We start from the raw sequence: 115,343 nt of genomic DNA, 5'->3' as shown, positions 1-115,343 counted from the left end.
CAGGAACTGCACAAGCTCCTTTCGATGGAGGTAGAACTACAACTCATGAAGTTGGTCACTATTTCGGATTACGTCACATTTGGGGAGATGGAGCATGTGGTGTTGACGATTTTGTTGCTGATACACCAGAATCTGATGCTCCTAATTATGGATGTGTTACAGGACATACTTCTTGTGGTTCAGAAGATATGGTTCAAAATTATATGGATTATTCTGATGATTCTTGTATGAATTTATTTACTGCTGGACAAAGAGATAGAATGCATACATACTTACAAGCTGGAGGAGCTAGACGTACCTTGGCTTTATCTGATAAATCTAACGGAGGAACTACAAATCCTCCAACTGGTGATACATGTTCATCAACTGTTTCTTCTTTTCCATATAATGAAGGGTTTGAATCTGGTGATGGATGGATTCAAGTTACTGGCGACGATGGAAATTGGGTGAGAAAATCAGGAAGTACACCTTCTAATAATACAGGTCCATCATCTGCTACAGAGGGTTCTAATTATTTATTCTTAGAAGCTTCGTCAAATAGTAGTACAGGACAAATAGGAGCTAATGCTACTGCTATTTTAGAAAGTGCTTGCTTTGATTTTTCAGGTAAATCGGCGGCAACTTTCTCTTTCGAAAATCATATGTATGGAAGCAATGTTGGTTCTTTAAAAATTCAAGCGTTAAAAAATGGAGAATCTAATTGGACAGACATTTGGTCTGATTCTGGTAATAAAGGAAATCAGTGGAATTCAGTTTCTGTGAATTTAAGTGCCTATTTAGGAGGAAAGGTTAAATTAAGAATAGTAGGTACAACAGGTAATGGTTGGTCTAGTGATATTGCTGTAGATGATTTATCGGTTACTACTCAAGGAGGTTCAACAGTAGATACTCAAGCACCATCTGCACCATCAAATTTACAGGCTTCTAGTATTACAGAAACAACAGCTACTGTAAGTTGGTCTGCTTCTACAGATAATGTTGCTGTAACTGGCTACGAAGTGTTTCAAGGTTCTTCTAGTTTAGGAAGTGTTACAGGTACTTCTGCTAATATAACAGGCTTAAATGCTGGAACATCTTATACAATTTCAGTTAAAGCAAAAGATGCTGCAGGGAATTCATCTGCTGCCGGATCTGTATCATTTACAACTGTAGATAATATTCCAGCTCCAGTTTCTTATTGTTCTTCTACTAGTAATAGAACTCAATTCGAGTGGATTGATAATGTTGAGTTAGGAGGAATTGCTAATGCAACTGCTGCTGGAAGTGGATATTCAGATTTTACAGCTCAGGTTGGAACTTTAGCACAAGGTAGTACAAATAATATGGTTGTTAGTGCTGGATTTAGTGGAACAGCTTACACGGAATTTTGGGCAGTTTGGATAGATTTTAATAGAAATGGAACATTTGAAGATAGTGAAAAAGTAGTTTCAGGGTCTTCTTCAAGTGCTAATAATTTATCTACTACAGTTACTGTTCCTGCAAATGCTTTATTAGGTCAAACCAGAATGCGTGTTTCTATGAAATATAATGCTGCGCAAACTCCTTGTGAAACTTTTGCAGATGGAGAGGTAGAAGATTACACAATTAATATTGTTGCTAACGGAACTACTACAAGAATTGATGGAAATATAGTGGTAAAAGAGTTAGGAAACGAGTCTCCTTTAGTATTGAAAGCTTATCCAAATCCAGCTAGTGATTTTGTGCAAATTGCAGTAAATAATAAATCAATGAGTTTAACAACATATAAAATTGTAAATGCAATTGGTCAAATTGTTAAATCAGGAAATTTAAATGAAGTAAAACAAATAAATGTATCTAAATTGAATCAAGGAATTTATGTTTTAGAAGTTAATGATAGTCAAAAATCATTAATAACCAAATTGGTAATAAAATAAAGCATAGATAATCCCCTATATTGTTAATTAAGCCCAAGTTCTAGTAGCTTGGGTTTAATTTTTATAATAGATTTAATTTAAAACATTATATTTTAACTTTAATATTAAGATTTAATTAAAAAATTAACATTTTGTTTTGTTTTGTTTGTGTTTTTTTTATTTTTACTGCACAAACTAAATAGTCAAGTTGCCTCCACATCTTCACTAAACTTTGAATATTTAGATAAACCATTAAAACCCTTTTAAAAACAATGAAAAAAATTACTTTTTTGTTTCTACTTGTTGCTGGAGTTATGTTTTCGCAACAAAGAAGAAATTGTCATTCTATGGATAACCTAGAATTCAGACAATCAAATGACCCCCAACTAAAGGAAAGAATGCAACAAATTGAGAACTTCACTCAAAACAAATTGCAACAACTTTCAGGATTACAAGGAAAAATTAACGGTGATATTATCACTATTCCAGTTGTTGTTCATGTTATTTATAACAATGCTCAAGAAAACATCAGCGATGCCCAAATTCAATCACAGATAGATGTTATAAACGAAGATTTTAGAAGAACAAACTCAGATGCTACGAACAAGTGGTCTCAAGCAGCTGATACTCAAATTGAATTTCAATTGGCTGCCATAGATCCTAATGGTAATCCAACAAACGGTATTACAAGAAAATCATCAACAAGAACTTCTTGGGGTACTAATGATGCCATGAAATCTTCATCTAATGGTGGAGTAGATGCATGGAACACAGCCGAATATTTAAATATGTGGGTGTGTAACATAGGTGGAGGAATTTTAGGATATGCTCAATTTCCTGGAGGGAGTGCCTCTACAGATGGAGTAGTTATGAGTCCACAATATTTTGGTAGTTCAGATAAAGGTTCTGGTTTCTATTTATCGGCACCTTTTGATAAAGGAAGAACAACTACTCATGAAATAGGACACTTTTTAAACCTACGTCACATTTGGGGTGATGGTGGTTGTAGTGTAGATGATTTTGTTTCAGATACACCTACTTCAGATGCTGCAAACTATGGATGCTCAACAGGTCATACATCATGTGGATCAGAAGATATGGTAGAAAACTACATGGATTATTCTGATGATTCTTGTATGAACTTATTTACTTTAGGACAAAAAAACAGGATGAGAGCCGTTTTAGAAGCTGGAGGATCTAGAAGAAGCTTGGCGTTATCTGATAAATTTACACCTGTTGCTTGTAATGCAACAGTACCAACAGGAGTTTCTATTTCAGGAGTTTCTGCTTCAGGAGCAACAGTAAACTGGAATGCCGTTACTGGAGCATCTTACGATGTAAGATATCGTGCTACAGGAACTTCTTCTTGGACAGTTAATTCTGTTTCTGCAACATCTGCAGCTATTTCAGGTTTATCAGCATCTACACAATACGAAGTTCAAGTTCGTAGTAAATGTTCTTCAGGAAACTCATCTTATAGTGCTTCTGTTAATTTTACTACAACAGCTGTTCAGATTAATTATTGTAGTTCAAAAGGAAATAATGTAAGTGATGAATATATTGGTAATGTAACTTTAGGAAGCATAAATAATGCTTCTGGAAGTGGAAATGGATATTCGGATTTTACGTCTATTTCTACAGATTTAAGTAAATCTTCTTCTGCTTCAATAACAATTACTCCAACATGGACAGGAACTATTTATGCTGAAGGATATGCAGTATTTATCGATTATAATCAAGATGGTGATTTCTCAGATAGTGGAGAAACAGTTTGGACACAAGCTGCAACAAGAAATACACCAGTAACAGGAAGCTTCACTGTTCCTGCTGGTGCAGTTGAAGGTACTACTAGAATGCGTGTTTCTATGAAATATAATGGAATACCAACTTCTTGTGAAACATTTACTTACGGAGAAGTAGAAGATTATACTGTAAATATTACTACAGGAGGAACTAATCCAGGTGGTTGCGATACGTTAAATTTTAACGATTATACATTATCATCTTTCTCTAATCAAGATGCTGCTGGAAACTCTTCTATAGGTTCAGGAGGAAATTCACTAACGTTAACAAATAATACTTGGAAGTATATTGCATTAAATTACACGGTAACTCCAAATACTGTTATCGAATTTGATTTCAGTAGTACTTCGGAAGGAGAAATTCACGGAGTTGGTTTTGAAAATGATAATTCATTAACATCAAGTAGATATTTTAAAGTTCATGGAACACAAAACTATGGTGTAACGAATTACGATAATTATGCTGGCGGAACTAAAACATATGTAATTCCAGTTGGAGATTCATATACAGGAAACATGGATCGTTTAGTATTTATTAACGATAACGATGGTGGTTCTGGAAATAATTCTACATTCTCTAATGTGAAAATTTATGAAACTTCTTGTTCTTCATCTAGAACTGTAGTTGAATTTGGAGCAAGAATCGATGTTTTAGGAGATGAAGATGAAAATACATTAGCAACATTAACATTAGCACCAAACCCAGTAGCTAAAGGAAGTGTATTAGAAATATTATCTTCAGATAATTCAGATTTATCAACAACAAACTATGCAGTAATCAATATGCTAGGTCAAACTGTGAAGAAAGGAAACTTAAATAATCGTGTTATAAATACGAACACATTAACTCCTGGAGTTTACATTTTGAATTTAACAAATGAATATACACAAACGAAGAAACGTTTTGTTATTAGATAATTGTACTATTTTTGAATGAAGAAGAGACCGTTTTTTAAAACGGTCTCTTTGTTTTTATCGCTATTGAAATCATTACATTTGTCTTTTATTTAGAAATTCATGAATTACCTTACTGTAGAAAATATTTCCAAAGCTTATGGAGAGCGCGTTTTGTTTGAAGATTTATCTTTTGGAATTAATAAAGATCAGAAAATAGCTTTTGTAGCTAAAAATGGAAGTGGTAAAACATCAATTTTAAATATTGTTGCAGGAAAAGATACGCCAGATTCAGGTCAGGTTATCAGTAGAAAAGGAATTCATATTGCGTATTTATCTCAGGAACATAATTTTGATGCAAATCAAACAATAGAAGAAACAATTTTCGCTACAGAAAATAAAATTCTTCCAATTATTCAGCAATACGAAGCAGCTTTACAAAATCCAGATGACGCAGAAGCTTATCAAAAAGCATTCGATTTAATGGACCAACACAATGCGTGGGATTTTGAAACACAATACAAGCAAATTTTATCGAAACTAAAGTTAGATAATCTGCAACAAAAAGTAGGTTCACTTTCTGGAGGACAACGTAAACGTTTAGCTTTAGCAATTATCTTAATTAATAAACCAGATTTATTAATCTTAGATGAGCCAACCAACCATTTAGATTTAGAAATGATTGAATGGTTAGAAGCATTCTTTTCTAGAGAAAAAATTACCTTATTCATGGTAACACACGATCGCTATTTTTTAGAGCGTGTGTGTAATGAGATTATTGAATTAGATAACGGACAACTATATAAATATAAAGGAAACTATTCGTATTATCTTCAGAATAAAGAAGAACGAAAAGCTTTAGAAGCTACAAACCTTAGTAAAGCAAAAAGTTTATACAAGAAAGAATTAGATTGGATGCGTCGTCAACCAAAAGCAAGAACGACAAAATCTAAATCTAGAATCGATGATTTCTTCGAAATCAAACAAAAAGCACACCAGCGTAGAAAAGAACACGAAGTTCAGTTAGAAATTAACATGGAACGTTTGGGGAGCAAGATTGTAGAATTACATAAACTGAAAAAATCTTTTGATGAAAAAGTAATTCTAGATGGTTTTGAGTATGTATTTAAAAAAGGAGAGCGTATTGGAATCATTGGAAAAAATGGAACAGGAAAATCATCGTTCTTAAATATCTTAACGAAACAATTACCATTAGACGGCGGAAAAATTGTAGTTGGAGAAACGGTAAAGTTTGGATATTACACCCAAAAAGGAATCAACATTAAAGAAGGGCAGAAGGTCATTGAAGTAATTAAAGAATTCGGAGAAGAAATTCCGTTAACAAAAGGAAGAAGAATTTCTGCAGCACAATTATTAGAACGATTTTTATTCGACAGAAAAAAGCAATATGATTTTGTAGAAAAGTTAAGTGGAGGAGAGCAGAAGCGATTGTATTTATGTGCGGTGTTAATTCAGAATCCGAATTTCTTAATTCTCGATGAGCCAACCAACGATTTAGATGTAGTTACACTAAACGTTTTAGAAAACTTCTTGTTAGATTATCCTGGAAATTTAATGGTAGTTTCTCACGACCGTTATTTTATGGATAAAATTGTAGATTCTTTATTTGTTTTTAGAGGAAATGGAGTAGTGGATAATTTTCCTGGAAATTACTCTGATTTTAGAGCTTATGAAGATTCTAAGGTCTCAGAACCTAAAACTGAAAAGAAAGAAGCTGTAAAACGCGAAAAAACACATCAAAAAGGAAAGTTAAGTTATAATGAGAAGCGTGAGTTTGGTGTTTTAGAGATTGATATTGAAAAACTACAAAAGAAAAAAGAGCAGATCGAAGCACAATTTGCTAATGGAGAAGTAGCTTCAGAAGATATTAACGACAAATCTTTAGAGCTGCAACAAATCATAGAGGATTTAGAAACCAAAGAAGAACGTTGGTTCGAATTATCTATGAAAATGGAAGAATAAAAGTTTTTCTAAATGAACTTTAGAATATTTTTGAGAATTAAAGTATCTGCTTGATATTCACTACCTAAGGTTTTTGTAAAATTTTCCTTTAATTTTTTGTATTCTTCAGTTGTTTTAAATTGTTTGAATTGTAGTGCTTTAAAACTTTGAAGGTCGATATAATTGAAAGTTCTTTTACCGATGTAATTGCCCTTGTAAAATTCTAAAAGAGTGTGTTTTTGGTCTTCTTTTTTATTTTGATATTCATTGTAATTATCTATTCTGATAAAACCAGAAAACCAGTCACAAACAGTTCTGTCTTTAAAAACATTTTTAAGAACCGATTTCAGTTTTAAATTGACTGTGTTTCTATCAAAGATTCGAATATCAGTAACTTTTAGTTTTTCATTTTCAACTGAGAAGCTACCTATATAACCTCTTGTTAAGGCAGTATTTGAAGAATGAAATTTATTTAATTTCGGATTTTCCTTAAAAAAAGTCTCCAGTATATATTCATTGATGTGATAGGATTCACCATCAAAAATCAAAATATCTCTTATTTGCTTCGTCATTTACAACGTTACTTTTTCAGTAATTTGATAAGAGGTTCACGATAATCAAAAATCCTTTTCATTTAAGTAAACCCTGTTTTTAACAAAGTCAAAATTCATAAAAATCTCAGCATGATCTTCTTCATTTTCTAAAAAATTTTGAAACGACTTTTATTGTCATAATAATTTTTTCTTGGCCATTTACAAAACGATTAGTAAAGTTAAATAGATAAGTGACAAAAACATGCTTTTCACTTAAAAAATCTCATCTTCATTTTTAAAACTCTTAAATTCGATTGGATTGTTACTGAAATCTAAAACAAACATAGTTTTCTGTTCACCACGAGTTCCTGCATATCTTGTTTGTGGTGGTATAATAAATTCAATATTGTGAGATTGCAATGCATTTTTAATAAAATCAAATTCGTGATCTTTTACAATACAACCAAAATGTGGAATAGGAACTTTTACTTTATCCACTTTTCCGCAGTAATCTAATTCTGGAATATTATTGGAAATATGAGCAGACAATTGATGTCCGAAAAAATCGAAATCTATCCAATGTTCGGTTTGTCGTCCGATAGTACAGTTTAAAATTTCATGATAAAATCGATGTGTACTTTCTATGTCTTTAACTTTAAACGCAAAATGAAATCTGTTCATAATTAATATCCTTTTTGAATTGAAACTACATTTATAAGTTCTTTTTCGTTTAACAAGTTTTTGTAATTGGTAACCACAATACCCGAAGCTGTTTCAATATTGGTGATAGCAGCAATATGTGGTGTTATGGTAATATTCTTGTGTTCCCAAAATGGGTGATTTTCAGGTAAAGGTTCAGTTCGAAAAACATCGAGTAAAGCACCTGATAAATGTTGATTGTTTAATAGTGTAAGTAAATCGTTTTCCACTAAATGTTCTCCGCGTCCAACATTAATTAAATATCCGTTTTTGTTGAGTCGTGAAAGATTTTCAAGGTTTAAAATATTTTCTGTTACAGAGGTTAATGGTAAAATATTAATTAAAATATCTGTGTTTTGTAGTACGTCAGTCAAACAGTTATTTCCGTGAAAACAAGACACGTTTTCTAATGTTTTTTCTGATTTCGACCATGCTTTTACTGTAAATCCAACTTGCACTAATTTTGTAGCAACATGAGTTCCGATTTTTCCTAAACCTAAAATTGAAATAGTGGTAGTTTTTATTGTTTTATACAATTTTTGCTGCCATTGCTTTTCTTTTTGAGCTGTCTGATATTCAGCAAAACGTTTTATATGAGATAAAACACCTGTTAAAATAAACTCGAACATATCTTCAGATAATCGATCATCTACAATTCTTGTCACAACGCAATCTGAAGCCAAATCCTGACTTTGAATTATGTGTTCTACTGAAGCTCCAACAGATTGTACGACTTTTACATTTGGAAATTGTGCTAAAATATTTGCTTCAGGTTTCCAACACAAAGCAAAAGTGATGGCTTCTGCATCAGTTACATTTGGATAAATATCAATAGTGGTATCTGGCAACTTGGCTTGCAAAGCTTTTTGCCAAGGTTTCGGATCTTTATTGTTAAAACAGATTACAATACTCATCTTCTTTTTTTACAAATTTCTAATTTTTAGGATAGTTGTAAAAATGTAATCGTTTGTGTTTTTGTAAATTTACTTCTGAATGACGTGTAATTTTAAACGTTTACTTATGATTGATAATATAGATACACAAATTTTAAAAGCTTTAGAAAAAGATGCACGACTTTCTTTTGCGGAAATAGGACGTTTAATTAATCTATCTGCATCTGCGGCAAGAGAACGTATTTTAAAAATGGAAGATGTAGGTTTAATTAAAAAATACACGATTGAAATAGATCATTCTCAGTTGGGTTACGATTTAGAAGTATTTATTTTGGTAAAAGTGTTTCACGGAAAACTTCGTTCGTTTTTAGATGCGATACCAACAATAACAGAAATTAAAAAAGCACATAGAATTACTGGAAATCAAAATGTACATGTAAAAGCGATGCTTAAAAATCAGTTGCATTTACAGCAATTAATTGATCGATTAATGTTATTTGGCGATACACATACCTTGTTGGTTTTATCAGATGTTATGGAGAAGAAGTAGTTTGATATAAAGATAATCCTTGTTCAATATCAAAAAAAATCAATAAGATATACATATATAACTTATTGATTTTTTAAAGTTAATTAAATTAGATCTGATAGCAGGGCTCGAACCTGCGTCCACCCGGTCCAAGAGCCGGGCGCTCTACCACTGAGCTATATCAGAAAAGATAAGTGCAGGGCTCGAACCTGCGTCCATTCGGGTTGGAGCCGAATATTCTACCACTGAACTAACTTATCTTATTTTTTATCAAGATAAAAAGTGCATTTTTTTACCTGAAAAATATTTTTGCTTTTTAAGTATTGTTGCTATATACGGGTTAGAAATAACTACACCATGAACTAATTCTGGAGTAGGTTTAAATTTAACAACTTTTTCTGTTTTTGGGGCAATCCAACCAGATTTTTCTGGGTTTAATCCAGCTTTTTTACAATACTTAACCACCATTTCTCTATTACATTTTTCTTTACCTTGAAATACTTCCCAAGGTAAAGGAATTTTATTCCAAACTTCTGTATTTGGATCCAGTTTTCCTCCAGAACTATAATGCCAAGCTACAACATCTGCTGCCATTAAACGCAATACTTTTCCAAAACAAATCTCATGTAAAATATCATCCATTCCTAAGGCATAAATAATATTCATCCAATTATCTCTGGCTTTGTTCCATGCATTTGCTGTATTGTTCCATGTTGTAGAATCGTTTCCTCTACGAACAATCATGGTTTCACGATTAATATTACTTTTCACCCAAATTTCTTCTAAAAAGTAAGCTATCTCTTGAAGAATAGAAGTCCATTTTCCTAACAATTTTCCTTTCTCTTTGTCTGAAAGATTTTGTAAAACTTCTTTACTAGTATAAATATGTGAAATTGCCCACCAATTAGTTTGATTTTTTCTTACGCTTTTTACTTGATTTTTTAACCTATTGAAAACATTAGTTTCTGTATCAATTCCTTTGCAACGATTTAATAACATATTTGATATTTCATCAAATGATTTTTCTTGACTAGTATTTGTAAACACACTACGCAGGTTACAACGAGCATTATAATAAGCAATAAAACATGCTGAGTTGATATCTTTTTTGAATTCTTCAAAACTTAATGTATGTGATAAACCGTGTTTACCAATCTTTTGAAATTCAATTTTTTTAATTTCTCTACTATAAGCTAATAACTTCTTTTCTAAACGTTTTAAAAGCCTCCATTTTTTATTATACTGTCTTTTACTTATATCTAATCCCTTTTCATTTCTCTGGTGTTTATTTAATCGATCGCCAAGAAAATTGTTTGCACCAAATTCTTTGTTAATTAAAGAGGATATGTTTTTAATAAATTGCTGAATTTCATCTATATTATTATAATCAATCGTCTTTTTAAGATTTAAATTAAATATTTCAATAGCTTTTTTAATTTGCTTTTCTGCTCCAATAGCAGTCGCAAATTCTTGCATCATAGAAGTATAACCAAAGAATACATTTTTGAGAGATCCTTTAGATGCTTTTCCTAAAATGATTTTTTCCTGAGGAGATAATTGATCTCCTAAAAACTCTTGAATCATTAAAGCAACATCTTCTGGACGTTTTCTTAAGAGCAATGTTCTATGTAAATCTTTTAATGTATTCATCAATGATGATTTTTAATTACAGTACAAGATTACAAACGTATTACGCATTGTATTTGCGTAGGTAGAAAACAGTTTTGTTTTTTTAAAAAAAGTTTCTAGTAGTTTTATTCGTTAAATTATTTAACTCGATTACATTTTATAAACTACAACGACCATTGTCGAAATCATTTAAAGAAGGATTATATGCATTTCTAGCTATATCAAAAGTTGAAAATGAATTTGAGGTAACAAGGTTCTGAATACCACAAAAATTATTCAATTTAGCATTGAAAGAAATAAATAGATCACCAACAGAAACGATATTTGATAAAGAATTAATGTTTTCTAAAGAATCGTTTTTTTCAATATAAATGCCTTCTCGGCTATGTTCACCAACCTGTTTTAAGTTATCTAATCCATCAAGGTTTAGCAAATTATTATTTTCAGTTATATACAAACTATTTGTTTTAGTGATTGATTTTAAACCTTTAACAGATGTTAAAGATGCATTTTTAGTGATATTAATATAAGTTAAGTTGTTGTTTTCATTTAAAGAAAGAGCATCGATATTTTCTAATTTTTCATTTGAGGTAATTATTATATCTTTTGTAATTGAAGTAGCACTAAAACCAGATAAGGTTTCTAAATTTTTATTAAATGATATTTCTAGATGATTAATGTTTTTAATACTATTAAGTCCTTTTAAGTCTAGAATTTTATCGTTATTGTTAATTTCTAAAGAATTTATAACTTTAACTTTTTCAAGAAAAACCTCTAAGTTTTCTAATGAAGAATTGTTTTTTATAACTACATAAGAAGTTTCATTAAGTTGATTAAGTCCTCTTAAGTTTTGTAAATTACTATTGTCTTGAATTTTTAAACTTTTTATTGATGTTACCTTAGAAAAACAATCATTAAGATTTTTAATTTGTGTATCAGTAATAGTAAGTTCCCTTACACTGATTAGGTTATCGAACCCATTAATTTGGTTTAATAAAGGGTTAGCTTTAATATATAAAGCATTTAGAGTGGTTATGTTTTTTAAAAAGGCATTAATACTTTTTAAACCAGAATTGTTTTCTATAATAACCTTTCCTTGAATAACTCTAAGACATTCGAATAAATTATCTAAATTTATTATTGGATCATTTTTTAAAAGATCTTCTTTTATTATTAAATCTCCTTCTATAGATTTATATCCGTGACTATTAAAATCATCCACTTCTTTTTGTGTTGTTAAAATAGCGGAATTGTATAAAGTTCTTAAATTATCTCCGCAACGATCTGTTTGTTGGATAAAATCATCCTTATCGCTTTCGCAGGAACTAATAATAAAAGATAACAGTAAAATTAAAAAGTATTTAGTTTTCATAGTTTGGTTAGAATACAATTTTATATACCTTAAATCTACAAAATAAGTTAGTTAATACCAAAAACCTCATTTTAATCATTGTTTTACAATCATTTTGTGAGCTTTTATTAAATTATCTAATCCAGAATCCATATTTCTATTTTTTAACCAAAGTCCTGTAGTTAGTAATGAATTGCCTGTGAAATTTTGTTCTGTAAGTACTAAATTTTGTTTTGGATTTATCATTAAGAAACGTTCTCCATAACCGTCAGACCATACCGTTTCTGTATTAGAATCAATCCACCATTGATACCCAAAGCCATCGTAACGACCATAGTTAATGTGATTTTCCTTTAAATTGCTGTGTGAGGTTATACTTTTTTTAATCCATGTTTTAGATACAATTTGTTTCCCGTTCCAAACACCTTCATTAGCAACCATTGCACCAATTCTAGCTAAGTCTCTTGTGCTTAAAAACAAATAATATTGTTTATGTTTTGAAGGTTTTTTAGGTAGAAACCAAGGAGTGCCAACAATCACATTGTTTTCAGAAAAATCTTGTAACCCCATAGGTTTTGCTAAATATTTTTCCATAAAACTTCCAATAGACATTTTAGTTTCTTGTGTAAAAATGCTCCCTAAAGCATTAGCATCGAAATTGTTTGAGAAAAAGTAAGTTCCTGGAGCATGACTTTCTCTTTTTGGTCTATCTGTTATTTGTGAATCGTGTTCTCCTTGTGAAGGTAAAAATATACCAGATTTAAACATTAAAAGATCTTGTATTGTAGCTGTTTTTTCTTTCTTTGTTAAAGGGACAATTTCATCGATTTTAAGCTCATCTAGTGTTTTATGAATATCGATCAAACCTTTATCTACTGCAATTCCATATAATAAACCTAAAATGGATTTTCGAATAGATGCTATATTCATGATTTTATCTGTAGAACCGTATTCATAAATAATCTTTTCGTTTTTCAGAATAACTATTGAGCGTGTTCTTGAAGGTTTTGTTTTAGGTGTTAATATATTTCGAATTTCTTGAGGAAGAGGTTTTCCATAAGTTAATCTTGTTTGATATTTTGGATTTGGATTGCTAACTCTTGGTACTGCTATGTAAACGAAAAATACAATTAGTAGTAAAAGAATGCTTAAAAGTGTTCTTTTGATAATTTTTTTAGTTCTCATATGTCTATTTTAAATACGTGTCAATATTTATTTTTCTACTTCTATTGTTGGCATTTTTCACAGCTTTTAAGATGTTGTTTAATGTCAATCGGTTTAGATATTTTCCATTGGCAATTACAGCTTCTATACTTTGTGAGTTTTTTATGTTTTCTAGCGGATTTTTATTTAGAAGTACTAAATCTGCACGATAACCAACTTCAATTTTGCCTATAGGTTCTTTCATCCAATTTGCAGTTGCGGAAGTTGTAGCTCTTAATATCTCGGTGTTAGTTAATCCTATTTCACTAAGTGTAAGCAGTTCTTCGTGTAATGAAAAACCAGGAACAGTTCCAGCGGCACCGTTTGCATCTGTTCCAACTGTAATCACTACATTGTTTTTAATTAGAGTTTTTGTTATTAAATCTATTGCTTTTATGTAGGTATCCCAATAAATTTTTGCTTCAGTTTTTTGTTTTTCTGAAAAGTTATTAGAATACTCATAAGAGTTATTACCAGGAAGCCATCCTTTTGAAATTGAAGAACCTTCTATCCATCCCGGATTTTGATATTCTAAAGCAATAGTTTTGAGATAATCTGATAAGTGAAAAGCTTGTTTTGCGGCACTTTTATTAGTCGCTACGGTTGTAGAAATTGTAATATTATTCTTTTTTAACTGAATAGCAATACTATCAATATTTTCTTCAAGATGTTTAAGGTATATCTTTGCATTTTTTGAAGAAATATGTCCAAAACTAAACATAGAAGCATATAATATTGATTCTACATGTGATAATTGTGATTGACCAGAAGTATAAAGTTCCTCAAGTGTAATAGGAACCGGTAAATGTCCAATAACAGGAATGTTTATTTTTTTAGCTTCATCTATAACTGCATAATAATTAGTTTTGTTAAGATCGGAGCTTAACTTAATGGCTTTATAACCTTTGTTTTTATAATAATGAACTGCTTTTCTTGCTGCTTTTGGAGTAGTATAATTTTGATGACGTCTTTCCATCCAGCTTCTAAAATTAGCTTTCATTCCTTCTTGGCTACTAAGTTTAGGCGAAACAATGTAAATGTTTGGTCCAATTGATCCATTATCAATTTCTTTTTGATATTCAAAATGCTCTTTCATTCCTGTCATTTCTCCCACATGAGTAATTCCATTGGCGATATAAAGAAGTAAGTCGTTTTTACTTTTCTTTAAATGCACATGAGAATCAATTAATCCAGGAATTAAGTATTTATTGCGCCCGTCAATTTTATAAAATTCTTTAGTAACAGGAGTACTATCAACATGAACAGCAATGATTTTTTTGTTTTCTACTAAAACTGTCTGATTCGGAATCATAGTTTGTGCATCAGCACTTAATATATTCACATTAGTAATAGCTAATTTTCCTGAGATAGCTTTAAACTGAGAATTATCTACAATTTCAGTGTGGGCACCTAATACATGATCTATCTCTGAGCGGAAATAGAAATACACACCAATATCTACTAATAAGATTCCTGTAAGAATTCCTAATATCCACTTTTTAATTGTTGATTTCATATGTCTATCGTTTGAAATGTTTTAGCAAAAGACAGTAGAAATCTTTATTTAGTTACATACAAAACCCTTGAAAATACTATTAAAAAAGATTTTGAGAGTACAAAAAATAAAGAAGAAGGTCTTTAGACCTTCTTCTTTGTTTTTATGTTGAGCTATTTTATTTGTTGAATAAAACAGAAGCTTGTCCGTATTGAAAATGAATTGGGTTATGTCCAGGGTCATTTTTATACATGTAAATTTCTGATGGTGGTTTTTGGAATAACATAATAATATCTGAACCTCCAAACCTGAATTTTCCAAATTCTTGTCCTTTAACTACAGTTTTTCCTTGCAATTTTGTGTACATGTCTACACCAGAAACTTGACACATTCCAATAGGTAAAATAGCTACTTTACCAACTTCTGGTCCAGCATCCATAATCACTATTCCTCTGGCTTGATTAAATTCGTAACCATCTTCGGCACCATCTGGAGCATCCCATTGTCCGTTTTCCTGTAATTCTACATTTAAAAATACTTGTCCTTGCACAGGAATAATTTCTAAAATTTTTCCACTTACAGGTGTGTGAAAACGATGATAATCGAAAGGACTTAAGAAATAATGTACAAATGTTCCACCATAAAAATCATCACTATATTTACTGAATTCTAAAAGTTGATCAATAGTTCCAATAGTATGAGTTCCTTTTAAAGAAACTTTAGTTTCAACACCTTTCTCATCTAAAACATTTCCGTTGTTATCGATTGGATAAAATTGCTTGTAAGTACAGTCTGCAGGTGATGTAATCACAGTATTATCATTTGGAGCTGTAATTGGACGTAAAGGACTTATTCCTGTTTCTGGATCTGCATCATTAAACTCTCTATAAAAGAATTCATTAAATGTTTTCCAGTTTTTTTCATTTTTAGCGTATAAAGGAAAATTATACATTGTATCGTATTTAAACGATTGTAAACTTTCTTTAGTTAAAGAAGCTTCTGTATCTAAGAAATTACCCCAAGCTTGTGCAAAATCTAGCAACCAATTCGCGAATTTTTCAAAGCTTTGCATTGTTAGTTGTGTTCCAGGAACTTTTTGATCAATTAACCAATAAGATTGACATAATAAATCATATACTTTTTGATTATATCCATTTTTTTGATTGTTACTTTTCCAAGCATTCGGATAGGTCGGGTCATTACTTTCATTAGGAACTAAACGAACATATAAATCTAAGTAGTCTAAATAAGCATTAACGGTTGTTGGCCATCCATTCCCTTGAAAAACATTATCAATTGCATGATATAAATCTGAGTTTAATTTTTCTTTTGCTTCAGTTGAAGCAGCGAGTAAAGAAGCTTCTAAAGCAGCAGTCATTCTTACATCTTCAGAAAGAATTTGCTTTAATTTAGCAACTACAGGGGCGTGTTCATGTGTTCCAATTGGAACTACTACAGTTTTTTGCGTTTGAGTTTCCATACGTGTTTTGGTTATTAATGATATTTAAAGTTCTTAAAAACACGTGTTTAATTGAGTTAAAAAGTCATAAAGGGTTGATTTTTAATTATAATCGACTAAGATTTGAGTATGGGAATTTTTGATTTTACTTTCTTATATAAAATGAATAAGAATTATGAGCTTTATTCAATAACTATTGCCAAATCATGTTTATTTATTTCTATATAATTTAAAAGATGTTCTTCTAGTGCTTTGTCTTTTTCCATAGCACTAAATACTAAGTTTTTTACATGAAGTAGAGAATCTCTGGTGGTTGCATTTATCGATCTTATAGCATCGCCACGATGCTTTTCTAAACTATTCATAAACTCAGGAGTCTCTTTTATGTTTTCGTTCATTAAACGTTCGAAAATGGCTTCATAAACTATAGCTTCTAATAAAGTGAAATCCTTATGTTGTAATTCAATCTCTTTTAAACCATTAATTCCAACACAAATTTTAGTGCTATAAATATTTCCCTTTTTTTCAGATAAGAAGAATTTAGAAGCAACTTTCATTAATTCTTTTTTAGTGAAAGTTTCCTTTTCGCTTTTGTTATAGAATGTTTTATAAAAATAGCTTTTGAATTTTTTATTATCTAATTGAGCTGCAAAAATTGCTTTAGCTTTTGTGCTGTCTGGTAATATTTTTGAAATAGAATCTATTGAAATTTTGTTAGTTAGTAAATATTCATATCTTCGAGGTGTTCTGTTAATTTTAGCACTAATACTGTCATCAATTTTAACTAATGTTGTACTAACAAATTGAAGATTTTTTCCTTCATATTCAAAATTTTCAATTTTTAATTGCACATAATCACCAATATTAAAAGGCGAGGTCTTTTTCTGACAACTGAAAAAGAACATAGAAAAGAAAAGTAAAACAGCTAGATTTTTCATAGTATTATGATTCATAAACAATTTTGTAAAGGAAAACTTTACAAAAAAGAAAAACAATAAAAAGTTAATTTTATTGTTTTTAATTTATGCTATGAATTATCTTTTTTCTTTAAGAAAACGCTTTAATAAAAATTGTTTCAGCTATTCTAAAATTAGTTCTAGAAACAAAAAACATTTTGTTTTAAGTTGTTGTTTGTTAGTGTTTTATTTGGTTTTATGTTAATTGTTCCAACCTCTTTTTTCAAATGTCCTTACATTTTCTACATCTTTTATTTTTATCAGAAAATTAGTTAGTTTTTTTAAATTGTCATCGGCTAAATTTCCTTCAAAAGGATTAATATAAATTGCATTTCCAAAGTTGTCTTTGGTTTTTTCGGGTGAATCATCAACAATTAAAGCGCGTTCTAAAGTAAAACCTTGTTTTTTAATTTTCTTTAATCTTTTTTCATAAACATATCGATCTAAGTCGTAATCTCTTCGGACTGTACAACGAGTTCTTGCCCAAACAAACTCGAAGTTTATATTTTCTGGACGAATAGTTTCAACAATATCATTCACATATGTATCGTCTGCAGAAGACCAAACAGCTAGTTTGAAATGTTGATTTACGAAATCTAAAAACTCATTTAAAAACGGACGCTTATACACGAAATAATCAGCATATTTAAAATCATGTGGAATCGTTAATTTCTTCTCTGTAGCATGAATTAAGGTTTCATCTAAATCTAAAATTAAAAGTATAGGTTCTTTAGTTTCCATTTATACACTAATAATATTTTGATGTTCTAAAATAGGTAAATTCAAAAAGCGTAACACGAGTTGTGCAACAGCGACAGTATCGTTCTCACAATAACGAACAATTCGATTTAAATCATTTTCTTGATAATATACTTGATATACTTCGGAACCATCGATGTCTTCTTTAGGTGATGGAACGCCAAGAATATGCGTTAAAAGTTTTAAAGATGTATAGTGTTTATAATCGCCAAACTTCCATAACTCTAAAGTATCTAAATGCGGAACTTCCCAAGGTTTTTTACCAACTAAATTTAGTTTTTTTGGAAGCTTAATATTGTTAATAATCATTCTTCTGGCAATGTATGGAAAGTCAAATTCTTTTCCGTTGTGCGCACAGAGAATATGTTTTTCTTGTTTGAAATGATTATCAAGTAGATTTTTAAAGTTTTTGAGTAATGTATACTCACTTTCATTCTTAAAAGAAGTAATACGAAGCTGTAGTTTTTTGTTCTTTTCGATAAAATAACCAACAGAAATACAGATGATTCTACCAAATTCAGCCCAAATTCCGGCTCTGTGGTAAAATTGTTCAGCAGTAACTTCTTCTTTTCTTTGATAACGAGTTTTTAACCCGTACAATTCTTGTGTTTCCTCAGGAACATCATTCCAATGTTCATATTGAGGAACTGTTTCAATATCTAAAAACAAGATATTTTTCAGGTTTACGTGTTGTAACATGAATATATAGCAATTTGATTTTCAGTGTGCAATTTTGGTAAAATTATGAAAAAAATTGAAAATGTCACTTCGAGCGCAGTCGAGACGTTTTTAGTAAAGTAACATGTGGATTTTTAAAGTCTCGACTGCGCTCGACTTGACAACTATTTTTATTGATTCATTAAATCTTCGATTTCATCAACTTCGATAGGAATGTTTTGCATTAAGTTGAAAGGTTCTCCTGATTCTTGAACAACTACATCATCTTCTAAACGAATTCCGAAACCTTCATCTGGAAGATAAATTCCTGGTTCAACGGTAAATACCATGTTTGCTTGGATTGGTTCGTGTAATAAACCGTAATCATGTGTATCTAATCCCATATGATGAGAAGTTCCGTGCATAAAATATTTTTTATAAGCTGGCCAATCTGGATTTTCATTCTGAACATCTGCTTTGTCTAATAAGCCTAATCCTAATAATTCAGAAGTCATTAATTTACCAACTTCAACATGATAATCTGCCCAAATTGCTCCAGGAACTAACATTTTTGTAGCTTCATTTTTAACTCTGTTTACAGCATTATACACATCTTTTTGACGAGCTGTATAACGACCAGAAACAGGAATTGTTCTACTCATATCACTCGCATAATTTGCATATTCTGCAGCAACATCAAAAAGAATTAAGTCGCCATCTTTACATTGTTGGTTATTCTCAATGTAGTGTAACACATTTGCGTTATTTCCACTAGCAATAATTGGTGTGTAAGCAAATCCTTTAGAACGATTTCTTAAAAATTCGTGAGCAAATTCAGCTTCAATTTCATATTCCCAAACACCAGGTTTTACAAAACCTAAAATTCTACGGAAACCTTTTTCAGTGATATTACATGCTTTCTGAATTAAATCGATTTCAATTTGATCTTTTACAGAACGTAAACGTTGTAAAATTGGATTACTTTTAGCAACACTGTGTGCAGGATATTTTGCTAATAACCATTTTGTAAAACGAGCCTCACGAGTTTCAGTTTCTATTTTAGCTCTATAGTGTTCATTGGTGTTAATGTAAACAGTATCTGCATAAGCCATCATTTCGGCTAATACTTTTTCTAAATCTTGAAGCCAAAAAACAGTTTTAACTCCACTTGTTTCAAAAGCTTTTTCTTTGTTAAGCTTTTCTCCTTCCCAAATAGCAATATGCTCGTTTGTTTCTCTTAAGAATAAAACTTCTCGTAAGCTCTCTTTAGGGCAATCTGGATAAACAATTAGAATACTTTCTTCTTGGTCTACACCACTTAAAAAGAAAATATCTCTATGTTGTTCAAAAGGTAAAGTAGAATCTGCACTTACAGGATAAATATCATTAGAATTAAAAACTGCTAAACTGTTTGGCTTCATTTGAGCCATAAAGTTTTTTCTATTCTTTATAAATAGATCTTTATTTATAGGAAGATATTTCATTTAGATTTAGTGTTTATAGATTTATATATTTCCAAAAATAAATAAAGAAATTGCGATAAACTAAAGCCAAATGGCCTTATTTTATTTTTTTACGAATTCTACTCATGTGTCTTTTCGAAATTCCTAAAAATGAAGCCAAGTAATGTAACGGAATACTATTTAATAGTTCTGGATCATTAGCTAGTAGTTTTTGATATCTAGCTTCAGGAGAAAGTGTAAGAAGGTTTATTCTATAATCATCAATTAGAAATATTTGCCTTTCAATAAGTTTATGATAAAATAAAAAAAAGGCTTTATTATTTTTTAATAACGTATTAAATTTTTGAATTGAAAGTACATGTAAATTCACTTCACTTAAAGCTTTTATATTTTTTCTAGAAGCTTCTTGATGTAAAAAGCTTTTTAAAGCCGAAGTACAAGTGTTTTTTAATGCTAAATAGGTTGTTTTTTCTTCACCATCGATGGTTATATAATGCTGAAGTATTCCATTTTCAATAAAACAGAAATAATCACAAATAGCTCCTTCTTTAACAAATAGTTCGTTTTTAGAAAGAGTTTTTTTTTCGAAAGCATCTACGATTTCATTGATGTGAATATCAAGTGATTCGTCGTTTATAATTTCTTTTAAATAGATTTTTAAACTCATTCTATGTTCTGATTATGCTGAAGCCAAAATTTTGGTTTAAAAATACTACTTGATAAATAATAAGTGAATTTAAAAACAGGATTTTTAAGATTTTTTTCTGTTGTTGTTTTTCGGTTTTCTTTTAAAGTTGTTTCTAGTTTTTTGATGAACATTAGAGTTACTTTCCTTATCCTTTTCGGATTTCTTTTTAGATCGAAAACTTCGTTTGATTTGGTTTTTTTTACTTGGTTTTGAATTATTGTTGTTTTCTCTTGAAGTTTTTTTCTGTTGAGATTGAACAGTTGGCGTAAGATCAAAGCCTTCTAGTTCAACAATTTTTAGTTTTTGTTTTAATAATTTCTCAATGTTTTTAACATATTCGAATTCTTCATCAGCAACTAAAGATATTGCTTCTCCACTAGCTCCTGCTCTACCAGTTCTACCAATTCTATGTACATAATCTTCAGGGATATTTGGTAATTCATAATTAATAACATGAGGCAATAACGGAATATCTAATCCACGTGCAGCAATATCGGTAGCAACTAAAACACGAATAGTATTTTCTTTAAATCCGTTTAATGCTTTTGTTCTGGCACTTTGACTTTTATTTCCGTGTATGGCAGCTGCAGAAATCTCTCTTTTTTGTAGTTTCTCTGCTAATCTATTTGCACCATGTTTAGTTCTTGTGAAAATTAGTACTTGATCCCAGTTATCTTTTGAAATCAATTCAATAATCATTGCTGCTTTTCTACTTTTTGGAACACGATATATCTTTTGCTTAACCATTTCCGCAGTTGTGTTCTCAGGAGCAGCTTCAACAAGAACAGGATCTGTTAAAATTCCTTTAGCTAAGGCTTTTATTTCTTTTGAAAAAGTAGCTGAGAAAAGTAAATTTTGTCTTTGATTCGGTAGTAAAGCTATTATTTTTTTAATATCTCTAACAAATCCCATATCTAACATTCTGTCTGCTTCATCAAGAATTAGAATATCAACTCGTTTTAAAGACAATACTTTTTGATCATGTAAATCTATAAGTCTCCCTGGTGTAGCAACTAAAATGTCAACCCCATTTCTTATAGCGGCAATTTGTTTTTTGGGTTTTACACCTCCAAAAACAACAGTCGACTTAATATTAAGATGTTTACTATAATCTCGAACATTATCATAAATTTGAGCTGCCAATTCTCTTGTAGGAGTTAATATTAGCGCACGTATTGGTCTAAATTTTGGATTTTTGGTATCTGTTATTATTTGCAATATAGGTAATGTAAAACCAGCGGTTTTTCCTGTTCCTGTTTGTGCAGATGCTAATACATCATTACCTTTTAAAATTACTGGTATTGCTTTTTCTTGTATTGGGGATGGGTTTACATATCCTTTTTCTTCAATTGCTTTTAAAAGCTCTTTCTTTAACCCTAGTGATTCAAATGTCATAAATATGTGTATAGGAATAAATTAAGTTTTATTCCTTTATCGGTTGCAAAGGTACTATTTATAGATTTTGTAAATGAAAAAAACACCTAAATTAGTTTTAGATGCTTTTTTGATATACTTGTTGGAGTTACAATATGTTATTTCTTAATTGCATTTTTAATAACTCCAATAATAGCCATTAATACACCTCCTCCTGCTGTACCTCCAGCAATACTGCCTAAGATACCACCAATATCTAAACCTAAAGTACTTAATATTTGAGCACCAAGTCCTCCTCCTAAAATTCCAACTACAGAATTCCACAATGTTCCCATTGAAAACTTTTTTAATAAGGCTCCAGCAATGTTTCCGCCAACGGCACCTGTTAAAAGGCTAATAATAATTTCAGTCATTTTTTGATTTTTTATTAATTAAAATTACTTTAAATTAACAAAAAAATAATCTGATAACCAAAACTTTACAGGTTTCCTATGTGAAATAAAGGATCACCAAGATTCACAACAGGAAAGTTATTTTTGGCTATGATATAACCATCTTTAGGCGATTTTACAGAGAATTTTGTTTCACCATAAGTATCCATAATAAATCCAACAATTTCTCCTTTTTTAACGGATGCCCCATTTTTAACTTTCGGATTAAAAATACCAGCTGCTCGAGCGCGTAACCAGCTTTTTTTAGTAATTTCTATAGCTTCTTCATGTAAAGGGATTTCTATAGAATCATTAATCATATTAAAATGACGTAAAATTCTTAATGTTCCGTAAATACCTTGATTAATTGCAAATTCATCTAGTCTTAATGATTCACCTCCTTCATAAACAATAACAGGAATGTTATGTTTAAAACATTCGTTTCTAAAAGATTTAGGAATAAGTTTAGAGCCAAATTTAAAAGGAGCATTAAAAATATCAGCCAAAGCTTTTCCACGTTCATCTCGAGGTGTATATCGAATTTGAGCGTAATTACTACGTTGTGCTCCGCCAGTATGATAATCGATAGCAAAATCAACATTTTTAGTAATCTCTTTCATGAGATAATATGCTAATCTACTTGCTAAAGATCCTTTTGTAGAACCTGGAAAACTTCTGTTTACATCTTTTCCGTGTAACTCTCTAGAAAAATCTAAAAATCCAAATATGTTCAATAAAGGAACAACGATTACACAACCTCTATGAATTTTATAAGACTTATCTATTAACATGCGTCTTACTAATTCAATACTGTTGGTTTCATCACCGTGCAATCCACCTTGTAATAAAATAGTCGGACCAGGTTCTTTCCCGTTAAAAATATATACCGGAATTTCTATTAAAGTTCCTGTAGGTAATCTGTCTACAGGGATTTTTATCAGTTTTGATTCTCCTAAAGAAATTCGTTCTCCACGAATAACTATCTCCTCATTCTTGAATTCTTTGTCGAACATTTTTTCTCTAAATATTTTATAATTTCTTCAGCGACATTAACTTTTGTGTAGGCTTCAATTCCTTGTAATCCGGGAGTTGAATTTACTTCAATTAATAATGGTCCACGTTTCGAACGAATTAAATCTACGCCGGCAATAGGTAAACCTAAATAACCAGCTGCTTTTATCGCCATAATTCGTTCTTGATTTGTTAAATCTGCTTTAGTAGCCGTTCCGCCTCTATGAATATTCGATCTAAAATCATCATCTAAACCTTTTCTTTTCATAGAAGAAACAATTTTGTCACCAACTACAAATACACGAATATCTTCGCTATTACTTTCTTTAATGAATTCTTGAAGTAAAATACTCATATTCATTCTGTAAAAAGTATCAATAATAGACTTTGCAGATTTTTTACTTTCCGCCAACATTACACCCATTCCTTGAGTTCCTTCTTGCATTTTAATAATTACTGGTGCTCCGCCCAGTAACTCTATTTGTTCTTTAATGTTTTCAGGATTTACAGAAAAAACAGTATCAGGAATTGGAATTCCTTTTCTGTTCATAATTTGAAGAGTTCTTACTTTATTTTGAGCCCTGAGTATACCTAAAGATCTTGCTGTACTGTATACACCATGCATTTCAAATTCTTTAACAATTGCAGCTCCATGTCGAGTTACCGAAGCACCAATTCTAGGAATAATTACATCAGGTTCGTCAATAATATTTTCTCCTTCATAAATAATTTCTCTTTTACCACCACTAAGTTTTATAGAGCATTTGTTATGATTAATCACACTAACATCATGTCCACGTTTAACAGCTTCGTCATATATTCTTTTTGTAGAATATATGTTTTCACCTACCGATAAAATAAAAATATTCATGAAGATGCTTTTTACACAAATCTAATCAAAATTAAAATGGAAAGTATTTTTTATTTTTGATACTACTTTTAAAGTCAAAACCAAATGAAACAAATCTTATCTATATTCCTATTTGTAGGAATAGTAACCTTTGCACAACAAAATCCGACAAAAGCCAGTATTGTTCAAGATGCACTTCAGCAGAAAGCAACGATGGCTAAAAATTCATTAGTAAAGAATATTCCTTTTGAAAATATTGGTCCAACTGTAATGAGTGGTAGAGTTGTAGATATCGCTGTAAATCCAAACAATACAGTTGAGTTTTACGTTGGATATGCTTCTGGAGGTTTATGGTATACAAATAACAATGGAAATACATTTACGCCAGTTTTAGATAATGCACCAACTCAAAACATTGGTGATATTGCTGTAGATTGGAAAAATGGAACAATTTGGGTAGGAACAGGAGAAAATAATTCATCGCGTTCTTCTTATGCTGGAATTGGAATTTTAAAATCTACAGATAAAGGTAAAACATGGACAAACGTAGGTTTACATGATTCACATCATATCGGTAGAATATTAATTAATCCAAATAATCCAAATGAAGTGGTTGTTGGAGTTTTAGGTCATTTGTATTCATCAAATAATGAAAGAGGAATTTATAAAACTACCGACGGAGGAAAAACTTGGAGTAGAACTTTATTTGTGAATGAAGACACAGGAATTATCGATGTGCAACAAGCTCCGAATAATTTTAACACGTTATATGCTGCTTCTTGGGAAAGAGAACGTAAAGCTTGGAATTTTGATGGTGATGGCAAAAACTCTGCAATTTATAAATCTACTGATGGAGGTAATACTTGGCGTAAGGTTTCTGAAAATAATGGATTTCCAAACGGAGATGGTGTAGGAAGAATAGGTTTGGCGGTTTATGATGAAAATACAGTATATGCTTTTCATGATAATCAATTTAGAAGAAAGAAGGATGGAAAACAAAAAAGTGATTCGAATGCATTGACCAAAGAAGATTTTAAGAAAATGTCTACTGAAGAATTTTTAAAATTATCAGATAAAAAACTAAACAGTTATTTAAAAACAAATGGCTTTCAAGAAAAATACAGAGCAGACAACGTAAAGCAAATGGTGCGATCTGGGGCTGTAAAACCGATCGATTTAGCGAAGTACTTAGAGAATGCAAATTCATTGTTATTTGATACACCCGTAGTTGGAGCAGAAGTTTTTAAAACAACAAACGGTGGGAAGTCTTGGAAGAAAACGCACGATGGATATTTAGATGATATTTATTATTCTTACGGATATTATTTCGGAGAAATTCGAGTAGATCCGCAAGATAAAAATGGAATTTATGTTTTAGGTGTTCCAATTTTAAAGTCAAAAGATGGAGGGAAAACCTTTACATCAATTAGTAGAGAAAATGTGCACGCCGATCATCAAGCGCTTTGGGTGAATTCTAAAGTTCAAGGTCATTTAATTGACGGAAACGACGGTGGATTAAATATCTCTTATGATGATGGTGAAAGTTGGTTAAAATTAAATACACCACCAGTTGGACAGTTTTATGCGATTTATGCAGACAATCAAAAATCGTATAATGTTTATGGCGGATTACAAGATAACGGAGTTTGGGTAGCAAATCATAACGCTCAAATTAACAAGGCTTGGCATCAATCAGGAAAAAATCCATATGAATCAATTATGGGCGGAGATGGAATGCAAGTTCAAGTGGATGATAGAAATCCAAATATTGTATACACAGGATTCCAATTTGGAAATTATTTCCGATTAAACAGAGAAAATGGAGGACAAAAGTACATTCAGCCAAAGCATACTTTAGGTGAGAATCCGTATCGTTTTAATTGGCAAACACCAATATTATTATCTAAACATAATCAAGATATTTTATATCTAGGAGGAAACAAATTACACCGCTCTTTAAATCAAGGAGACGATTGGGAAACAATTTCTGGAGATTTAACTCAAGGAGGAAAAAAAGGAAATGTTGCTTACGGAACATTAACTACAATTAGTGAAAGTCCGTTTCAATTCGGATTGATTTATGTAGGTTCAGATGATGGATTGATACATATTACTAAAAATGGAGGAGGAAGTTGGGAGAATATTTCAAGCACGCTTCCTAAAGATTTATGGGTAAGTAGAGTTATTGCTTCTAAACATAAAAAAGAGCGAGTATATGTTACATTAAACGGATATCGTTGGGATGATTTTTCAACTTATGTTTATGTTTCTGATGATTATGGAAAATCTTGGAAAAACATTGCAAATAATATCCCAACATCACCAGTAAATGTGATTAAAGAAGATCCAGATTACGAGAATTTATTATACATAGGAACAGATAATGGTTTATATGTTTCTTTTGATTCAGGAAAATCTTGGGAAATTTTCAACAAAAACTTACCTAATGTTGCTGTACATGATTTGGTAATTCAACCTAAAGCAAAACATTTAATAGTAGGTACACACGGAAGAAGTTTGTATAAAGCGAATATTAAGCCGTTACAAGAGTATTCTGGAGCGATTTCAGATAAAAGCGATAAAATATTTACTATAAATAATATTAGAAAGAGTGGAAGATGGGGAAGTTCTTGGAGTAAGTGGTTACAACCTTATACACCAAGTATTACGATTCCATATTTTTCAAATACAAACCAAGATACAGTTTTTACAGTTTTCAGTGGTGATGTTGTTGTAAATTCGTTTAAAGTAAAAACTTCAAAAGGGTTTAATGAAGCTGAGTTTGATGCAAGCTTTAGTAAAAATGGATTAAAAAATTATAAAAAAGTAAATAAAGAAGCTGTATTGAATACAGCGAAAAATGGAAAAACATATTTACCTAAAGGAAAATATAAGGTGAAAATGGGTAATGCAATAAAAACATTTGAAATTAAATAAATGGGAGTAATAAAAGTAACGAATATAAAGATCTTTACAAACCATGGATGTCTAGAGGAAGAGGCAAAAATTGGGTCAGAATATAGAGTTGATATAAAAGTTAAGGGAAATTTAACACTTTCTGCAAAAACCGATGAATTAAGTGATACAATAGATTATGTACACTTAAATAGAATAGCTAAAGAAGAAATGAATAAACGATCTAAATTGTTAGAGCAGGTGGCTCAGAGGATGTTAGATCGAGTTTTTGATGAAATTCCTTTGGTAGATGAAGCAGAAATTAGCGTGTCAAAAATTAATCCACCAATAGGTGGGAATGTGGGAGAAGTAACAATTATACTATCAAAAGTGCGTAAAAGTTAAAAAATACTTGCCACTAAAAAGAAAAAGTTTAAATTTGCACTCTCACTAAAGGTGTCGTGGCCGAGTGGCTAGGCAGTGGTCTGCAACACCATCTACAGCGGTTCGAATCCGCTCGACACCTCAAAAGTCTCAATATTTTAATATTGAGACTTTTTTTATGTTTGAAATGTAACATATTTGTTGTTTTATAACATAAAAATTGCAAAATATAAGGTTTTTTAACCCATTCATAATAAATGTAACATATTTGAATGTTTCATAATAAACTTTAATATATCTTTGGTATATATTAAATCTGTGGTCATTAAAAGCTAAGTTGGGGGACAAATGTTTTTATTTAAAGACTAGCAAGATTTAAGAGTTAAGATAACACAACCTATTTTTAGGTTGTGTTATTGTTTTTAAATAGTATACTTAACAGCTCAAATTAAATAAATGCTTTATCTTTTATTGATAATGTGCATTTCTTTCAAAGTATTTTTTTCCTTTTTAACCCATTTTATTTCCTTCTAAGTTTATTTAATGATTTTGTTTGTAGTGTCTTAAAATACTTTTGTGGTGTAAACCAAGAAAAGTATTATTTAAAATGAAAACAATTAATTATTTAATACTAACAATGCTTTTGTTAGTAGTTTCATGTAACGATGATGAGGAAGTTAGCCAACCTGATAATGGTAATCCTCCAACAACTGTAAAAAAAGATGTAGTTTTTAATGAAATTAAATATCAAGGAACTAAAGATCTTATAGAGATTTATAATAGAGGAACCCAAGCAGCAGATATTAGTGAATACTGGCTTTGTTTAGGTCCAGGTGCTTATCAAAAAATAGGAGATTTAACTCCAGAGTCAGGAAATACAACAATACCAGCAGGTGAATATTTAGTAATAAGTTACAATTTACCAGATGATAAAGGTGGATTAGGATTGTATTCAACAAATGAGTTTACAAATCCAGACGCAATTATAGATTTTGTTCAGTATGGTGATTCTGGTTCTGCTAGAGAAAATATTGCTGCTTCTGCAGGAATTTGGACAGCTGGTGATTTTGTTCCTGTTGTAAAAAGTGAAGACAATAGTATCGTTTATGATGGAGAAGGTAATGGAGTTATGAATTGGGCAGAAACGACAGAAGTTACTTTTGGAGCACAAAATGTTGTTATGCCGCCACAAGATGATGTTCGTTCTGTTGTAATTAATGAGGTTAATTACGGAAAAGATAAATTAATAGAATTATGGAATAACGGAGATGTAGCTGTAGATGTTAGTGATTATTGGTTATGTTTAGGGCCAGGTCAGTATTTACAAGTAAAAAATGCTACGGTTATAAGTGGATCTGCGCAGTTAAATCCAAGTGAGTTTTTAGTGGTAAGTTGGGATCAGTTAAGTGAAAGTGCAGGTTTAGGTTTTTACGCTTCAAATGCATTTACTAACCCAGATGCAATTTTAGATTTTGTTCAGTGGGGAGCTTCAGGTAGTGCAAGAGAAAATGTAGCTGTTGCTGCAGGAATTTGGACAGCTGGTGATTTTGTTCCTCAGGTAAGATTAGAGAGTTATAGTTTAGCTTACGATGGAGAAGGAGATGCTATTTCAGATTGGAAAGAAGCTGTAAATCCAACTTTTGGTAGAGGAAATGCTGCTGAAGCTACAAAAACAAGATTTACTGTAACAATTACAAATAAGATTAATTATTTAGGAACACACGTTTTTAATACACCAACAGGAGCTACAAATCCAGGTCCAGTAACTAATGTGAATGGAAGTTATTCTGTAAAATTTAAGGCAGTACCTGGAACCAAATTGAGTTTCGCTTCAATGTCTGCTGCTACTAACGATTGGTTTTTTGCTCCAAGAATGACAGGAATAGATCTTTTCGATGCAAGCGGAAGTGCTGTGACAGGAGATATTAGTGATCAGATTTACTTATGGGATGCAGGAACAGAAGAAGAAGATCCAGCTACAATAGCAACTGAACCTAACGGAGGAACAGCTGGAAGTCCAGATGATGATAACACAGTTCGTGTGGTGAAAAATGATGTGACACCTTACTTAAGAACAGAGTTAGCTTACGATAGTTCAACAAGGTATTTTACTTTAACATTAACAAATTTAGTAGGAGCTTCAGGAAGCACACCAATTGTACTTACACCAGGTTTAGCTGTATTACATGCACAAAACGCACCTTTATTTACAGTAGGGCAACCAGATAGAGGATATGGATTAAAAGAAATTGCAGAAGCAGGTGATCCAATGCCATTATATCAATGGTTTAACGCAACAGGTTCTCAAGGAGCTCCATTACGTTTATCTTCTTCGTATACAGTGTTTTCTCCAGCAATATTATATGCATTTAGTACAACTAAAGATCCTTGGTTTGTTCAAGGAGAGCAAGCAAAAGCATCTAGTGGTTTAGAAGAAATTGCTGAAGATGGAAATAACCAAGTTGCTTACGAATATTTAAAAGGTTTAGGTCTTCCAGTAGCTAAGAGTAACGAAACTGCTCCGGTAAAACCAGGTGAATCGTTAACATTCACAATTGAAGTTCCACAAGGTTTAGATTATAAATTAGGATTTGGAACAATGTTAGTAGATACTAACGATTGGTTCATTAGTTACAATAACAATGGGGTTGCTTTATTTGACGAAAACGGAACAGCTTTCTCTGGTACTTCTGAAAGTGATGAAACTTATCTTTTTGATGCAGGAACTGAAGCTGATGAAGAAGTTGGATTTGGAGCGAATCAAGCACCAAGACAATCTGGAGCAAATACAGGAGCAGTCGATAGCGACAATTTAATTAGACGAGTAGCTATATTAAATGATGTACAGTTTGGTAAAGGAGCAATTAATAGTTCTCCTGGGGTAACATGGTTTGGTGATCCAAGAGGAGGTTATAATTTAATTGAGGTGAATATCCAACCTCAATAATAAAACATGCGTTTTGAATGAATAATATAATTCATTCTATGTATTAATTTGGGATTATTTTCTCCAGTCAATCTGATTGACTGGAGTTTTTTAGTTTTTTAAAGTAACATTTTTCTAATTAAACAAGTTTATGTTGTTGTTTTTCAGGTTTTTATGTTTTTTTGTTTGATTGTATCAATATTGAAATTATTTCAAATATTGGAATTATATTTTTGTTGCTTCATACCCCAATGATTCTAACAATGAAAAAAGTTTTATTTTTTATTCTAACATTATTACTTTTCAATTCATGTAAACCAGAAAAGATAGACACAAAGATTAGTTCAGAAAAAATAAAAGAACAATTGTCTAAAACTTCTATAACAGAAAAACAATTTTCATATAAACCTATAAAACCAATAGATGGTAAGTTAAAAGCTGTAGTTGAGTTAGGAGCTTCTGGTTTTAATTCTTTTGTTATTAATATTGATAAAGATAAAAACTGGGAAATTAAAAGTAAAGAGTATGGTAATAGCTCAATTTTAGATGGTAATGCTTCAGTTAAAGAAATTCGAAATAAATTAAAATTATATATCCAAAAAATTATTGATTTAGGCGTAGCATCTAAAAATATTCATTTTGTTGTGAGTTCTGGAGCCGATAAAAAAAGCATTACTCAAAAAATAAAAAGTGAATTAAATGATATTGGATACAAAGTTAATGTTGTTACTGCTGAAGAGGAAGGACAATACGCGTTAAAATCTGTAATGACACCTCAATTTGAAGACACTACATTTGTTGTAGATATTGGTTCAGGAAATACTAAAATATCTTATATAGATGGGAATTCAATTGTTAGTAAAGAGGTTTATGGTTCTAAATATTTTCAAAAAAACATAAATGATCAAGAAGTATATAATCATGTAAAAGCTATTGCAGACAGCGTTCCAGAGCAAAAAAGAAAGCAATATTTTATTATTGGAGGGGTACCTTATCAAATGGCGAAAAAGTTAAGAATAGAAAAAGAACGATACACTTTGTTAAATAAAGATATTTCTGTTTATCAGGATGTTATTAGTGAGAAAGGAGCTAAAACTAAAAGTGGAGTAAATATTTTTAAAGCTATTAATGATGCAACAAATCCAGAAACTGTAATTTTTGACTGGGATTCTAATTTTACAATAGGTTTTTTATTGGATTTAACAGATTAAAAACTACCTATCAATAAAATTTATTAATAGGTAATTTAAAGGAAATTGTTTAAAATGATTATTTAATGTCTTCTAATTTCTTTATTAGAATTGTGTCGTTTAATATAGAATTTCTTTGATTTTTTAATAAACTGACAATTGTTTTAGGTAAATGTTCTTTAGAATTTATCACTTCATTATATTCTTTAACAGAAGCTTTTTCTCCTCTGATAGCTTCTTCTAAAATAGATTTATCATTGTCTAAAGAAAAAAAGGCTCTTGTATCCATCCAAGTTCTATGTATAGTTCCTAATTTACTCCCTTCTTGTTTAGTTTTTTCACCCAATAATCTAATTTCTTTTTTTAGTTCATTTCCGAATTTTTTACGTTCCTTGGCTTTTCTTTCAAATAAACTAGTTAATACGTCACTATCTACATTTTCGGCTGCAGTTTGATATCCTTTTTCAGCATCGTAATTCTTTATCAATAATCCGTTTAATTGACTAGCTATTTCTTGTGTATAGTTATACATAATATTTTTGTTTTTATAAGTGATAAGTAGTTTGGTTTAAAATGCTTACTTTTTTACATTTTTTAAAGAGGTGAATATGTTTTAATTTAATATTCTTAAATCTATAGACACATGTTTTTTATAAAGATTAATTTATTTTTTTGATTATATAATTGATCGTGTTATGTGTTGTAAACCGTACATTTACAGTGTGTTAATCTTTTTTTAGAGCAATTTTTTTTAGATAACTCCAGATAGAATAACCATGGTTAAACCAATAACAAGTAAGCTTGTTAAAATATAAAAGCCTGATCTAGTTGTTTTGTTATTTTGAAAAATGTAATTTTTACTTTTGTTTTTTTTATTCTTTTTAAAGATTTTAAAATCTTCTTTACCTTGTTTCATAATGCTGTTAGTTTTGTGTTACATCACAAATTTATGGCAAATTAAAAATGGTGTTTTGTTCATTTCCATTTAATATTAACTCATATCAATTTATATGTTTTGAGCTAATTTTTGTTTTAAATGAGTTAAGGAGAAAAGTTTAGTCATAATAATTTTGTAGTTATAATTAAATTTCAAAACAAGAAAAACATATGACTTTAAATGAAACACTACAGAAAATAAAATTAGCCTTAATAAATTATTGGAATGAATTTTTAAACCATATACCAGGAATTATTTTGGCTGTTTTAATAGTGGTATTAGGTTTCTTATTGTCAAATGTTATTTCTTCAATTTCAAAAAAAACCATTTCAATTCAAACTAAAGATCCATTAATAACTAATTTCTTAGGAAAAACAATAAAATACGGATTTGTATTGTTAGTAATTATTTTTGCTTTAAAAATAGCTGGATTAGGATATATCGCTACAGGTTTTTTAACTGCAGCTGGTGCTTCTGCAGTAATTATTGGTTTTGCTTTTAAAGATATTGGTGAAAATTTTATTTCAGGAGTTATTTTATCGTTTAGCAGACCCTTTAATGTTAATGATACTGTATTAATTGGGGATGTTTTTGGAAAAGTGAAAACAATAGAATTCAGGCATTCAAAATTGAAAACATTTGATGGTAGAGATGTTTACATCCCGAATAGTGATATAATTAAAAAACCAGTATTTAATTACACAGAAGACGGATATTATCGAACTGATTTTACAGTAGGAATCGATTATAACGATAATATAGATTTAGCAAAGAAAGTTGTAACAAAAGCAGTTGTAGAAACTTCTGGAGTTATTGATACAGAAGAACATAAATGTTTTGTAACTGTAGACTCTCTTGGAATTAGTACAGTTAATCTTAAAGTTTTATTTTGGACAAAAACAATGGAGTATAAAAGAGGAGCGTTAGAAGTTAAAAGTGATGTAGTTAAAAATGTGAAAAACATATTAATTAAGAACGGCTTAAATATGCCTTCAAATATTACAGAATTTAAACTTTATAATACGCAAAAAAACATACCTGTTTTATTAAATAAATAAATATGTTTTTTTATAAATTAGTAAAGAATGAGCATCTTAAGGTTTAAATAAGATGTTTTTTTATTTTTGTAAGGAATAATAAATTATACCAGTTGTTAAGATGAATTTATTAAAATCCCTATATATATCCTTTTTTTTACTTTTTATTTTTTCGTGTAAAAATGTAGAGAAAAAACAAGAAGAAATACAACCAGAATTTAAATATACCGCAGAACTACCTGAGAATGGAGTTTTAAAAGGAGTTGTAGAACTTGGAACTTCTGGATTTAATTATTTTATTATTGAAATAGATAATAATAAAAAATGGAAATTAAAAGAAGCAGCTTATGGTAAAAGTTTAATAGCAGAAGCCATGACAACTACAGAAGAAATAGATAATAAATTAAATAAATTTTTAAAAAAAATTGAAGATTTAGGTGTTGCTAAAGAAGATATAACTTTTATTGTAAGTTCAGGAGCTTTAAAGGAAGAGGTTACTACATTAATTGTAAAAGAATTGAAAAAAAGAAATCATGAAATTAAAGAAATAACTCCGAAAGAAGAAGCGATATATAGCTTAAGAGCAATTTTACCAAAATCTTTTAAAAATAATGCATTTGTTGTAGATCTTGGATCTGGAAACACAAAAATTTCCTTTGTTGAAAATGGAAAATTAATAGGTAAAGAAACACATGGAAGTAAATATCATCAGAAAGGAACAGAAGATGAAATTGTGTACAAAGAAGTAAAAGAATTAGCAACATTGATTCCTAAAGAAAATAGGAGATTTTGTTTTTTAATAGGAGGAATCCCTTTTCAATTAGCACAAGAATTTAGAAAAAATAAAGAACGTTATACTGTACTACCTTCTAACGTTGAGAAATTCGATAAAGTAAAACAAGAAAAAGGAAAAAAAATAGAATCTGGTTTAACAATATATAAAGCAATAGTAGATGCAACTGGGTGCAAAAATTTTATATTCGATTGGGAAACCAATTTTACAATAGGTTATTTATTAGAAAAAGAAGGCGTATAAATCATAAATTACTCTACAAATAAGTTAAGCCAGGTTTATTACAGTATTACGATATTATTAACGAGTTAACTCATTAATTTTTCGCATCTTTGTTTTTATGCGTATTTACCCAATCGAAACCGGAAATTTTAAATTAGATGGTGGAGCAATGTTTGGTGTTGTTCCCAAGTCTTTATGGCAAAGAACAAATCCTGCAGATGCAAACAATATGATCGATATGTCGATGAGGTGTCTTCTAATTGAAGATGGTGATAGACTTACACTAATTGATACAGGTATAGGAAACAAACAATCCGATAAATTTTATGGTTATTACTATTTATTTGGAGATTTTTCTCTAGATAAATCATTAGCGGAGTTAGGTTTTCATAGAGATGATATTACAGATGTATTTTTAACACATTTACATTTTGACCATTGTGGAGGTGCTATTCAATGGAATAAAGACAGAACAGGTTTCGAACCAGCGTTTAAAAATGCTAAATTTTGGAGTAATAGTCGCCATTGGGACTGGGCAGTAAATCCTAATCCAAGGGAAAAAGCCTCGTTTTTATCAGAAAATATTCTCCCAATAGAAGAAAGTGGTCAATTAAACTTTTTACATTTAAACGCAAAAGATTACGTTGGTTTTGATGTATTATTCAAAGACGGCCATACAGAAAAACAAATGTTGCCAAAAATTCAATATAAAGATAAAACTATTGTTTTTATGGCAGATTTATTACCTACAGCAGGTCATATACCACTACCTTATGTAATGGGCTATGATACCAGACCATTACTTACACTAAAAGAAAAAGAAGCATTTTTAACAGAAGCAGCCGATAATGAGTATTTACTTTTTTTAGAGCATGATGCTTACAACGAAATTATCACTGTAAAACATACTGAAAAAGGAGTCCGATTAAAAGAAACTTACAAATTTAGAGAGATATTTAATTAAGAGAGAAATGAGAATGAGAGTATACAAACCTATTTTATCTTCAATCGTTTTAGTTAGTTTAGCAAGTTGTAATTCAACAGCTAATCTAAAAAAAATAGTAATCCCAACAGGAGTTAATAATGAAGTTGTAATTTCTGCAAAAAAAGCTGATTTAACTGAAGCAGAAAAACAAAATTGGCAACATTTGGATTTAGCTACAGACACTATACCAGGTATGAGTGTTAATAAAGCATATGAGTTTTTAAAAGGAAAAAAAGGTGTAGAAGTAATTGTTGGAGTTATTGATAGTGGAACAGATTTAAATCATGAAGATTTAAAAGATGTAGCTTGGACTAACAGAAATGAAATAGCTGGAAATGGAAAAGATGATGATAATAATGGATATATAGACGATATTACCGGATGGAATTTTTTAGGAGATTCTTATACAGAACATTTAGAGTATGAACGTATTTTAATGAATCCTTCTGTTGCAGATCCAGAAACATTAAAAGCTGTGAAAGCATTTCAAGAAGAAAAATTAAAAGAAGCTAAAGAGAAAAAATTTAATTATCAAAATTATTTATCGGGGGTATTGTTTGCAGATAAAGCTTTAAAAGATCATTTTAAAAAAGATGATTATACTTTTGAAGAAGTTAAAGCAATTCAAAACCCTAGTGATGAATTAAAACAAGCAATAGGAATTGCAATTGGTTTTGTTCAAGCTAATGGTATGACTATGCCAGGTATTCAGAAAGAACTTAAGAGTGAAATAAAAAAAGCAAACAAAACTATAAATGGAGATAATTTGAAGACAGATTATCGAAAAGTAGTTGGAGATAATGCTTATGATATTAAAGATAAGCCAGGTTATGGAAATGGAAATACTGGCCATTCAGAAAAAGACGAAGCACACGGTTCTCATGTATCTGGTATTGTAGGTGCTACTAGAAATAACGGAAAAGGAATGAATGGAGTAGCAACTAACGTAAAAATCATGGCTGTTAGATCTGTTTCTGATGGAGATGAATATGATAAAGATGTTGCTTTAGGTATTCGTTATGCAGTAGATAACGGAGCAAAAGTGATTAATACAAGTTTTGGTAAGGCTTTTTCACCAAATAAAGATTGGGTTTACGAAGCTATTAAATATGCAGCAGATAAAGATGTATTAATTGTTAATGCAGCAGGAAATGATGGAAAAGATATTGATGTAGAAAAATCATATCCTAATGATGCACCTGATTTAATTAATGAAATCTCAGATAATTTTCTTACAGTTGGAGCTATGAGTTCAAATTATAATGAGGAACTACCAGCAGCTTTTTCAAACTATGGAAAAAAGAATGTAGACATATTTGCACCTGGTGCTCAAATATATTCTACAACACCTGAAAATGAATACAAATACTTTAGTGGAACTTCAATGGCATCACCATCTACTGCTGGAGTTGCTGCTTTAATTCGTTCATATTATCCACAATTATCTGCTAGTCAGGTAAAGAGGATTATTATGAACTCAGGAACTAAAATTAACATGAAAGTTAATAAACCAGGAACAGGTAGTAGATATGGTTCAGAAACACAGTTAATCCCTTTCGCAGATTTATCAGTTTCTGGTCGAGTAGTTAATGCATACAATGCTTTAATTATGGCGGAAAAACTTGTAAAAGCAAATAAATAAAAACAAAAAAGAGCATCTAAAAAATGCTCTTTTTTAATAATAACTAAATTATATAATGAGAAAAATTTTTCATTTTATTTTATGTGCTGGTTTAGTTTCTTGTGCAAGTTATGCTCAAAATACTTCGAGTACAAAAAGTAACTATTGGCAACAACAAGCAGATTACACTATGGATATTGATATGGATGTAAAAACATATCAATATAAAGGTAAGCAAAAACTAGTTTACACGAATAATTCACCAGATGAACTAAATAAAGTGTTTTATCATTTGTATTTCAATGCTTTTCAGCCAAATTCTCAAATGGATGCTCGTTTGCACACCATAGAAGATCCAGATGGGAGAATGGTAGAAAAAATTGGAACTTCTGAAGATGTAAAAGTAGAAAGTAGAATTGCAAAATTAAAGCCTAACGAAATAGGTTTTATTAAAGTTAATTCTTTACGTCAAAATGGGAAAAAAGTAGCGTACGAAATTGTAGGAACAATTTTAGAAGTAACTTTAAACGTTCCTATTAAATCTGGAGAAAAAGCAACTTTCGAGATGGAGTTCGATGCTCAAGTTCCTTTACAAATTCGTAGATCTGGAAGAAATAGTAAAGAAGGAGTTGCGTTATCAATGACACAATGGTACCCTAAAATGGCGGAATATGATTTCGAAGGTTGGCATACTCCTCCATATATTGCTAGAGAATTTCATGGAGTTTGGGGTAATTTCGATGTTACTTTACATATCGATAAAAATTATGTTGTTGGTGGAACAGGAGAGTTATTAAATCCACAAGAAGTAGGACATGGATATGAAGACAAGAGTAAGTCTTTAAGTTTACCAAAAGGTAAAAAATTAACATGGAAGTTTTCAGGAAAGAATATTCATGATTTTACTTGGGCTGCAGATCCAGAATATCAGCATGATATTTATAAAATGGATAATGGTATCAATTTACATTTCTTATACAAGAAAACATTAGATACTAAGTTTATTGAAAATTGGAAGAAATTACAGCCTAAGACTGCTGAATTAATGAAATATTTTAGCGAGCATATAGGTAAATACCCTTACAAACAATATTCTGTAATTCAGGGAGGTGATGGAGGAATGGAGTATGCACAATGTACATTAATTACAGGACAAAGACCTTGGGGAAGTTTGTTAGGTGTAACTGCTCACGAGTTAGCTCATAATTGGTTTCAGTTTTTATTAGCAACAAATGAAAGTAAGCACCCATGGATGGATGAAGGTTTTACTACTTATATTTCCAATAAAGCCATGAATGAAATTACTGATAGAGGTGCAGTAAACCCTAATAGTGGTTCTTACAGAGGTTATGGTTTTTTAGTAAAATCAGGTATGGAAAAACCATTGTCTACACATGCAGATAGATATGAAACAAATAGAGCTTATGGTATTGGAAGTTATAGTAAAGGAAGTATTTTCTTAAGTCAATTAGAATATGTTATTGGTTCTGAAAATGTAGCAAAAACATTAAAAGAATATTACAATCAATTTTCATTCAAACATCCAACACCGAATGATTTTAAACGTGTTGCAGAAAAAGTTTCTGGAATTCATTTAGATTGGTACTTAAACGAATGGAGTCAAACCACTAACTTTATTGATTATGGAATTAAAACTGTAAACGATAAAGAAATTACGTTAGAAAGAATTGGAGCAATGCCAATGCCTTTAGATGTAGAAGTTGAGTATATAGACGGGTCTAAAGAATCTTTTAATATTCCTCTAGAGATTATGAGAGGAAATAAACCATCTTCTTCAACTTTATTAAAAGATTGGGGATGGGCATATCAAACGTATACTTTTAAGGCCTCTAAGACTGTTAAAAGTGTAAATATTAATAAAGACGGATTTATGGCAGATATTAATCCATTAAATAACAGTTTTTCTATAGAGTAATAAACAAAAGTATTTATAAAAAGGGTTGAGAATTTTCTTAACCCTTTTTTTTATTGAGATATTAATTGTTTTTGAAGTTCTGTAGGGGTTAGTTTTGTGTGCTTTTTTATGAAAATACTAAAATTAGAAGGACTGTCAAAATTGTAATTATATGCAATTTCTTTATGAGTTAACTGTTTGAAAGCAAGGTCTCTTTTGATGTTTAGAAGTAATATATCATGAATATATTTTAAAGGAGTACTATTCAGTTCTGTTTTTATAATTTGAGTTAATTTTTTAGAAGAAATATGTAATCTTTTAGCATATTCGCTTACAGATATATTGTTAATGTTATTTTCCACCAAGTCGATAAAATTTACTGTAATTGCACTAAATTTTTCGTTTTTCATTTTTATACTTTGTTCCTCAAGTGTGTACAAAAGTGAAGAAAGTAAATGAATTGTTTTTTCTTTATAAAAGTATGATTTACTTTTTTGAATAGCAGAAATACTTTTTAATTGAGAGATAAAATAGTTAGATAAATCAATATCTTTTTCAAAAACTACCTCAGATTTTGTAAAACTTTTTAATAGAGAAAAGGAATCACTAAAAAGTGTTTCAGGAGTAAATTGTATTAATAAACCATCAGCATTTGCATTTCTTTTTACTAAGTGTATTTGCTTAGGTTTTACAATATAACAGCTATTATTTTTTATTTTAATTTTTTCAAAATCAATTAATTGATGACCGCCTCCTTTTTCAAAAAATAAAATCTCAAAGTAATTATGTTTATGTATTGTGTTAAAATCATAATTATTGTCATGAGATATTTTTTCAATATTTATGTTATAAGAGGTGTTTAAGTTATGAATAGGAACATCTACGGGCATAAATTCATAAGTTATATTCTGTTTTTAATAACTTTTTGATTTTTAAGAGTAAATACTTTTGCTTACAAACTTTTAAAAATTTAAAAATAATGAAAAAAATAGTTTTAACTCTATTAGCATTAGTAACTCTAATAAGTATAAATGCACAAACAATTTGGAAGGTAGATAAAGCACATTCTTCAATTACATTTTCTGTTTCACATTTTATGATTTCAGAAGTAACAGGTAATTTTGAAAAATTTGATATTACAGCAGTAAGTAATAAGAAATTTGAAGCTCCAAAATTTAATGTTTCAATAGATGCGTCAACAATTAATACAAACCAGTCTGGAAGAGATAATCATTTAAAAGCTGTAGATTTTTTTGATGTAGCAAATCATGCAAATATTATTTTTAAAAGTAATAATTTTAAACAGTTAGAAGGTAAAGAGTTTCAAACTATTGGAGAAATTACGATTAAAGGAATTACAAAAGAAGTTATCTTTAAAGGAAAATTAAATGGAATTATCGAAGGAAGAGGAGGAAAGAAAAAAGCTGGATTAAAATTAACTTCAGTAATAAATAGAGAAGAGTTTAATGTTGGAAAAGGAATGAAACCTATAGGTAACGATGTAGAAATAGTTGTTCACGTAGAAATGAATGAACAATAACATATCTAATCTTTTTAAGAAATTTAAACCCAAGAAGTAATATCTTGGGTTTCTTTTTAATTTATATATAAAAGTAATAATGAAAATAACTAATAGAAGTTTACATAGAGATTTAGCATATTTTTATGTTGGGTTAATCATCGCATTTTCTTTTTCAGGAATTATTTTAAACCATCGTCAAGATTGGTATCCGATGGATTATACATATGAAAACAAATCGTTTGAACTAACAATTCCTTCTGAAGAAGCACAGTTAACAAAAGAGTATATAACTGGACTTACCAAAGAAATAGGAAAGTATGATGGGCATAGAGTAAGAAATGGGAAAATAAGAGTGTATTTTAAAGATAATATTATTTTAGACGCTGATGTCGAAACAGGAAAAGGAACTATAGAATACAAAAGAAAAGTTCCTGTCATTGGGCATTCAATGTATTTACATAAATCTACTAATAGTTTTTGGATTTGGTATTCTGATATTTTTGGTATAGCAATGTTAGTAATTGCTCTAACAGGTGTGTTAATTCCATTGGGTAAAAAAGGATTTAAAGGCAGAGGTTGGAAATTAGCGGTTGCAGGAATGTTATTTCCTTTATTGTTTTTATTCTTGTTTGCGTAAACTAAGTATAAAATGGAATCAATAACCTTAAATTTTAATCTGTTATTAATTATAGATATCTTATCTATAGCAACATCATTAATGTTAGGTTTTTTATTCATTACGTTAAAATCAACAAATAAAAAAGCAAATATTTTTTTAGCATTATTCTTATGGTCTTTATGTTTAGAAGTTTTTTATAGTTTAACAGAAACAATAGATGAGTTTTCTGTAACTGTTTTAAATACAGGCTTTCTAACAATGCCGTTGTTGTTTTTTTATGTAAACGCGACTTTAAATAAACAAAAGAGTTTTTATTTATTAGTTTTATTTCTGCCTTGGTTTTTAACTGTCATATTTTTTACTGAAAATGAGTACATAAAGTATGCAGAATATATATTTAATATAACCATATTAATTCTAATTTTAAAAAAAATAAAAGAGGTACAGATAAGGGTTAAAGATTTTTATTCTGAAATTGAAAATAAAACGTTAACCTGGATAAGAACAATTGTTTTCATATATCTTTTTTTTCACGCTTTTTGGATTTTTGAAGATATCATTAGTGTTATTAATGAGTCTATTGTATATTATTTTGCAGCTATTTCAACTATTCTTACTTTTTTTATGATTTATTGGATAGCTTATAATGGATTTTCTCAAGTAGATATTTTTAAAGAAAGATTATTTCTAAAAGAATCAGAAAAAGAAAAGAAAATTGTAAAAAAAGATACTAAAGAGCTATTTAATAAAATAGTTCATCAGATTCAAGATGAAAAAATTTATTCAGATCAAAACTTAAATCTTCGTATCCTTTCACAAAAAGTTAGAATTAAAGAAAAAGAGCTTTCTAAACTTATTAACCTTCATACCGGTAATAATTTTTATTATTTCATTAATACATTTAGAGTAAATTCTTTTAAAGAGTCCTTGTCTTCTAATAAAGCGAGTAAACTTTCTCTTCTAGGATTAGCAAATGAAGCAGGTTTTTCATCTAAATCTACTTTTTATGCAGTGTTTAAAAAACTTGAAGGCATTACACCTAAACAATATCAAAAACAAATAAAAAAGTCCGAATAACCGTTATTCGGACTTTTTAAAAAGGTTTATTTATAGGGTTGAACACAAATTGAATGTTATTTGATTAAACAGAATAATATTCGAATTTAAAACATAATAATTATGATAAAAAAAATGTTCAACTCTAAAATTATATGCAGTATTACAATCATTATAAGTTTAGTCTCTTGTTCAAAAAACAACGAAATAGTTAGTAATTCAGATAATACTTCAAATTCTTCTTTGATAAATTATTTAAAAACTAATGCAGATTATATACATGAAATTAATGGGTTTTATATTGTTGGTAGTGCAATAAATCCAACTTCAGAAGAAACTACAGCAGGAACAACAGGAAAAGATGTTTTTGATCATTCTGTGCGTTTGTTTAGTAGTTTTTTAGATCAAAACAACGATGGTGTTGTTGATGAAGATATGAAAGTATTAAATCTGCAAATGGCAAAAACGGTAATGTTTATTTCTGGCCCTTTAAACTTAGTAGATAAAATATCAGAATCACCTCAGGTTAATAGCCAAGGATTGTATGGTTTAAGTATGCAAACCGATAACTGGCCATATGTTAAAAATTACAATGGAAAAGGTTGGGTTATAGATAAACTAACATCTTTTACATGGAGGCCTGAAAACATGAATGCATTATGGGAAGAGGTATTCCATACGATAACAGAAGCAATAAGTAGATCAGATAATGAATTCGCTTTTACACAAGGAAAAAAACTACGTCAATTTATGGAAGATGATATTACAGCGAGAACATACGATATTTCTGAGCAAAACGCTGAAGAAAATGGCAACTACGATAAAATTACAGCGGTAAATGAATATATACATCAAATTTGGGCAATCAATTTTGCTGGTCAAGAAAATAAACTTAATACTCATCAACAAAAAGCATTAGCTTTTATGAAAAATAAACAAGTTCCAATGTCTGTAAATGCTGATTATTCAAAAACTATAGGGATAAAGATTAAGTAATAAATTAAAATAATATGATGAAAAATATATCTAAGATATTATTAGTAATAATTGTTATTGTAGTTGTTGGCTGTGTATCATGTTCCAAAAATAATGATATGAGTAATAATGGAAATGAACAAGGAATAATCAATGGAGGAAATGATCCGAATTTTAAAATTATAGAAAATTCAGACGAGGGTATGTCTATTTTTAATAGAAAAGTAGTTGTCTTTGGAATCGATATTTATGGAGTTTCAGGTATTGAAGATACAAAACTATTACATGCAGCAAATGTTATGGCTCAGTATTTAGATAATGATGAAGATGGAGTTGTTGATAATCAATTAGTGTTAGATAAAATGCTAGAGAATAAAGCATTTCTATTTATGTGGAAATCAGAATCAGATTTAAACTTAATCGCTCCGCCTCTAGGAAGACTTGGCCAAGATTTAGGAAATGATGAAACTGTCCCTAGTTTCGTTTCGGGAGGAAAAACTGGACGATTTGATGCTTCATTAGAAGAAGTTTGGCATATTATTACACATGCTGGGTATTCTAAAGCTTATCCAAATGTTTTTGGTGAAAATGCAGGAACATCGCTAACCAATGCGATGGATAAAGCTAGAGGAGGTAACTTTACTAGCATTCCAATTAACTATCCATCTGAAGCATGGTATACTTATGACGATACAACATGTACTTATGATTGTCAGGCAACGGAGTACTTTTATTGGGCAATGAGTTCTATTTTAGGAGCACAGTCGAATCGATTAGATGAAATTAAGCAAGAATGGAAATTGAATACAAAGGAGAAGGTTAAGATTACAGATGAAACTATATATAATTTATTAACAGATAGCCAATATAATTTTCCTAGTATTTTACCAGATGGAACTTACAAAAGATAAATAGATAAAGTTTAAAAATAAATTATGGAAAGAGTTTTTAAAAAATGTGTAACAAAATTATATATGTAGCGTCAAACAAATAATAATTTTAAAAAGCTTGTAATTCTAACATAAGGAAGACATTGAGAATTATAAGTTAACTATTATGGAAACTCCATATACCTTATCTGTAAAAGATAGGTGTATGGAGTTTTTTTATTCAACTTTAAAACATTAAATATTATGAAAAAATTAATAATCGGAGTTTTTATTTTTTTGCTTCTAGGGGTAGTCACTTTTTTCTTGTTTCCGCAATTATATTTTTCTACTGCTTTTGGTCAGAAATTAATGATGAAGGTCATGGGAGAAAAAACGGCAACTTTTACTTTCAAATCTACCTCAAAATTAAAAGATAGTTTGTACATGAATGGAGTTATTTATTCAAATACATTAGAAGATTTAAAAGAAGTACTTAATAGTAATCCTCAAGTTAAAACATTGGTTATGGAAGAAGTGCCTGGGTCTATAGATGATCATATTAATTTGTTGGCTTCTAGAGAAATTCGAAAAAGAAATATTAATACATATATACCTAGAAACGGTATGGTAGCATCTGGCGGAACTGATATGTTTTTAGCTGGAAAAAAAAGAAATGCAGATGTTACAGCCAAAATTGGTGTACATTCTTGGGCTGATGGAGATAAAGAAGGTATAGATTACCCAAGGGATAACGAAGTACATATTATGTATTTAAAATATTATGAAGAAATGAATATTCCAACAGATTTTTATTGGTTTACACTTGAAGCTGCTTCTGCGAGTAATATTCACAATATGACTACAAAAGAAATAGATAAGTATAAAATACTAAGGAAATAAAATTTGATACTTAGGGTAAATTTAATTCTTCTTGTTTAAAGTTACAGAATAGAGAATTAAAAAGACAATATATGAAAGCGACAAAAAGATTAGTATTGTTAATTGTATTTTTAGTATTTACTACTAATTGTAGTAAAAATGAAGAATTAATAAACGATAAATCAACAACAGATTTTGGAATATTTAAGATCTTAGAAGATGGGGAAACAATTGAAATGAATGGAGTTATAAATAGCTCTTCATTAAATAGTTTTAATAAAATTATAACTAAAAACCCTAACCTAACCACAATAAATATTAAAAATTGTGATGGTTCATCTGATGATGAAGTTAATTTAAAATTATCTAAGAAAATACACGATTTAAACATAAAAATTCATTTATTAGATAATGCTATAATTGCATCAGGAGGAGTAGATTTCTTTTTAGCAGGTAAAAAAAGAACAAGAGGGAATAATACAAGAATAGGTGTGCATTCATGGTCAAATGGTACTAATGAAGCAACTGATTTTCCAGTAGGACACATAAATCATTTACCATATATAAATTATTACAAGTCTATAGGTTTTAGCGATGTAGAGGCTAAAGCATTTTATTATTTTACAATAAATTCTGCTAAAGCTGCAAGTATTCATTGGATGACAGAGTCAGAAATAGAACAATACAAGATATTAAAGCCTTAAAAAAGGTGAAATTTCAAGATATTTTAAACTCTTATCCTTTTACTAGGAGAAGAGTTTTTTTGTATTACAAGGCTCAACTATTTTCATTAATTTTGTTGTCCAATTTAATATAAAATGTCAGAAGAAAAGAAATCTTTAAATTTTATTGAACAAATCATAGAGGAGGATTTAGCAAATGGAATGAAAAAAGAAAACTTACGTTTTCGTTTTCCTCCAGAACCTAACGGATATCTTCACATTGGACATACAAAAGCTATAGGAATTAGTTTTGGTTTAGGAGAAAAATATAATGCTCCTGTAAATTTACGATTCGATGATACCAATCCAGCCAAAGAGGAGCAAGAATATGTAGATGCAATTAAAAAAGATGTATCCTGGTTAGGATATCAATGGGAAAATGAATGTTATTCTTCAGATTATTTTCAACAATTATATGATTGGGCTGTACAATTAATTAAGGAAGGTAAAGCCTATGTTGATAGTCAAACTTCAGAGGAAATGGCTCAACAAAAGGGAACTCCAACAGAACCTGGAGTTGATAGTCCGTATAGAGATAGAACTGTAGAAGAGAACTTAGAACTTTTCACAAAGATGAAAAATGGAGAGTTCAATGAAGGAGAACACGTACTTCGTGCAAAAATAGATATGGCTTCTCCAAATATGTTGTTAAGAGATCCTTTAATGTATAGGATATTAAAGAAATCTCACCATAGAACTGGAAATGATTGGGTAATTTATCCTATGTACGATTGGACTCATGGAGAAAGTGATTATTTAGAACAAATTTCTCACTCTTTATGTTCTTTAGAATTTAAACCTCACCGAGATTTATATAATTGGTTTAGAGATCATGTTTATGAATACAGTAAAACAGATTTTCCATTAATTCCAAAACAAAGAGAATTTTCTAGATTAAACTTAAGTTATACGATAATGAGTAAACGTAAATTGCTTAGGTTAGTTGAAGAAGGAGTGGTTACAGGTTGGGATGATCCAAGAATGCCTACAATATCAGGTCTACGAAGAAGAGGTTATACTCCAGCGTCAATTCGTAATTTTATTGAAACAGTAGGCGTCTCAAAAAGAGAAAATATAATTGATGTTGCATTATTAGAATTTAAAATTAGAGAAGATTTAAATAAAAATGCTAATAGAGTTATGGCTGTTCTTAATCCAGTGAAATTAGTCATAACCAATTATCCTGAAGATCAAGAAGAAATACTTATTGCAGAGAATAACCCAGAATTAGATGCGGGCTCAAGAGAAGTTCCTTTTTCACGTGAATTATACATAGAAAGAGACGATTTTAAAGAAGAAGCAAATAGAAAATATTTCAGGTTAGCTTTAGGTAAAGAAGTACGCTTAAAGAATGCTTACATTATTAAAGGAGAGAGTTGTGTTAAAGATGATGAAGGAAATATTGTAGAAATTCATTGTACTTATGACCCTTTAAGTAAATCTGGTAGCGGAACAGAAGAAAGTAAACGTAAAGTTAAAGGGACATTACATTGGGTGTCTAAAAAGCATGCGGTTTCTGCTGAAGTAAGAATTTACGATAGATTATTTTCTGATGAAGCACCAGATGCACATAAAGAAAAAGATTTTATGGAGTTTTTAAACCCTGACTCTTTAAAGATTATTAATGCGTTTGTTGAACCAAGTTTAGTAAATGCTAAAATTGGAGAAAGATTTCAATTTCAACGTTTAGGTTATTTTAATGTTGATGATGATTCGTTAAAAACAAACTTGATTTTTAATAAAACTGTAGGATTAAGAGATACTTGGGCTAAGGTTAATAAATAATTTTATTTATTAACCTTAGGTTATTGTAAACTTTGTAGACAAGACTCTTTGTTTCACTAAATAATATAAATAATTTAATAGTTTTTGTTGTTTTAACATATTTTATGTAAATTAGTATACCCAATATTATTACCAAGTAAAATCCCCCCAAGAATGAAAAATTTACATTGGTTACTATTATGCTTGTTGTATGTGCAAACAGTAACATCTCAATCAAACAAAACTTGCGAAAAGCAAGAAACTGTTGTTATTCAAGACCTAAATAGTATTAACAAGTGCAAAGTAGAAGGTAAGACAATAAAAAGCCAATCTGCTAGGCATATTATTTTAGGATTCAGTAATTCCAAAAGCCGTTTTTTTAGGAAAAGAAGAAAAGAATTAGCTAAAACAGTGAACTCAATCACTTCTGTAGGAATTTCTAACAGCAAAAAAAATATAAAAATATCAGGAGATGTTGATATAAAAGAGTCTGAAAGTAAAATTTTTACATTCCAGAATGTAGATCATCTCCCAGTTTTTGAAAATTGTGAAAATTCTACAGATAATCTTAAGTGTTTTAATATATCAATAGGTAATTTTATTCAAGAAAATTTTGAGTACCCAGACGAAGCGATTGATAATGAAATTGTAGGTAAAGTGACCATAAATTTTGTGATAAATAAAGAGGGAGAAGTCGTAAAAATTAAAGCAACTAATGATGATAATAAAGAAAATATACTAACTCGTTATAGTAAAAAACTAATATCTAAGCTGTCTAAAGTAAAACCAGCTTTAAAGGATGGCGTGCCAGTAGCAGTTTCTTATGAGTTATATCTAGATTTTTCTTTATAGAATTTAAATAAGGTTATATAAAAAAAATAATATGGGGTTCAAAAGTGAACCTCATATTTATTTTATAGTAAAGTTTAAATTTGAAATCCAATTTGCTCTTAACTCTGGTAAATTATCAGGATAATACATAATAGGTTCAGGCTGTCTTTTTTCTAAATAATTTCCAGTGTCCCAAATACCATTACTGTTTTCATCAATAATCGCTCTAATTGAATATGTGTCTGGAATTAATGAATTAAATTCAATTTTGCCAGATTCTTTTAAAATTTGTTTTTTATATACGTTGTCACCTTTTAGTAACTCGATTATTACCGGGTGTTTAACTTCTTTGTTTACAGTTAAAATAATGCTCCCATAATCTTCTATGTCTTTAGTTGCAAATTTATAGTTAAGAGTGTCTTTAGATTTTACTTTAAAAATATCCATAATAGCTTCAGGTAAAGCTGTTAGTTTATAAGGGGTTTTTGTCTTTCTTTCAAAAAAGACACCCAACTTATTGTTAGATATAATTTCTAATGTATGAGCAACTTCAGTTGTATCACTAGTATTAGTTAAAGAAAATTTAGCAGGATAGAACTCACGAATAGGGTTGTTTGTAATTAAAGTAAGTGTGTCTTTAATATGTAAAGTGCTTTTAATATTCGTTGTTACTGAAAGTGAATCAATCTTTTTCTTTTTTAGTTTAATGGTTACAGTATCTATAGATGTTTTTTCAGAAACAATAAAGGTTAAAGAATCTAGCTTTTTATCAGAATGGTACCAATAATTTAAAGTGTCTTTATCTTTTTCAAATTCTGTTTTAAAAACAAAGTCATTTGGTGCTTTTGAAAGTAATTTTACTTGTAATCCTTTTTGTTTTCCTGTGAAACCAAATTGAATTTTCCCTTTAGTTACCTCTCTTCCTTTTTTAAATATATAAGGTTGAGTTTCTTTAAAAAGTATAATTGGAGAAGAGGTTATACTGTCTTTAGGAAGAGAAATAGTATCATTATAAAACCCAATTTTATCTGTTCTAGAATTAAATTTATAATCAGAAGTAGATTCATCTATAGCCATTAAAAAGTACTTTCCTTCAGCTAAGTTTGTAAACTTATAATTAATAGAATCGTAAGTTCTGGTTACATAATCTGGCTTGTTTTTATAGACAATAGAATCATTAAAGGTAGAATCAATTTTATATAAGAGAACACTATAGTTTTTTTTAGGTTCTTTAATTGTGATATCTTTTATGGAACCTTTCATACTTAATGAATCTATAAAATCCCCTGTAGAAAAAATGTATTTAAAATTCTCTAAAGGATTATTTTCATTATTATCTTGTATAGCATTTCCAAAGTTAAATGTGTAAGTTGTGTTTTCTTTTAATGTATCTAAAATTTTAATGTTTATATATTTACTTGGAGTTCCTTGTGGTGTAATTAAAGGAGCTGTTTTAAAAGGAGGTGAAACAATTAATTGCTTATTTAAATCCTTAAGCACAATATACTCGTCAAAATAAATGCGAATATTGTTATCATTAAAGTTTAAGCTTTCATAAGCAGGGTCAGCGGAAATTAATATTGGTGCGTCTTTATCTTTAGGTCCACCTTCAGGTCTTCCTTTTCTGGCACAACTACTAATCATCAAACTAAAACTAAAAAGAAAAAATATAAGGTTATAATGTTTCACAAAACTAATTTTAAACGTAATCAAAAGTAGTAAAAAAACTATTAGACTTTTAGTGTGTAAGCCATAGTAAGTACACTTATTTTTATGTTCTTGGTTTTTAATAAAGCATTAACACAAGACTCAATAGTTGCACCAGTGGTAATTACATCGTCGACAAGTAGCACATGTTTGTTTTCGTAAAAGTTGGTGTCAATTAAAGAAAACTTAGATGAATTCTGGTTATAACGATCGAACCTCGATTTTTTTGTTTGTGTTTTGGTGTTTGAAATTCGAACTAAATTTTTATTACTAAAATTCGTTTTTAATCCTTTTGAAATACATTTTGCAAAAGAATCAACTTGATTATAACCTCTTGTTTTTAACTTTTTTTTATGGAGAGGAACAGGAAGTACATAATCAATTTCAGAAAATAAATTTCTCTTTTTTATCTCATGACTATACCATTTGCCTAAAAAAACACCTACATCTTCTCGTTCCTTGTATTTTAATTGGTGAATTAGCTTTTGAGTAATATTGTCTTTCCTGTAATATAGAAAAGCTTCAAAGTTCTCTAAATCGAAGTTCAAAAAAGATTCAGGTATAAAAGTATCTTTCTCATTAACTATTGGTAACTCATTTTTACAATTACTACATAGTATTATTTCATTGGAAAACAGTAGATTTTCACAACTTAAACATAAATTAGGATAAAATATACCCAATAAATCCTTTAAAAAGCGCATATTTGCTTAGCAATTTTTCGATAAATTTAAAAAATAAATAGTATTTGGGAAAGAAACTTAATTTTTTTAAAGAAGCTGTTTTAGCAGCCAAAACATCTGGAACTATAACACCTAGCTCAAGATTCCTTGCAGAAAAAATGCTTAAGGGAATGAATTTTAATCAAACTAATTTAATAGTTGAGTTAGGGGCTGGAAATGGAATTATAACAAAGCATATTCTTAAAAAATTAAAACCCAACAATCATTTAATCAGTTTCGAAATTAATGAAACTTTTTATCAAGAATTACAGAAAATTGATCACCCACAATTAACGATTTTAAATGTTTCTGCAGAATTTTTAATTACTGAAATTGAAAAGAAAGGTTATAAAAATGTAGATTGTATTGTTTCAAGCCTTCCGTTATCCATAATACCAAAGCCAATTTCAAAAAATATTTTAGAAGAATCATACAAAGCATTAAATACAAATGGAAGTTTTGTGCAATTTCAATACAGTTTAGATTATTTTAAAAAATTCAAAAAATTGTTTGGGAAAGAAAATGTAAGCTTAAAATTTGAGCCATTAAATATTCCTCCTGCATTTATTTACAAATGCACAAAGAAATAGAATTTACAACTTGTACTTTTTGTATTTTTGCCTTCTATGATAGAAACGAGAGAAGCAATATCAGAAAAGGTGGTTTTAATAGGTGTTATTACACAGCATCAAGATGAAAACAAAGCGAATGAATATCTAGATGAATTAGAGTTTTTAACACATACTGCTGGTGGAGTACCTGTGAAACGTTTTTTGCAAAAGTTAGAAAAACCAAATCCAAAAACTTTTCTTGGAACAGGTAAGTTAGATGATGTAAAAATGTTTATTGAAGCTAATGGAGTAGGAACAGCAGTTTTTGATGATGAATTATCACCTGCTCAACTTAGAAATATAGAAAGAATTTTAGATTGTAAGATTCTAGATAGAACAAATCTTATTTTGGATATTTTTGCGAGTAGAGCACAAACTAGCTCTGCAAAAACTCAAGTAGAATTAGCTCAATATGAATATTTATTACCAAGATTAACTCGAATGTGGACTCACCTTGATAAGCAAAAAGGAGGTATTGGTATGAGAGGGCCTGGAGAAACTGAAATAGAAACAGATCGTCGTATTATTCGAGATAAAATAACTTTACTAAAGAAAAAATTACAAACCATAGACAAACAAATGGCTGTTCAAAGAAAGAACAGAGGTAAAATGGTTCGCGTAGCTTTAGTTGGGTATACTAATGTAGGAAAATCTACTTTAATGAATTTAATTAGTAAAAGTGAAGTTTTTGCAGAAAATAAACTTTTTGCAACTTTAGATACAACAGTTAGAAAAGTTGTGGTTAAAAATGTACCTTTTTTACTTACAGATACGGTTGGATTTATTAGGAAACTACCAACTCAATTGGTAGAATCTTTTAAATCTACTTTAGATGAAGTAAGAGAAGCTGATTTGTTAGTGCATGTTGTAGATATTTCTCACCCTAATTTTGAAGAACATATAGCTTCGGTTAATAAAATACTCGATGAGATTGATAGTGCAAATAAGCCAACAATTATGATTTTTAATAAAATAGATGCTTACACTCATGAAACTATTGATGAAGACGATTTAGTTACTATAAAAGGTAAAGAACATTACACCATAGAAGATTGGAAGAAAACTTGGATGAATGATCTTGAGAAAAAAGCTTGTTTTATTTCTGCTACGGAAAAAGAAAATATTGAAAATTTCAAAGAAACAGTTTATGATGAAGTAGTGAAAATTCACTCAAGAATTTTTCCGTATAATAATTTCTTGTATTAAACAATTAATGAGTGAAAAATTGCAAAAAACACATTATTTATGGCCAAAAAAGTATAAAAAAACAATTTTAAATATAGCGATAGGTTTTTTTTTTTACTTTTGCAAATGGAACATAGTGTAAATTTAGTAAACTTATTAAACATTGTTTAAAAGTTTTAATTCCCCAACTTATGAGAAAAATTCTATATATAGCAATCTTTGCATGTTCATTTAGTGTTTTTAGTCAAAGTAGTAACGAGACTTGCGATACACCTGAAAGTCCTATAGAGGATTTGAACAGTATAACGAAATGTACTGTAAAGCCATCAAAGAATGGTAAAGATAAAAAAGCAAGACAGATATCTGTTAGAGTTTCTGCTCCGAAAAGAAGGTTTTTAAAAAAAAGAAAAAAACAAGCTGCATCTGAAGTAAATAATTTAAATAGTTCTGGAGTTTCTACGGTTAATCATTCAACCGATATATCTAAAACATTAAAGCTTAAAACAAATTTAGCCGCTCTAACTAATACGTTATCTAAGGAAGAAGTTCGTAAAGCAGAAAAATTTAGCACAGTTGATAATATCCCTGCATTTCCTGATTGTTCTAATGAATTAGGAGGAGATCAATTAGACTGTTTTAATAATGAAATGATAAGTCATATCCAAGAGCATTTTAGTTATCCAAATCAAGCAATGATAGATAAACTGCAAGGAGAAGTTTGGGTGCGTTTTATTATAGATAAAGATGGTAATGTTACAAATATAAAAGCTTTAGGTCCTAAAGGAGGTAAAATTCTTAAGGATGAAGCGATAAGAGTAGTGTCTAATTTGCCTAAATTTAAACCAGCAACAAAAGCAGGTAAATCAATATCAGTAAAATATGGTTTCCCTATCAACTTTTCTTTAGAAGATAATTAATAATTTATTAACTTACTTCTCAGTTAAATTCAATTAATCAAAACTTATAAGCAATGGTCAAAAAATTACTCATGCTGCTTTTTATATTTGGCAGTTATTTTTTGTTTGCTCAAACAGAAGTTAAAGGTTTAGTATTCGATGAATATTTAGAACCTTTTCCTGGAGCAACTGTAAAAACAAGTGAAGGAAAAACAACAAGTTCAAATTTTGATGGCGAATTTGTAGTAAGAGTAAAAAAGTTCCCCGTAACAATTACAGTATCTTTAATAGGTTATCAAACAGAAACAATTCAAGTTTCTAGTGCTGATGATGATTTAAATGTGATTTTAAAGGAAACTTTAGGGTTAGATCAAGTTGTAGTTTCAGCATCTAGAACTCCAGAACGAGTTATAGAATCTCCTGTGACAATTGAAAGAATTGATGGGAAATCAATTAAAAGAACCCCATCTCCTAATTTTTATCAGTCTTTAGGTAATCTAAAAGGAATTGATGTTTTAGATAATAATTTACTTACTAAAGCAATTGGTTCTAATAGAGGGTTTATTAGTACTGAGAATAACAGATTTGTTCAATTAGTTGATGGAGTTGATACTGCAGTTCCTGTATTCGATTACGCTTTAGGTAATTTATCTGGTTTGGTTGATCTTGATGTTAAAAACGTAGAAATACTTCCGGGAGCAGCTTCTGCATTATATGGGGCTAATGCTTTTAATGGAATCTTATTAATGACAAGTAAAAACCCTTTTGACGATAGTGGTGTAAGTGTTGCTCTTCAGTCTGGGATTACAACTCAAGAAGATAGAGGAGCGTATGCTTATTATGATGTAAGTACTAGAATGGCTTACAAATTTAGTGATCATTTTGCTGCTAAGGCTAGTATAAAATATATTCAAGGTGAAGATTGGGTAGCTAATGATAGAAGCGATATCAATGGACAAGGATTTAGTCATTTAGATAATCCAAATTATAATGGAGTTAATGTTTATGGAGATGAAGTTAGCCTTAACTTAGTTGATTTAGCATTGTTGGCAACACCTTTCGCTGCAGATCCTACTTCTCCTTTATTTGGTTTAAATCCATTAGGATTAATTTCTGGTATTAACGGTGTTGAAAGACAAAGGGTTAGTAGAACTGGTTTTGCAGAAAGAGATATGATTGACTATGATGTGAATAGTTTGCTTTTTGATGGTTCATTGCACTTTAGACCATGGGGAGAACAAGGAGCAGAAATCATTTTTGGTTCTAAATTCACTATAGGTGATAATATTACTCAATCTAGTAATAGATATGATCAATCTAATTCATCTATGCAACAATTTAGATTTGAAGTAAGAGATAAAAACTATTTTGTTAGAGGTTATTACAACGAAAATGACGCAGGTAAAACAATAGACACAAACCTAGCAGGAGTTTTTGTTGGAAGTGCTTGGAAAGATAATAGAGTATATTTTCAAGAATACGCGGGAGCTTACTTTTCTTCTTTAGCAAGTGGACTGACGAGTGATCAAGCTCATTTAACAGCAAGAGGTTTTGTAAATCGAGATTTCCCAAGTGTTACTTCCTCAACATATCAAAATGCGTTAAAATTAGCAAAAGAAACCACTTTAGCAGATGGAGGAGCTTTATTATCTGAAAACTCAGGTTATTACCATGTAGATGCTAACTATAATTTTGCTGATTTTATTGATTTCGCAGATATTCAAGTTGGTGGTAGTTTTAGAAGTTTTGCATTAGATTCAAATGGTCAGGTTTACACCGACGATGATGGTGTTTTAAGGTATAGACAGTATGGTTTATATACTCAAGTTCAAAAGAAATTTATTGATGATAGGTTAAAATTAACGGGAACAGTGCGTTTTGATAAATCAAGAAACTTTGAAGGTAATTTTTCGCCAAGGGCAACAATTTCGTATGCAGCAGGAGAAAAAAGAGATCATAACTTTAGAATTGGTTTCCAAACAGGATTTAGAAACCCAACATCACAAAATCAATACCTAGGATTAACACTAGGAAACATAGTGTTATTAGGATCAGTAGAAGAAAACTTAACAAGAGAAGTTGTAACAAGGCAATTTATATCTGACCCAACTCAATCGGTCACTATTTTTGGTACTTCTGCATTTAACAATTCATATACAGCATCTTCTGTAGATGCATTTCAAACGGACTTTAGATCAAATGCTGTCAGTGGAAATTTAGGTGTAGTAAATTCATTACTTTTACAAGTTTCTGATTTTGAATTAGTTAAGCCGGAAACAGTACAATCTTTTGAATTAGGGTATAGAGGAGCTTTAGATGTAGCTGGAAAATTATTCGAGTTTGATATTGTTGGTTATTATAACTTACACAACGATTTTATAACACCTACAGATGTGGTTGTTCCTTTTTACGGAGATGTAAACAATCCAACTTCTAATGCTGCTTTGGCGATAGCAAATAACGATTTTCAAAGATATTCTATAACAACTAATATAGATTCTGAACTACAAGTTTTTGGATTTTCTGCAGGTTTTAGCACGAAACTTTTTGGTAATTTTGATTTATCAACCAGTTATGCGTTTTCTGACTTTACTATCGAAGAAACTGATATCGATTTTAAACCTTTTTTCAATGCTCCAAAACATGCCGTAAAAGCTCAATTTGGTAATGATAGATTGTTTAAAAATTTCGGTTTTTCAACAAATGTAAGATGGCAAGATGAATTTTTATACCAAACAAGATTTGTTGATAGAGTCTTAGATAGTCGTTTTGTTTTAGATGCACAGTTAAATTACACAATACCATCTCTTAAGTCTTTTATTAAAGTAGGAGCAACTAATTTAACAGGTGAAGAATATATTAGTGCAACTAGTGCAGGTACTATAGGGTCACAATATTATATCTCTTGGATCATTAATAATTAAGCTATAGATAGCGTAAAAAAACAATTTAAAGAGAGGTAACTACCTCTGTTTTTTTTTGTTAGCGTTAATGTAAATGAGTTTTTATTTTGTTTTTTGAAAAAAAAAAAGTAATTTTGCGGTCTGTAAAGAACCAAACAACTGCTACAGTAAATTAGTAAATGTTAAAAGTATGAGAAAATTTTATTTACTTGTAGTATTATTATTATCCCTTAATAGTTTTAGTCAGGACACATGTGATACTCCTGAAGAAACTACATTGGAAGATTTGAATAGTATTACAAAATGTTCAATCAAGCCTGCTAAGAACAAGAAAGACAAAAGGAATAGACAGATCACTGTGCGTGTTTCTGCTTCTAAAAGAAGATTCTTAAAGAAAAGAGAGTCTAGAAAGAAAACAGCTGTTTCAGGAGCTGGTAGCTTAAACTCTTCAGGTATTTCTACAATTGCAAACAACTCTGGTATTTCAAGTAAACTTTCACTAAAAAAGAAGTCAGCATCAAATAGTATTGCTGCTTTAACGAATAGTTTGTCTGAAGAAGAAGTAAGAAAAGCCGACAGGTTTAATACTGTTGATAAAATTCCTGCTTTTTCAGATTGTGATTCAGCAAAGAAGGGTGATATGATTGATTGTTTTAACACAGAAATGATGTTACATATTCAAAAGCACTTTAGATATCCTGCTGAAGCTGTAAGAAATACTGTAGAAGGAGAAGTGTGGGTGCGTTTTATTATCGACAAAAATGGTGAGGTTAAAAACATTAAAACCTTAGGGCCAGAAAATGCTGATATTTTAAACGAAGAAGCTAAAAGAGTAGTAACTAAATTACCTAAATTTAAACCTGCTAGAAAAGATGGTAAACCAGTTGCTGTAAAATACGGTTTCCCAATAAACTTTTCGTTAGAAGAATAATTTCCAATCCTTAATATAATTAAAATGTTGAAGAAACAATTAGTAATGATTGTTTTCACGCTGTGTGCTATCTCTACTTTTGCACAGGTGAAGATAAAAGGTGTAGTATATAATGAATACTTAGAGCCTTTTTATAATGCTAAGATAACAAGTGGATCAAACTCTGCATTATCTGACATGAGTGGTAATTTTGAAATTACGATTAAAGGTAATTTACCACAAACTATAGAGATTTCTGCGTTTGGTCATCAAACAGAATATGTAGATGTTGAAAGAGTTGGGCAAAAAATTAATGTAATTCTTAAAGAAAACTTATTGTTAGATCAGGTTGTAATTTCTGCATCTAGAGTTCCGGAAAGAATTATTGAATCTCCTGTAACTATCGAAAGATTCGGATTAACAGATATAAGAAGAACAACATCTAACTCTTTTTATGATGGATTAGTAAGCTTAAAAGGTATTAATGCTAGAGAGGGTAGTTATGGATTTAAATCTATCAACACAAGAGGATTTGCTGATTTTAGCAACTCTAGATTTGTGCAAATGGTAGATGGTATGGATACAGCTGCTCCTGCATTAAACTTTAGTGCTGGTAACCTATCTGGTGTAAATGAGCTAGACATTAATAACGTAGAAATCTTACCAGGTGCATCTTCAGCTTTATATGGAGCAAATGCATATAACGGTATTATGTTAATGAATACTAAAAGCCCTTTTGATTTCACAGGAATTAGCACACTGTTTAAAACAGGATATACAAGTCAAAATCTTGCTGGAGATAATTTATTTTATGATTTATCAGCCAGATTAGCTTACAAGTTTAGTGAGTCTTTTGCAGCTAAAGTTAACTTCTCTTATTTTGAAGCTGCGGAATGGTTAGCTAATGATACAAGTAACAAATTAATCGATACTAATGAAATCACTGAAGGAGTTGCAAACAGCCCATTAAATTATGATGGTGTAAATATTTACGGAGATGAATTTAATAATAGTATTAGTGTTCAGGATATTGGCCGCAGATTTTTCGGAATAAATTTACCTCAAGACGCAAGAGTTAGTAGAACTGGTTTTGCAGAACGTGATTTATTAATGGATGACAAATCTAAAAATTTAAAATTCTCAACTTCTTTTCATTACAGACCTTTCAAAGATGAATCTTTAGAATTAATTTTAGCTACAAGATTAGCTATGGGGAATAACTTATTACAAGGAAGTTCTTCTAGATTTTCTCAAAGAGATTACTACATTGGTCAGTCTAAATTCGAAGTTAAAGGAGATAACTTTTATGTAAGAACTTATTACACAAGAAACGATGCTGGAAGATCTTATAATCTAGATATTACAGGAGCATTATTAACAGCACGATCTTCAGCTGGAAATACTGTAGGTAACTGGGGTGTAGACTATTTAATTGGATTAGATAGAGCAGGAGTAGATTTTAATAATTTAACTGCAGATACAGATATTTTACAAAGTGCAAGAGAGTACGCAGATAGTTTTACTTTACAACCAGGAAGTAATGGTTTTAGAACAGAGTTTGAAAATATTACATCTACTTTAATTACAGAAGGTGGTAGTAGAATTTATGACAGAAGTTCTTATTCTCATATCGATGGTAATTATAATTTTACTAGTTTAATTAACGATTGGGCAGATGTTCAAGTTGGAGGATCATTCAGACAGTACAATCCAGATTCTAAAGGAACAATCTTTAACGATGCTACGCAACCTATTACAGTAAATGAATATGGTATTTACTCTCAAATTCAAAAGAAATTATTAGATGATAGATTAAAGTTAACAGCTTCTATTCGTTACGATAAATCTCAGAATTTCGATGGAAATTACTCACCACGTTTTGCAGTGAATTATGCTTTAGGTGAAGATAAAAATCACATCATTAGAGCATCTTTCCAAACAGGTTTTAGAAACCCAACAATTCAAGAGCAGTATTTATTCAACCAACCAGGAAGAAAAATCAATGTTGGAACATCTAGAGCTAACTTAGATAGAATTGCAATAGGTCAAGATATTACATTAAATGTTTTAGGAGTTCCTACTGTAATTGACGGTGTAATTTCTGGGGATGATATCATCAACAACTCTTTACTTACCGAAACTGTATTTACAGATTTTACATATGTAAAGTCAGAATATGAAGAGATTAAGCCAGAAGAAGTACAAACTATCGAACTAGGATATAGAAGTATGTTCGGAATTACAGATACTAATAATATTAACATTGATATTAATGGTTTTTATAGTTTCCATAACGATTTTGTATTCTTCCAAGATATTGTAACTCCAAAATTAGGTCAGGTTTATCCTTTTGGAAACAGACAATTAACTGCTGCTGAATTAGCAGATCCGTTAATTCAAGCTGGTAACATTGTTGATGGAGTTTTAGTTTGGGATGCTTTTGCACAATACGCATTTACAAACTTAGGTCCATCAGGAGAATTATTAGTTCAAGAATTTAATATCGTAACAAATAGTAAATCTAGAGTAAATTCTTTTGGAGCTAGTGTTGCTTTATCAACTAAAATTTTCGAAAGCTTCGATTTAGGATTAAACTATAGTTATATCGATTTTACTTTCGATGATGAAGATAATGGATTCTTTGAGCCTAACTTTAATACACCTAAGCACACAGTAAAAGCTCAGTTTGGAAATAATAATCTTTTCAAGAATTTTGGATTTAACGTTAATGCAAGATGGTTAGACAAATACAGATGGGTTTCTCCATTTGTAAAAGGAAATGTAGATGCAAGAACAGTATTAGATGCGCAATTAAACTATAGAATTCCATCTATAAAATCTAAATTTAAAATTGGAGGAACTAACTTGCTAGGTAAGGAGTTTCAAGTTGCTCCAGGAACAGGAAATATTGGTAGTTTATATTATATTTCTTGGACAATTAACGACTAATAGCTAATTCTAGCTACTACTCATATACAAAACCGATGCAAATTGCATCGGTTTTTTCTTTTTAGAGAGTTTAAGGAGGTTTTATTTTTGTTTTTTTTAATATCCTTTAATAAGCAGAATAATAGTTTAAAACTAGTTTTAAATAGGTTTTACTAACGACTTTTTACTTTTTAAGAATGATTATTCTATTTAAGAATGAATACTAAACAAAAAAACACGATTATTCAAAATAATAATCGTGTTCTGTAGTATCCTTTTAAAATGAATTATTATTCTATAATTCCTAATCTTTTAGCTCTTTGTTCCCAACTTTTTCTAGCTAAGTTTTGAAGATTAGCAACATTATCACTTTCATCCATAATTTCTAAACCTAATAAAGTTTCAATTACATCTTCTTGGGTAACAATACCACTAACAGAACCATATTCATCAACCACTAAAGCGATATGTTCTCTTTGTTCTATTAAGTTTTCAAAAAGTTGAGGAATAGGTAAATCTCTTTTCGTAATAATAATATTTCTCTTAATTGTTTCTAGTTTTTCCTCTCCATTACCTTTTATTATAGCTTCTAAGAGTTGATCTTTTAAAAAGTATCCTATTATATTATCACTACTTCCAGAGTATAAAGGAATACGTGAAAAACGTAAATTAGCATTCTCGTCAAAAAAAGATTTTATAGTCTGAGAAGCGTCTGCAGTTTTTAATACAGTACGAGGAGTCATGATATGTTTAGCAGAAACTTCTTTAAAGCTAAGCATGTTTTTAATTACCTTACTTTCATTTTCTTGAAAAACACCTTCTTTTTCAGCTATTTCAGTCATTGCAGAAAAATCTTCTCTACTCAAAACACTTTCTCCATGTCCTCCTTTACCAAACATTTTGGTAAAAAGCTGTAAGACCCAGATAATTCCAGTGTATTTTAAAATAGTTATTAAAATGTTTAGAGTCGTTGTAGTAAAACCAGCTAAAGATTTCCAATAAGTAGCACCAATGGTTTTAGGGATAATTTCTGAAGCCACTAAGATTAAAATAGTCATAATAGCAGAAACAATAAATACTCCGCTAAAAATCCCTGTAGACTCTTCTCCTTTAAATACAGTTTCTGCTTGAGAACCAACTAAAATAGCACCAACAGTATGCGCAATTGTATTTAACGTTAAAATGGCAATTAAAGGTTTGTCTACATCTTTTTTAAGTTCTTCTAATCCATTAGCAAAAGATTTTCCTTCATTCTTTTTTAAGTTAACAAAAGTAGGTGTAACACTTAATAATACAGCTTCTAAAATAGAGCATAAAAAAGAAAAAAGTATTGAAATTGTTCCGTAGAAAAAAAGTAGTCCCATTTTTAAATTTTTTGTAAAAATAAAAAAACCCCAAGGATATAAAATCTTGGGGCCTATATTTTGTTTAATTTCTAATATTAGAATCCGTAACTTAAACCAACTAACCAATAAGATTGAATTGTTGTTGGAGTATTTTCTAAGCTAGTAAAGCTTGTTAACGGAGAGTTAAACGTCTCTTGTCTGTTATTTCTTAAACCAGTTTCAAGACCAACTCCAATTCCTTTCCAAATATTGAAACCTAAAGAGTTTATCCAAGTCCAGTTTGATAAATCTGAAGATTTATAACTTTGGAATGTAGAAAAGTTAGATCTGAATTTAAATTTACCAATAGTTCTATTATAATCTGCAACAATCTTTGCTCCTAAAGAAGAATCGAAAGTTGTACCAGAGCTACTAAAAACAAAGTTATAGTTAATAGGGTGTACAACTACTACTAACTCTTTTAAAGGAGTCCAAGTTGCACCAACCCCGATATCTAAATAACCTGGATCATTAAAGTTTTCAATGAAAGATGTTCTATATTCTCCTAATGTAGAAACAGCTATGTTTTTAGTTAATTTATAACCATAAAGCGAGGTAATTGTAAATACATCAGTTGTTCCTCTGAATCGAGTATCATCGTTCGGGTCATCTTTATCATCGATTTTAACCCAACCTAAATTTAAATTTGCAGAGTTTCTCCAGAAATATTTTTCGCGGTCTAAATTAGCAATCCCATTTACAGTAATACCTATGTTACCTGCTGAAGAGTTTGGTACAGCATTAGAAAACCAATCGTTAAATCCAGAAAAGTTAGCACCAATTGTTCCAAAAGTACTAAACTTCCAACCTGGAAAAGCATCAATCTTTGCTTGCAGTGCATCTACTTCTCCTTGTAGTTTTGCTGCCTCAGCGGCTTTCTTTGACTTTTCAGCTTTTAGCTCTTCAATAGTTTGAGCGAATGAAAAATTACTTATTAATAAAGCTACAGCTATAACTAATTTTTTCATGTTTTTTAATTATTTTGATTTTATGATATTAGTCTCTAAAAGACTTAAGACAAAGATATATCGAAAAAGTCACTTAATTAAATAATATAATTTAATCCTAGTCCAAATAATTGTTTGAATTGAATTCTAGTAGAAGCATTGTCATCAATAATTGTATGAAAGCCTAAATTGGTTGATAAATACTTATTAATTTTCATTAATAAGTTGATTTGATAATCTATATCTATATTTTCAGGTCTATCAAGATAATCAGAATACAAAGCAAAAATGTTTTCCATAGAAATGTTTTTTGCTAAATTGAATTTATAATAAGAAGAAAGATTAAAACCTAAACTGAAACTAGAGTTTTTACCTTCTTCAACACCAAAACTACCAGAAAACTTATCAGATACAAATGTAAAACGAGAAGTTGATGGTGCTATGTTTATATATTTTGTTTTAGATTTTTTCCAGAGCATTCCAGGTCCAAAACTTAAATAAGCAGGTGAAAAAGGATCAGAAGTAGCAACTTTAGGGTCTTTAGTGTAATCGAAACCTCTAGTGTATTGAGTTCTTAAATTGCTAATAAAAGAAAAGAACCAATGATTCTTTTTAGATTTATAACCTACTAGAGTATTGTACTCTAAACGATCGTCAGTTTTTCGAGTACCTTTATCATCCACATAACTTAAACCGTAATTAGAAATAATTTTATTATCCCAGTTCCAATTTTCTCTTTTATAATTTAAATCCTGAACTATATTAATATTACCTGCTACAGTGTTTGCCCCACCAGCTGTCCAATTTGAGAAGGTAGATTGATTTAAGAGAAAAGTGATTTTAGTGTTAAATTTCCAGTTTTTTGAAACACTATCTTTTTTTTTCTCTTCTTCTTGAGAAAAAATAGTAAAACTTATACTAAGACAAAAAAACAATAATACTTTCCTCATATAAAAACAATAATATTTATTTCTTTTTAAACAGTGGAACTGTAGAACAGGCTTCACCGTACATGATGGATTTTACTACAGGTTGAATTTTTGATATTAATAGAGGATATGCGCTTTCAGGAATAGGTTTACTACTGCAACCTTTTATAATTACAGGCTTATTCTTAAAAGTGTCTAAAGATAAGGTATTTATAATTTCTGAAAAAATAACTGTTTCTAATAATTCTAAATTTCCAATGACAACTTTTTTTGCAAATTGATTTAATTCTGTTGAAATTAAAAGATATGCCCATGAAGGAATAATAGCATCAGTAGCACAATATAGAGCAACATAAGCTTCGTTATACTGAGTCCAATCGTGATTTTTTACATGTTCTCGAAAGTCTTTTTCTTTAAGCAATAAACCTTCATATAACCAATCAGAAATATCAAAAAGAACACGTTCCCCTTCAACATAATAATCTTCGAGATCGAAAGTTACTAGTTTACTATTGGCTACTCTATTTACTATTTCGTCTGCCATATTATAACATTCCTAATTCTAATTTTGCTTCTTCACTCATCATTTCTTTAGTCCATGTAGGATCAAAAGTAATTTCTACTTCACAATCATTAATTTCTTTTAAGGTTTTTACCTTGTCTTCTACTTCAACAGGTAATGTTTCAGCAACAGGACAGTTAGGTGATGTTAATGTCATTAAAATTTTAGCATCATTTTCTTCAGATACAAAAACATCATAAATTAATCCTAATTCGTATATATCTACCGGTATTTCAGGATCGTAAATTGTCTTTAAAACTCTTACAATTTTATCTCCTAAATCTTCTAATTGTTCCTCTGTCATTTTTAATTTGTTAATTTAGTTTGCTGAGCAATCGCATACATTTTAATTTGCTTTACCATAGATACTAATCCGTTTGCTCTGGTCGGACTTAAATGTTCTTTTAATCCAATTTCATCAATAAACTTTGTATCTGCTTCAAGTATTGCTTTTGGAGTTTGGTTGGAATAGACACGTAATAATAACGCCACAATTCCTTTTGTAAGAATAGCATCACTATCAGCTGTGTAAGTAATTTTATCATCATTAATTTCAGAATGCATCCAAACTTTTGATTGACATCCTTTGATTAAATTTTCATCTAATTTATAATCTTCAGCAATAAGAGGTAGCGATTTACCTAATTCAATAATATACTCGTATCGCTCCATCCAGTCTTCAAACATTGAAAACTCATCAATAATTTCTTCCTGTATTTCTTTGATAGTCATTTTTTAGAACTATTTTTGCACTTTACAAATTGTTTTGTGCAGTTATTGTGCAAAATTACTGATAAAAATTAATAAATGGGTAAACTATTAGCGGTTGGAACTGTTGCTTTTGATGCAATAGAGACACCTTTTGGTAAAACTGACAAAATATTAGGAGGTTCGGGAACTTTTGTTGGTTTAGCAGCTTCGCAATTTGGAGTAGAAACAGGAGTAGTATCTGTAGTAGGAGGAGATTTTCCTCAATCATATTTAGATATGATGCAGAACAAAGGAATTGATACTACTGGTATCGAGATTGTAAAAGATGGTAAAACATTCTTTTGGAGTGGAAGATATCACAACGATATGAACTCTAGAGATACTTTAGTTACAGAACTAAATGTTTTAGAAACTTTTACACCAGTTGTACCTGACGCATTTAAAGATGCTGAAGTTGTAATGTTAGGAAACTTACATCCATTAACACAAGTTTCAGTTTTAGATCAAATGAATGAGCGTCCGAAATTAGTTGTTTTAGATACAATGAATTTCTGGATGGATATTGCATTAAGTGATTTACACGAAGTGTTAAAGAGAATTGATGTAATTACAATTAACGATGAAGAAGCTCGTCAGTTAAGTGGAGAATATTCTTTAGTAAATGCAGCTAAGAAAATTCACGAAATGGGACCAAAATATGTAGTGATTAAAAAAGGAGAGCACGGAGCATTATTATTTAATGATGATAATATGTTTTATGCACCAGCTTTACCATTAGCAGAAGTTTACGATCCAACTGGAGCAGGAGATACTTTTGCAGGAGGATTCTGTGGATATTTATCTAAAACAGGAAATTACTCTTTCGAAAACATGAAGAATGCCATTATTTATGGATCTAATTTAGCTTCTTTCTGTGTTGAAAAATTTGGAACACAACGAATGGAAGAGCTAACGAAAGATGAAGTTCAAAATCGTTTAAAAGCATTTAAACAACTAACACAATTTAATATAGAATTAGTATAGAAAATCCGCGCTTTTTTGCGCGGATTTTTGTTTCAAACACACAACACAACTTACAAAAATAATAATGAGTGATTTTTTAAAGCACGAATGTGGTATTGCTTTAGTTAGGTTAAAGAAACCGCTTCAATATTATAAAGATAAATATGGTACAGCTTTTTATGGGTTAAACAAGTTATACTTGTTAATGGAAAAGCAACATAACAGAGGACAAGATGGTGCTGGTTTAGCTAGTATAAAATATAATGTTGAGCCAGGAACAAGATACATTAGTAGAATACGTTCAAATAAAAATCAACCAATTCAAGATATTTTTGGTCAAATAAATAATAGAATCAATGATATTTTTGAGAAAAACGAAGATAAATTAGATGATGTTGCTTGGCAAGAAGAGAATATGCCTTATATCGGAAATCTTTTCTTAGGACACGTTCGTTACGGTACTTTTGGTGGAAATAGTATTGAAAATGTACATCCATTTTTACGACAAAGTAATTGGAAACATAAAAATCTAATTGTAGCAGGAAACTTTAACATGACAAACTCTAAAGAGTTAATGAAAGAGTTAATTACTTTAGGACAACATCCTAAAGAAGCTACAGATACAGTAACAGTTATGGAAAAAATCGGTCATTTCTTAGAAGATGAAGTGGCAGATACTTATAAAAAAGCGAAAGCTGCTGGTTTTAACAAAAGAGAAGCTTCACCTTTTATAGAAGAGCATTTAGATATTCAAAGGATTTTAAAACGTTCTTCTAGAAATTGGGATGGTGGTTATGCAATGGCAGGTTTATTAGGTCATGGAGATGCTTTTGTATTACGAGATCCTTCAGGAATTCGACCAGCATTTTGGTATGAAGATGAAGAAGTAGTAGTTGTAGCTTCAGAAAGACCAGTAATTCAAACTACATTTAATGTTCCTATCGATGAAGTAAAGGAATTACCAAGAGGTAAAGCTTTAATCATTAAGAAAAATGGAAAAACTACAATAGAAAAAGTCATGAAAAAGCGCGAGAAATTGTCTTGTTCTTTCGAGCGTATTTATTTTTCTAGAGGTAGTGATGCAGATATTTATCAGGAAAGAAAAAATTTAGGAAAATATGTATTCCCTGAAGTTTTAAAATCTATTAACGATGATATTTCAAATTCTGTTTTTACCTATATTCCAAATACGGCAGAAACTTCTTTCTATGGAATGATGGAAGCTGCTGAAGATGTACTAAATCAACAAAAAACAACTGAAATTTTAGCTGGAGGAGGAAAACTTTCTGCTCAAAGAGTAACTGAAATTTTATCGGAAAGACCACGTTTTGAAAAAATAGCAATTAAAGATGCTAAACTAAGAACGTTTATTACAGATGATAATAGTAGAGATGATTTAGTTGCTCATGTTTACGATGTAACATATGGTGTAGTAAAACCTACTGATAATTTAGTAATTATTGATGATAGTATTGTTAGAGGAACAACACTAAAGAAAAGTATTATTAGAATTTTAGATCGTTTATCACCAAAGAAAATTGTTGTTGTTTCTTCTGCACCACAAATTCGTTATCCAGACTGTTATGGTATCGATATGGCTAAAATAGGCGACTTTATTGCTTTTAAAGCTGCTTTAGAATTATTAAAAGAAACAGATCAATACCATATTGTTGGTGAAGTTTACGAAAAATGTAAAGCTCAAAGATTAAACGAAGATAAAGACATAGTAAACTTTGTAAAAGAAATTTACGCTCCATTTACACATGAACAAATTTCAGGTAAGATTGGTGAAATGTTAAAAACTGATGAAGTAAATGCAGATGTAGAAATCATTTACCAAACTGTAGAAGGTTTACATAATTCTTGTCCAGATCATAAAGGAGATTGGTATTTCACTGGAGATTACCCTACACCTGGAGGTCATAGAGTAGTAAATGAAGCATTTATTAATTTCTATGAAGGAAATAATAAGAGAGCGTACTAATTTAAACGCATTATATTTTTAAAAAAGACTGTTTTTAAAGCAGTCTTTTTTAGTTAAAAAGTATTTCCCTCATGAATTAGAACTCAAATAAATTGTTTTACATTGGCCTGCCAAAAAGTTTTAAAAAAGAACAAAATGAGTTTAGAAGAGAAAATAATTGACTACAAGCAAGTTTTAGAAAATTTGTATGATATAATAGCGTCAGAAGAAAATGATGGAGCAATAGCTACATATATACCTGAATTAGCTAAAGTAGATGCGAATAATTTTGGCGTTTGTCTCTTGTCTACTAAAAACAAAGAATATGGTGTTGGTAATTGGCAAACAAAATTCTCAATTCAAAGTATTTCAAAAGTATTGTCTTTAAGTATCGCTTATCAAATTTTTGGAGATAAAATTTGGGAACGTGTAGATGTTGAACCTTCAGGAACACCTTTTAATTCTTTAGTTCAATTAGAATCTGACGCAGGTATACCAAGAAATCCTTTTATGAATAGTGGTGCTATGGTAATTTGCGATATGTTGGTTAGTTATTATGAAAACCCTAAAGAAGATTTTTTAGCTGCAATTAGAGAATTATGCAGTTCGAGTGAAATTATATACTCTGAAGCAGTTGCGAAATCTGAAGCTTCTGTTGGTTACAGAAACAAAGCTTTATGTAATTTTATTAAATCTTTCGGAAATATAGAGAATGAACCTGAAGAAGTGTTAGATTTTTATTTTCATATCTGTGCAATTGAAATGAGTTGCCAAGAATTATCAAAAGTATTTATGTTTTTGGCGAACCCTAACTTTACCACATCAAAAGGAACTAAAGTTTTAAATTTAAGTAAAACTAAAAGAGTAAATGCAATTATGCAAACTTGTGGATTTTATGATGAATCTGGTGAATTTTCTTTTCGAGTTGGTTTACCCGGAAAGAGTGGTGTAGGAGGAGGAATAGTTGCAGTTTATCCAGGTAAATATTGTATTACAGTTTGGAGTCCGAAATTGAACGAAAAAGGGAATTCATACCGAGGAATGAAATTTTTAGAAGCTTTTACGACGGAAACAGAACAGTCTATATTTTAGTATAATTACTGCTTAGCATTGAAATATAAAATTAAATTTTTGCAATTTTTTAACTTTTTGTTCGACTACAAATAATATTAGAAAATGTAATTTTTTTATCAATCATGTCTTCAAAATTAAAATACTGGTATTTACATAAACATAAGCTTTTTAAAAACTTAAGTTACGAAGAAATAGATGGTTTATGTATTTTAAAACGTTTTAATAAATCGAAGAAAAATGAAATTATTCAACTTCCTTACAGTGAAAAAGAACGTGTTTATTTTTTAAAAAAAGGAACAATCAAACTGATTAGTATTTGTGAACAAGGTCAAGAAACTTTAATTGATGTTTTACAAAAAGGAGATTTGTTCGGAGACTTAAATTTAGAACGTTCAGAGGAAGTTAGTAATTTTTTTAAAGTAGTTTCCGAAGAAGCAATTATCTGTACATTTTTAAAAGAACGGTTGGAGAATTTAACATTAAAAAAGCCAGATTTTGCACTTAAATACATCAAGTTTATCGGTTTCAGATATAAAAGTATTCAAAACAATTATCGCAATTTATTATTTAAAGATGCTAAATCACGTTTAGTACTGTTGTTAAATATGCTCATAGAAAAAGAAGAAATTACATCTTCATCGTATACTTTACCAAACTACCTTACTCAAAAAGATTATGCTCAATTAATTTGTGCATCTCGTCAAACTATAATTTCCTTATTTAAAGAGTTGGAAGAAGAAGGTTTTTTAAATTACTCTCAAAAAGAAATTTCTATTCCAGATATCAGTAAAATCAATAAATTTATTGAAAATGTAAAGTAGCTTACATTTTACATTTTAAGGTTTGTCTAAAATTGTACTGTAAAAAAGAAGTAGAATTTTAAACAAACAAAATATGATTTCTAAAACTACTCTATCGTGGTTACTACGAATTTTAATTGCTGTTATTTTTATTCAAACACTGTATTTTAAATTTACAGCACACCCAGATTCAGTTCATATTTTTTCAAGTTTAGGTTTAGAACCTTTTGGAAGAATAGGACTTGGAATAGCAGAGTTAATCACTTCAATTTTACTTTTAGTACCAAGAACCAAAATTATAGGATTATTACTATCAATAGGAATAATTTTAGGTGCTGTTTTTTCTCATTTTTTAGTGATTGGAACCAATGTTGAAGGTGATGGAGGAACATTATTTTGTTTAGCTTTAGTGATTTTATCAGCTTGTATTGCATTGTTAATTATATATAAACAAGAAACTTTAGAATTCTTTAAAAAATTAATCAATAGATAAATTGTTTTGATTCAACTTTTAGATGGGAAATAGTTAATTATATCTTCAAAGCAATCTTATTGAGCCTTTTCTAATTTTTAGAAAAGGTTTTTTTTATTCAAAATATGAACTACATTTATGCTAAACAAAAATAAAAACTGTGAAATTTCTTAGTTTATCGCTAATATTTTTAGCCTTATTTTCATGTAAAACCAGTGAAAAACAAATTTCAAAAACTATGGAGAAAAAAATTGTTGTAGCTCATCGTGGAGCATCCGGATATTTACCAGAACACACAATGGAAGCAAAAGCGATGGCTTACGCAATGCAACCAGATTATATAGAACAAGACTTAGTGTTAAGTAAAGACGATGTTCCTGTGGTGATTCACGATATTCATTTAGATGAAGTTACTAATGTTGCTGAAGTGTTTCCTGATAGAAAACGTGAAGATGGACGATTTTATGTAATCGATTTTACTTTTGAAGAAATTCAAAAACTGAATGTTTGCGAACGTTTCGATCATAAAACAGGAAAACAATTCTATCCAAATCGTTTTCCTAAAGGAAAAGGAATTTTTAGATTGCATTCATTTCAACAAGAAATTGAGTTAATCCAAGGTTTAAATCAAAGTACAGGTAATCATATTGGAATTTATCCTGAAATAAAAGATCCAGCATTTCATCACGAAAACGGAAAAGATATTGCAAAAATAACTTTAGAAATTCTTTCAGATTATGGTTATAAAACAAAGGCTGATAAATGTGTTTTTCAGTGTTTTGATGCTAAAGAGTTAGAACGTGTTCGTAAAGATTTAAAATCTGATTTATTCTTAATTCAACTGATAGAATTTCCTGAAGAAACAGAAAAACTACAACATTTTGCGGCTTATGCAGACGGAATTGGGCCTTGGTATAAGCAAATAATTGATAAAAAAGTTGACGGAAAATGGCAATTCACTTCTTTAGTTGAAGATGCTCATAAATTAGGTTTAAAAGTTCATGCATATACGTTTAGAGCAGATCAATTGGGGGATTTTTCTTCGTTTGAAGAACATGTAAATACATTGCTTTTTGAAGCTAATATTGATGGTTGTTTTACAGATTTTCCTGATAAAGTAATAGCTTTATTATAATTCTAATTCTTGTTTAAACTTTACAGATTGTCTTCTAGAAACTTCTACTTCGGTAGCATTTATCATAGTAAATTTTAATTTTCCATTAAACCAAGGAGTTACATTTTTAATATGATTTAAATTCACTATCTGTTGTCTGTTTACTCTAAAAAAAGCGTTTGTAGGCAATCTACTTTCTATTTTATTTAACGATTTGTAAATCAAAGGTTTTTTGTCTTTGAAATATACGCGAGTGTAATTTCCAACAATTTCAAAAAGTGTTATGTCTTGTATGGCTACCATCCAACAATCTTCACCATCTTTCAAGAAAACCTGACTTGTTAAAGTGAATTGTTTATTAAGGTTTTTCTCTACGTTTTCTTCTACTTCAATTCGATCTATAGTCTTTTGTAATCGATCTTTATTTATTGGCTTTAATAAATAATCGAAAGCATTGTATTCAAAAGATTTTATGGCGTATTCATCGTAAGCTGTGGTAAAAATTACTTTTGGAATTTCATCTAACATTTCCAACAATTCAAATCCATCTTTTTCTGGCATATTAATGTCTAGAAATAGAATATCAGGAAAAGTTGTGTTTATCATTTCAAAAGCATCATCAACATTTTCTGCTTCACCAATTACTTCGATATGTTGATGCTCTTTTAATAAAAGTTGTAATTCTTTTCTAGCCAATCTAGAATCTTCAACAATAATAGCTTTTAATGTAGTTTTCATAACGGAAGTTTTATGTGAGCAATTACTTTATCTTCTGTCTCATTTAAATTGAAACTTGCATTATTTCCGTATAAGATTTGAAGACGATCACTAATATTTTTCAATCCGATTTTAGTAGACGATTTTCCTTTTTCAATCTGACCAGTATTGGCTACTTTAATACAAAGGTTTTTACTTTCTTCAAAAATATCGAGTGTTACTATTCCTCCTTTTTTCTGTTGAGAAATTCCATGTTTAATTGCATTTTCAATTAACATTTGAATAATCATTGGAGGAATTTCTTGAGTTAATAAATTTTGATCTACATTTTCTTTATAAGTCAATCGATCTTCAAACTGAATATAAGAGAGCTCAATAAAATTATTCACCATTTCTAATTCATCTTTAACTTTAATCGTACTATCGCTACTTTTAGAAAGTGAATATCGAAGCAATTCCGATAAACGAGTAATCATATCTCTAGCTTTTTCTACATCTTCTAACATTAATCCACGAATATTATTTAAGCTGTTAAACATAAAATGAGGATTAATCTGACCTTTTAAAGTATTTAGTTGAGAGTCTTTTAAAGAACTCTGTAATTGTAAATATTCAATACGTCGTTTTTTAGAATTTATAATTGTTTTTATGCTAATATAAAATAAAGCCCAAAAAAGAATGAATAAGAAAATATTGAGAAATGTAGAAATTAACATGTTTGTGCTTATGTCAAAATCTTTTTTATGAGTTAGGTTGTAAGTGTAATACGATAACCCTAATAAAGATAAAGAATAGCTAAAAGATGTAGTAAAATAAACCACAACAACTTTTAAGAATTCTTTTTTTAAGGTATCTAATGATTCTAAAAAACTTTTAATATAGTTTCTAAATATTGTACTCCAGAAAATTCCGAGAAGAAAGAACAGCAAAGTCTCAATGAGAATGTATTTTTTTGTCAATCTATCAGAACTAGTTAGATATTTACCATAACCATTTAAAAAGGATGGAATTCCCCAACCAACAATTTGTAGAATCCAGAAAAGTAATTGTTGTGATCTTTTTTGCATAAGTTTTACTTCTTAAAGTAAAGGTACTATTATAATTAAAAACGTTTTAAAATCCAGTCTTTTATTACTACCATTGCATCTTCAGAAAATGTTTCTTCTATAGTTGCATATTCTTGAACACTACCTGTTGTTGCTTTTTGAAATAAGTGATTAAATCCATCTAACTCAACAAACTCAGCATCTTTATTGTTTGCTTTTTGAAGAGCAGATTTAATACCATTTAAATTTAATTGAGAAATTACTTGCACATCTTTTGAACCGTTTAATGCTAAAAACGGACAAGTGATTTTTGAAAGGTAATTTTTAGGGTCTGTTTTAATAAAATTTAACATCCATTTTGAAGTAACTGTTTTTATTTGTCCATCAATAACAGGTTTTGTTAGTTGCATTAATAACGGATTGTTAGGTTTTTCTTTTTTTTGTGCATTTAAAAACGAATGAATATTTGTAGCTATAGTTAAAGAATCAGATGTTTCTTGAACTATTTTATACATAGTAGAAGCTAGTTTTTCATTAGTATTAATAAACTCAACAGGAACATTTCGAAGTTCCATAGCTTTTCTCGATTGCGTTAACAAAATTTCAGCGCCATCAACTCCTGGTCCAGCAAGAGAAACTACAAAAGCTAAATCTTCACTTTGTGAAGCTGTAATTGCAGCAATTAAAGAACCTTCACTATGACCAATTAATCCTATCTTCTTTGTGTCAATAATATTCTCTTTAGTTTTTAAGAAAGCAATAGCTCCTAAAACATCATCAGCAAAATCGTGACTAGTTGCTCCTTTAAACTCTCCTTCAGATTCAGCAATTCCACGATCATCAAAACGTAATACAGCAATTCCGTTGTTAGTTAAGTAATCCGATAGTACTAAAAAAGGACGATGATTAAATTGTTTTATTTCACTGTTTCTATTTTGTGGTCCAGATCCAGAAATTAAAATCGCTACTGGTGGATTTCTTTTGTCTTTTGGTAAAGTTAAAGTTCCAGCCAATTTAAAATCTGCTTTTCCACTTTTAAAAGTTACATTCTCTATTTGATAAGAAAATGGAGCCACAGGGTCTTGAGGTCTTTTTTTAGATTGTCCAAAAATGGAAAGGAAACTAGAAATAAAGAATAAAAAAAGTAATAAAAGTAAACGTATCATAATTAGTAAATTTTTTTCAGCTAAACTAAAGATCTTTTACGCTTTTTAAGTCCAAAATATGATAAGTGGTAAAATAGAAATACAAACGGTAAATGTAATAGTATAAAAATGTAAACCGCTATAAACAAGGGTTTGAGTGAAATTTTCAACGTGATTTATTCCTTTTTAACCCTCAAATTTCCCTCTAACCTATCTTTTTTTTAATAAGAAGAGTTATTGGAAGTTATTTGTGGTGTTGTTAGTAATTAACGACTAGCAGCATTAAAAATTTTAACTACTATTAAACACCTTTTATTATGATTTTAAAAAGAATATTGATTTTAAGTTTTAGTATTTTATCAAGTATTATAGCAACTTCTCAGAATGAAGTATGTACTAGCCCTGATTCTGGAGATGATCTTTTAATGGAACTTAACAGCATTAGTAAATGTCATGTCGAAGTAAAGAAAGAAGAAACTGCACCAAAAAGAAATAGATATTTAAGAATTAGAAATAACAGATATTACGCTAATTTAAGGAAGAGTATACGAGATTTAAAAACTAAAAAAGAGCCTGTTAAAGAAGTAAAAGCAAAAGAGATTTATCTTGGAGAAGCAACTTTAGAACCTGTTTTGTTGTTAGCGAATCAAAACAGAGGAGACTTTACAGAGACTTTAGAGAGTTATGTTAGTGATAATTTAGTATATCCAGAATCATTAAAAGTTAAAAATGTTGAAGGAATTGTTTGGAGCAGTTTTGTTATTGATACTAAAGGGAAAGTGAAAAACATTGTGACCTTAGGACCTATTGGAGGTAAATTATTAGAACAAGAAGCTGAGCGATTATTAAAAGCTTTACCTAAGTTTTCTCCAGGGGAATTAGACGGAGAAAAAGTTAATGTTAAACATTTAATGGCGATTAAATTTGAATTAAATATATAGTTCGTTTTTAGATTTATGTATCATAATAATGGAAGGAACTATAAAAAGAGATTCTAAATGCATAGAAAACATTTAGAATCTCTTCATTTACTTTGTTAAAGTATCTGTTCCTAAATAGCCATTGCCTTTATTGTAATACCAAGCTCTTACTTTAGGCATTTTTATGCCATTGATAGTTTCTTCTTCAGAAAGTAAAATATATTCGCCACTATCTTTAGTCGCTTTAAAGAATTGATAAACTTCCATAGCATAGGTTTTCGGATTAAAATAAAAACACCAAGTATCTTTTCCTACGTTAGCATCGTAAGTGACTTTTAAAACCAAATACTCTTTTCCTTTAAAAGTTTTCTTTTCTACTTTATCATCGATAATAGTTCCATTATCTTTTAATTTCATTGGTAAACCATATAAATATGTATAATAATTCTTATACAGATTAGCCCTATCACAACTTAGTTTGTGTTCTTTTATAATTTCTTCAGAAGGATTTTCATTACCATTGAAAGCAATTTTACAACTTTCTTTTTCTAGAGTGTATTTTGTTGTGTTTTCACCACGTTTTGCTTCTACAGAAAAAAACTGATTCGGTAGATTAATTTCTATTTTACTATCTCTTTTCGGATTATTAGGGGTTGTCATGGTAACATGCAACGTTCCTTTAAAAGTTTCCCAATTTCCGTTTGGATCGTGATATTTGATAGTCTTTTCTAATAATTCTTTTCCTGAAATATTTTGAGCCATTCCTTGAAACAAGAATAAATTAATTAGTATGAATAGTATTTTTTTCATAGAGTTGTATTTCATTTATTAATTGTTGATAGTCTTCTAAATATAACTCTTTCATACTTTCAACATAAGGACGCTGATTTACATAACCATCATTGAAATCTTTTAGCCCTGAAATTGCCATTTTCTTAGCTTCTTCTATTTTTCCTTCTTTCTTTAAGATAAGAGCTAAATAGTATTTTCCATCAGCATAAACACCGTATGAGTTTTTCAATAACAGTTCGAAATTTTCTTTAGCTTTTTCAAAATCATTCATTTCATAATAAACGATTCCTTTGTATAAATAAGTTGTAACTTCTATAGAGCTTGTTCCGAATTTCTCAATTTCTTCTTTTATGTATTTATCAAAGTATTTTAAAGAGTTCTTATAATCCTCTAATCCTAAGTAGGCAATTCCTCTCCAATAATGAACACTATGGCCTTGAGGCGCATCAGTAAAGCTTGGATTTAATGCATTACTAGCGTTAAAATCTGCAATAGCTTTTTTATAATCTCTGTAAAACCATAAATAACAATAACCTCTGTATCCTTGCCAAACTTCAGGGTTTAAGGCTACAGCTTTATCCATGTGTTTTTTCCATAAGTGTGGGATTCCTCTTTTTAAATATGCTACAGACATTTCTCTAACAGCTTCGGCATATGTTGGGTCAATTTCAATAGCTTTTTGAATTCTAGTCATGCTTTTAGGAGAACCTTGATATAAGTGCGCTCCTTCTTTAAAAACTTTTTCAGCTAAAACTCTTTGTTCTGTTTTTCCCATTTCATTAACCTTTTCCTTACAAGAAGTGAAAAGACTAAAGCCAATAAGTAAACTAAGGTAATATTTCGACAATTTCTCCATTTTCAATGCGATAAGATATGTACATGTAATAATTTCTTGGCTGATTTTTATAAGAAAAAATGGCCCAATTTTTAGAGTCTGAAGTTAGTTTTAGCAACTGTTTTACCATACTTTTATTCAATGGAGATTCCTCTAAATCTAGATTCATTTCAATGATTTCAAACCAACCCGCATTTCCTTCGCAGTTTATCAAAAATCGAAAGTTTAAATATCCAGAATCGGTGTAAGAGTCATTTTTATAATTTGAAAGGATAAAGTTTTTAAACTGTTTTTTACCTCCTTCAAAAGCATCATCAGGAGCACCGTGATGTGTTTTATAAATACTTCGATCTCCACAAAGTGTGTATGTATCGTTTAATAAAGCTTTTTCTTGATTTATATATCCCACATAATGTGGAAACTGTTCTTCGTCAGTTTCAAATCTCCCAAAAGAAAAGTAATACATAAAAGTTATTCCTATTATGGCTATAATTACAATTATTACTGAGAAGTATAGTAGTGTTTTTAATAAGTTTCTTTTTTTCATTGACTAAATGTAATGAAAATAGAATGACTCAAATAATAATGTTGTTGATTATGGACAAACAACTTATAAATAGGTACAAGTGAAAAAAAAAATAAAAAATCCCGCACTAGGCGGGATTTTAATTTTATGCTTCTTCTTGTTGAATATCTAATTTAATACTCAATTCTTGTAATTGTTCATTATCAATTGTTGCAGGTGCATCAATCATAACGTCTCTACCAGAATTGTTTTTAGGGAACGCAATAAAATCACGAATTGTTTCTTGTCCGCCTAAAATAGCAACCAAACGATCTAAACCGAAAGCTAAACCTCCATGTGGTGGCGCTCCATATTCAAAAGCATCCATTAAGAAACCGAACTGAGCTTTCGCTTCTTCTTCAGTAAATCCTAAATGCTTAAACATAATCGCTTGTGTTTCTTTATCGTGAATACGGATAGATCCACCTCCAATTTCGTTTCCGTTTAAAACTAAATCATAAGCGTTTGCTTTTACAGCTCCTGGTTCAGTGTCTAATAATTCGATCTGACCTGGTTTTGGAGAAGTAAATGGGTGGTGCATTGCATGATAATGTCCAGTTTCTTCATCTAACTCTAATAATGGGAAATCAACAACCCATAACGGCGCAAATTCATCTGGTTTGCGTAAACCTAAACGCTCAGCTAATTCCATGCGTAATGCACTTAATTGTGCACGTACTTTATTTGTGTTTCCAGATAAAACACAAATTAAATCTCCTGGTTTTGCTCCAGTAACTTCTGCCCATTTTGCTAAATCTTCTTGATCGTAGAACTTATCTACAGAAGATTTAAAACTTCCGTCTTCGTTACATTTCACATATACCATTCCTAAAGCTCCAACTTGCGGACGCTTTACCCAGTCGATTAATTTATCAATTTCTTTGCGAGTGTAAGAAGCAGCACCAGGAACAGCAATTCCTACTACTAATTCTGCACTATTAAATACTTTAAAATCTTTATGTTGTGCAACTTCGTTTAATTCACCGAATTGCATTCCGAAACGAATATCTGGTTTATCATTTCCGTATAAACGCATAGCGTCATCAAAAGACATTCTTGGGAATTTATCAACTTCAACTCCGTTAATTTCTTTTAATAAATGACGTGTCATTCCTTCGAAAATCTCTAAAATATCTTCTTGCTCTACAAACGACATTTCGCAGTCTATTTGTGTAAACTCAGGTTGACGATCGGCACGTAAATCTTCGTCTCTAAAACACTTTACAATTTGGAAATATTTATCAATTCCACCAACCATTAACAATTGCTTGAATGTTTGTGGCGATTGTGGTAAAGCGTAAAACTGACCAGCATTCATACGAGAAGGTACTAAGAAATCACGCGCTCCTTCTGGTGTAGATTTAATTAAATATGGAGTTTCTACATCAATAAATCCTTTATCAGATAAATATTTACGTACTTCCATCGATACTTTATGACGGAATAATAAACTGTTTTTAACAGGATTACGACGAATATCTAAATAACGATATTTCATACGAATATCTTCTCCACCATCAGTTTCATCTTCAATTGTAAATGGAGGTAATTTAGCATCGTTTAAAATCGTTAAATCAGAAACTAAAACTTCGATGTCTCCAGTTTCTAAATTAGGATTTTTAGAAGCTCTTTCGATTACTGTTCCTTTTACTTGAATAACGAACTCTCTACCTAAGGTTTTTGCTTTTTCAATAAGATCTTTTGAAGTTCTTTCTTCATCAAAAATCAACTGTGTGATTCCATAACGATCTCGTAAATCAACCCAGATCATAAAACCTTTATCTCTTGATTTTTGAACCCATCCAGCAAGGGTAACTTCAGTATTAATATGCGATGCTCTTAATTCACCGCAAGAATGCGATCTATACATTTTTGATAATTTTAGATGCGCAAATTTAACTATAATTGTTAGTTTGTAAAAAATTACTATAGTTTAGTTTTTAAGTTGAATTATCTATTTTTTTGTATTTCTAAAACTTCGGAGAAATGACACTAAAAGAATTCAAACATAAATTACAAAACGAACCTACAATAATAGATTTTTCAGAAACAATAGCTGTAATAGAAGACAACTATAATTTTACTCCTTCTGCATTTAAAAACGGAGTGTTAGAAAATGAAGTTTCTCAAAATCAAGGCTCATGCAAAGTATTCTCATTTGCAATTCAACAAGAACTTACACAAGAGGAAACTTTAGCTTGTTTCGGACAATATTATGCTGAAGTTCTTAATGAACCTAACGGAACTGGTCATCAAAACATCAGAAATTTTATGAATACTGGTTTTGAAGGATTGAGTTTTGAGAATGAAACGTTGACTTTAAAATAAAACAATAAGACTTAATTCACGATTAATTTTTTGACAGAAAAATTTTTATTAAAATCTAGAATTTTAATAGAATAAACACCTTTTCCTAAAGAAGGTGTTTTTAAAATATTATTATCATTTTTTTCTTTGAATACTAATTTTCCATTTATATCGTAAATTCTTTTTTCAATTATTTTTACGTTAGAATTTAAAGTTATCCTTGTTTTATTATTTGTCAAAGGATTAGGAGATATCGTTAATTGTGCTTTTTTATCTTTAGGATTATTTAGAACAGATTTAAGATTATAGATATATAGACCGCTATTCATTTCATAATTATTATCTAAATCATCATCAGGCGCAGAAATAAATACTTCATCATTGTGAATTTCAACATCCCAAAAACCATAAGAAAGACCAGTAGTTTCAGTAGAAAATATTTTTTTTTGTTTCCATAAACCATTTGTTTTTTCATAAAGAAGTACTTTACTACCACCTATTAACACATAATTGTTTTTGATAAAAATAGAAGAACCAAAATAATCATTCTGATCTGAAGAGTTTTTTTCAATTTTAGTTTCTAGTTCATAAAAGCCTGTTGCAATATTTTTTTTATAAATATATGCTCCTCTTTCAATAGAAGATACAGCTAAATATTCATTGGTTGCATCTAAATCAAAACCAAAGCCAGATCCAATTGTCCTTCCGCTATCAGGTATTAGTTTTTGAATTTCTGTCCATAAACCATTTACTTTCTTGAAAACATAAACAATTCCATTAAAATCATTAGAATTAGGATATCTTCTATCAGATATGAAAAGGTTATCATTGTTATGTGCTACGTTATAGCCATTAAAAGCATTAAAAGAAGTATTAATGACTTGAATTTCTTCCCATTGTTTATCTTTGTATTCGTAAACGTAAGCAGTGCTTTTCCCGTTTTGAGAGTCTTCAAAGGTAGTAACTACAAAGTTATTTTCATCTAATAATGAAAGCCTATAGCCAAAGTCATAATTATTAGGAGTTTGAATAGTTATCTTTTCATCTAAAATCCATTTAGAATTTAAAAATCTATACACATATACAGCACCTTTTTTATTGTTTTTGGTACTACTAACAATAATAGTATTTTTAAATATCTGTACTTCAAAACCAAAAGAATCAGATTCTTTACCATCAAAAGGAAAGATTTCTTGTTCTAAATTCCAATCTCCTTTGTCTTTTTTATATACATAAACGGCACCAGTTTTACCAAAATTGGTTTCTGCTCTAAGTGCAGAAATAACCATTTTATCTTCATAAACTGAAAATTTAGAAGAAAAACCATCTTCACCAATATTTTCTGTTTGAGGTGATTTTATAATTACTTGAGAAAATAGATGATTTACCGATAAAAAACACATCACTATAATTATGATCTGTCTACTTTTCAAAAAGAAATTCATAAGCTTTATTTTTATTACAAAGATAGGAAAAATAAAAGTGTATTTTTAGCTCATTAAAAATTGTAGTATGTATAAAAATACACTTCTTACTTTATTGTTTGTTATTTCTATTGTTTCATGTAAGAAAACAACTGATGATCAAAAAAATAATACTTTAAAACCAACTAATTATTCAGAGATTTTAAATCAAAAATTTACAGGAGATTTAGCTTATAATACTACAGCTTTTGTAGAAAAATATTGGAGAGTTGTAGGAAATACTGGTTTTAATAAATCGATATACAAAGTAGCAGAAGAATTAGAAAAATCTGGATTTGTAAAAGAAGAAAATGCTAAAGAAGGAGATTTACTAACCTATCGTATAGAAAAAAGACCATTACAAAGGCCAACCTGGGAGTCTGTAGATGCTTCATTAAGAATTGCTGGTAAAGAGAGCTTTTTATTACAGCACGATACGAATAGAAACATGATTGCTTTAAATTCTTACAGTACACCAAAAGAAGGAATTACTGCAGAAGTAATTTATGTTAAAGACACTAAAAGTTTAGAGAAAATAGATGTAAAAGGAAAGATTGTTTTTGCTGAGGTTCATCCGTACAGAATATTTAAAAAAGCTATAGTGGAAGGTGGAGCAGTTGGTTTAGTAACTTACAACAATCCGAGTTATTTACAGCCTGAGAAAAATACAACTTCTATTCAATTTAGAACAATTCCTTTAAATGAAGAGGTTAAATCTTGGGGAATAGCTTTGTCGTATAAAGCAAAAGAAGCTTTAAAAAAAGAGTTAAGTAAAGGAAAAGTAAAACTTACAGCAGTTGTAAATACAAAGGTTTATGAATCTGAAGAATTAACTATTGTAGCAGATATTAAAGGAACTACTTATCCAAAAGAAAGATTAGTTTTCAGTGCACATGTTCAAGAACCTGGAGCAAACGATAATGCAACAGGAGTTGGTGTTGCTTTAGAAATGGCAACTTTAACAGCGAAATTTATAAAAAATAATAGGTTTACAAATAAAAGAACATTAACCTTTCTTTGGGGAGATGAAATTGTTTCTACAAGAAGATATGTAGAAGAAGATAGTATTAGAGCTAAAGATATTAAATGGGGAATCTCGTTAGATATGGTTGGAGAAGATACAAAGAAAACTGGTGGTACTTTTTTAATTGAAAAAATGCCTGATCCAAGTGCGATTTGGACTAGAGGAAAAGACAAACATACAGAATGGGGAGCTGCAGAAATGAAGTTGTCTCAAATGAAACCTCATTACTTAAATGACTTTTTAATTAATAAATTTAAAGCTCAAGGAAAAATTGCGAATTGGGAAGTAAATACAAATCCATTTGAAGGCGGAAGTGATCATGTTCCATTTTTAAAAGGTAATATTCCAAGTGTGTTATTTTGGCATTTTACAGATCAGTTTTATCATACAGATAATGATCGTTTGGATAAAGTATCGCAGGAAACTTTAAAAAATGTAGGTGTTGGTTCTTTAGTAGCAGCTTATACGTTATTAAATTCAGATAAAACCACAGCGACAACAATTTTGAAAGAAATAGAAGTAGCTGCTTTAGCAAGATTACAAGAGGAAAAAGAACAAAGTAAAATTGCGCTTTCAAAAGGTGATTCTTTAACTACTCAAGTAAGAATTATTAACGCTTGGAATGATTGGTACGTGAAATCTGCTGAAAAGACACTAGATATGGTTAAGGATTCTTTAACTTTAAAGAAAGAAATCAGCAAAACACAAGAGAAAATTAATACAACTTCAAAACAAATAGTTGAAGAGTTAAGTAAAAAATAGGATGTACAATATACCAAGTTATAAAGCCAAAAACGAACAAGAAATTTTAGATTTCATTAATGAATATCCATTTGTTCAAATTACAGGTGTAAACGAAGAAGGGAAACCTGTGGCTACTCAAATTCCTGTGATTGTTGAGAAACGTAATGACGAATTGTATATCATAGGACACATGATGAAAGAAACAGATCATTGTAAAGCGTTTCAGAAAAACTCTAATGTATTATCGGTTTTTACTGGACCTAATGGATACATTAGCGCTTCTTGGTGTGTGAATTCGAATAAAGGTTCAACTTGGAATTATATGAGTGTTCATGCTGAAGGAAAAATGTCTTTTTTTGAAGGGGAAAAGTTGGTTTCATTAATGAAGTCATTTACATTACTTCACGAAAAAGGAAATGAGAATTCACCAACTGTGTACAATAATTTACCAGAGAGTTATATCAATAAATGGATGCCGCACATTACTGGCTTTGAAATTAAAATTGATCGTTTGGACACGGTGTTTAAATTGAGTCAGGGTTTAGATAAAGAGAGTTATTTAAATGTGATTGTTGAACTTGAAAAACGCGGAGGGACAAATTCTTTTTTAGCTTCTGAAATGAAAAAGAGAGTTTCAGAATTATTTTCCGAACAATTATAAAAACAAAAAGTGATTTCAAGAAAATTAGATTATACCATTTTAATTATAGCTGTAGTAATATTTTTATTACTACAGCTTCCTTATTTTGTTCAAATACAATATCCTTTTAGGCTTTTAGGAACATGGTTTCATGAAATGGGACATGGATTAACAGCTCTTTTAACTGGCGGAAAATTTCATTATTTAGAGATTTATCAAAATGGCGGAGGTGTAGCTTACTCTTCCGTAACAAATCGATTTTTACCCATTTATCTTTGTAGTGCACTTACTGCAGCAGGCGGATTGTTAGGTCCGGCTATTTCTGGAAGTATTCTAATTATGTCTGCAAGATCACAAAAGCACGCTGCAATTATGTTACGAATTCTGACAGGAGTCATGATTCTATCTTTAATAATTTGGATTCGTTCTTATTGGGGAATTGTTGTTTTAGGTGCTATTGCTGTAGCGTTAATTGTTATTATGTTTTTAAAAAACAAAAAGATTGAAACAATAACTGTTTTGTTTTTAGGGTTGCAATGTGTATTAAGCACTTATCTTCAATTCAATTATTTATTTACAAAGCAATTTGAACGTCACGGACAAACCATGGCTTCCGATACACAAAATATTGCAGCCAACACATTTGGAACATACTGGATGTGGGGAGCGCTTATTTTTATACTCAGTGGAATCATGCTTTACAAGAGCGTGAAATTTTATTTGAAAAAATATAGAGTTACAATAAAATGATCTTTTTCATGCTTATTTGACTATAAAGCTGATCTATTTTTTCATACATTGATGTAAAAAAGATTCTCCTATTAACTTCCGCATCTCCAGATATTTTTTTAGATGATTGAATCTTTGCATTAAAAAATTCACTTACTTCTTCACAAGTATACACATCGTCTATTCTTAAATAAGAAATTGGAATATAAGGAACTAGTAAACTTTTAAAGTTTTTTGACTTAAATAAAATGGAATTATCTAAACTAATTAATTTACTATAATACATTTTATATTCAACTCTTAAATCATCATTCCACGATTCCTCAGAAGCTTGTTTCTCTATGTTAATTATCAATTCTTTTAATTCACGGCATAATTGAATGGCTTCTTTTTGATCAATTAAATTAATTTTATAACAATAATAAATTTGATTTAATGCACTATCAATTGTTGCATCGTTCCATATCTCAGAGCATTTTATTTTTCTAAACGCATTTTTAAAACATATTGACTCATATATTAAATTAGGCGAAAAACTAAATTCACTTAAAGAGAGTTCTTTTCTTTCATTTTTAAGAATAGGTAAAGTGAGTGTAGAGTATATTCGAAACTTCTTAAGTAAACTGTTTTTAGGTAAGTAATACAGAGGAATATCTTTAGCAGCATATAAAATTTCTGGGTTTTTAAACTTTGAAAATGATTGAATTGCTTTATTTGCTGCTATATAAAAAGATTCTAACCCTTTATTAGATTGAAGATTACTATTTTTTTGAACTAAAATTGATTTCTCATCAGCTATATTGTAAATACTATTTAATGATATTTTGTAATGCTGAGCTAAAATTAAAGCTTCTTTAAATGAGAGCTCAGTTTTATTGTTAACTCTTCTGTAAGCAGCATCATAATTAATGTCCAAAACACTTGCTATTTCATCTATTAATGAAATATTCTCAGGGATTTTTTGTTTGATAAGAGAAAAAAAACTCGCAACTTCTTTTTTCATTGATTCTGTTTTGTAAAAAATGCAAAATAAAAATTAAAGAAATGTACTTTTTAATATTTGAGATATTAAAAAAAACAGTCTCTTTGCCTTGTAGTTACGCTTTTTCTGAAGGGTTAAGCGAAACGAATTTTTAAAGGCTTCTTTAAGGTTTGTGCCAAAAAGAATCAAGGGGGAATTGAGGTGCCCTTAAGAAGCTATACAGAGGTCTTCTTTCTAAAAGAAGACTTCTTTTTTATAAAAAAAATATACTTATATAGTATGCTTGTTGAATCTAAATATATTGAAAAATAAATCTTATTCAAAGGATTTTGTTTTCAATTTATGAAAATATTCTTTTGCAGCTTCTTTTACTTTTGGGGCTAAAATAAGTGTAGATATTACAGTAGGTATTGCCATTAAAGCATATCCGCTATCTATTAAGTTAATGACAAAATCTAATTTAACGTTTGCAGCAATTACTATGGCTGCTATGTAAATGTAATTATAATATTTTCCAATTTTTGTATTAGTTAAAAAACACAAACAAGAATATCCATAGAAAGAATATGTAAATAAGGTTGAAAAAGCAAAAATTAAAACACAAATAGTTAATATAACACTACCAATTCCGTAAGGTAAAACAGAATCAAAAGCAGTTAATGTTAATGATATTCCGTTACCTTGAAAATCCTTCCAAATACCTGAAGCTAATATAGCTAAAGCAGTAAGTGTACAAACTAATAATGTATCAATAGCTGGACCTAACATGGCAACTAGCCCCTCGCGAATTGGTTCGTTTGTTTTTGCTGTTCCATGCATCATTGGTGCAGTTCCTAAGCCAGCTTCGTTAGAAAAAGCAGCTCTTTTAACTCCAGTAATAATTAAAGAACCTATTGCGCCTCCCATTACTGCATTTCCAGAAAAAGCATCAGAGAAAATTAAAGAAAACATGTTAGGAATATTTTCAATCTTTAAAATTAAAATAGAAAGTACAGTGATTAAATAAATAGCTACCATTACAGGAACCAACTTACCAGCAATTTTTCCAATTCTTTTAATTCCTCCAAAAATTACTAAAGCTGTAATAACTCCAATAGTAATACCAAGTAGTAACTTAGATGTTTGAATATTACTATCATTTACTTCAAAAACATCAATTAAAGTTTGTGTTAACTGGTTGGCTTGAAATGCTGGTAGTGTTCCAATTAATCCAGCTGAAGCAAAAAATAGTGCTAAAGGCTTCCATTTTTTTCCTAAGCCTTCTGTAATAACATACATTGGTCCGCCTTTTACATTTCCATTTTCGTCTTTTCCTCGGTACATTATCGATAAACTACAAGTAAAAAATTTTGTTGCCATACCAACAAAAGCACTAACCCACATCCAAAAAATAGCACCCGGACCACCAGTAGCTATGGCAATAGCAACTCCACTAATATTTCCCATACCTACAGTAGCGGCAATAGCAGAAGATAATGCTTCATAATGAGAAAGATCTCCAGGAGAATTATCTTTATCATATTTCCCTCGTAATATATTTACAGCATGACCTAAATAGCGAAACGGGACTAAACCAGAGTAAATAAATAAAGCTAAACCACCACCGATAAGTAGTATTAATAAAGGAATACCCCATACCCAAGAAGAAAATTCAGCAACTAGATCTTGCATATTCATAAAAGTTGTTTTTAACGAAAGTAATAATTATTAGAGATTTTTTTGTATATTACGATATGTAAATAATTGTAAGTCATCTTACAAAGTGTAAGGCTTTATAGTGGGAGGTTTTAAAAATTAAATTTTAACATGTACTAAAACTTCAACTTAAGTCGTTTATATTAAGAATGTTAAATTTTTATCCCCCAAGCAATGAAAGTTTTAAACAACACTTCGGTGAAGAAAATCTTTAAGTATTCACCAATTATCTTATTAGTTTCGTTAATTATTTTTTCATTTAAAAGTCACAATAATAAAAGTGAATTAGAAGATGAATTTTTTAAAGAAAAGAAGCTACTTCAAAAAGAACTCGATAAAATTGTAGTAGATTATAAAGAAATGACTACTAAAAAAAAGTGGTTAACTAAAAGAGTAGTTAATGGTATGAATAAAATCATAGCATTAAAAGATTCTGTAGAGCAAATGAAAAAAGTTAATTACGATTTACTTTTTAAATATTCTTTAAAAGTTACAAAATTAGAAAGAGAGAATAGGAAATTATTTCTTAAAGTAGAATCATTACGTGAACAGAATAAAAAACTTCGAAATGAAAACCAATTCACTAAAAATAAATTAAGGCAAGGCGAAGAGTCGTACAAATCATTATTAGCTACAAATAAAAAATTAATATCTGAAGAGAAAACCCTTAAAGAAAAAATAGGGATTGCTGGTGCTTTAGAAATTAGTTCCGTTAAGGTTGAAGCTCTAAAAGAAAGAAGCAATGGTAAGTATACAACAACTTCAAAATCTAAAAAAATAGATGCTTTTAAAGTTAAGTTTGATATACTACCAAACGATTTAGCCAGTATAGGGAATAGAGAAGTGTATATTCAAATCTTAGATGATCATAATAATACTGTACCTTCAGAAAGAAGTGGTTCTAAAAATGAAATATCTTATAACGATTTAATTAATATAGATTATGACAGAGAAAAAGTTAGTATAGTATCTTTAATTTCTGTAGATAGAGCATATATGTATAAAGGAAAGTATTTAATAAACGTATACATAGGTAAAAGAAAAGTAGGAAAGTCTAGTATCAGTTTACGTTAAAACTGAAATATAAATATGTATTAAACCACTTAATTTTTTTAAGTGGTTTTTTCATGCAATAAAGTTAATAAGTTGTCTTTAACATTTAAACAGTACAAAAACTTAAAGATAAGTTGTAAGTTGCCTCAGAAAAACAGACTTAGTACTAATAAAACAAACTAAACAATGAGAAAAACTTTTTTTGGAAGTATAATTTTGATGACATCATTATTTGCAATTTCATGTCAGCTAAAAACAGAAGAAAAGAAAGAAGAAAAAATCGAAAAAGAGGTTAAGGTTACTTTGTCTGAAGGAGATAAAATTATTAATCAGGTAATTAAAGCTCATGGAGGAGAGTTATATACAAGCGCTTACTATAGTTTTATTTTTAGAAAGAATGAATATTCATTTAAAAACTCTGGGAATTCTTACATATATACAGTAAAAAGAAAAACAGAAAATAAAGTTATTGAAGATGTTTTAAACAACGGAAAGATTTCAAGAACAATAAATGGAGAATCTACAGCACTCAATGAAAGAGATAAGTTAAGGTACTCTGAATCATTAAATTCTGTAATTTATTTTGCAACACTTCCTTATAAGTTAAATGATGCTGCTGTTAATAAAGAATATAAAGGTGAAATTACAATTAAGAATGAATTGTATAAAGTAGTACAAATCACTTTTAATCAAGAGGGAGGAGGGAAAGATTTTGAAGATCAGTTTTATTACTGGATAAATGCTAAAACGAATACTATAGATTATTTGGCTTATAGTTATAAAGTAAACAAAGGAGGCGTTCGATTTAGAAGTAGTTATAATAAAAGAAATGTCGATGGAATTATTTTTCAAGATTATATTAACTATAAAGCTGAAGTTGGAACACCTTTGTCAGATCTACCTAAGTTATATGAAGAGAATAAGCTAAAGGAATTATCAAAGATTGTAACTGAAAACGTAGTGAATTTAAAAGCAAATTAAAAAAATCAATTATGTCCAAAGTAATTAACATTAAAGATAAATTCAATCTATTTTCAGATCAATGGTCTCCTAAAAAGATAGCTGAACTTAATGGTCAACAAGTATTATTAGCAAAAATAAAAGGTGAATTTGTTTTTCATAAGCATGAAGAAGAAGATGAGTTATTCATGGTTATTAAGGGTCAATTACAAATTGATTTAGAAGATAGTTCAGTTATTGTAAACGAAGGAGAGTTTTATATAGTACCAAAGGGAGTTTTACACAAACCTATTGCAAAAGAAGAGGTACATATTTTGCTTTTTGAGCCTTTATCTACAAAGCATACTGGAGATGTAACAGCAGATATTACAGTTGAAACGTATGAATCAATTTAATTTTTTAATAACTCAACTAGAGTTCAATTCGTCGATAAATATGAACCTTTAATCTAAGTTAAAAGTCTAAATATCGAATGTTTTAACACTAAATTTTTAAAGCTTTATACCTTTGAAGTGTTAATAGTAGTAAGAATTAACTTAATTTAATAATCCCTATAATTTAAGTTTAGTTTTTTCATTTTTTAAAGTTATAAGGTTTACTTTAAAAACCTAAAACCATCCCTTTTGCAAGCCCCAAATGTAAAAGGGTTTTTTTGTGTTTAAGTTTTTGTTTTTTAGTGTTTTATTTCATTTGTCGAGGAAATCAAACAGTTTGTCTATAGACAAGAACATATATATCGAAAATCAATAAAACTATAGTCTAAAGCTTTATATATTTGAAGTGTAAATAAGTGATATACATGAAAGTATTCCTTATAGTTTTGTTTTTTTCATTATAAAAAATAAATGAAGGTTTTTTAAATTTATTTGGTTGATTAAATTAATCCTTTTGCATCCCCAATTGCAAAAGGATTTTTTTATTTTACAATAATTCCTCTCTTATTTAAAGATGAGATCATTCTTAAAGCACCTTCTTTTATTGTATCAGCTTCAAAAACAAAAGTTTTTTCTTGAATTTGATTTCCTTCAAAGAATGAAACTTGAAATCTATTAGCTAAACTAAAAACATCTGGATGAATCATTTCTATTTTAGCAAATGCATTTGCAGGTAACTGATTAATTTTTTTTCTAAAAACGGTAGTCGTTTTTGTTTCAGAGAAGCCCTGAGAAACAATCATAATCATGTCTAAAGCGACTTCTTTTTTGTTAATTAGGTATACATACCAATCATCTGTGTTGTGTGTTTCGTTGTGCTCTAAAACAACTGCCATTTCTATTCCTGTAACTTCAGGAATTATGATATCTTTTTTCATGTATTAACTCATCAAAATTAAAAAGTTGTAAAACTCAATAAAAAACCATTGAAATTTCACAACTCTTATTTATAAATATGTTCCTAAATTTAAATCACCGATTTAAATTGCTCTAAGAAACGAACATCATTTTCGTAGAACATTCTAATATCTGGAATTTGATAAAGAAGCATAGCAATACGCTCTATTCCCATTCCAAATGCATAACCAGAGTATTTTGTAGGATCTATGTTGCAGTTTTTAAGAACGTTTGGATCAACCATACCACATCCCATTATTTCTAACCAGCCAGTACCTTTTGTTATTCTATAATCAGTTTCAGTTTCAAGACCCCAATAAATATCTACTTCAGCACTAGGCTCAGTAAATGGAAAATAAGACGGACGTAATCTGATTTTAGATTTACCAAACATTTCTTTAGTAAAGTACAATAAAGTCTGTTTTAAATCAGCAAATGAAACATCGGTATCTATATATAAACCTTCTACTTGATGAAAAATACAGTGAGCTCTTGCAGAAATATCTTCGTTTCTAAAAACTCTACCAGGAGAAATAGTTCTGATAGGAGGTTCATTTTTCTCCATATAACGAACTTGTACAGAAGAAGTATGAGTACGCAATAGTGTGTCAGGATTTTTGTCAATGAAAAAAGTGTCCTGCATATCTCTAGCTGGATGATATTCAGGAAGATTTAAAGCAGTGAAATTATGCCAGTCATCTTCTATTTCCGGACCTTCAGATACAGTAAAACCAATTCTGTTAAAAACTTCAATAATTCGATTTTTAACAATAGATATTGGGTGTCTAGAACCTAACTCTATTGGTTCAGATGGTTTAGTTAAGTCGCCGTAAACACCTTTATCTTCAATTGCGCTTTCTAAAGCCTCTTTTAAAGTGTTTACTTTTTCCTCAGCAGATTTCTTTAAAAGATTTATTGTTTGCCCAAATTCTTTTTTCTGTTCATTAGGAACATTTTTAAATTCAGCAAATAAATCCTTTAAAATACCCTTACTACCAAGATATTTAATTCTGAAATTTTCGATTTCTTCAGCAGACGAAGTTTCAAAATTTTTAACTTCATCAATTAACCCTGTAATCTTTTCTAACATAATCCGTCAAATTAGTTGGCAAATTTAAGATTTTTTACTGAAATAGACGGCGATTTTATAGGAACCACTACAACGTTTTCGTATCAACAAAAAAAGGTGTTTTTTAAATCGTCAAATTAGTTAATTAATTATATTTGTACATTATTTTTATAAAAAAAACATTTTTAGAATAGTTAAATTATGGAATCTAAAATAAAGGCCTTTATGGATCTGGTTAGACAACGTAACGGTCATGAACCAGAATTTTTGCAAGCTGTACAAGAAGTAGCAGAAACTGTTATACCATATATTGTTAAGCATGATATTTATCATGGAAAAAATATATTATTAAGAATGGTTGAGCCTGAGAGATTAATTTCTTTTAGAGTAAACTGGGTAGATGATAATGGTGAAATTCAGGTGAATAGAGGATATAGAATTCAAATGAACTCAGCTATCGGGCCTTACAAAGGAGGATTACGTTTCCACCCTACTGTAAATGCTAGTATCTTAAAGTTTTTAGCTTTTGAACAAGTATTTAAAAACTCATTAACAACATTACCAATGGGTGGTGGAAAAGGAGGTTCTGATTTTGATCCAAAAGGAAAATCAGATAACGAAATCATGCGTTTCTGTCATGCCTTTATGGGTGAGTTATTCAGACATATTGGTCCAAACACAGATGTACCTGCTGGAGATATTGGAGTTGGAGGAAGAGAAATAGGATTCATGTTCGGTATGTATAAAAAACTAAGAAACGAATTTACTGGAGTTTTAACAGGTAAAGGAGCTAGTTGGGGAGGATCTTTAATTAGGCCAGAAGCAACAGGATATGGAACTGTATACTTTGCTGATAGTATGTTAAAAACTAAGGGAGATTCTTTTGAAGGAAAAACAGTAACGATTTCTGGTTCTGGTAACGTAGCACAATATGCTTGTGAAAAAGCAACCGAATTAGGTGCTAAAGTAGTTACATTATCAGATTCTTCTGGATACATTTATGATGAAGATGGAATAGATGCTGAAAAGTTAGCATTTGTAATGGAATTAAAGAATGTTAAGAGAGGTAGAATCCATGAATATGTGGATAAATATCCTTCTGCTAAGTTTTTTAAAGGAGAGCGTCCTTGGGGAGTGAAATGTGATATCGCTTTACCATGTGCTACTCAAAATGAGCTAAATGGAGAAGAAGCACAAATTTTAATTGATAATGGATGTGTTTGTGTAAGTGAAGGAGCAAATATGCCTTCTACACCAGAAGCAATAGCAGTATTCCATAAAGAAAAAGTATTATTCGCTCCAGGAAAAGCATCTAATGCAGGTGGAGTAGCAACTTCTGGTTTAGAAATGAGTCAGAATTCATTACGTTTAAGTTGGACTCGTGAAGAAGTTGATGCGAAACTTAAAGATATTATGGAAAATATTCATAAAGCTTGTGTTGAATATGGTACTGATGAAACAGGTTATGTTGACTATGTTAAAGGAGCAAACATAGCAGGTTTTGTTAAAGTTGCAGATGCAATGTTAGCCCAGGGAGTAATTTAAAAATCATCCTTTTTTTCTAATAAATAATAAAAGCTCATCTTTTTAGATGAGCTTTTGTATTTTGTGGATGTTCTGAAAAAAATATCAATGGAAAAAATTAAAAACATCAAAATACCAAGCGCATTTGAAAAACCAATTTTACTCGATGTGTTCTATGAATCCAATCATCAAAAAAAAGATGTGATAATTTTTTGTTATGGTTATAAAGGTTTTAAAGATTGGGGAGCTTGGGATTTAATGGCAGAAGCTTTTGCGAAAGCTGGTTTCTTTTTTGTGAAATTTAATTTTTCTCATAATGGAACTACTCCAGAAAACCCCTTAGAATTTGGAGATTTAAAAGCTTTTGGAAATAACAATTATTCAAAAGAACTAGATGATCTTGATAATGTTATTAATTGGTGTTTACAAGAAAAGCAGTTTAAAGATGAAATAAATGAAAGTTCTTTCTCACTTTTAGGCCATAGTAGAGGAGGCGGAATTGTTTGTATTAAAGCTGAAGAAGATCATAGAGTAAAAAAAGTGATTTCTTTAGCTGGAGTTTCAGATTTCAAAAAAAGAACAGCAACTACAGGTGAGTTAGAGTCTTGGAAAAGAGAAGGTGTTAAATATATTTTAAATGGGAGAACAGGTCAACAAATGCCACATTTTTATCAGTTTTATGAAGACTTTATCGCTAATGAAAATCGATTAACTATTAAACGAGCGGTAAAAAATCTAAAAATTCCATTTTGTATTATTCATGGTGATGCAGACACATCAATAGCTATAACAGAGGCAGAAAATTTATATCAATGGAATGAGTTGGGTGAGTATCATAAAATAGAGAATGCAAATCATGTTTTTGGAGCTAAACACCCTTGGAATAATGATGCATTACCTATTAATTTAGAAAAAGCTATCATAATTTGTAAAACCTTTTTAGGAAACTAGCAGTTTCAATGAGTAAACGGATTTTCACATTCCTTTAGAATGACTATATTTACAAATCGATAAGGAAAAAATCACATTTTTTTATCTAATTGAAAATCAAATAAATATAATTAACTTCTTGATGCTGATGTTTACATCAGATTTAAAAAGTTATTACACAAATACATAAATTATGGGTTGTAGCAGTTGCTCAACTAACAAGAATGGCGTTCCTAAAGGATGTAAGAGTAACGGAAATTGCGGTACGGGAACATGCGGTAGTGGAAATAAATTAGCTGTTTTTGATTGGTTATCAAACATGACTTTACCAACAGGTGAAGCTCCATTTAATATATACGAAGTACGTTTTAAAAACGGAAGAAAACATTTTTACAAGAGTAATCCTAAGATGAGAATTTCTATGGGAGATGTGGTTGCTGTAGAAGGTTCACCAGGTCACGATATAGGTATCGTTTCACTTGCAGGTGAGCTTGTAAAAGTGCAGATGAAAAAACGTAAGGTAGAACAAGATAGTGAAGATGTAAAAAAGATCTATCGTAAGGCTACTCAAAAAGACATAGATGTTTGGCAAGAAGCAAGAGGTAGAGAATTAGAAACACAACGAAAAGGTAGAGAGATAATTAGTAAGCTTGGCTTAAAAATGAAACTATCTGATGTTGAATTTCAAGGAGATGGAAATAAAGCTACTTTTTATTATACTGCAGATGATCGTGTAGATTTTCGTCAGTTAATACGAGATTTAGCCGGAGCATTTTCTATTCGAGTTGAAATGAAGCAAGTAGGAATGCGTCAGGAAGCAGCACGTTTAGGCGGAGTCGGTTCTTGTGGTAGAGAATTATGTTGTTCTACTTGGTTAACAGATTTTAGAAAAGTAAATACCGCTGCTGCAAGATATCAACAATTATCTTTAAATCCTTTAAAACTAGCTGGTCAATGTGGGAAATTAAAATGTTGTTTAAACTTTGAGTTAGACTCTTATTTAGATGCATTAGAATCTTTTCCTAAACAAGATGTAGTTTTAAAAACAGAGAAAGGAGAGGCTATTTTTGTGAAAATGGACATCTTTAAAAAGCTGCTTTGGTACACATATAAAGAAGAAAAGATGAAGTGGTTCAAACTTTCTTTAGATCAAGTTACCGAAATCATTGAATTGAATGAAGGTAATGAATTAGGTTCTCCGCTAGAAGATTATGCTTCTGAGATAGAAGAGGAAGTAGAGATTAGTTTTGAAAATGTTGTTGGTCAAGATAGTTTAACTCGATTCGATACTCCTAAAAAACCACGCCGTAATAAGCGAAGAAGAAGGAATCAGAATCAAAAGAACAATTCGAATTCTAACTCAAATCAAAAATCACCTAATAATAATTCTAAAAAACAAGCGCCAAAGCAAGGACAAAAGCAGAAGCCTAGACCAAAGAATACAAAACAGGTAAATAACCAAGAGAAAAATTCGAATCAAAAAACACAGCAAAACAAAAAGAGAAATCCGAACAGAAAACCGGATAATCAGAATACTCCAAAGAACAACAACAATAATAAACAGAATTCGAACCAACGAAGAAATAATAAAAGAAGAAACAATAACGGGAACAAAAATGCAAAGACTAATAAACAGTAAAAGTATAGTATATAAGCTATTAATACTACTGGTTTTGGCTTCTTGTGATTCCAAAGGGATTTTTGATAATTATAGAACTGTAAACAAAGGAAAATGGGAAATTAACACACCAGTATCTTTTCAATTTACAGTAAAAGATACTTTAGTAAATAAGAATTTATTTATCAATATTAGAAATAATAACGATTACGAGTTTAGCAATCTTTTTCTAATTACAAAGTTAAAGTTTCCAGATGGTCATTTTCTGACAGATACTTTAGAGTATGATATGACTGATAAAAAAGGAAATTTTTTAGGAACTGGTTTTTCTGAAATAAAAGAAAACAAACTGTTTTATAAAGAGCAAATATTGTTTCCTACAGCAGGAGAATATCAATTTCAAGTTTTTCAAGCCATGAGAAAAAATGGAGAAGTATCAGGTGTACAAGAGCTTGAAGGAATTACTGATGTAGGATTTAGAATTGAAGAAATTGAATAAATTATGAGTGAAAAGAAGACTGTGAATTTTAGAATCTTAATTAAATGGTTTTGGGGATTATTACTAGGAGGTATTTTATCAATATGCCTAGTGTTTTTATTAGCGTCTTGGGGAGCTTTAGGTGAATTACCAACTTTTGAAGAATTAGAAAACCCTAAGAATGATTTAGCTACAGAAATCATTTCTTCTGATGGAAAAACAATTGGAAAATATTATTTAAAAGCGAATAGAACTCCAATAAAATATAAAGATTTACCTGAGAACTTAGTAAAAGCTCTTGTAGCTACTGAAGATGAACGCTTTTATGAACATTCTGGTATTGATTTTAGAGGTTTGGCTAGAGCTGTTGCTAAGTTAGGAAAAGGTGGAGGAGCAAGTACAATTACCCAACAATTAGCTAAAAACTTATTTACTAAAAGAGCATCTTCAAATAAGATAAAAAGAATAATTCAGAAGGTAAAAGAATGGGTGATTGCAGTTCGTCTAGAACGACAGTACACAAAAAAAGAAATCATTACGATGTATTTAAATACTCAAGATTTTATTTTTAATGCTGTAGGTATTCGTTCAGCTGCGCGTATTTATTTTGGTAAAGAACCTAAGGATTTAGATTTACAAGAGTCAGCAATTATTGTTGCAATGTTAAAAAATCCACGTCAGTTTAATCCAAATAGAAAGATTTCAAAGAAAAAATCACTAAATCGTAGAAATGTGGTGTTTGCTCAAATGTATAAGAATGGTTTTATTACCGAGCAAGAGAAAGATTCTTTACAAAAGCTACCTTTAAAAATTAAATTTACTCCAGAGAGCCATAGTGACGGTTTAGCAACGTATTTCAGAGAGCATTTAAAAAAGTTCTTGAAAGATTGGGTAAAGAAAAATCCAAAAGCTGATGGTGAGTTGTATGATATCTATAAAGATGGATTAAAAGTTTATGTTACTATAGATTCTCGCATGCAACAATACGCTGAAGAAGCTATGACAGAGCATATGTCGAATCTTCAAAAATATTTTTTCGCAGAGCATAAAAAGAATAAGAATGCACCATTTTACGATATAGAGCGAGATGATATTAGAAAAATTATCAACAGAGCAAAAACAAACTCTGATCGTTACAAAAGAATGAAAGCTGAAGGAAAATCTGATAAAGAGATTGAAAAGGCTTTTAATACAAAAACTGAAATGTCTGTTTTCTCATGGAAAGGTGATAGAGATACAGTAATGACACCTTACGATTCTATTCGTTATTATAAATATTTTTTACGTTCTGGTTTAGTTTCTATAGAACCACAAACAGGTCATATCAAAGCTTGGGTTGGTGGAATTAATAATAAACATTTTAAGTACGAGGCAGTAAAACAACAAAAACGTCAAGTAGGTTCTACTTTTAAACCTTTCGTGTATGCAACTGCAATAAACCAATTAAAAAGATCTCCTTGCGATAAATTACCAAATACACCATATACAATTCCTAAAGAAAAATATGGAATGGATGACGATTGGACTCCAAAAAATGCAGGAAATAAATACGGAGGAGAATTAACTTTACAAAGAGCGTTAGCAAATTCTGTAAATGTAATCACAGCTCGTTTAATTGATGAAGTTACACCTATTAATGTTGCACGTTTAGCAAAGTCTGCTGGTATTTCTACAGAATTTCAAGCAAATCCTTCTATAGCATTAGGAGCTATTGATTTAACCTTATTAGAAATGACGAGTGCATATTCGACATTCGCTAATAAAGGAATGCGTGTAACACCAATGTTTATTACACAAATCGAAGATAAAAACGGTACAGTGTTAGAAACTTTTGTTCCAAAAACTAAAGAAGTACTTAGTGAAGAATCTGCTTATGTTGTACTAAATTTAATGGAAGGAGTTACTAAATTTGGTTCTGGAGCAAGATTAAGAACGACATATAATAGGCCAAAATATATTACTGGTTATCCATATAGTTTTAATAATGCCATTGCAGGAAAAACAGGAACAACGCAAAATCAATCAGATGGTTGGTTTATGGGAACAGTTCCAAATTTAACTACTGGTGTTTGGACAGGTGGTGAAGATCGTTCTACACATTTTATCGGTTTAGATAAAGGTGGAGGAGCTTCTATGTCCTTACCAACTTGGGCTATTTTTATGCGTAAATGTTATGAAGATAAAAGTTTAAATATCAGTAAGGCTGATTTTGAAGAACCTAATGATCTTTCTATTAATGTAGATTGTGAAAAACATGAACAAAAGAAAGACGAAAAAGGAAATGAAGAAAAGAAAGATGGTGATGCAGATGACTTTTAAATCGTAAAAAAACAACAAACAACTGAATCATAAATGATTAATAAAAAAGTAAATAATGTCCAAGAAGCATTAGAAGGCGTTTCAAGTGGAATGACTTTAATGTTAGGAGGTTTTGGATTATGTGGAATTCCTGAAAATGCTATTAGTGAATTAGTAAAATTAGGAATAAACAATTTAACATGTATTTCTAATAATGCCGGAGTAGATGATTTCGGTTTAGGATTATTATTACAGAATCGTCAAATAAAAAAAATGATTTCTTCTTATGTAGGAGAAAATGACGAATTCGAACGTCAAATGCTTTCTGGAGAATTAGAAGTAGAGTTAACACCTCAAGGAACTTTAGCAGAGAAATGTAGAGCGGCTCAAGCTGGTTTTCCTGCATTTTATACGCCTGCAGGTTACGGAACAGAAGTAGCAGAAGGTAAAGAAACTAGAGAGTTCGACGGAAAAATGTATGTTTTAGAACCTGCATTTAAAGCAGATTTTGGCTTTGTTAAGGCTTGGAAAGGTGATGCTGCTGGAAATTTAATTTTCAAAGGTACATCGAGAAATTTCAACCCGAATATGTGTGGAGCAGCAAATATTACTGTTGCCGAGGTAGAAGAGTTAGTTCCAGTTGGTGAGTTAGATCCAAATCAAATTCACATTCCAGGAATTTTTGTACAACGTATTTTTCAGGGAGAAAAATATGAAAAGAGAATTGAACAACGCACAGTAAGACAAAGAAACTAATCATGGCTTTAGATAAAAACGGAATAGCAAAACGAATAGCAAAAGAAGTAAAAAACGGATACTATGTAAACTTAGGAATCGGAATTCCAACATTAGTAGCCAATTTTGTACGTGAAGATATAGAAGTTGAATTTCAAAGTGAAAACGGTGTTTTAGGAATGGGACCATTCCCGTTTGAAGGAGAAGAAGATGCAGATATTATTAATGCCGGTAAACAAACGATAACGACTTTACCAGGTGCAAGTTTCTTTGATTCTGCAACAAGTTTTTCTATGATTAGAGGAAAACATGTTGATTTAACCATTTTAGGAGCTATGGAAGTAGCCGAAAATGGAGATATTGCAAACTGGAAAATTCCAGGAAAAATGGTAAAAGGAATGGGAGGAGCAATGGATTTAGTTGCTTCTGCTGAAAATATTATCGTAGCCATGATGCACACCAATAAAAGAGGTGAATCTAAGCTATTAAAAAAATGTTCTTTGCCATTAACGGGTGTTGGTTGTGTAACTAAAATTGTAACAAACCTAGCAGTCTTAGAAATTAAAGATAATACTTTCCATTTGGTAGAAAGAGCTCCTGGAGTTTCTGTAGAGGAAATTCAAGCTGCAACTGAAGGAACTTTGGTTGTGAATGGAGACGTTCCAGAAATGGATATTTAAATAAATAAAAAATATAATTATAAGCAATCTTATTATGGTAAGATTGCTTTGTTTTAAAGTTAGATTCTAATAAGAAAACAGAATGAAAGTAATTTCATATAACGTAAACGGAATTCGTGCTGCATTAAAAAAAGGTTTTTTAGAGTGGTTGCAAGCTGCTAATCCAGATGTAATTTGTATTCAAGAGACAAAAGCACAAAAAGAACAATTAAATGCTGAAGATTTTGAAGCTGCGGGATATCCGTATCAATATTGGTTTTCTGCAGAAAAAAAAGGATATTCTGGTGTTGCTGTTTTTTGTAAAAAAGAACCTAATCATGTAGCTTATGGCACAGGTATAGAATCTATGGATTTTGAAGGAAGAAATATTCGTGTAGATTACGATGAAGTATCTATTATGAGTATGTATTTACCTTCAGGAACCAATAGTGAACGATTGGATTTTAAATTCAACTACATGGATGAAATCCTAGAATATGCTACAGAATTAAGAAAAACGATTCCAAATTTGGTGATCTGTGGAGATTATAATATTTGTCATGAAGCGATAGATATTCATAATCCAAAAATGAAAGGAGTTTCAGGTTTTCTTCCTGAAGAAAGAGAATGGTTAAGTAAGTTTATCAATAGTGGATTTATCGATAGCTTCCGTTATTTAAATCCAGAACGTCAAGAATACTCTTGGTGGAGTTATAGAGCGAATGCAAGAGCTAATAATAAAGGTTGGAGATTAGATTATTGTATGGTAACAGAACCGTTAAAAGAAAAGATTTCTAGAGCCTATATTTTACCAGAAGCAAAACATTCTGATCATTGTCCAGTTGCCGTTGAATTTCAATTTTAGTCACGTATACATTTTAATGAAAAAGTTCTTTGTCTTAAGCCTATTTAGTATTGCTAATCTTTTTGCTCAAGGAGTTTCTAAAGATTCTATTCAGCGAACGAAAGAAATATTAGAAATAGCTACAAAAGTTGATTCTATTAAATCTGTAAAAGTTACAGATTCAATTCCTCAAAAGAAATTGATTGTAAAGGAACATTATACAAACGATGATTTAAAACGAATAGATAGTTTGTTAGTGGAAGCAAAACTATATTCTCCACTTTTCGATAGTGTACCGTATATTATTAACGACAAAGATTTAGTAACTAATGTAACACCTGTCGTTACACCAGAATTACTAAAAGAACGATTAGCATTAATTAATCAAGAAACTCCATTTAACTTAGCTTTTAATCCTGCGTTAGAGCGTGTTATTAATAACTATTTAAAATACAGAAAGAAGTATTATCCAGCATTAATGTCTAGAGCAAAATACTTTTTTCCAATGTTTGAAAGATACTTAGATCAATATGATATTCCATTAGAGATGAAATATCTTGCGATCGTAGAATCTTCGTTAAGACCACAAATTAAATCAAGAGTTGGCGCTACCGGACTATGGCAATTTATGTATGGAACAGGTAAGCAATATAAGTTAGCAGTAAACTCTTATGTAGATGAACGCCAAGATCCTGTTAAATCTACCATTGCAGCATGTAAATATCTTACTTTTTTACACGGACTTTTTAATGATTGGGATTTAGCTTTGGCGGCTTATAATTCTGGTCCAGGAAATGTGTTGAAAGCCATCAAAAGATCTGGAGGATATAGAAATTATTGGAATATTCGACCTTTTTTACCAAGAGAAACGGCTGGTTATGTTCCTGCGTTTTATGCTACAATGTATATTTTTAAATATGCAAATGAGTTAGGTTTGTATCCAGAAAGTCCAAAAATATTTAACTTTCAAACAGATACAATTCAGGTAAAAAGAACTGTTTCTTTTGATCAAATAGCAGAGAAAATAGATGTAGATACTGAAATGCTTTCTTTTTTAAACCCACAGTATAAAATCGATATTATACCTTTTGTAAAAAAGAAGAAATTCTCAATACGTTTACCTAGAAACAAAATGATTGATTTCTTGGAGAAAGAAAAAGAAATTTATGCATTAGCTGCTAGTGAAGATTCATTAAGAGAGAAACCTTTACCTAAGTACTTTGAAATGGATAAAAGAATTCGTTATAAAGTTAAATCGGGAGATTATTTAGGTAAAATTGCAATTAAATTTGGAGTTCGTGTAAAAGATATAAAACGTTGGAATAATATGAGAAATTCAAATTTAAGAGCAGGGCAACGGTTATATATTTATCCAAGAAGAATGTAAAAGGTATACTTTTTGATTGAACAAAATAAAAGACTAAAAAACTAACTATTATGAATAAAATATTAATACTGTTTATTGCTTCTTTAGCACTATTTAGTTGTAAGAAAAGTAATAAATCAGATATAATTTTACCTAGATCTACAGGAAACACAAATGAGATTTTAGTAGTAATGAAAAGTGCCGATTGGCATGGTAAACCAGGAGATGAAATTAGAACTGTTTTTGGTGAACATCAGGTGGGTTTACCACAGCCAGAAACATTACTTTCTGTAAATCAAATTGATCATTCTGGTTTTAGCAAGTTTATTAAAAATAATAAAGCTATTTTATTGTTTCAAAAAGCTGATTCTACTGGTATTTCAATAGAAAGAGATATAGATGCAAGACCTCAAATTGTTATAAAAGCAACATATAGTGATGAATACGATTTAACAAATCTTATTAAAACAAGAGGTAAAGAAATTATACAGTTATTTAAAGATGAGGATATAAAGTTTACACAAAGTATTTTCAGAAGAGAACGTATAGATGCATCTAAACTTAAAACTGTAGAAAATTTAGGAATTGATATCATTATTCCTGAACGTTATAAGTTGGTTCAAGATACTTTAAATAATTTTTTATGGATGCGTCATCATTTGATGAGTGGAATTGCAAGAGGAGATGGTTCTAATAATTTATTAATTTATTCTTTACCACTTGATGATGAAACTAAAGTTGCTGATAATATTACATCGGTTAGAGACAGTATTGGAGAAACGTTTATTCCAGGAAGTAGAGAAGGAATGTATATGATTACTGAACAAGCTTATACTCCATTTACATACGAAACAACTTTAGATGGGAAGAAAGCCTATGAAACACGTGGTAAATGGGAAGTTAAAAACGATTTCATGGCTGGTCCTTTTTTAAATTATACAATTGTAGATAAAAAGAATAACAGATTGGTAGTTTTCGAAGGGTTTACTTATGCTCCATCTGTAAATAAAAGAGATTTTCTTTTCGAGTTAGAAGCAATAGCAAAATCCTTAAAAATTAAATAAATTCTACTTAGATAAAATAAAAAAACCACCTAAATTAGGTGGTTTTTTTTATGTCAAAAAAGAAAGTTAGAATATTTTTTTACTTTTAATAAAATAAATATTAAAAACCCACAAAACAATGAAAATCAATTTTTTAATTTGTGCTCTAGCTGCACTTGTGCCTTTATTTACAGGTTTTATATGGTATGGGCCATTATTTAAAAATGCTTGGATGAAAGAGATGAGTTTTACAGAAGAAAACCTAAAAGGTGGTAATATGGCTGTAATTTTTGGTCTTTCTTATGTATTAAGTTTTATAATAGCATTGGGGTTACTTCCAGTTGTAATTCATCAAATGGGAATTTATTCTACTTTAGCTGGAGAACCAGATTTTATTAATAATAGTGGAGAGGCTTACAATACTTACACTTCACTAATGGAAACTTATGGAACTCGATTTCGAACTTTTAAACATGGATTATTACATGGGAGTATTTTAGGCTTTTTTATAGCTTTACCTATTTTAGCTATTCAGGCTATGTTCGAGCGAAAAACATTTGTATACATAGCAATTAATGCAGGATATTGGATAGTTACTCTTGCGTTAATGGGAGGTATTATTTGCCAGTGGTTTTAAAAAGAAATATAAAAAAGCACCTTTTAGGTGCTTTTTTTATGTAACATAATTCAATTTTTAGCTACTTATGTAAAAATCTAACTAATTGAATCGCTATGTTTACACGTTTTATAAGTTTCGAGATGAAACAATTTTTCCGTTCTATCTTTTGGCAAAAAGGAATTGTAGTGAATGTCATTATGGGACTTTTTGCATTATGGATTATACTTTCTTTTTTGAGTATTGGAATTGGAGGTTTTTATTTAATCAAAGACAATTTTCCAGATAAAGATCCATTTGAATTTGTAAACGGTTTTTTATTGTTTTATGTTATTGGAGATTTAATTTTTAGATATTTAATGCAGAAATTACCTGTGTTGAATATTAAACCCTTGTTGATACTTGACATTAAAAAGAGTAAATTAATTAACTACACACTTATAAAATCGGGAATATCATTTTTCAATTTTTTTAGTTTATTTTTCTTTATTCCATTTTCATTAGTCTTAATAAAAGAAGGTTATCCTACAAATAATGTCTTAAGTTGGTTAACAGGAATTATAACTATTGTTTTCTTAGCAAACTACTTAAATTTCATTACTAATAAAAGTAATGTTGCTTTTGGTGTTTTAATTGCGCTTTTGGGTAGTATTGTTGCTTTACAACAATTTGGAATTTATGATTTTACAGGAGTTAGCGTTGCTATTTTCAATAGCCTGTATACTAATTGGTTTTTTGTTTTAATCCCATTTGTTTTATTAATTACTTTTTATGTGATCAATTATAAAAAGTTAAAAAGTCAATTGTATTTAGACGATGCTATTCAAACTAAAACTAAAGAAGCAAATACAAGTGACTTATCATTTGTAGATAAATTTGGTGATTTAGCTCCTTTTATTAAAAATGAAATGCGATTAATTTGGAGAAACAAAAGAACTAAAACAGTATTTCTAATGTCTTTTATTTTCCTGTTTTATGGATTAATCTTTTTTACTCAAGAAGCTTATGCAGATAATCCAGCTATGTTAATTTTTGCTGCACTATTCGTTACTGGAGGTTTTGCCATTAATTATGGGCAATTTATTCCGGCTTGGGATAGTGAGTATTACAGGATGATTATGACTCAAAATATTAGTTATAGAAAATTCTTAGAAAGTAAATGGTTAATTATGTCTACTGTAACTTTTGTTTTATACATATTAAGTATTCCATATTTATATTTAGGAGTAGATAAGTTTTTAATGATTTCTGCAGGAGCAATTTTTAATGTAGGTTTTAATTCTTTGTTTTTATTATGGTCAGGGTCTTTTAATAGGAAACGAATAGATTTAGATGCAAGTGGTTTTGGAAATACACAAGGTACAAGTGCAACTCAATTTTTAATCATTATTCCTTTAACAGGTTTTCCTATGATTCTGTATTGGGCATCCAGTAGTTTTTTAGGTTTCAATGCAGGTATTTTAGCTATTGCAAGTTTTGGTGTATTAGGAATTCTTCTAAAAAATCCAATTATGAACTTCATAGAAAAAAAATATATAAAAGATAAATACGCAACTATACACGGTTTCAACCAAAAAAAATAAATTGATTATGATACAAGTAAAAAATATTTCAAAAAAATACGGATCAACAGAAGTTTTAAATGTTCAATCTTTAGATATTCCAACAGGCGAATCTTTTGGTTTAGTTGGGAATAACGGAGCAGGAAAAACAACTTTATTTAATTTGCTTTTAGATTTAATTCGACCAACTACTGGATCAATTACAAGTAGTAATGTTGTAGTTAATAAAAGTGAAGAATGGAAATCATTTACTGGTTCTTTTATAGATGAAAGCTTCTTAATAGGATATTTAACACCAAATGAATACTTCGAATTTATTGGTGAATTAAGGGGAATGAACAAAGCAGATGTTCATGCATTTTTACAACAATTTGAAGAGTTTTTCAACGGAGAAATCTTAGGGAAAAAGAAATTTTTAAGAGATTTAAGTAAAGGAAATCAGAAAAAAGCAGGAATTATAGCGGCTTTAATGGGAAATCCAAAAGTGGTAATTTTAGATGAACCATTTGCAAATTTAGATCCTACAACTCAAATAAGACTTAAAAATATCATCAAAAAACTAAAAGAAAATAAAGGAGTTACAGTGTTAATTTCTAGTCACGATTTAAGTCATGTAACTGAAGTTTGTGATAGAATTGTAGTTTTAGAAAAAGGAAATTTAGTCAAAGATTTCACTACAACGGCATTTAGTTTAAAAGAATTAGAAAGCTATTTTTCTTCTTCCTTAGAAAATTAGGTTTTTATTTCTATTTTTACGCTCACCTGTACGATAATAGCTTAAATTTCGTTGTTGTACATGTAGAGCTTTTTTATATGAAAAATTTATTCAAAGTATTTGCTTTAATTGTTAGTGTAATTGTAGTGTATTCTTGTAGTACCAAGAAAGACACAGTTATTAATAGAAACTTCCATGTATTAAATACAAAATATAATGTGTTGTTTAATGGTGAGCAAGCTTTTGAAAAAGGAATTAAAAATATTGAGACTAATTATACCGATAACTTTTGGAGAAGATTACCTTTAGAACCGATAAAGTTTGATGAAAGAAATATCGGTGAATTAAAGTTTGGAAACCCTGGTAGTGGATTTGATGATAAAGATGATCAGAAAAGTAAACCAGCTACTCCTTTCGATAGAGCTGAAGAAAAAGCTACAAAAGCTATACAAAAACATTCAATGAATATTGGGGGTTACGAAAAGAACCGTCAAATAGACGATGCATATTTACTTTTAGGGAAATCAAGATACTACACACAACGTTTTATTCCAGCTATTGAAGCTTTTAATTATATAATAGCTAATTATCCAAAAGCAGATTTAATTTACGATACAAAGGTTTGGCGCGCTAAGGCCAATGTTCGATTAGAAAATGAAAAATTAGCAATTGAAACATTAAAGTTGTTAGTTGACTTAGATAAAAACGAAGAAGATTTAACAGGAGTTCAACTTCAAGCAGCTCATACAGCTTTGGCTATGGCTTATGAAAAAACAGATACAATTCAAAAAGTAATCGATAACTTAAAAAAATCTATTGGTTTAGCTAACAACGAGCAATCATATAGAAATAAATTTGTTCTTGGTCAGATTTACAGCGAATTAAATCGAAAAGATTCTGCAAGAACTGTTTTTAAATTATTAGCAGGAAATCGAGGGACTCCAAGAAAATATAAAATCCATGCTTACATTGAATTAGTTAAAAACCTAGAAAAGGATTCTTCAAGTATTGGTTTAATAGGAAGATTTAAAAAGTTAATTAGAAATTCTGATAATAGAAAGTATCACAACGAACTATATTATCATTTGGGTGTTTTAGAAGAAAAAAGAGATAGTATTGATAGAGCTACAGGATATTACTTGAAATCTTTAGAAGCTAAAAAGAATAATAATTATCAGAAAACTTATGCTTATGAACGTTTAGGTAATATTTATTTTAACAAACAAGAGTATTTATTAGCAGGATCTTTTTACGATAGTGTGATTCAAGCTACTTCAGAAGAGTTTGAAAATCAAAAAAGGATTCGTAGAATAAAACGAAAAAAGAAAGGTTTAGATAAGTTAAGATCTTTTGAAGAAATTGTAAAAACTAATGATAGTATTTTAAAATTGTCGGCAATGAATCCTAGCGAAAGAACAGCCTATTTTGAAAAATACATTGAAAAGTTAAAAGAGCAAGAGGAGAAAAAACGTCAAAGATTAGCAAATTCTCAAAACTTTGGAAGCCAATTTGGAGGGGGAACTTCTTTCGGAGTTGGAAACCAAGGGAAATGGTATTTCTACAACTCTCAATCAAAAGGTTTTGGTAAAGTAACTTTTACTAAAGTCTGGGGAAGTAGACCTTTAGAAGATAATTGGAGGTGGTCAGACAAAACTATTCCATCTGAAGAAGAAGAGGAAAAAGTAGAAGTGAAAAAGAAAGATAATAGTAAATATGAAGTAGCTACATATTTAAAAACTATTCCAGAAGATAAAGACGAACTTAAAGTTTTAGCAAAAGATAGAAATGAAGCACTATATCAATTAGGTTTAATTTATAAAGAACAATTCAAAAATCCTAGTTTAGCTATAGAAAAATTCGAACGCTTACTTGTAGTTAATGAAAAACCAGAATTAGAGTTGCCAATTAATTATCATTTGTATCAGCTTTACAAAACTGTAGCTGATAGTGAAAAATCAGAAGAAAAGAAAAGTTTGATTTTAAGTAAATATACTGATTCTCAGTTCGCAAAAATTATTGTAGAACCTAATACAAAGCTAACTGCTAAAAAAGAAGTTAGCGAAATAGATAAAAAATATAAGAATATTTACAGTATGTATAAGTTCAATATGAATGAAGAGGCTGTAAATCAAATAGATAATTTAAGTTCTGAAATTGAGAATTCAGAATTAATTGCTAAATTTGCTTTACTTCGCGCTATGTGTATTGGTAAATACAAAAGCAAAGAAGAGTATAAAAAGGCTCTTGAATTTGTTGCATTTAAGTATGCAAATCAAATTGAAGGACAAAAAGCAAATGAAATCATACAACTTTTAAAATAATTCCCTTATGTTCAGTAATAAAAATAAAAAAGACAATACAGTTGAAAGAAAATCTACTAGTAGAAATGTAATTGGTAAAGGAACAAAAATCACAGGAGATTTTATCTCTGAAGGAGATTTCAGAATAGATGGAACTCTAGAAGGAACATTAAAAACTAATGGTAGAGTAATCATTGGTCAAGAAGGCTATATCAATGGAACTGTAGAATGTAATAATGCAGATGTTGAAGGAAGATTTTCTGGAGAATTCAATGTGTCAAATATTTTAACAGCTAAGTCTACAGCAAACATAACTGGTAACGTTAATGTAGGTCAAATTTCTACTGAACCTGGAGCTGCATTCAATGCAACATGCAATATGAAAGGAGCTATTAAAGAATTAGGAAGTAAAGATTCTGATGCCAAAAAAGACAAACAAAAGTCAGCTTAAACAATACGCACGTTTTAGTGGAATAGCCATTCAAATGGGAATTACTATTTACCTTGGAAGTTTATTAGGTGAATGGCTAGACAATAAATACCCTAACTCAAACAACTTATATGCTAAAATTTGTACTTTAGCGGCCGTTTTTATTGCCATGTACTCAGTAATAAAACAGGTAATTAATTTTTCTAAAGACAATGATTAAGCGTATTCTTTTATTTGCAGTAGTACTTGTATTACTTTTTCTATTAAGTTATTTTACAAATTCTTATTTAGTAAAGGAACTTACTATTTCTTTTTCATTGTTACAAGTGTACTTGTTTCATGTTATTGCAGCTTTCGTCGTTTATGCAATTGTTGAGTTTGTTGCAAGTATTTTACCAAACCAAGCGGGTTATGCATATTTAGCTTCTATATTTATAAAAATAGGTTTGTTTGTGCTAATTTTTAATGGATCTGTATTTGCAAAAGAAAATCTTTCAAGACCTGAGCGAGTATCTTTAGTAGTGCCATTGTTTCTGTTTTTAATTACAGAAGCTATTACAATTTCTAAGTTATTAAATAAGAAGCAATTCAATTAAGCTATAACGTTTTAGAGAGGATATTAAACTATATCCAAAAAAGAGTTTGTAGTTTTAATTAAATGTGTACCTTTGCACGGAAATTTAGAGACCATAAATTCTATATTTAGTAAAGGTATGATGATAGCAAAAAAACCTATCAAATGTTTAGCAATACTAGCAATAGTATTTTCTTCATTAAACGTATTCGCCGGAGGAGGTGAAAAAAAATCTTCTGATAATGACGGAGGAAAGGTAAACACTAAAGAAGAGATTCAAAATTACATCAAACATCACTTGGCTGATTCACATGACTTTTCGTTATATTCATATACGAATGATGCAGGTGAAAGAAAACATGCTGGTTTTCCATTACCAGTAATTGTTTGGACGAGCAAAGGTTTGAGGACTTTTATGTCTTCTAAGTTTCATCATAATGATGATGGACATGTTATAGTTGATGCTGGAGGAGTGAAGTTAGCTAAAATTCATAGTAAGATTTATGAGTTAGATGCAGGTGCTGAGCATGTTTCTTTTGATGAAGCTCATCATGCAACAAATGCACATAAAGTGTTAGATTTCTCAATTACTAAGAGTGTTTTCGGTATGTTGTTGGCTGGTTTGTTAATGTTTTTGGGTTTCCGTTCATTAGCTAAAGGGTATAAGAAAGGAGCTATTCCTACAGGTGTTGGTCGTGTTCTTGAACCACTAGTGTTGTATGTGAGAGACGAAATTGCAAGACCAAACATAGGTGAGAAGAAATACAAGAAGTTTATGCCTTATTTATTAACAGTATTCTTCTTTATTTGGATATTAAACTTAATGGGCTTAACTCCATTAGGATTTAACGTAACAGGTCAGATCGCAGTTACAGTTTGTTTAGCATTATTTACTTTAGTGATTTACATTACTAATGGATCAAAAGATTTTTGGGCACACACATTATGGATGCCAGGAGTTCCAGTAATCTTAAGGCCAATTTTAGCGTTTTTAGAACTAGTAGGTTTTATCCTTATTAAACCTTTCTCTTTATTAGTGCGTTTATTCGCAAATATTACTGCAGGTCACTCTGTTGTTATGGGTATTGCAGCTTTAATGTTGTTGTTAAAAGCAGAGTTTGGTACTGTGGGGGCAACAGGGATTTCATTTTTATTAACATTGTTTTTAAGTGTAATTGAAGTTTTAGTGGCGTTTTTACAAGCGTTTATTTTTACAATGCTATCAGCTTTATTTATAGGTATGGCAGTAGAAGAGCATGAGCACGATCATGCACATCATTAATATAGAATAAGAATTTGTTTAATTATATAAATCAAGTATCATGACAGGAACTCTTAATTTAATAGGAGCAGGATTAATCGTAATCGGTGGAGGAATCGGATTAGGTCAAATCGGTGGAAAAGCAATGGAAGGAATTGCTCGTCAACCTGAGGCTGCTGGTAAAATCCAAACTGCGATGATCATCATCGGAGCATTATTAGAAGGATTAGCATTCGGTGCTTTACTTTTAGGGAAATAATATTCCTAAAAACAAAAAACAAAACATTTTCTGCAACGGTTGGTTGCAGAAATGTTTTAAAAATTAAACAACAAAAAGATAAATACAAATATTAAGTTATGGATATTTTTAATGATTTTTCAATAGGATTGTTCGCTATGCAACTAGTGATTCTTATTGTTTTATTAGTTTTATTAGCTAAGTTTGCTTGGAAACCAATTTTAAATTCTTTAGATGAAAGAGAAGAGGGCATTCAAAGTGCTTTAGATCAAGCTGAGAATGCGCGTAAAGAAATGCAAAATCTACAAGCAGATAATGAGAAATTATTAAAAGAAGCGAGAGCAGAGCGTGATGCAATGATGAAAGAAGCTCGTGAGATTAAAGATAAAATTATTGCTGATGCTAAGCAAGAAGCAGGAGAAGAAGCTTCTAAGATGATTGAAAATGCAAAGGCAACAATCAAGCAAGAGCAACAAGCTGCAATTGCAGAATTAAAGAAAAAAGTAGCAGAACTTTCAATCGGTATCGCTGAAACAGTTGTAAAGAAAGAATTAGCTTCTCAAGACGATCAATTAAAGCTTGTAGAAGGAATGTTAGAAGACGTTACTTTAAACTAATTTAGCATAATGAAACAGTCAAGACCAGCATTACGTTACGCAAAAGCAGTGTTAAACCTAGCTAAAGAGCAAGGAAATGATACAGAAGTAAATGATAATATGAAACTTATCGCTGCTACTGTTACTGAAAGTAACGACTTAGATGCTATGCTTAAGAGCCCTGTTATTAAAGCTTCAGACAAGAAGAAAGTATTAGATGCTTTATTTGGAGACAAAGTAAATAGTATAGCTAAAGGTTTATTTAATTTATTAGCTGAAAATAAAAGAATGTCAATGTTAGAAAGTGTTGCTAAGCAATACACTATCATTTTCGATTATTACAAGAACATGCAAGTTGCTACAGTCACTACAGCAGTTGCTTTAAGTTCAGAATTAGAGGCTAAGATCCAAAAGAAGATTGTTGAAATTACTGGAAACAGTGCAACAATTGAAAACGTAATAAATCCAGATATTTTAGGAGGATTTATTTTACGTGTAGGAGATGTGCAATATGATGCAAGTATCTCTAACCAATTAAACGAATTAAGAAGAGAATTTGACAATAGTCATTATATTCCAAAAATTTAATTATACATCAAAAGATATAAGATGGCAGCAATTAAACCAGCTGAAGTATCAGCAATTTTAAAGGAACAATTAACAAATTTTGAATCAAAAGCGACGTTAAACGAAGTAGGAACTGTATTACAAGTAGGTGATGGTATCGCACGTGTTTACGGTTTATCTAACGTACAATATGGTGAATTAGTTGATTTTGGTAACGGTTTAGAAGGAATCGTATTAAACTTAGAAGAAGATAACGTTGGTGTTGTATTATTAGGAGCATCTACTGGAGTAAGTGAAGGTTCTACAGTAAAACGTACTGAAAGAATTGCTTCTTTAAAAGTTGGAGAAGGAGTTGTAGGTAGAGTTGTAGATACTTTAGGTAACCCAATCGATGGTAAAGGACCAATCGAAGGAGAAACTTTCGAAATGCCTTTAGAGCGTAAAGCACCTGGGGTAATCTATCGTCAACCAGTAACGGAACCATTACAAACAGGTATTAAATCTGTAGATGCAATGATTCCTATTGGACGTGGACAACGTGAGTTAATCATTGGTGACCGTCAAACTGGTAAGTCAACAGTTGCTATTGATACTATCTTAAATCAAAAAGAATTTTACGATGCAGGTGAGCCAGTATATTGTATCTACGTTGCAGTAGGTCAAAAAGGTTCTACAGTAGCTGCTATCGCTAACATGTTAGAAGAAAAAGGAGCTTTAGCTTATACAACTATTGTTGCTGCTAACGCTTCAGATCCTGCTCCAATGCAGGTATATGCACCTTTCGCAGGAGCTGCTATCGGTGAGTATTTCCGTGATACTGGTCGTCCAGCATTAATCATTTATGATGATTTATCTAAGCAAGCAGTTGCTTACCGTGAGGTATCTTTATTATTACGTCGTCCACCGGGACGTGAGGCGTATCCTGGAGATGTATTCTATTTACACTCTAGATTATTAGAGCGTGCAGCAAAAGTTATTAATGACGATTCAATTGCAGCTCAAATGAATGACTTACCAGAGTCATTAAAAGGTAAGGTAAAAGGTGGTGGTTCTTTAACAGCATTACCAATTATTGAAACTCAAGCGGGAGACGTTTCTGCATATATTCCAACAAACGTAATTTCGATTACTGATGGACAGATTTTCTTAGAGTCTGATTTATTCAACTCGGGTGTTCGTCCAGCAATTAACGTAGGTATTTCTGTATCTCGTGTAGGAGGTTCTGCTCAGATCAAATCAATGAAGAAAGTATCTGGTACGTTAAAGTTAGATCAAGCTCAATATCGTGAATTAGAAGCGTTCGCTAAGTTTGGTTCTGATTTAGATGCAGCTACTATGAATGTAATCTCTAAAGGACAACGTAACGTTGAGATTTTAAAGCAAAACCAAGGAGATCCATTTACTGTAGAAGATCAGATCGCTATTATTTATGCAGGTTCTAAGAACTTATTAAAAGATGTTCCTGTAAATAAAGTAAAAGAATTCGAAGCAAATTATATCGAGTTCTTAAATGCAAAGCATAGAGATACATTAGATACGTTAAAATCAGGAAAATTAACTGATGAAGCTACTGATGTATTAACACAAGCAGCTAAAGAGATTTCTGCTAAATATTCAGCATAATTAAAACATATTTCCTCATTGAGAAATCAATGAGGAAATTCAAACAATTTTAAGTTCATATAGATGGCAAACTTAAAAGAAATACGTAACAGAATTACTTCGATTAAATCAACAATGCAGATTACATCTGCCATGAAAATGGTATCTGCTGCAAAGTTGAAAAAGGCACAAGATGCTATTACAGCAATGCGCCCTTATTCTTCTAAATTAACTGAACTTTTACAAAGTTTAAGTGCAACTTTAGAAGGAAATACAGGAGGAGCTTATTCTGAACAAAGAGAAGTAAACAAAGTTTTATTAGTTGCTGTTACTTCTAACAGAGGTTTATGTGGAGGATTTAATTCTTCTATCATCAAAAAGACTGTTAGTACAATTAATGAAACATACAGCGGAGTAGAAGTTGACCTTTTAACTATCGGTAAAAAAGGAAACGACATTTTATCAAAAGAATATAATGTTGTTGAAAATAATAATAGTATTTTCGATGATTTAACTTTTGATAATGCTGCTGAAGTTGCTCAACAATTAATGGATTTATACGTTGCAGGTACTTACGATAGAATCGAAATTATCTACAATCAATTTAAAAATGCTGCTACACAAATTGCAATGGTAGAGCAGTTTTTACCTATTAAGCCTGTTGAGGGAGATAAAAATGTTAGCTTAGACTATATTTTCGAACCTTCTAAAGAAGAAATAGTTTTAGAATTAATTCCTAAGTCATTAAAAACTCAGTTATACAAAGCAATTCGTGATTCATTTGCTGCCGAACACGGTGCTCGTATGACTGCAATGCACAAAGCAACAGATAATGCTAAGGAATTACGTGACGACTTATTATTAACTTATAACAAAGCACGTCAGGCTGCAATTACTAATGAGATTTTAGAAATCGTTGGTGGAGCAGAAGCATTGAACAACTAAGAAATATTTATTATTTATATATTTAGAAAGCGAATCTGAAAAGATTCGCTTTTTTTAATTTAAAATTACTATAAGCTATGAAACAATCAATCTTGATCATTTTTATATCATATTCTCAATTTCAGATAAAATAGTATTAGCATCAATTCCACAAATTTGATGCAATTCTGCTACTGTACCGTGATGTATAAACTGATCTGGTATTCCTAAAACTTTAATTTGATTTTTATAATCATGTGTAGATGCAAACTCTAAAATGGCAGAACCAAATCCGCCTTTTATAGTTCCGTCTTCAATTGTGATTATTTTATCAAACCTTTTAAAAACGCTATGTAATAGCTCTTGATCAAGTGGTTTTACAAAGCGTAAATCGTAATGTGCAACTTGATTCTTCTCTTTTGTTAATTTTAAAGCATCTGAGACGTTTTTAGCTATCGAACCAATAGAAAGTATAGCTATGTTATTTCCTTGTTGCAAACAAGCTCCTTTTCCTATTGAAATCGAATCAAAAGGTAATTGCCAATCAATAGTAACTCCCTTTCCTCTTGGGTAACGAATAGCGATAGGATTTTCTAACCCTAATTGTGCAGTATATAAGATGTTTCTTAACTCAATTTCATTGCGCGGAGCGAAAATAGTTAGATTCGGAATGCAACGTAAGTATGCAATATCAAAAACTCCATGATGTGTTGCTCCATCTTCACCTACTAATCCAGCACGATCTAAACAAAAAATCACAGGTAAATTTTGCAAAGCAACATCGTGAATAATTTGATCGTAAGCTCGTTGTAAAAACGTAGAATACACATTACAATAAGGAATAATTCCTTCAGCTGCCATTCCAGCAGCTAAAGTAACTGCATGTTGTTCTGCTATTCCAACATCGAAAGTTCTGTTTGGAAATTTATCTAGCATAAACTTTAAAGAACTTCCGGTTAACATTGCTGGAG

General features: G+C 30.0%; 106 protein-coding genes and 3 tRNA genes (2 of these 109 only partly in view). 66 read left to right on the top strand and 43 right to left on the bottom strand.

Going from position 1 to position 115,343, the window contains the following annotated elements:
* From AC2TEO_RS10695 to AC2TEO_RS10685, 3 genes are all read left to right on the top strand, one after another.
* Positions 1–1,895, top strand: partial view of a GEVED domain-containing protein gene (locus AC2TEO_RS10695; RefSeq protein WP_442264811.1) — the 3' portion only. Its footprint begins 679 nt before the window's first position; the window shows 1,895 of its 2,574 coding nt (coding positions 680–2,574); its start codon lies beyond the left edge, outside the window; its stop codon occupies positions 1,893–1,895.
* A gap of 251 nt (positions 1,896–2,146) precedes the next feature.
* Positions 2,147–4,594, top strand: a complete 2,448-nt coding sequence (locus AC2TEO_RS10690; RefSeq protein ID WP_442264810.1) for a GEVED domain-containing protein — start codon at positions 2,147–2,149, stop codon at positions 4,592–4,594.
* Positions 4,595–4,693: 99 nt separating this feature from the next.
* Complete coding sequence (locus AC2TEO_RS10685; RefSeq protein WP_442264809.1) at positions 4,694–6,553, top strand: ABC-F family ATP-binding cassette domain-containing protein; 1,860 nt, start codon at positions 4,694–4,696, stop codon at positions 6,551–6,553.
* 8 nt (positions 6,554–6,561) lie between these two features.
* Here AC2TEO_RS10685 and AC2TEO_RS10680 read toward each other — a convergent pair whose 3' ends face one another.
* The 3 genes from AC2TEO_RS10680 to AC2TEO_RS10670 form a co-directional block, all read right to left on the bottom strand.
* On the bottom strand, positions 6,562–7,104 hold the full coding sequence (locus AC2TEO_RS10680; protein WP_442264808.1) for a hypothetical protein: 543 nt from the start codon (positions 7,102–7,104) through the stop codon (positions 6,562–6,564).
* Between the two features lie 234 nt (positions 7,105–7,338).
* The gene (locus tag AC2TEO_RS10675) at positions 7,339–7,746 is read right to left on the bottom strand and encodes a VOC family protein (RefSeq protein WP_442264807.1); all 408 of its coding nucleotides are present in this window, start codon (positions 7,744–7,746) and stop codon (positions 7,339–7,341) included.
* Between the two features lie 2 nt (positions 7,747–7,748).
* A complete protein-coding gene (locus AC2TEO_RS10670) occupies positions 7,749–8,678 on the bottom strand; it encodes a 2-hydroxyacid dehydrogenase (RefSeq protein ID WP_442264806.1) in 930 nt (309 codons plus the stop codon).
* Between the two features lie 106 nt (positions 8,679–8,784).
* Between AC2TEO_RS10670 and AC2TEO_RS10665 the strand changes: the two genes are divergently transcribed.
* Positions 8,785–9,207 carry an Lrp/AsnC family transcriptional regulator gene (locus AC2TEO_RS10665; protein ID WP_442264805.1) on the top strand — a complete coding sequence of 141 codons (423 nt, stop codon included), beginning with the start codon at positions 8,785–8,787 and terminating at the stop codon, positions 9,205–9,207.
* Positions 9,208–9,299: 92 nt separating this feature from the next.
* Here the strand turns inward: AC2TEO_RS10665 and AC2TEO_RS10660 are convergent.
* From AC2TEO_RS10660 to AC2TEO_RS10585, 16 genes are all read right to left on the bottom strand, one after another.
* Positions 9,300–9,372 (bottom strand) — tRNA-Lys (locus tag AC2TEO_RS10660).
* 2 nt (positions 9,373–9,374) lie between these two features.
* Positions 9,375–9,446: transfer RNA gene (locus AC2TEO_RS10655), tRNA-Trp, on the bottom strand.
* A 10-nt stretch (positions 9,447–9,456) separates the two neighbouring features.
* A complete protein-coding gene (locus AC2TEO_RS10650; protein WP_442264804.1) occupies positions 9,457–10,836 on the bottom strand; it encodes a hypothetical protein in 1,380 nt (459 codons plus the stop codon).
* Between the two features lie 136 nt (positions 10,837–10,972).
* Positions 10,973–12,187: a hypothetical protein gene (locus tag AC2TEO_RS10645; RefSeq protein WP_442264803.1), complete on the bottom strand. Its 1,215-nt coding sequence runs from the start codon at positions 12,185–12,187 to the stop codon at positions 10,973–10,975.
* Between the two features lie 75 nt (positions 12,188–12,262).
* The gene (locus AC2TEO_RS10640; protein ID WP_442264802.1) at positions 12,263–13,351 is read right to left on the bottom strand and encodes a serine hydrolase domain-containing protein; all 1,089 of its coding nucleotides are present in this window, start codon (positions 13,349–13,351) and stop codon (positions 12,263–12,265) included.
* A gap of 4 nt (positions 13,352–13,355) precedes the next feature.
* Positions 13,356–14,885 (bottom strand): amidohydrolase family protein, encoded by a 1,530-nt coding sequence (locus AC2TEO_RS10635; protein ID WP_442264801.1) that lies wholly within the window; start codon positions 14,883–14,885, stop codon positions 13,356–13,358.
* 157 nt (positions 14,886–15,042) lie between these two features.
* The gene (locus tag AC2TEO_RS10630) at positions 15,043–16,344 is read right to left on the bottom strand and encodes a phosphatidylserine decarboxylase (RefSeq protein ID WP_442264800.1); all 1,302 of its coding nucleotides are present in this window, start codon (positions 16,342–16,344) and stop codon (positions 15,043–15,045) included.
* A 161-nt stretch (positions 16,345–16,505) separates the two neighbouring features.
* On the bottom strand, positions 16,506–17,276 hold the full coding sequence (locus AC2TEO_RS10625; protein WP_484730857.1) for a hypothetical protein: 771 nt from the start codon (positions 17,274–17,276) through the stop codon (positions 16,506–16,508).
* 204 nt (positions 17,277–17,480) lie between these two features.
* The gene (locus tag AC2TEO_RS10620) at positions 17,481–18,020 is read right to left on the bottom strand and encodes an NIF family HAD-type phosphatase (RefSeq protein ID WP_442264798.1); all 540 of its coding nucleotides are present in this window, start codon (positions 18,018–18,020) and stop codon (positions 17,481–17,483) included.
* Positions 18,021–18,737: a 3'-5' exonuclease gene (locus AC2TEO_RS10615; RefSeq protein WP_442264797.1), complete on the bottom strand. Its 717-nt coding sequence runs from the start codon at positions 18,735–18,737 to the stop codon at positions 18,021–18,023. It abuts the gene before it with no gap.
* A gap of 149 nt (positions 18,738–18,886) precedes the next feature.
* Positions 18,887–20,179 carry an aminopeptidase P family protein gene (locus AC2TEO_RS10610; protein ID WP_442264796.1) on the bottom strand — a complete coding sequence of 431 codons (1,293 nt, stop codon included), beginning with the start codon at positions 20,177–20,179 and terminating at the stop codon, positions 18,887–18,889.
* A 76-nt stretch (positions 20,180–20,255) separates the two neighbouring features.
* Positions 20,256–20,825 (bottom strand): Crp/Fnr family transcriptional regulator, encoded by a 570-nt coding sequence (locus tag AC2TEO_RS10605; RefSeq protein ID WP_442264795.1) that lies wholly within the window; start codon positions 20,823–20,825, stop codon positions 20,256–20,258.
* 84 nt (positions 20,826–20,909) lie between these two features.
* Entirely contained in the window at positions 20,910–22,241 is a 1,332-nt protein-coding gene (locus AC2TEO_RS10600) for a DEAD/DEAH box helicase (protein ID WP_442264794.1), read from the bottom strand.
* A 137-nt stretch (positions 22,242–22,378) separates the two neighbouring features.
* Positions 22,379–22,633 (bottom strand): hypothetical protein, encoded by a 255-nt coding sequence (locus AC2TEO_RS10595; protein WP_442264793.1) that lies wholly within the window; start codon positions 22,631–22,633, stop codon positions 22,379–22,381.
* Between the two features lie 65 nt (positions 22,634–22,698).
* Positions 22,699–23,664: a succinylglutamate desuccinylase/aspartoacylase family protein gene (locus AC2TEO_RS10590; protein WP_442264792.1), complete on the bottom strand. Its 966-nt coding sequence runs from the start codon at positions 23,662–23,664 to the stop codon at positions 22,699–22,701.
* Positions 23,631–24,533: a RimK family alpha-L-glutamate ligase gene (locus AC2TEO_RS10585; RefSeq protein WP_442264791.1), complete on the bottom strand. Its 903-nt coding sequence runs from the start codon at positions 24,531–24,533 to the stop codon at positions 23,631–23,633. The genes AC2TEO_RS10590 and AC2TEO_RS10585 overlap by 34 nt, the downstream gene beginning before the upstream one ends.
* 84 nt (positions 24,534–24,617) lie before the next feature.
* Here AC2TEO_RS10585 and AC2TEO_RS10580 point away from each other — a divergent pair, with 84 nt between their 5' ends.
* The 5 genes from AC2TEO_RS10580 (at position 24,618) to AC2TEO_RS10560 (ending at position 31,928) form a co-directional block, all read left to right on the top strand.
* Complete coding sequence (locus AC2TEO_RS10580) at positions 24,618–27,449, top strand: WD40/YVTN/BNR-like repeat-containing protein (protein ID WP_442264790.1); 2,832 nt, start codon at positions 24,618–24,620, stop codon at positions 27,447–27,449.
* Positions 27,450–27,812: a dihydroneopterin aldolase gene (gene folB / locus AC2TEO_RS10575; RefSeq protein WP_442264789.1), complete on the top strand. Its 363-nt coding sequence runs from the start codon at positions 27,450–27,452 to the stop codon at positions 27,810–27,812.
* A 50-nt stretch (positions 27,813–27,862) separates the two neighbouring features.
* Positions 27,863–27,933: transfer RNA gene (locus AC2TEO_RS10570), tRNA-Cys, on the top strand.
* A 465-nt stretch (positions 27,934–28,398) separates the two neighbouring features.
* Positions 28,399–30,738 carry a spondin domain-containing protein gene (locus AC2TEO_RS10565; protein ID WP_442264788.1) on the top strand — a complete coding sequence of 780 codons (2,340 nt, stop codon included), beginning with the start codon at positions 28,399–28,401 and terminating at the stop codon, positions 30,736–30,738.
* Positions 30,739–30,980: 242 nt separating this feature from the next.
* Positions 30,981–31,928 (top strand): hypothetical protein, encoded by a 948-nt coding sequence (locus AC2TEO_RS10560; protein WP_442264787.1) that lies wholly within the window; start codon positions 30,981–30,983, stop codon positions 31,926–31,928.
* Positions 31,929–31,986: 58 nt separating this feature from the next.
* Here AC2TEO_RS10560 and AC2TEO_RS10555 read toward each other — a convergent pair whose 3' ends face one another.
* Positions 31,987–32,439 (bottom strand): ferritin-like domain-containing protein, encoded by a 453-nt coding sequence (locus AC2TEO_RS10555; protein WP_442264786.1) that lies wholly within the window; start codon positions 32,437–32,439, stop codon positions 31,987–31,989.
* 219 nt (positions 32,440–32,658) lie between these two features.
* Positions 32,659–32,823, bottom strand: coding sequence for a hypothetical protein (locus AC2TEO_RS10550; RefSeq protein WP_442264785.1), 165 nt, complete (start codon positions 32,821–32,823; stop codon positions 32,659–32,661).
* Between the two features lie 191 nt (positions 32,824–33,014).
* On the opposite strand from AC2TEO_RS10550, the gene AC2TEO_RS10545 reads away from it, so the two are divergent.
* From AC2TEO_RS10545 to AC2TEO_RS10525, 5 genes are all read left to right on the top strand, one after another.
* On the top strand, positions 33,015–33,902 hold the full coding sequence (locus AC2TEO_RS10545; protein ID WP_442264784.1) for a mechanosensitive ion channel family protein: 888 nt from the start codon (positions 33,015–33,017) through the stop codon (positions 33,900–33,902).
* Between the two features lie 100 nt (positions 33,903–34,002).
* Positions 34,003–34,917, top strand: a complete 915-nt coding sequence (locus AC2TEO_RS10540) for a hypothetical protein (RefSeq protein ID WP_442264783.1) — start codon at positions 34,003–34,005, stop codon at positions 34,915–34,917.
* 97 nt (positions 34,918–35,014) lie between these two features.
* On the top strand, positions 35,015–35,860 hold the full coding sequence (locus tag AC2TEO_RS10535) for an MBL fold metallo-hydrolase (RefSeq protein ID WP_442264782.1): 846 nt from the start codon (positions 35,015–35,017) through the stop codon (positions 35,858–35,860).
* Positions 35,861–35,873: 13 nt separating this feature from the next.
* Positions 35,874–37,523 carry a S8 family peptidase gene (locus AC2TEO_RS10530; protein WP_442267759.1) on the top strand — a complete coding sequence of 550 codons (1,650 nt, stop codon included), beginning with the start codon at positions 35,874–35,876 and terminating at the stop codon, positions 37,521–37,523.
* Positions 37,524–37,578: 55 nt separating this feature from the next.
* On the top strand, positions 37,579–39,438 hold the full coding sequence (locus tag AC2TEO_RS10525) for a M1 family metallopeptidase (protein ID WP_442264781.1): 1,860 nt from the start codon (positions 37,579–37,581) through the stop codon (positions 39,436–39,438).
* Positions 39,439–39,488: 50 nt separating this feature from the next.
* Here AC2TEO_RS10525 and AC2TEO_RS10520 read toward each other — a convergent pair whose 3' ends face one another.
* Positions 39,489–40,307: a helix-turn-helix domain-containing protein gene (locus AC2TEO_RS10520; RefSeq protein WP_442264780.1), complete on the bottom strand. Its 819-nt coding sequence runs from the start codon at positions 40,305–40,307 to the stop codon at positions 39,489–39,491.
* An 89-nt stretch (positions 40,308–40,396) separates the two neighbouring features.
* Between AC2TEO_RS10520 and AC2TEO_RS10515 the strand changes: the two genes are divergently transcribed.
* The 9 genes from AC2TEO_RS10515 (at position 40,397) to AC2TEO_RS10475 (ending at position 48,675) form a co-directional block, all read left to right on the top strand.
* Positions 40,397–40,957, top strand: a complete 561-nt coding sequence (locus AC2TEO_RS10515; RefSeq protein ID WP_442264779.1) for a YceI family protein — start codon at positions 40,397–40,399, stop codon at positions 40,955–40,957.
* A 79-nt stretch (positions 40,958–41,036) separates the two neighbouring features.
* Positions 41,037–41,576 (top strand): PepSY-associated TM helix domain-containing protein, encoded by a 540-nt coding sequence (locus AC2TEO_RS10510; protein ID WP_442264778.1) that lies wholly within the window; start codon positions 41,037–41,039, stop codon positions 41,574–41,576.
* 12 nt (positions 41,577–41,588) lie between these two features.
* Positions 41,589–42,635: an AraC family transcriptional regulator gene (locus AC2TEO_RS10505; protein ID WP_442264777.1), complete on the top strand. Its 1,047-nt coding sequence runs from the start codon at positions 41,589–41,591 to the stop codon at positions 42,633–42,635.
* A gap of 102 nt (positions 42,636–42,737) precedes the next feature.
* Positions 42,738–43,610 (top strand): hypothetical protein, encoded by an 873-nt coding sequence (locus tag AC2TEO_RS10500; protein ID WP_442264776.1) that lies wholly within the window; start codon positions 42,738–42,740, stop codon positions 43,608–43,610.
* A 14-nt stretch (positions 43,611–43,624) separates the two neighbouring features.
* Positions 43,625–44,500 (top strand): hypothetical protein, encoded by an 876-nt coding sequence (locus AC2TEO_RS10495; RefSeq protein WP_442264775.1) that lies wholly within the window; start codon positions 43,625–43,627, stop codon positions 44,498–44,500.
* Positions 44,501–44,722: 222 nt separating this feature from the next.
* Complete coding sequence (locus tag AC2TEO_RS10490; protein ID WP_442264774.1) at positions 44,723–45,358, top strand: hypothetical protein; 636 nt, start codon at positions 44,723–44,725, stop codon at positions 45,356–45,358.
* A 71-nt stretch (positions 45,359–45,429) separates the two neighbouring features.
* Entirely contained in the window at positions 45,430–46,041 is a 612-nt protein-coding gene (locus AC2TEO_RS10485; protein ID WP_442264773.1) for a hypothetical protein, read from the top strand.
* Between the two features lie 114 nt (positions 46,042–46,155).
* Positions 46,156–47,844, top strand: a complete 1,689-nt coding sequence (locus AC2TEO_RS10480; protein ID WP_442264772.1) for a glutamine--tRNA ligase/YqeY domain fusion protein — start codon at positions 46,156–46,158, stop codon at positions 47,842–47,844.
* A 153-nt stretch (positions 47,845–47,997) separates the two neighbouring features.
* Positions 47,998–48,675 (top strand): energy transducer TonB, encoded by a 678-nt coding sequence (locus AC2TEO_RS10475; RefSeq protein WP_442264771.1) that lies wholly within the window; start codon positions 47,998–48,000, stop codon positions 48,673–48,675.
* A 57-nt stretch (positions 48,676–48,732) separates the two neighbouring features.
* On the opposite strand, the gene AC2TEO_RS10470 is transcribed toward AC2TEO_RS10475, so the two are convergent.
* The gene (locus AC2TEO_RS10470; RefSeq protein WP_442264770.1) at positions 48,733–50,298 is read right to left on the bottom strand and encodes an Ig-like domain-containing domain; all 1,566 of its coding nucleotides are present in this window, start codon (positions 50,296–50,298) and stop codon (positions 48,733–48,735) included.
* Positions 50,299–50,384: 86 nt separating this feature from the next.
* Entirely contained in the window at positions 50,385–51,065 is a 681-nt protein-coding gene (locus AC2TEO_RS10465; RefSeq protein WP_442264769.1) for a ComF family protein, read from the bottom strand.
* 44 nt (positions 51,066–51,109) lie between these two features.
* Between AC2TEO_RS10465 and AC2TEO_RS10460 the strand changes: the two genes are divergently transcribed.
* The 6 genes from AC2TEO_RS10460 to AC2TEO_RS10435 all read left to right on the top strand — a co-directional run bounded on the left by AC2TEO_RS10460 (position 51,110) and on the right by AC2TEO_RS10435 (position 60,537).
* Positions 51,110–51,673: a class I SAM-dependent methyltransferase gene (locus tag AC2TEO_RS10460; protein WP_442264768.1), complete on the top strand. Its 564-nt coding sequence runs from the start codon at positions 51,110–51,112 to the stop codon at positions 51,671–51,673.
* A gap of 36 nt (positions 51,674–51,709) precedes the next feature.
* The gene (gene hflX / locus AC2TEO_RS10455; RefSeq protein WP_442264767.1) at positions 51,710–52,900 is read left to right on the top strand and encodes a GTPase HflX; all 1,191 of its coding nucleotides are present in this window, start codon (positions 51,710–51,712) and stop codon (positions 52,898–52,900) included.
* Positions 52,901–53,070: 170 nt separating this feature from the next.
* Positions 53,071–53,796 carry an energy transducer TonB gene (locus tag AC2TEO_RS10450; RefSeq protein WP_442264766.1) on the top strand — a complete coding sequence of 242 codons (726 nt, stop codon included), beginning with the start codon at positions 53,071–53,073 and terminating at the stop codon, positions 53,794–53,796.
* Between the two features lie 71 nt (positions 53,797–53,867).
* Positions 53,868–56,699 (top strand): carboxypeptidase-like regulatory domain-containing protein, encoded by a 2,832-nt coding sequence (locus AC2TEO_RS10445; protein WP_442264765.1) that lies wholly within the window; start codon positions 53,868–53,870, stop codon positions 56,697–56,699.
* A 169-nt stretch (positions 56,700–56,868) separates the two neighbouring features.
* Positions 56,869–57,609: an energy transducer TonB gene (locus AC2TEO_RS10440; RefSeq protein ID WP_442264764.1), complete on the top strand. Its 741-nt coding sequence runs from the start codon at positions 56,869–56,871 to the stop codon at positions 57,607–57,609.
* 24 nt (positions 57,610–57,633) lie between these two features.
* Positions 57,634–60,537, top strand: a complete 2,904-nt coding sequence (locus AC2TEO_RS10435; RefSeq protein ID WP_442264763.1) for a TonB-dependent receptor domain-containing protein — start codon at positions 57,634–57,636, stop codon at positions 60,535–60,537.
* A 269-nt stretch (positions 60,538–60,806) separates the two neighbouring features.
* Here AC2TEO_RS10435 and AC2TEO_RS10430 read toward each other — a convergent pair whose 3' ends face one another.
* The 6 genes from AC2TEO_RS10430 to AC2TEO_RS10405 all read right to left on the bottom strand — a co-directional run bounded on the left by AC2TEO_RS10430 (position 60,807) and on the right by AC2TEO_RS10405 (position 65,071).
* Complete coding sequence (locus tag AC2TEO_RS10430; RefSeq protein WP_442264762.1) at positions 60,807–61,880, bottom strand: CNNM domain-containing protein; 1,074 nt, start codon at positions 61,878–61,880, stop codon at positions 60,807–60,809.
* 77 nt (positions 61,881–61,957) lie between these two features.
* A complete protein-coding gene (locus AC2TEO_RS10425; RefSeq protein ID WP_442264761.1) occupies positions 61,958–62,869 on the bottom strand; it encodes a DUF3078 domain-containing protein in 912 nt (303 codons plus the stop codon).
* A gap of 77 nt (positions 62,870–62,946) precedes the next feature.
* Positions 62,947–63,798, bottom strand: a complete 852-nt coding sequence (locus AC2TEO_RS10420) for a DUF3078 domain-containing protein (protein WP_442264760.1) — start codon at positions 63,796–63,798, stop codon at positions 62,947–62,949.
* Between the two features lie 16 nt (positions 63,799–63,814).
* Complete coding sequence (locus AC2TEO_RS10415; protein WP_442264759.1) at positions 63,815–64,321, bottom strand: DUF2480 family protein; 507 nt, start codon at positions 64,319–64,321, stop codon at positions 63,815–63,817.
* A 1-nt stretch (position 64,322) separates the two neighbouring features.
* A complete protein-coding gene (locus tag AC2TEO_RS10410) occupies positions 64,323–64,643 on the bottom strand; it encodes a DUF59 domain-containing protein (protein ID WP_442264758.1) in 321 nt (106 codons plus the stop codon).
* 2 nt (positions 64,644–64,645) lie between these two features.
* Positions 64,646–65,071, bottom strand: a complete 426-nt coding sequence (locus tag AC2TEO_RS10405) for a SufE family protein (protein ID WP_442264757.1) — start codon at positions 65,069–65,071, stop codon at positions 64,646–64,648.
* Between the two features lie 75 nt (positions 65,072–65,146).
* Here AC2TEO_RS10405 and AC2TEO_RS10400 point away from each other — a divergent pair, with 75 nt between their 5' ends.
* The 6 genes from AC2TEO_RS10400 (at position 65,147) to glpQ (ending at position 71,496) form a co-directional block, all read left to right on the top strand.
* Positions 65,147–66,073, top strand: coding sequence for a PfkB family carbohydrate kinase (locus AC2TEO_RS10400; RefSeq protein ID WP_442264756.1), 927 nt, complete (start codon positions 65,147–65,149; stop codon positions 66,071–66,073).
* A gap of 64 nt (positions 66,074–66,137) precedes the next feature.
* On the top strand, positions 66,138–68,036 hold the full coding sequence (locus tag AC2TEO_RS10395; RefSeq protein ID WP_442264755.1) for an amidophosphoribosyltransferase: 1,899 nt from the start codon (positions 66,138–66,140) through the stop codon (positions 68,034–68,036).
* A 156-nt stretch (positions 68,037–68,192) separates the two neighbouring features.
* On the top strand, positions 68,193–69,107 hold the full coding sequence (locus tag AC2TEO_RS10390; protein ID WP_442267758.1) for a glutaminase: 915 nt from the start codon (positions 68,193–68,195) through the stop codon (positions 69,105–69,107).
* A 104-nt stretch (positions 69,108–69,211) separates the two neighbouring features.
* Entirely contained in the window at positions 69,212–69,910 is a 699-nt protein-coding gene (locus tag AC2TEO_RS10385; RefSeq protein ID WP_442264754.1) for a Crp/Fnr family transcriptional regulator, read from the top strand.
* 73 nt (positions 69,911–69,983) lie between these two features.
* Positions 69,984–70,382, top strand: coding sequence for a DoxX family protein (locus tag AC2TEO_RS10380; RefSeq protein ID WP_442264753.1), 399 nt, complete (start codon positions 69,984–69,986; stop codon positions 70,380–70,382).
* 139 nt (positions 70,383–70,521) lie between these two features.
* A complete protein-coding gene (glpQ, locus tag AC2TEO_RS10375) occupies positions 70,522–71,496 on the top strand; it encodes a glycerophosphodiester phosphodiesterase (protein ID WP_442264752.1) in 975 nt (324 codons plus the stop codon).
* On the opposite strand, the gene AC2TEO_RS10370 is transcribed toward glpQ, so the two are convergent.
* Genes AC2TEO_RS10370 through AC2TEO_RS10360 form a run of 3 tightly spaced genes read right to left on the bottom strand, consistent with a single transcriptional unit; the run spans position 71,491 to position 74,404 of the window.
* Positions 71,491–72,213: a LytR/AlgR family response regulator transcription factor gene (locus AC2TEO_RS10370; protein ID WP_442264751.1), complete on the bottom strand. Its 723-nt coding sequence runs from the start codon at positions 72,211–72,213 to the stop codon at positions 71,491–71,493. The genes glpQ and AC2TEO_RS10370 overlap by 6 nt on opposite strands.
* Positions 72,210–73,259: a sensor histidine kinase gene (locus tag AC2TEO_RS10365; protein WP_442264750.1), complete on the bottom strand. Its 1,050-nt coding sequence runs from the start codon at positions 73,257–73,259 to the stop codon at positions 72,210–72,212. Before AC2TEO_RS10365 ends, AC2TEO_RS10370 begins: the two co-directional genes overlap by 4 nt.
* Before the next feature lie 35 nt (positions 73,260–73,294).
* Complete coding sequence (locus tag AC2TEO_RS10360; protein ID WP_442264749.1) at positions 73,295–74,404, bottom strand: alpha/beta hydrolase family protein; 1,110 nt, start codon at positions 74,402–74,404, stop codon at positions 73,295–73,297.
* A gap of 296 nt (positions 74,405–74,700) precedes the next feature.
* Between AC2TEO_RS10360 and AC2TEO_RS10355 the strand changes: the two genes are divergently transcribed.
* The gene (locus tag AC2TEO_RS10355) at positions 74,701–75,324 is read left to right on the top strand and encodes an energy transducer TonB (RefSeq protein WP_442264748.1); all 624 of its coding nucleotides are present in this window, start codon (positions 74,701–74,703) and stop codon (positions 75,322–75,324) included.
* An 87-nt stretch (positions 75,325–75,411) separates the two neighbouring features.
* Here AC2TEO_RS10355 and AC2TEO_RS10350 read toward each other — a convergent pair whose 3' ends face one another.
* From AC2TEO_RS10350 to aspS, 4 genes are all read right to left on the bottom strand, one after another.
* Positions 75,412–76,113, bottom strand: a complete 702-nt coding sequence (locus AC2TEO_RS10350) for a DUF6503 family protein (RefSeq protein WP_442264747.1) — start codon at positions 76,111–76,113, stop codon at positions 75,412–75,414.
* A complete protein-coding gene (locus AC2TEO_RS10345; RefSeq protein WP_442264746.1) occupies positions 76,085–76,870 on the bottom strand; it encodes a tetratricopeptide repeat protein in 786 nt (261 codons plus the stop codon). The genes AC2TEO_RS10350 and AC2TEO_RS10345 overlap by 29 nt, the downstream gene beginning before the upstream one ends.
* A gap of 52 nt (positions 76,871–76,922) precedes the next feature.
* Positions 76,923–77,477, bottom strand: a complete 555-nt coding sequence (locus AC2TEO_RS10340) for a hypothetical protein (protein ID WP_442264745.1) — start codon at positions 77,475–77,477, stop codon at positions 76,923–76,925.
* A 124-nt stretch (positions 77,478–77,601) separates the two neighbouring features.
* Positions 77,602–79,365: an aspartate--tRNA ligase gene (gene aspS, locus AC2TEO_RS10335; protein WP_442264744.1), complete on the bottom strand. Its 1,764-nt coding sequence runs from the start codon at positions 79,363–79,365 to the stop codon at positions 77,602–77,604.
* A gap of 116 nt (positions 79,366–79,481) precedes the next feature.
* On the opposite strand from aspS, the gene AC2TEO_RS10330 reads away from it, so the two are divergent.
* Positions 79,482–79,823, top strand: coding sequence for a HopJ type III effector protein (locus tag AC2TEO_RS10330; protein ID WP_442264743.1), 342 nt, complete (start codon positions 79,482–79,484; stop codon positions 79,821–79,823).
* An 11-nt stretch (positions 79,824–79,834) separates the two neighbouring features.
* Here the strand turns inward: AC2TEO_RS10330 and AC2TEO_RS10325 are convergent, their stop codons facing one another.
* Complete coding sequence (locus AC2TEO_RS10325) at positions 79,835–81,247, bottom strand: T9SS type A sorting domain-containing protein (protein ID WP_442264742.1); 1,413 nt, start codon at positions 81,245–81,247, stop codon at positions 79,835–79,837.
* A 67-nt stretch (positions 81,248–81,314) separates the two neighbouring features.
* Between AC2TEO_RS10325 and AC2TEO_RS10320 the strand changes: the two genes are divergently transcribed.
* Genes AC2TEO_RS10320 through AC2TEO_RS10310 form a run of 3 tightly spaced genes read left to right on the top strand, consistent with a single transcriptional unit; the run spans position 81,315 to position 84,423 of the window.
* On the top strand, positions 81,315–83,051 hold the full coding sequence (locus AC2TEO_RS10320; RefSeq protein ID WP_442264741.1) for a M28 family peptidase: 1,737 nt from the start codon (positions 81,315–81,317) through the stop codon (positions 83,049–83,051).
* Position 83,052: 1 nt separating this feature from the next.
* Positions 83,053–83,694 carry an FMN-binding negative transcriptional regulator gene (locus AC2TEO_RS10315; protein ID WP_442264740.1) on the top strand — a complete coding sequence of 214 codons (642 nt, stop codon included), beginning with the start codon at positions 83,053–83,055 and terminating at the stop codon, positions 83,692–83,694.
* 9 nt (positions 83,695–83,703) lie between these two features.
* Positions 83,704–84,423 (top strand): M50 family metallopeptidase, encoded by a 720-nt coding sequence (locus tag AC2TEO_RS10310; RefSeq protein ID WP_442264739.1) that lies wholly within the window; start codon positions 83,704–83,706, stop codon positions 84,421–84,423.
* On the opposite strand, the gene AC2TEO_RS10305 is transcribed toward AC2TEO_RS10310, so the two are convergent.
* Both AC2TEO_RS10305 and AC2TEO_RS10300 read right to left on the bottom strand, forming a co-directional pair.
* Positions 84,410–85,405 carry a hypothetical protein gene (locus tag AC2TEO_RS10305; protein WP_442264738.1) on the bottom strand — a complete coding sequence of 332 codons (996 nt, stop codon included), beginning with the start codon at positions 85,403–85,405 and terminating at the stop codon, positions 84,410–84,412. The two genes, AC2TEO_RS10310 and AC2TEO_RS10305, sit on opposite strands and share 14 nt — an antisense overlap.
* A 294-nt stretch (positions 85,406–85,699) precedes the next feature.
* Positions 85,700–87,061 (bottom strand): alanine/glycine:cation symporter family protein, encoded by a 1,362-nt coding sequence (locus AC2TEO_RS10300; RefSeq protein WP_442264737.1) that lies wholly within the window; start codon positions 87,059–87,061, stop codon positions 85,700–85,702.
* Between the two features lie 216 nt (positions 87,062–87,277).
* Here AC2TEO_RS10300 and AC2TEO_RS10295 point away from each other — a divergent pair, with 216 nt between their 5' ends.
* The 3 genes from AC2TEO_RS10295 (at position 87,278) to AC2TEO_RS10285 (ending at position 89,487) form a co-directional block, all read left to right on the top strand.
* Positions 87,278–88,153: a DUF8428 domain-containing protein gene (locus AC2TEO_RS10295; protein ID WP_442264736.1), complete on the top strand. Its 876-nt coding sequence runs from the start codon at positions 87,278–87,280 to the stop codon at positions 88,151–88,153.
* 165 nt (positions 88,154–88,318) lie between these two features.
* Positions 88,319–89,113, top strand: coding sequence for a DUF6503 family protein (locus tag AC2TEO_RS10290; RefSeq protein WP_442264735.1), 795 nt, complete (start codon positions 88,319–88,321; stop codon positions 89,111–89,113).
* 11 nt (positions 89,114–89,124) lie between these two features.
* Positions 89,125–89,487, top strand: coding sequence for a cupin domain-containing protein (locus tag AC2TEO_RS10285; RefSeq protein ID WP_442264734.1), 363 nt, complete (start codon positions 89,125–89,127; stop codon positions 89,485–89,487).
* 521 nt (positions 89,488–90,008) lie between these two features.
* Here the strand turns inward: AC2TEO_RS10285 and AC2TEO_RS10280 are convergent.
* A complete protein-coding gene (locus AC2TEO_RS10280) occupies positions 90,009–90,404 on the bottom strand; it encodes a hypothetical protein (protein ID WP_442264733.1) in 396 nt (131 codons plus the stop codon).
* An 89-nt stretch (positions 90,405–90,493) separates the two neighbouring features.
* On the bottom strand, positions 90,494–91,513 hold the full coding sequence (gene pheS / locus AC2TEO_RS10275; protein ID WP_442264732.1) for a phenylalanine--tRNA ligase subunit alpha: 1,020 nt from the start codon (positions 91,511–91,513) through the stop codon (positions 90,494–90,496).
* 180 nt (positions 91,514–91,693) lie between these two features.
* On the opposite strand from pheS, the gene gdhA reads away from it, so the two are divergent.
* From gdhA to atpG, 23 genes are all read left to right on the top strand, one after another.
* Positions 91,694–93,037, top strand: a complete 1,344-nt coding sequence (gene gdhA, locus AC2TEO_RS10270) for an NADP-specific glutamate dehydrogenase (RefSeq protein ID WP_442264731.1) — start codon at positions 91,694–91,696, stop codon at positions 93,035–93,037.
* An 87-nt stretch (positions 93,038–93,124) separates the two neighbouring features.
* The gene (locus AC2TEO_RS10265; RefSeq protein ID WP_442264730.1) at positions 93,125–93,967 is read left to right on the top strand and encodes an alpha/beta hydrolase family protein; all 843 of its coding nucleotides are present in this window, start codon (positions 93,125–93,127) and stop codon (positions 93,965–93,967) included.
* A gap of 172 nt (positions 93,968–94,139) precedes the next feature.
* Positions 94,140–95,585: a PSP1 domain-containing protein gene (locus tag AC2TEO_RS10260; RefSeq protein WP_442264729.1), complete on the top strand. Its 1,446-nt coding sequence runs from the start codon at positions 94,140–94,142 to the stop codon at positions 95,583–95,585.
* Positions 95,563–96,063 (top strand): gliding motility lipoprotein GldH, encoded by a 501-nt coding sequence (gene gldH, locus AC2TEO_RS10255; protein ID WP_442264728.1) that lies wholly within the window; start codon positions 95,563–95,565, stop codon positions 96,061–96,063. The genes AC2TEO_RS10260 and gldH overlap by 23 nt, the downstream gene beginning before the upstream one ends.
* A gap of 3 nt (positions 96,064–96,066) precedes the next feature.
* Complete coding sequence (locus AC2TEO_RS10250) at positions 96,067–98,361, top strand: penicillin-binding protein 1A (protein ID WP_442264727.1); 2,295 nt, start codon at positions 96,067–96,069, stop codon at positions 98,359–98,361.
* Positions 98,362–98,394: 33 nt separating this feature from the next.
* Entirely contained in the window at positions 98,395–99,096 is a 702-nt protein-coding gene (locus AC2TEO_RS10245) for a CoA transferase subunit A (RefSeq protein WP_442264726.1), read from the top strand.
* 2 nt (positions 99,097–99,098) lie between these two features.
* A complete protein-coding gene (locus AC2TEO_RS10240) occupies positions 99,099–99,755 on the top strand; it encodes a CoA transferase subunit B (protein ID WP_299676118.1) in 657 nt (218 codons plus the stop codon).
* An 82-nt stretch (positions 99,756–99,837) separates the two neighbouring features.
* A complete protein-coding gene (locus AC2TEO_RS10235; protein WP_442264725.1) occupies positions 99,838–100,599 on the top strand; it encodes an exodeoxyribonuclease III in 762 nt (253 codons plus the stop codon).
* A 16-nt stretch (positions 100,600–100,615) separates the two neighbouring features.
* Positions 100,616–101,965 (top strand): lytic transglycosylase domain-containing protein, encoded by a 1,350-nt coding sequence (locus AC2TEO_RS10230; protein WP_442264724.1) that lies wholly within the window; start codon positions 100,616–100,618, stop codon positions 101,963–101,965.
* Positions 101,966–102,015: 50 nt separating this feature from the next.
* Entirely contained in the window at positions 102,016–103,008 is a 993-nt protein-coding gene (locus AC2TEO_RS10225) for a DUF4837 family protein (RefSeq protein WP_442264723.1), read from the top strand.
* A 118-nt stretch (positions 103,009–103,126) separates the two neighbouring features.
* The gene (locus AC2TEO_RS10220; RefSeq protein WP_442264722.1) at positions 103,127–103,624 is read left to right on the top strand and encodes a DUF1761 domain-containing protein; all 498 of its coding nucleotides are present in this window, start codon (positions 103,127–103,129) and stop codon (positions 103,622–103,624) included.
* A gap of 122 nt (positions 103,625–103,746) precedes the next feature.
* Positions 103,747–105,186, top strand: a complete 1,440-nt coding sequence (locus AC2TEO_RS10215) for a DUF5687 family protein (protein ID WP_442264721.1) — start codon at positions 103,747–103,749, stop codon at positions 105,184–105,186.
* 7 nt (positions 105,187–105,193) lie between these two features.
* Entirely contained in the window at positions 105,194–105,901 is a 708-nt protein-coding gene (locus AC2TEO_RS10210) for an ABC transporter ATP-binding protein (RefSeq protein WP_442264720.1), read from the top strand.
* 77 nt (positions 105,902–105,978) lie between these two features.
* Complete coding sequence (gene porW, locus AC2TEO_RS10205; protein ID WP_442264719.1) at positions 105,979–108,201, top strand: type IX secretion system periplasmic lipoprotein PorW/SprE; 2,223 nt, start codon at positions 105,979–105,981, stop codon at positions 108,199–108,201.
* A 7-nt stretch (positions 108,202–108,208) separates the two neighbouring features.
* Complete coding sequence (locus AC2TEO_RS10200; RefSeq protein WP_442264718.1) at positions 108,209–108,631, top strand: bactofilin family protein; 423 nt, start codon at positions 108,209–108,211, stop codon at positions 108,629–108,631.
* Positions 108,600–108,830, top strand: coding sequence for an AtpZ/AtpI family protein (locus AC2TEO_RS10195; RefSeq protein WP_442264717.1), 231 nt, complete (start codon positions 108,600–108,602; stop codon positions 108,828–108,830). The genes AC2TEO_RS10200 and AC2TEO_RS10195 overlap by 32 nt, the downstream gene beginning before the upstream one ends.
* Positions 108,823–109,206, top strand: coding sequence for a DUF6168 family protein (locus AC2TEO_RS10190; RefSeq protein WP_442264716.1), 384 nt, complete (start codon positions 108,823–108,825; stop codon positions 109,204–109,206). The genes AC2TEO_RS10195 and AC2TEO_RS10190 overlap by 8 nt, the downstream gene beginning before the upstream one ends.
* A gap of 117 nt (positions 109,207–109,323) precedes the next feature.
* A complete protein-coding gene (gene atpB, locus AC2TEO_RS10185; RefSeq protein WP_442264715.1) occupies positions 109,324–110,466 on the top strand; it encodes a F0F1 ATP synthase subunit A in 1,143 nt (380 codons plus the stop codon).
* Positions 110,467–110,506: 40 nt separating this feature from the next.
* Positions 110,507–110,704 (top strand): ATP synthase F0 subunit C, encoded by a 198-nt coding sequence (atpE, locus tag AC2TEO_RS10180; RefSeq protein WP_348743266.1) that lies wholly within the window; start codon positions 110,507–110,509, stop codon positions 110,702–110,704.
* Positions 110,705–110,802: 98 nt separating this feature from the next.
* The gene (locus tag AC2TEO_RS10175) at positions 110,803–111,300 is read left to right on the top strand and encodes a F0F1 ATP synthase subunit B (protein WP_442264714.1); all 498 of its coding nucleotides are present in this window, start codon (positions 110,803–110,805) and stop codon (positions 111,298–111,300) included.
* Between the two features lie 9 nt (positions 111,301–111,309).
* On the top strand, positions 111,310–111,867 hold the full coding sequence (gene atpH / locus AC2TEO_RS10170; RefSeq protein WP_442264713.1) for an ATP synthase F1 subunit delta: 558 nt from the start codon (positions 111,310–111,312) through the stop codon (positions 111,865–111,867).
* Positions 111,868–111,888: 21 nt separating this feature from the next.
* Positions 111,889–113,469, top strand: coding sequence for a F0F1 ATP synthase subunit alpha (gene atpA / locus AC2TEO_RS10165; protein ID WP_442264712.1), 1,581 nt, complete (start codon positions 111,889–111,891; stop codon positions 113,467–113,469).
* 63 nt (positions 113,470–113,532) lie between these two features.
* Positions 113,533–114,393 carry an ATP synthase F1 subunit gamma gene (gene atpG / locus AC2TEO_RS10160; RefSeq protein WP_442264711.1) on the top strand — a complete coding sequence of 287 codons (861 nt, stop codon included), beginning with the start codon at positions 113,533–113,535 and terminating at the stop codon, positions 114,391–114,393.
* Positions 114,394–114,495: 102 nt separating this feature from the next.
* Here atpG and dxs read toward each other — a convergent pair whose 3' ends face one another.
* Positions 114,496–115,343, bottom strand: partial view of a 1-deoxy-D-xylulose-5-phosphate synthase gene (gene dxs, locus AC2TEO_RS10155; protein WP_442264710.1) — the final stretch only. It continues 925 nt past the right edge of the window; the window shows 848 of its 1,773 coding nt (coding positions 926–1,773); its start codon lies beyond the right edge, outside the window; its stop codon occupies positions 114,496–114,498.

The sequence above is a fragment of the Tenacibaculum aquaeponti genome, from assembly GCF_057221555.1.
This window is presented reverse-complemented; position numbering and strand designations above follow the sequence as displayed.

Bases quoted from the DNA above. Each gene is read 5' to 3' on its own strand.
- AC2TEO_RS10690 (WP_442264810.1), top strand. From the start codon at position 2,147: ATGAAAAAAATTACTTTTTTGTTTCTACTTGTTGCTGGAGTTATGTTT.
- AC2TEO_RS10685 (WP_442264809.1), top strand. From the start codon at position 4,694: ATGAATTACCTTACTGTAGAAAATATTTCCAAAGCTTATGGAGAGCGC.
- AC2TEO_RS10680 (WP_442264808.1), bottom strand. From the start codon at position 7,104: ATGACGAAGCAAATAAGAGATATTTTGATTTTTGATGGTGAATCCTAT.
- AC2TEO_RS10675 (WP_442264807.1), bottom strand. From the start codon at position 7,746: ATGAACAGATTTCATTTTGCGTTTAAAGTTAAAGACATAGAAAGTACA.
- AC2TEO_RS10670 (WP_442264806.1), bottom strand. From the start codon at position 8,678: ATGAGTATTGTAATCTGTTTTAACAATAAAGATCCGAAACCTTGGCAA.
- AC2TEO_RS10665 (WP_442264805.1), top strand. From the start codon at position 8,785: ATGATTGATAATATAGATACACAAATTTTAAAAGCTTTAGAAAAAGAT.
- AC2TEO_RS10650 (WP_442264804.1), bottom strand. From the start codon at position 10,836: ATGAATACATTAAAAGATTTACATAGAACATTGCTCTTAAGAAAACGT.
- AC2TEO_RS10645 (WP_442264803.1), bottom strand. From the start codon at position 12,187: ATGAAAACTAAATACTTTTTAATTTTACTGTTATCTTTTATTATTAGT.
- AC2TEO_RS10640 (WP_442264802.1), bottom strand. From the start codon at position 13,351: ATGAGAACTAAAAAAATTATCAAAAGAACACTTTTAAGCATTCTTTTA.
- AC2TEO_RS10635 (WP_442264801.1), bottom strand. From the start codon at position 14,885: ATGAAATCAACAATTAAAAAGTGGATATTAGGAATTCTTACAGGAATC.
- AC2TEO_RS10630 (WP_442264800.1), bottom strand. From the start codon at position 16,344: ATGGAAACTCAAACGCAAAAAACTGTAGTAGTTCCAATTGGAACACAT.
- AC2TEO_RS10625 (WP_484730857.1), bottom strand. From the start codon at position 17,276: ATGAATCATAATACTATGAAAAATCTAGCTGTTTTACTTTTCTTTTCT.
- AC2TEO_RS10620 (WP_442264798.1), bottom strand. From the start codon at position 18,020: ATGGAAACTAAAGAACCTATACTTTTAATTTTAGATTTAGATGAAACC.
- AC2TEO_RS10615 (WP_442264797.1), bottom strand. From the start codon at position 18,737: ATGTTACAACACGTAAACCTGAAAAATATCTTGTTTTTAGATATTGAA.
- AC2TEO_RS10610 (WP_442264796.1), bottom strand. From the start codon at position 20,179: ATGAAATATCTTCCTATAAATAAAGATCTATTTATAAAGAATAGAAAA.
- AC2TEO_RS10605 (WP_442264795.1), bottom strand. From the start codon at position 20,825: ATGAGTTTAAAAATCTATTTAAAAGAAATTATAAACGACGAATCACTT.
- AC2TEO_RS10600 (WP_442264794.1), bottom strand. From the start codon at position 22,241: ATGACATTTGAATCACTAGGGTTAAAGAAAGAGCTTTTAAAAGCAATT.
- AC2TEO_RS10595 (WP_442264793.1), bottom strand. From the start codon at position 22,633: ATGACTGAAATTATTATTAGCCTTTTAACAGGTGCCGTTGGCGGAAAC.
- AC2TEO_RS10590 (WP_442264792.1), bottom strand. From the start codon at position 23,664: ATGTTCGACAAAGAATTCAAGAATGAGGAGATAGTTATTCGTGGAGAA.
- AC2TEO_RS10585 (WP_442264791.1), bottom strand. From the start codon at position 24,533: ATGAATATTTTTATTTTATCGGTAGGTGAAAACATATATTCTACAAAA.
- AC2TEO_RS10580 (WP_442264790.1), top strand. From the start codon at position 24,618: ATGAAACAAATCTTATCTATATTCCTATTTGTAGGAATAGTAACCTTT.
- folB (WP_442264789.1), top strand. From the start codon at position 27,450: ATGGGAGTAATAAAAGTAACGAATATAAAGATCTTTACAAACCATGGA.
- AC2TEO_RS10565 (WP_442264788.1), top strand. From the start codon at position 28,399: ATGAAAACAATTAATTATTTAATACTAACAATGCTTTTGTTAGTAGTT.
- AC2TEO_RS10560 (WP_442264787.1), top strand. From the start codon at position 30,981: ATGAAAAAAGTTTTATTTTTTATTCTAACATTATTACTTTTCAATTCA.
- AC2TEO_RS10555 (WP_442264786.1), bottom strand. From the start codon at position 32,439: ATGTATAACTATACACAAGAAATAGCTAGTCAATTAAACGGATTATTG.
- AC2TEO_RS10550 (WP_442264785.1), bottom strand. From the start codon at position 32,823: ATGAAACAAGGTAAAGAAGATTTTAAAATCTTTAAAAAGAATAAAAAA.
- AC2TEO_RS10545 (WP_442264784.1), top strand. From the start codon at position 33,015: ATGACTTTAAATGAAACACTACAGAAAATAAAATTAGCCTTAATAAAT.
- AC2TEO_RS10540 (WP_442264783.1), top strand. From the start codon at position 34,003: ATGAATTTATTAAAATCCCTATATATATCCTTTTTTTTACTTTTTATT.
- AC2TEO_RS10535 (WP_442264782.1), top strand. From the start codon at position 35,015: ATGCGTATTTACCCAATCGAAACCGGAAATTTTAAATTAGATGGTGGA.
- AC2TEO_RS10530 (WP_442267759.1), top strand. From the start codon at position 35,874: ATGAGAGTATACAAACCTATTTTATCTTCAATCGTTTTAGTTAGTTTA.
- AC2TEO_RS10525 (WP_442264781.1), top strand. From the start codon at position 37,579: ATGAGAAAAATTTTTCATTTTATTTTATGTGCTGGTTTAGTTTCTTGT.
- AC2TEO_RS10520 (WP_442264780.1), bottom strand. From the start codon at position 40,307: ATGCCCGTAGATGTTCCTATTCATAACTTAAACACCTCTTATAACATA.
- AC2TEO_RS10515 (WP_442264779.1), top strand. From the start codon at position 40,397: ATGAAAAAAATAGTTTTAACTCTATTAGCATTAGTAACTCTAATAAGT.
- AC2TEO_RS10510 (WP_442264778.1), top strand. From the start codon at position 41,037: ATGAAAATAACTAATAGAAGTTTACATAGAGATTTAGCATATTTTTAT.
- AC2TEO_RS10505 (WP_442264777.1), top strand. From the start codon at position 41,589: ATGGAATCAATAACCTTAAATTTTAATCTGTTATTAATTATAGATATC.
- AC2TEO_RS10500 (WP_442264776.1), top strand. From the start codon at position 42,738: ATGATAAAAAAAATGTTCAACTCTAAAATTATATGCAGTATTACAATC.
- AC2TEO_RS10495 (WP_442264775.1), top strand. From the start codon at position 43,625: ATGATGAAAAATATATCTAAGATATTATTAGTAATAATTGTTATTGTA.
- AC2TEO_RS10490 (WP_442264774.1), top strand. From the start codon at position 44,723: ATGAAAAAATTAATAATCGGAGTTTTTATTTTTTTGCTTCTAGGGGTA.
- AC2TEO_RS10485 (WP_442264773.1), top strand. From the start codon at position 45,430: ATGAAAGCGACAAAAAGATTAGTATTGTTAATTGTATTTTTAGTATTT.
- AC2TEO_RS10480 (WP_442264772.1), top strand. From the start codon at position 46,156: ATGTCAGAAGAAAAGAAATCTTTAAATTTTATTGAACAAATCATAGAG.
- AC2TEO_RS10475 (WP_442264771.1), top strand. From the start codon at position 47,998: ATGAAAAATTTACATTGGTTACTATTATGCTTGTTGTATGTGCAAACA.
- AC2TEO_RS10470 (WP_442264770.1), bottom strand. From the start codon at position 50,298: ATGATTAGTAGTTGTGCCAGAAAAGGAAGACCTGAAGGTGGACCTAAA.
- AC2TEO_RS10465 (WP_442264769.1), bottom strand. From the start codon at position 51,065: ATGCGCTTTTTAAAGGATTTATTGGGTATATTTTATCCTAATTTATGT.
- hflX (WP_442264767.1), top strand. From the start codon at position 51,710: ATGATAGAAACGAGAGAAGCAATATCAGAAAAGGTGGTTTTAATAGGT.
- AC2TEO_RS10450 (WP_442264766.1), top strand. From the start codon at position 53,071: ATGAGAAAAATTCTATATATAGCAATCTTTGCATGTTCATTTAGTGTT.
- AC2TEO_RS10445 (WP_442264765.1), top strand. From the start codon at position 53,868: ATGCTGCTTTTTATATTTGGCAGTTATTTTTTGTTTGCTCAAACAGAA.
- AC2TEO_RS10440 (WP_442264764.1), top strand. From the start codon at position 56,869: ATGAGAAAATTTTATTTACTTGTAGTATTATTATTATCCCTTAATAGT.
- AC2TEO_RS10435 (WP_442264763.1), top strand. From the start codon at position 57,634: ATGTTGAAGAAACAATTAGTAATGATTGTTTTCACGCTGTGTGCTATC.
- AC2TEO_RS10430 (WP_442264762.1), bottom strand. From the start codon at position 61,880: ATGGGACTACTTTTTTTCTACGGAACAATTTCAATACTTTTTTCTTTT.
- AC2TEO_RS10425 (WP_442264761.1), bottom strand. From the start codon at position 62,869: ATGAAAAAATTAGTTATAGCTGTAGCTTTATTAATAAGTAATTTTTCA.
- AC2TEO_RS10420 (WP_442264760.1), bottom strand. From the start codon at position 63,798: ATGAGGAAAGTATTATTGTTTTTTTGTCTTAGTATAAGTTTTACTATT.
- AC2TEO_RS10415 (WP_442264759.1), bottom strand. From the start codon at position 64,321: ATGGCAGACGAAATAGTAAATAGAGTAGCCAATAGTAAACTAGTAACT.
- AC2TEO_RS10410 (WP_442264758.1), bottom strand. From the start codon at position 64,643: ATGACAGAGGAACAATTAGAAGATTTAGGAGATAAAATTGTAAGAGTT.
- AC2TEO_RS10405 (WP_442264757.1), bottom strand. From the start codon at position 65,071: ATGACTATCAAAGAAATACAGGAAGAAATTATTGATGAGTTTTCAATG.
- AC2TEO_RS10400 (WP_442264756.1), top strand. From the start codon at position 65,147: ATGGGTAAACTATTAGCGGTTGGAACTGTTGCTTTTGATGCAATAGAG.
- AC2TEO_RS10395 (WP_442264755.1), top strand. From the start codon at position 66,138: ATGAGTGATTTTTTAAAGCACGAATGTGGTATTGCTTTAGTTAGGTTA.
- AC2TEO_RS10385 (WP_442264754.1), top strand. From the start codon at position 69,212: ATGTCTTCAAAATTAAAATACTGGTATTTACATAAACATAAGCTTTTT.
- AC2TEO_RS10380 (WP_442264753.1), top strand. From the start codon at position 69,984: ATGATTTCTAAAACTACTCTATCGTGGTTACTACGAATTTTAATTGCT.
- AC2TEO_RS10370 (WP_442264751.1), bottom strand. From the start codon at position 72,213: ATGAAAACTACATTAAAAGCTATTATTGTTGAAGATTCTAGATTGGCT.
- AC2TEO_RS10365 (WP_442264750.1), bottom strand. From the start codon at position 73,259: ATGCAAAAAAGATCACAACAATTACTTTTCTGGATTCTACAAATTGTT.
- AC2TEO_RS10360 (WP_442264749.1), bottom strand. From the start codon at position 74,404: ATGATACGTTTACTTTTATTACTTTTTTTATTCTTTATTTCTAGTTTC.
- AC2TEO_RS10355 (WP_442264748.1), top strand. From the start codon at position 74,701: ATGATTTTAAAAAGAATATTGATTTTAAGTTTTAGTATTTTATCAAGT.
- AC2TEO_RS10350 (WP_442264747.1), bottom strand. From the start codon at position 76,113: ATGAAAAAAATACTATTCATACTAATTAATTTATTCTTGTTTCAAGGA.
- AC2TEO_RS10345 (WP_442264746.1), bottom strand. From the start codon at position 76,870: ATGGGAAAAACAGAACAAAGAGTTTTAGCTGAAAAAGTTTTTAAAGAA.
- AC2TEO_RS10340 (WP_442264745.1), bottom strand. From the start codon at position 77,477: ATGAAAAAAAGAAACTTATTAAAAACACTACTATACTTCTCAGTAATA.
- aspS (WP_442264744.1), bottom strand. From the start codon at position 79,365: ATGTATAGATCGCATTCTTGCGGTGAATTAAGAGCATCGCATATTAAT.
- AC2TEO_RS10330 (WP_442264743.1), top strand. From the start codon at position 79,482: ATGACACTAAAAGAATTCAAACATAAATTACAAAACGAACCTACAATA.
- AC2TEO_RS10325 (WP_442264742.1), bottom strand. From the start codon at position 81,247: ATGAATTTCTTTTTGAAAAGTAGACAGATCATAATTATAGTGATGTGT.
- AC2TEO_RS10320 (WP_442264741.1), top strand. From the start codon at position 81,315: ATGTATAAAAATACACTTCTTACTTTATTGTTTGTTATTTCTATTGTT.
- AC2TEO_RS10315 (WP_442264740.1), top strand. From the start codon at position 83,053: ATGTACAATATACCAAGTTATAAAGCCAAAAACGAACAAGAAATTTTA.
- AC2TEO_RS10305 (WP_442264738.1), bottom strand. From the start codon at position 85,405: ATGAAAAAAGAAGTTGCGAGTTTTTTTTCTCTTATCAAACAAAAAATC.
- AC2TEO_RS10300 (WP_442264737.1), bottom strand. From the start codon at position 87,061: ATGAATATGCAAGATCTAGTTGCTGAATTTTCTTCTTGGGTATGGGGT.
- AC2TEO_RS10290 (WP_442264735.1), top strand. From the start codon at position 88,319: ATGAGAAAAACTTTTTTTGGAAGTATAATTTTGATGACATCATTATTT.
- AC2TEO_RS10285 (WP_442264734.1), top strand. From the start codon at position 89,125: ATGTCCAAAGTAATTAACATTAAAGATAAATTCAATCTATTTTCAGAT.
- AC2TEO_RS10280 (WP_442264733.1), bottom strand. From the start codon at position 90,404: ATGAAAAAAGATATCATAATTCCTGAAGTTACAGGAATAGAAATGGCA.
- pheS (WP_442264732.1), bottom strand. From the start codon at position 91,513: ATGTTAGAAAAGATTACAGGGTTAATTGATGAAGTTAAAAATTTTGAA.
- gdhA (WP_442264731.1), top strand. From the start codon at position 91,694: ATGGAATCTAAAATAAAGGCCTTTATGGATCTGGTTAGACAACGTAAC.
- AC2TEO_RS10265 (WP_442264730.1), top strand. From the start codon at position 93,125: ATGGAAAAAATTAAAAACATCAAAATACCAAGCGCATTTGAAAAACCA.
- AC2TEO_RS10260 (WP_442264729.1), top strand. From the start codon at position 94,140: ATGGGTTGTAGCAGTTGCTCAACTAACAAGAATGGCGTTCCTAAAGGA.
- gldH (WP_442264728.1), top strand. From the start codon at position 95,563: ATGCAAAGACTAATAAACAGTAAAAGTATAGTATATAAGCTATTAATA.
- AC2TEO_RS10250 (WP_442264727.1), top strand. From the start codon at position 96,067: ATGAGTGAAAAGAAGACTGTGAATTTTAGAATCTTAATTAAATGGTTT.
- AC2TEO_RS10245 (WP_442264726.1), top strand. From the start codon at position 98,395: ATGATTAATAAAAAAGTAAATAATGTCCAAGAAGCATTAGAAGGCGTT.
- AC2TEO_RS10240 (WP_299676118.1), top strand. From the start codon at position 99,099: ATGGCTTTAGATAAAAACGGAATAGCAAAACGAATAGCAAAAGAAGTA.
- AC2TEO_RS10235 (WP_442264725.1), top strand. From the start codon at position 99,838: ATGAAAGTAATTTCATATAACGTAAACGGAATTCGTGCTGCATTAAAA.
- AC2TEO_RS10230 (WP_442264724.1), top strand. From the start codon at position 100,616: ATGAAAAAGTTCTTTGTCTTAAGCCTATTTAGTATTGCTAATCTTTTT.
- AC2TEO_RS10225 (WP_442264723.1), top strand. From the start codon at position 102,016: ATGAATAAAATATTAATACTGTTTATTGCTTCTTTAGCACTATTTAGT.
- AC2TEO_RS10220 (WP_442264722.1), top strand. From the start codon at position 103,127: ATGAAAATCAATTTTTTAATTTGTGCTCTAGCTGCACTTGTGCCTTTA.
- AC2TEO_RS10215 (WP_442264721.1), top strand. From the start codon at position 103,747: ATGAAACAATTTTTCCGTTCTATCTTTTGGCAAAAAGGAATTGTAGTG.
- AC2TEO_RS10210 (WP_442264720.1), top strand. From the start codon at position 105,194: ATGATACAAGTAAAAAATATTTCAAAAAAATACGGATCAACAGAAGTT.
- porW (WP_442264719.1), top strand. From the start codon at position 105,979: ATGAAAAATTTATTCAAAGTATTTGCTTTAATTGTTAGTGTAATTGTA.
- AC2TEO_RS10200 (WP_442264718.1), top strand. From the start codon at position 108,209: ATGTTCAGTAATAAAAATAAAAAAGACAATACAGTTGAAAGAAAATCT.
- AC2TEO_RS10195 (WP_442264717.1), top strand. From the start codon at position 108,600: ATGCCAAAAAAGACAAACAAAAGTCAGCTTAAACAATACGCACGTTTT.
- AC2TEO_RS10190 (WP_442264716.1), top strand. From the start codon at position 108,823: ATGATTAAGCGTATTCTTTTATTTGCAGTAGTACTTGTATTACTTTTT.
- atpB (WP_442264715.1), top strand. From the start codon at position 109,324: ATGATGATAGCAAAAAAACCTATCAAATGTTTAGCAATACTAGCAATA.
- atpE (WP_348743266.1), top strand. From the start codon at position 110,507: ATGACAGGAACTCTTAATTTAATAGGAGCAGGATTAATCGTAATCGGT.
- AC2TEO_RS10175 (WP_442264714.1), top strand. From the start codon at position 110,803: ATGGATATTTTTAATGATTTTTCAATAGGATTGTTCGCTATGCAACTA.
- atpH (WP_442264713.1), top strand. From the start codon at position 111,310: ATGAAACAGTCAAGACCAGCATTACGTTACGCAAAAGCAGTGTTAAAC.
- atpA (WP_442264712.1), top strand. From the start codon at position 111,889: ATGGCAGCAATTAAACCAGCTGAAGTATCAGCAATTTTAAAGGAACAA.
- atpG (WP_442264711.1), top strand. From the start codon at position 113,533: ATGGCAAACTTAAAAGAAATACGTAACAGAATTACTTCGATTAAATCA.